The following is a 115343-nucleotide window of genomic DNA, read 5'->3' on the forward strand; positions in this document are numbered from 1 at the left end:
TTCAAAAGCAGAGTTGATTGAAAAGCCAACATCGTTATTACCAGCTATGTTAATAGCGCCATCAGTTTGTTTATTAAATGCAAACAAGGTGTTGTGAATATTTACTACCTCACCAGATTCTAGGTAATGCTCATGACGACTGCCACTACTCGACTCTACTAATTTTAAAAATAAGTTACCTTCTTTACTTGATACAACGCCTTCTTTAGCAGCTTTAATAAAATCGACAACTTCAAAACTAACTGGTGTACCGTTAAATTCAGTTTCAATAATTTTTCCTTTGCTAATTTTAGGACCTAAATTAATGGGGTGATGTTGGATTCTACGTCTTGGTTCGCCATTAATTTTACCATCAATATAAGTGGTAAGGTAAGTTTTTTCAGAGAGCATTTTGTTGGTAAGCTCGCCTTCTTGAATTGGCATAATACCTTCTTCTCCTATATAACGGGTAACAAAAGCACCAAATAATATTAAAATAAAAGATAAGTGAAAAACCAGAGTTGTTAACTTTTCTTTTCTAAGAAGTTTAAATCTAAAAATATTCCCCACAAAATTAATGACAAAAAACACCATGATTGCTTCGAACCACCAGGCATTGTAAATCCACTCACGTGCTGTGATGGTAGCATAAGAATTTTCTACAAATGTACCAACAGCCATAGCAACTGCAAATATGATGAATAAAGCAGCCATGAGTTTTGTAGAGAAAAGTATATCGGCTAATTTTTTCTGAAGCATAACTAAAATTTTGAAACGCAAAGATATTGAAAACAAGCCAATTTATTAGCTTAAATTCAGCTTATGCAAGTGATATTTATAAAATGTTTAGGCTTTAAAAAGTATTGAATAAATTTATAGACGAAAACCCATTTGTATTTTTAAATTTGTAAATATGAAGCATATTTCAATTATTGGTACTGGAAATGTAGCTTTCCATTTAAGTCAGGCGATATTAAAACTTGACCAATGGAAATTGTACCAAGTTTATGGACGTAAGCCATCAGCAACGCAAGAATTTAAAAACGACTTAGCTTTAAATGATCTACAAACTGTTAACGATCTGAATGCTCTAGGAGAAGTTGATATTATATTATGTTGTATTAGCGACAATGCCATTCAAGAAGTTATTTCAAAATTAAAACTACAAACAACGCTTATTGCGCATACATCAGGTGCCACGGCTTTGCAGAATACCGCTGTTAACAATGCTGTACTTTATCCTTTACAGAGTTTTTCTAAATGGAAGGAATTAAATTATCAAAACATCCCTTTTTGTATAGAAGCTGATTCAGAAAGGAATTTAAAGCTCATAAAATCTTTGGCTAGTCATATTTCAACTGAAGTATATCATATCAATTCAAGTCAACGACTTCAACTGCATCTCGCTGCTGTTTTCGTGAATAATTTCACCAACTACATGGTTAAAATAGGTGAAGATTTATGTCAACAGAATAACATCGATTCTTCCATTTTGCAGCCATTAATTATCGAAACCTTTGATAAGCTTAAACGTATGCCAGCTACTGAAGCGCAAACTGGTCCTGCTAAACGTCAAGATCATCAAAGTATTGAAGCACATTTCAATTTACTCAAAAACACGAATTATCAATCACTATATCAAAATATTAGTCAACACATTTTAAACGATTATGGAAAAAAATTATAAAGAATTACTCAACGACATTACCACTTTTGTATTTGACATTGATGGTGTTTTAACCAATGGTAGCTTGCAGGTTACCTCAGAAGGCTTTTTACTGCGTAGTATGAATGTAAAAGATGGTTATGCCTTAAAACAGGCACTAAAAAAAGGCTATGAAATCTTAATCATCTCTGGCGGTACTAATGAAGGTGTTAGAACACGATTAAAAGATTTAGGAATTACCAATATACATCTCGGAATTAATGATAAGGTAGAATGCTTAGAAGAATTTTTAGACATCTATGAAATTAAAGCCGAACAAGTAGCTTACATGGGTGATGATATTCCTGATCTTTATCCCATGAAGTTGGTTGGTTTACCTTGTTGCCCTCAAGATGCCGTACCAGAAGTTAAAGCTGTTGCCAAATATATTTCACACCATCATGGTGGAGAAACTTGTGTTCGAGATTTGATTGAACAAGTGATGAAAGCTCAGGACCAATGGGAAGTTTAAAGTGAATAGCTTCAGCTTTTTTAAGCTTATTAGACCTGTAAACTTACTGATGATTATTGGTTTACATAGCATTATACGCTTTATTTTTTTACCTGCAGTTTTAGTTGAAGTTAATTTAGCTTTCACTCATTTTTTGAGCTTAATTTTAGGGCTAATCTTAATAACTTCGGCAGGTTATTTAATCAACGACAAATATGATATCTTAACCGATCGTATTAATAATAAGCTGAAATTACCAGCACACAACTTCACTAAAAAATCAACTATTATACTTTATGGGATATTAAGCCTCACAGGAAGTATTGTAGGACTTTATGTAGGTGTTGTTTATGCTGATTATTTTACAATATTTAGTTTTCTTGTTGTTCCATTTCTACTTTTTATTTATGCCAAACATCTTAAACAAAAACCACTTATTGGCAATATTTTAGTCAGCTTTCTGATTGCTTTAAATGTGATTCTTTATCTTAATTTAGAGATTGATTTACTGGATTTTAATCAATTAGTAGTAAAATTAAGTTGGTATTTTGCCGGAATGAGTTTTTTACTTCATCTTGGCCGTGAAATGATTAAAGATATAGAAGATATTAAAGGAGATTATGCTTCCCAAATGAATACATTACCAATTTGTATAGGCAAGAACCGAACTAAAAAGCTTGTTTTCATCCTTCTATTAACTTTAATTGGTTTAAGTATTGTGTTCTTTAATCTTCATTTTTCTGAAGAACCTCAAATACTTTTGTTTGCTTATAGCTTCATTATTTTACCAAATATGATATTAGCTTGGCTTACCACGCAAGCAAAATCTAATAAATCTTATAAGCGTTTGAGTACTTATTTTAAGTTTGTAAGTTTGTTAGGAATAAGTTTATTACTTGTATTTTAAACCATAAAATATGCTGCCACTCATAGAAAAAGTAAATGAAATTGATCTCATCTTAGCATCTGGTTCACCAAGAAGAAAAGAAATTTTACAACAGCTTGGTTTTAAATTTAAGGTTGAAACTAGACCAATTGATGAAGTATATCCTGAACATTTAGTCAAAACAGAAATCAGTGATTTTTTAGCCGAGCAAAAAGCAAAAGCCTTTGAAGATATTCCGTCAAACACAATAGTAATAACTGGAGACACCATTGTTTGGCACAATAATCAAGCTTTAGGGAAACCTACCGATTATCGAGAAGCGGTTGAAATGCTAGAAAGCTTATCAGGTCAAACCCATGAGGTTATTTCATCAATATCGATTAAAACAAAACAAACGATAACTACTGTGCATGAAACGACTCAAGTAAGCTTTAAAAAAATAGATGAGCACGAAATAGCACATTACATTAATACCTATTTGCCTTATGATAAAGCTGGTTCTTATGGCATACAAGAATGGATTGGCCAAATCGGTATTACTAAAATAGAAGGATCTTTTTACAATGTAATGGGTTTTCCGACGCGCGTATTTTATGAAGCCCTTAAAGAAGTCATAAAACAAGACTTCAACTCTAAATAATATTGTACATTTAAGTTAAAAATGAAGTATTTAACTTTACTGATCTGGAGCGTTTTTATCATTGGCTGTCATAATCCCCCAAAAGAAACTCAAAACTCATTTTCTGACTTAAATCTACCCAAAGCGTTTAAAGATTACTGGTTCTCTGGACTCGGCGAAATTAATACTTACAAACTTAAGCAATCCAGATATGGTCAAACCAGAACTGGTCATGCAAGCTTAATTTTTGTAACTGAAGAATTTCAGAATAAATTGCAGGTTAAAGCCAACCAAAAATCAGCTCAAACTACTAATGTTTTAAAACTTAATGCCACCAAAAAGTTTAATACTGGCATCTATCCATACAGTCTTATGCTAAGTGTTTTTGACCCATTAACTCAACAGCAATATGCCAAAAAACTGAGCTTCAGTAGTCAAGAATGGTGCGGTCAGGTTTACATGCAACTCAATAATCGTGAAAAATTTGAAATAAAGCTTCACTCCTATTTTCAAAATGAAGCAGACCAAGACTTTATGATCAGCAAGACAGCTTTAGAAGATGAAATATGGACACAGTTACGTATAAATCCTTTTGAAATTAAATTAGGAAGGTATAAAATGCTTCCAAGTCTAGAATTTTTTAGGCTTCAACACAAGGCCTTAGAACCTGATTCTGTTGAAGTTTCTCAAAGTAAAGACGTTACACAAATCACTACAAAAATTCAATATTCTAATTTTAAAAGACAACTCAGCATCGTTCAAAATTCGTCATTTCCTTACACTATTTTAAATTGGCAAGTCATTGTTAATCAAGACACAACATCAGCAAAATTATTAAAGCAGTTACAAATTGATTATTGGAATAAAAATGATAATAAGTTCTTACATTTACGCGATAGTTTAAATCTGTGAAATATGTCCTCAGAGTTTTTAGAATTGTATTTAAAACCGATTATTTGGACGGTTGTAACGCTAATTATTTTAATTATCTTTAGGTTAATTTTGAAAAGTTCGGCTCGAAGAATTGCAAAAAAAACAAATAAAAATGAAGGTCGAACACGCCAAATGGCCAAATACATTAATGTGTTGGTTTCATTTATTGCCATTTTTGCTTTATTGCTTATTTGGGGTGTAGATTATCAAAACATTGCACTTATATTTTCTTCTGTCTTTGCTGTTATCGGTATCGGTTTATTTGCCATTTGGTCAATTTTAAGCAACATCACTTCAGGGATTCTCATGTTTTTTTACTTCCCATTTAACATTGGCGATAAAATTAAAATTCATGATAAAGATTTTCCAATTGAAGCCGTTATTGAGGATATTAAAGCATTTCAATTACACTTACGCACCAGCGAAAACGAATTAATTACTTATCCGAATAATTTAATTTTGCAAAAACCAATCAGTTTAATTGAAAAAGACGTGATTAACTAAACGCTTAATTGATTTTTTAGTCAAACAAAAAAACACCTATGAAGTTGAAGTTCTTTTATTTATTCGTTCTTAGCATTAATTTTATATTAGCGCAACAACCTGAAAAACCAACCTCTGGTGAAATCTATCAGAATTTAAAAGCCCTTAATTTTTTAGGTAGTGTACTTTACATCGCTGCGCATCCAGATGATGAAAACACACGGCTAATAAGCTATTTATCTAATCAAGTTCATGCTAATACGGCGTATTTGTCACTTACACGTGGTGATGGTGGACAAAATTTAATAGGTCCTGAAATTGGGGCAGCATTAGGACTAATTAGAACCCACGAACTGCTTGAAGCTAGAAAAATAGATGGCGGACAACAATTTTTTACTAGAGCTATAGATTTTGGCTACTCTAAAACACCAGATGAAACACTTAGTATTTGGAATAAAGACAAAGTACTAGCCGATGTTGTTTGGACAATCAGAAATTTTAAACCTGATGTTATTATTAATCGGTTTGACCACCGAACCTCAGGTAGCACACATGGCCACCACACTGCATCAGCTTTATTAAGTGTTGAAGCCTTTGATAAAGCAAGTGACAAAAACCAATTTCCTGAGCAACTCCAATTCACCAAAACTTGGCAACCAAAGCGACTGTTCTTTAATACATCGTGGTGGTTTTTTGGCAGCAAAGAAAACTTTGAAAAAGCCAATAAATCTAATTTAATTTCAGTTGATATTGGTCAGTTTAATCCATTGCTAGGTTTGTCTATTAATGAAATTGCTGCCAATAGTAGAACTCAACATAAGTCTCAAGGTTTTGGTAGCACCGGCACAAGAGGTCAACAAATTGAATATCTTGAATTTTTGAAAGGTACAAAACCTCAAAAAGAAGCTATTTTCGGTGGGATAAACACCACTTGGACGCGTTTAGAAAATGGCCAACAAATTGCTAATATTTTAAAACCACTCGAACAAAGTTTTGATTTTAACGAACCTTGGCGTATTGTCCCTCAACTTTTAAAAGCTAGAGACTTAATTAATCAAATAAACGATAATCATTGGCGAAAACTAAAGCTGAAGCAAATTAACTTATTAATTAAACAATGTTTAGGCTTGTTTTTAGAAGCAAAAACTTCAACTGAAACAGCTTACCCAGGACAAAATATCAGTATAGATATTGAGCTCATTAATAGAAGTCCTATTCAAGTTCAGTTGAAATCAATTTTCATAGAAAATGAAAACATAGGATTTAGAAAAGAGCTAAGGCTGAATAAAACTTTTAAACATGAATTAAAATATCAAATTCCAAAAACAACTGAATTCACTTCGCCTTATTGGCTAAAACAACCTGCAAATAAAGGGCTTTACCAGGTAAATTCACAGCAAATAATTGGGCAACCCACATCAAATGAAGCCATAGAAATAAGATATAATTTAAGTATTAATGGTGAAGAAATCAGTTACAAAAAGCCGCTAGTTTTTAAGACCAACTCTCCGATTGATGGGGAAGTTTATGACTATTTTAAAATTATCCCTCAAGTAAATTTAAGTTTTTCAGCACCACAACTTAGTTTTAATCAACCAGAAACTAAAATAGTCAATTTAACAATCAAGGCTAATAAAACAATAAAAGATGCGGTTTTAGAGTTTAATAATTGTGATTCATGGACGATTTATCCCTCAAAAATTGATATTAAAACCCTTAATTCTGGAGAATCACAACATATTGAATTAAAAGTTAAAGCTTCAAATATTTCAGAATCATGTGATTTAAAACCTGTTTTAAAATCAAAAACTGAAAACTTCCAAAAACACATAAATACAATTGATTATAAACATATTGGGCAGTTACATATTGTTGAAGACAGCAAACTTCGCTTTAATAAATTTAATATTAAAGTACCGTCAAAAAAAGTAGCTTATATTAATGGTGCTGGGTCAAGCATACCTGAAAATTTAAGTGCTATTGGTATTAATGTAGATCGCTTTAACATTAATGAAATTACAACTAAGAAACTTAAAAATTATGATGTTGTTATTACAGGTTTAAGACTTTATAACATAGAATCAAACATTGATATCAAACAAGCCTTATTTGAAAATTTTGTAGCTAACGGCGGTCATTTAATTATTCAGTATAATACAAATCGCTCTTTAAAAACAAACCAATTTAAACCATTAAATTTTAATATTTCGCGGGATCGCGTTACTGATGAAACTGCTAAAATGGAGATTTTAGAACCTCAGCATCCCATCATTAACCAACCAAATAAAATTACCACCTTAGATTTTGAAAATTGGGTGCAAGAACGCGGTTTATATTTTGCTGATAAATGGTCTGAAAGTTTTACGCCAATCTTTAGCTTAAATGATGCCAATGAAACACCAAAAAAAGGCGCTTTAATTATTGGCGAATTTGGTAAAGGACATGTTACTTATTCAGGTATCAGCTTTTTTAGACAATTACCTGCTAATGTAGAAGGTGCTTATAAATTATTAACGAACTTAATTGCACTTTAATGAAAAACCGATTTACATGGAAAAAGAGTTTTAGCTGGGTGCTTATTTTGAACATCATCTATGTTATTTTACTTTTTATCTTCATGAAAATATATAATTAATATGACTTTAATAGACGTTATAATCCTCATAGCAACACTTAGTTTTATCGTGATATATGGCGTTTATAAAACACAGAAGCAAAATAGCGTTAATGACTATATAAAAGGCGGTAATACTTCACAATGGTGGACAGTTGGTTTATCAGTCATGGCAACACAAGCTAGCGCCATTACATTTTTGTCAACACCAGGGCAAGCCTTTAACGATGGTATTGGGTTTGTACAATTTTACTTCGGATTGCCAATTGCAGTAGTTATTATATGCTTAGTGTTTATTCCAATTTATCACAAACTAAATGTTTATACAGCTTATGAATATTTAGAAAGTAGATTTGATTTAAAAACAAGAACTTTAACCGCACTACTTTTTCTAATTCAGCGTGGTTTAGCTGCTGGAATTACCATTTTTGCACCTTCAATTATTCTATCGGCTGTTTTAGGTTGGAATTTAATCTATCTTAATATCATTATCGGGAGTTTAGTCATCATTTATACAGTTTCAGGCGGTACTAAAGCCGTAAACGTAACCCAAAAACAACAAATGGCTGTTATTTTTGGTGGACTTATTATTACATTTTTCATTATTTTAAGTCAATTGCCTGATCAAGTCAACTTCAGTAATGCGTTAGACATTGCTGGTCGAACTGGAAAACTAGATGCACTTGATTTTTCGTTAGATTTTGATAATCGATATACATTTTGGAGCGGAATTATTGGCGGAAGTTTTCTAGCTTTATCTTACTTTGGAACCGACCAGAGTCAAGTTCAACGGTATTTATCTGCAAAAAACCTAAAAGAAAGTCAACTTGGCATGTTGTTTAATGGTTTTTTAAAAGTTCCGATGCAGTTCTTTATTTTAATGGTTGGTGTAATGGTATTTGTGTTTTACCAGTTTAATGCAGCGCCATTAAATTTTAATCCTGCAGCTGAAGAAACCATAAAAACATCTATTCATGCTGAAGATTACAAGAATTTAGAGCAAGCCTTAATCGAAATAGAAAGTAAACAACAACAGTTTAACCTTAAACACATCAATAAAACATTAACTTTAACTGAAGTAAAACAACTCAAAGCATTTGAAAAGCAAAAAGAAAATTTAAGGGTTCAAGCTGCTCAATTAATAGACAGCTTAAATACTGAAGTTGAAACAAATGATAAAGACTATGTGTTTATTCATTATATCTTAAACCATTTACCCAAAGGTTTAATTGGTTTATTAATTGCCGTCATTTTATCAGCTGCCATGTCTTCAACCGCATCAGAATTAAATGCCTTAGCCTCAACAACAACAATTGATTTATACCAAAGAAACAAAGGAGATTTAAGCGAAAAACACTACGTTAAAGCTTCAAAATTATTTACACTTATTTGGGGCGTTTTAGCCATTATTGTTGCTTGTACAGCTAATTTGTTTGATAATTTAATTCAGCTAGTCAATATAATCGGCTCAATTTTTTACGGGAATGTTCTTGGTATTTTTCTATTGGCTTTCTTTATTAAATTTGTTAAAAGCAGAGCGGTTTTTATCGCAGCATTAATCACTCAAGTTGTTGTTATTTTTGGTTTTTGGCAAGACTGGATGCCTTATTTATGGCTTAACTTATTTGGTTGCTTATTGGTAATTAGTATAGCCATTGCCATACAATCAACACAAAAAAAAGCTGAAACCACATAAGGCTTCAGCTTCTAAAATACTTTAAAGGAATATTTTTATTGCCACTCGGCTAAACTATCCTTATTCATTTTTACATAATCTTGATTTCCAGCTTTTTTAGCACCTTCTAACGAAGCTTTTGCGGCATCAATCGCTTTATCTTTCATGCCAGCTTTCGCATAAATAAGTGATTGTTGCCTTAACATCCAATAAGGCTTATTTTCAACCATTGTCATCGCCTTTTCAATCCATTTAACTGATTGATTAATATCTTTACCAGAGGTTAAGTAATACACAGCTGCGTTATAAAAATCATTGGCTGAAGGGCCATTCATTACTTTATTTATATTATCCATCACCATTTCATCTGTTGAAAATTGCATTGGTATACTAACCATTGTTTGCTCCCAAGAAATTTCTAAATGAGCTTGACTATTAGATAAGTGATTAACACCAATCGTGAATGATTCTACCACTGGCTTTATAGCTTGCGTTTTAACTTCAATTTGTGCTGCAATTTTATCTTCATTCCATTGTTCTGGTCTTCCCCAATTATTGGTATCAGTATAGAAATAGACTGTCCAATCATTTTTTTCAGGTTTAGTAAAAATAGCGTAAGAACCAGCTTCTAAAACCTGATTAGCAATTGTTACATCGTGTTCAAAGCTAATTACTGTGTTAGCATTTGCGCCAGTACGCCAAAGTTGACCAAATGGCACTAAATCTCCAAAAATTATTCGACCACGCATGGCTGGTCTTGAGTACTTTAAACTAACATTGGTTAAACCTACAACTTGTTCAACTTCAGCAAGTGGACTTGGTTGTGGCGTTTTAATTTGTGCATTAAATTGAGTGGCAATTAATAAGCAAAAAAGTGCAATAAATTTCTTCATATTCTATTTTTTTGTCAAATATATTTATATAAAGTAAACGAACTCATAAATTAATTATATTTTTATAACATATTAGACAATATGATTTGTATGAATAAATCTAATTTATCAATCCTTTTTATCATCTTAACTTTTTCAGTTGGTTTCAGTCAATCAATATGGCAAGTAAATTCAACTCAAGTAAGCAAGCAACTTCCGAAGCATATTTCCCCAACAGCACAACCTGTTTTTTATCAACTCAATAAACAATTATTATATCAAAAACTTCAAAAGAAAGCCAAGAATACAGAAGGAATAAGTCTAGAATTACCCTATGGAAATACTAAAGCTGAATTAAAAACCTTTCAAATTCAACAGGTGTTTACGATACCAAATCAAAAATCTAAATCAATCTCAAAACGAATTTTATCTTATAAAGGCACTTCGGTTGAAGGTAACGAGTCGGTAAGAATAACCATAACTCCCATTGGACTATTTGCCTCTATTATCGGACCAAATACACGCAAATATATTAACCCAATTGGTCATAATTATGCTGTTTTTAATCCTTCTGATTTCAACAAAAGATCTTTTGATTGCCTCAGCGAAAACAATTCTAAAAAATCTATTGAAACTACACCTAAAGTTATAGACGACAGTTTGTTAAGAACTTATGATCTTGCTGTAGCTTGTTCTGGTGAGTATGCCCAATTTCATATTAATGCAGCCAATGCCAATAACGCAACTGATGCTGTTAAAAAAGACATTGTACTTTCGGCTATGGTAGTTACAATTGATCGTGTCAATCAAATTTATGAAAATGATTTAGCTATTAGTCTTCAACTCATTTCAAATAATAGAGATTTAATTTTTTTAGATTCATCTACCGATCCTTATGACAACTTTGACTCTAGCCAATTAATTAACAATAATACTAGTGTCATTAACAACATTATTGGCGAAAACAACTATGATTTAGGCCATGTTTTTACCACTGGTGGGGGTGGCATTGCGGCACTTGGTTCAGTTTGCTCAAATATTAAAGGCGCTGGCGTCACAGGTTTACCAAATCCGGTTGGCGACCCTTATGATGTTGACTATGTTGCTCATGAAATTGGTCATCAATTTGGAGCAACACACACCTACAACAACAGTTGTGGCAATAATAGAACTAATTTTACGGCCTTCGAGCCTGGTAGCGGACAAACAATTATGGCTTATGCCGGCATTTGCGCACCAAACGTCGCTAATAATAGCGTTCCTTATTTTCACTCAGCTAGTATCAATCAAATCAGCAATTTTGTAAGCTTTGGAAATGGAGGCTTTTGCGTTGACAGCCAAATTATTAACAACACAGCACCACAAATTGAAGTCGTTAACAATTACACTATTCCAAAATCAACGCCTTTTAAATATAGTGCATCAGCAACCGATTTAGAAAATGATAATCTTACCTATACATGGGAACAGCTAGATAACGAAATTAGTACGCAACCACCTTTAGCTTTTTCGACAGAAGGACCAAATTTTAAATATCTTCCACCTTCTGAAGATCCGTTTAGATATTTTCCAGACTTAAGCACTGTTCTGGCCAACGAAAATTCAACCACATGGGAAGTTTTACCAAACGTGGCAAGAAATATGACTTTTGTGGTCACCGTTAGAGATAATAATATGTCTGGCGGACAAGTCTCTACTGAACTAAGCAATTTAACAATTTCAGATGCGGGACCATTTGAAGTTACCTCTCAAAATACAAATTCACTTTCTTACACAGGAAATTCAAATATTGAAATCACTTGGGATGTGGCTGGGACTGATGCTAACAATATCAACACCAATGAAGTTGACATTTTATTATCTACCGATGGAGGCCTAAATTTCGATCAAATCTTATCTGAAAATACACCTAATGACGGTAGTGAATTTGTTGATGTGCCTAATATTGATGCTTCAAATTGCCGTATCATGATTCAACCAGTTAATAACATTTATTTCGCTGTAAACACAAGTCCGTTTTCAATCACTAAAGATTTATCAACCAACGACTTTCAGGCTATAAACTTCAAAATGTATCCCAATCCAACTAAGGCTAATGTTAATTTAGAATTTGGCACTCGACTTGAGGAAATTCAACTTAAAGTTTTTAATATTCAAGGGAAATTAATTTCTGAAAACTATTATCAAACAAGTTCAAAAATCACCTTAAATACTGAAGTTTTTAGTAGTGGTGTATATCTAGTTAAAGTTGAAGCTAATGGAACTTCTTTAATTAAAAAGTTGCTCATCAACTAACAACGCAAAGCATTAGATTGTAAATTTGTAATAAAAATACACATGGATATTTCTGTAATCCCAAATATTAAACACACCCAAGCTGATAATTTCTTTTTATTAGCTGGTCCTTGCGCCATAGAAAGCGAAGCTATGGCCATGCAAATTGCTGAACAAATTTTAAAAATTAGCGATACTTATCAAGTGCCTTTTATTTTTAAAGGCTCATTCAAAAAAGCAAATCGAAGCCGAATTGACAGTTTTACTGGAATTGGCGATAAAAAAGCCTTAGAGATTCTAAAAAAAGTAGGTGAGACTTTTAATATTCCTACCGTAACTGATATTCACCAAGTTCAGGATGCCACGATGGCGGCCAATTATGTTGATGTGCTTCAAATTCCAGCATTTTTAGTCCGGCAGACAGACTTAGTAGTTGCTGCTGCACAAACAGGTAAAGTCGTTAATTTAAAGAAAGGACAATTTATGAGTCCTGAAAGCATGCAACATGCCGTTCAAAAAGTTTTAGACAGTAATAATGAACTTGTGATGGTGACCGACCGTGGAACAATGTTTGGCTATCAAGATTTAATTGTAGATTTTAGAGGTATTCCAAGCATGCGCGAATTTGCAACAACTGTCTTAGATGTAACACATTCCTTACAACAACCCAACCAATCATCTGGTGTAACAGGCGGAAGACCTGATATGATTGAAACTATTGCAAGAGCTGGTATCGTAAATCACGTAGATGGGCTTTTCATTGAAACGCATTATAATCCTTCTGAAGCCAAAAGTGATGGCGCCAATATGTTAGATTTAAAACATCTCGAGCAACTTATTAAACGTCTTACTCAAATCAGAGTAACAATTAATCAGTTTTAAAATTTTAAATACTTTTTATTCAAGATTGAAATATGATGCGTTTCGTGGCCTTTTAATATAAAGGGAATTACTCTAACTGAAAAAGGACCACCACTCGCCTGGCCTATTTTTAAGAGACTTTTTTCTGAAATACTTTCGTACAAAGAAATTGTAGAAGCACGATTATTTTGATAATCACTTATTAATTGGTTAATGCTGAGCTGTGACGAATTATCATTTGCAGCATAATTATCAATATCAAATCCTGGTAATTCGGTTTGGTCACCTCTAGAAATGCGTAAAGCTCTTACAGTAAAGATACGTTCAACATCAGTAATATGTTGTAAAATTTGCTTCGGTGTCCATTTGCCTTCAGCATATCGATAATTAAGCTGTTCTACTGTTAAAGAAGAGAATACTTCAACTATTTCAGATTCAAATAAAGTATCTTTAAGTTGAATTTTATCAGGTAATAAATCTAAATACCGATTATAATAATCTTGGTATTCAGCTTGATTAAGCTGAGTTTTAGTAAAATTAAGCGCTTTTAAATTCATTTAATTAATTCGTTTTACATACTGGCCTTCACGTCGTTGTTTTTCTTCTTGTAGTAGCGCAAGCTCACGACCTGTTTGCCCTTTAACCGACGAATTTTCTTGTGCACGTCTAATTAAATAAGGTACTACATCACGTATTGGACCAAATGGCAATAATTTAATAGCATTTGATTGGTGCTTACCAATGTTGTAGCTAATATGGTCACTCATGCCATAAAGTTGGCCAAACCAAACACGGTCATCATCAAGATCAATGCCTTGTTGTTCCATTAACTGTAATGCCATGTAAGAACTAACTTCATTATGTGTACCAATAAACATGCTGATGTCTTCAATATTATTAATACAATAAGTCATTACAGCATTAAAGTTAACATCGGTTGCTTCTTTATCTTCGCAAATTGGAGATTGATAACCTTTGCGTTTAGCACGCAAGTTTTCTTTTTCCATATAAGCTCCGCGAACAACTTTAAAGCCTAATTTAAAGCCTTGATTGTTAGCACGTTCATGCAATTCTTTTACGTAAGCCAATCTATCCCAACGATAACATTGAAGTGTATTAAAGATATAAGCCTTATCCTTATTAAATTTCACCATCATTTCTTCAATAAGATTGTCAGCGGCATCTTGCATCCATGACTCTTCTGCATCAATTAATAATTTAGTATCATAATCTACCGCTGCTTGACATATTTTTTCGAGACGATTTTTAATTCTATCCCATTCATTTTGTTCTTGAGAGCTTAAAGTTTCATTATGGGTTACTTTTTCCCAAATCTCAAAGCGGCCTATACCAGTTGGTTTAGCTACAGCGAAAGGTAATTCTTTTGAGGTTGAAGCAAATTTAATAATTTCAATTTTTCGTCGTGCAGCTTTATCAAAATCAGCTTCTGTTTCTTTACCTTCAACCGAATAATCTAAAACACTGTGAACATTTTTAGAATACATCAATTTAACCAAAGGCATACACTCTTCTTGTGTCTCACCACCACAAAACTGCTTAAAAATAGTTGCTCTAATTATAGACTCAATTGGGAGCTTAATTTTTAACGCAAACTGAGTTAAAACCGTTGAAATTGGTACAAAAAAAGGAATGTTCATTAAAGAGAAAATGAATAATGAGCGCTTTAAATCTTTATCGGTTTTAAGAATGAAAGCATTTTTAGTATCGTTAAATATTTTAGTGTCGATCATTAATTGAAATTTTGCCAAATATACTTATAGATAAGTTGACTTTATAGGCTTAAAGTTGCTAATTTCGCATAATTAACATAGCGTTTTTAAAATGAATTCAATTATCTTAAAAAATTATAATATACACTTTCAAACTGAAGCATATCGTGCTTTAAATCAATATGTTTCAATTGAAGATTTCTCTAAAATAATTATTCTTGTTGACTCAAACACACACCAGTATTGCTTAAGTTCTTTTTTAGGAGAATTAGCGCAAACAGAACATATAGAAATTATTGAAGTTAATCCTGGTGAAGCACATAAGTCTGTTGAGACCTGTATCCAAATTTGGCAAAGTTTAGCCGATTTAAACATAGATCGCAAAGCTATGATGATCAATCTAGGTGGTGGCATTGTAACAGATTTGGGTGGATTTATTGCCTCATGTTTTAAACGCGGTATTAGCTTTGTACATATTCCCACGACACTTTTAGGCATGGTAGATGCAGCAATTGGCGGTAAAAATGGGGTTAATTTAGGCGCACTTAAAAATCAAGTCGGCGTCATAAATCCGCCTGAAATGGTAATAGTTGACCCAAGTTACTTAGCTACATTATCTCAAGCTGAAATGCGTAGTGGTCTTGCAGAAATGATTAAACATGGCTTAATAGCTGATCGTGATTACTTAAATAGCTTCAAAGATTTGTCGCAATTCACCACAGAACATTTAACAGATTTAATTCGTGGCTCAATTGACATTAAAACTAAAATTTCTGAAAATGATCCAACTGAAAAAGGGCTTCGGAAGGCACTTAATTTTGGACATACCTTAGGTCATGCTATTGAATCTTATAGCATGAACAGTAAAGAATTTCCAAAATTGCTTCATGGTGAAGCTGTGGCTATCGGCATGATATTGGCTCTATATATTTCAACTGAAGTAAGTGGTTTTTGTAAAGATGATTGTGATGATTATTCTAATTTAATTCGTCAATACTTCAAATCAGTTGAGTTTAATTCAGATGCTATTAAGCAAATTAAATCCTTACTTATTCACGATAAGAAAAATAGTAATGGACAAATCAATTTTGTTTTGCTTAATAAAATCGGAGAACCACAACTCGATTGTCAAGTTTCTGATCAATTAATAGATCAAGCTTTTGCTTATTACCAATCATAAAAAAAGCTTTCAAAAAATTGAAAGCTTTTTAAGTAAGTTTATAATTACGTATTAAGCAGTTTCTTCAACTAAATCTTCAATACTCGCTAAATATCGCTCTGCATCAAGTGCCGCCATACAGCCAGTTCCGGCAGCGGTTACTGCTTGTCGATATTCTTTATCTTGTACATCTCCCGAGGCAAAAACACCAGGAATGTTAGTTTTAGTAGACTTACCTTTTGTTATTAAGTAGCCAGCGTCGTCCATATCTAAAAGACCTTTAAATATATCTGTATTAGGTTTGTGACCAATGGCAATAAACAAACCTGTTACAGGAATGTCTTCTTTTTCTTGAGTTTGGTTATTAACTACACGAATACCTTCAACAACTTGATCGCCTAAAACCTCATCAATTTCAGTAAAATAGCGCAAATCAATATTTTTAGTATTTTCAACACGGTGTTGCATAGCTTTAGAAGCTTTCATTTCACCTTTTCTAACCAACATCGTTACTTTTGTACAAATATTAGCTAAATAAGTAGCTTCTTCACAAGCCGTATCACCGCCGCCAACTATGGCTACATCTTGACCTTTATAGAAAAAACCGTCGCAAACAGCACAAGCAGAAACTCCACCACCACGAAGGCGTTGTTCACTTTCTAGACCTAAATATTTTGCTGATGCACCTGTAGAAATGATTAGGGTTTCAGCTTCAACCCATGTTTTATTATCAACCTGAGCTTTATGAATTCCACCTTTTTCTTTAGATAATTCGACTTTAGTGACCATTCCAATTCGAACTTCAGTTCCAAAACGCTCGGCTTGTTGTTGTAATTCTACCATCATTTTTGGACCATCAATACCTTCAGGATAACCTGGAAAATTATCAACTTCAGTTGTCGTTGTTAATTGTCCGCCAGGTTCCATACCTGTATACATCACAGGTTTTAAATCGGCTCTTGCCGCATAAATTGCAGCCGTGTACCCAGCAGGACCTGAGCCAATAATAAGACATTTTATACGTTCTATTTGATCTGACATAACTTTTAATTTAGATTACAAATGTAGTAAGATTTTAAATGTTGTTTACAAAATCAAATCATTTGTTTTTATCGGTGCATAAAGCTTGTTGATTATCATTTATTAAAAATTTTAGCAAGGTTGAATGTCACTATTTTTTAATAGATTTGTTAAACAATCTTACATAACATGAACAGTGATCTACTTGCTCAATTAGAGCAAAAATATAAAGATTTAGGTGAAAACCCAGAAGCTTATTTGAAAGGATTAATACATGCTAAACCCATTAATTACTGGGATTATATTGAAGTTGACACATTATTATCATTACAAAAGCCACGTACTAATTTTAAGGATGAAGTTGTATTTATCATGTATCATCAAGTCACTGAACTTGTTTTACGACTTATGATTCATGAAATTAAGCAAATCACCGAGAAATCTAAACCGGATGAAGATTTTATAATTGAAAAATTAAATCGCTTACATCGCTACACTGATATGCTCATTACTTCATTTGATGTCATGAAAGATGGTATGAACTATGATGATTATAACCAGTTTAGATTTACATTAACACCTGCTAGCGGATTTCAATCTGCGCAATTCAGAGAACTAGAATTATATTGCACACCTATTGAGCATCTTATAAATGCTGAAACCAAGGCTGAAATGCCGAACAATGCCTCTACAAGAACTAAATTTAATTTTATCTATTGGCAAGCTGCTGGTGTTGATAAAAAAACAGGTGAAAAATCTTTAACCTTAAAAGCTTTTGAAGACAAATATTTAGACCAATTTGTTGCTTTAACTGACAAAATGAAGGGTCAAACTTTATGCGAAATAATAGAAAGTTTTAGCTCACCATCAGAAAAATTGATTAAAGCTTCAAAGGACTTTGATCACGCTTACAACGTTAAGTGGCCACTCACCCATTTGCGAACAGCCACACAATATTTAGATAAGAAAGGAGAACGAAAAGCTGCAACTGGTGGCTCTAATTGGAAAAAGTATTTACACCCTAAGTTTCAACAACGTCAATTTTTCCCGCATTTATGGAAAGAAAGTGCAATTTTAGATTGGGCATAGTTATTGGTCATTTTATAGTATGAGTAACAAATTTAGTTTTTTAATTTTAATCGTTTGCTTCAGTTTTAGTAGTTGCTTAGCTCAACTAAGAGATTACAAACAGGTAAAAACTATAAATTTGGAACCTAATTTAAGCATTTTAGAAGACCCGTTTAGTATTAAAAATCTGCCTCAACCACAGCTATTAAATATGGTTATTGATTTGAATGTAAATCCTTTTCAACAAAAAAGAGAAATCAATATGGTAGCAGCAACGGCTCGTAAGGCTCAATCGCAGAATTATAATTTATCTGAATTCAAGTTTGTAGAGCGACAATTGGCCATTTTTAGAAAAGAACGACCTAGATTAAATAACAGCATCCAAACACCTTTTTCACCAGATTATCATGACCAATTAATTTATTCAGGTTCTAACAGAGTTAATAATGACGCTTACAAAGCAAATAAAACTTTTGAAACACCATCATATATAAATAATCTTTATCGCTCACCTTACAGGCGCTATAGAGGTTTTTGGCAATATTAATCTAAAATAAAATCAAGTTTTTATTAAGCCTTAACCAATATTTTAAGACTTATTTTTTAAGTAAATACCGTCACCATTCTTAATGATGATTTGCTTGTCTTTATACAAACTCCCAATGGCTTTTTTAAATGCTTTTTTACTTAAATGAAGTGTTTGATAAATCGCTTCAGGCTTAGATTTATCATGAAGCGGTAAGTACCCTTTTTCTGTAGCTTTAAGGATATCATAAACCTTCTGCGCATTAGGTTCAATACTTTTGTAGCCAAATTTTTGTAAAGTGACATCAATTTTATTGTCAGGTCTCACCTTTTTGATGTAAGCTTTTAGTCGATCACCAGTTTTTAAATCAGCATAAACTTCGTCTTTATAAAGTAAACCAGCATGAATCTCGTTAATAATTACATTAAAACCTAATTCTGTAGGATTGGTAATAATAATTTCAACTTCATCAAATTCATTTACTGTTAAAACAGAGTTATCTACAAATTTGTTTACTCTACTTGAAGCCACTAGCCTATTGGTTTCTTCATCTAAGTAACAAAAAACCAAGTAATTATTGTTTGGTTTCATCTTGTAGGCTTGCTCGCTATGTGGCACAAATAGATGTTTTTCGAGATTCCAATCTAAAAATGCGCCAAAATCATTGCTATCAACACAAGTTAAAACTGCAAACTCATCAAGTTGTATTTTAGGCTCTAAAGTTGTGGCGACAGGACGTTCTTCAAAATCTAAATAGACAAAAACTTCAATTGAATCGCCAATTTCATAGGTTTTTGGTTTGTATTTATTGGGAAGCAAAACTTCATCACCAGCTTCATTTTTTAAAAATAATCCAGGCGCAGTATCGCGATCAATTTCAAGCGTGTGTTTAAGGCCTAATTCAAGCATTGGTCTTTTTTTTGCAAAGGTACACAAATATTAAAGAGCATTAAATTTAACCTGAAAGGCAATTCAACTCGACTTTACTAACGAAATAAATGCTTATTGATATATTTAAAATAATTCAACAAAATCTGGTCATTTACTTCAGTAGGTGTAAATATTTCTAGAATTTTAGGCTTTTGTGAGGTTTCAAAAAATGAGCTCAACTCAACTTCCAACTCATTTAAATTTTCTGCACTAAAATAGCTTAACCCAAACATTTTACTTAAATGTTTAGCTGTTAATTGATGCCTTGTCTCGAAATAGGTATGAAAATAATCGGCTTGCTTATCTCCTGGCAAGATTCTAAAAATACCACCGCCAGAATTATTAATTACAATAATTTTAAAATCAGATGTTAAGTAATTATTCCATAAAGCATTTGAATCGTAAAAAAAGCTTAAATCTCCAGTAATTATTGTGGTAGGATGCTGGCTTGCTAAAGCATAACCAATTGCTGTAGATGTACTGCCATCGATGCCACTAGTACCACGATTTGAAAAGGCAATGAGTGGTGTTTTAGAATCGAATAAATTGGCATATCTTACAGTTGAACTGTTTGCAAAATGCATATGCTCGTTTTTTGGTAAGGCACTAAAAACTGAAGCAAACACTTTGAAGTCTGAATAATCAATTTCTTGAATATAGCGTTCTCGAATTGTTTCAATTCTTGTTTTTTGTTGATACCAATGCTCAAAATAGTTTGATTCTACAGGCTGAAGTTTTGCAATAACTTGTTTAGAAAACTGCTTAACAGTTGACTTTAAGTGAATCGGATTTGTAAAAAAAGTGTCTAAGCAACGTTGCGGATGAACTTGATAATGCGCTTTTGGTTGATAAGTCCTTAAAAATGATTTTAATTTTTTACTTACCAACATACCACCTAAACTCAACAATAGGTCAGGTTGAAGTCCTTTAAAATAAACTTCAGCATCATCTAGCTGTTCTATAGGAGCGATTAAAGCATCAATATTTTGAAAGAAATGCTTGTGAGCAATATTTGAAGTCACTTCAGTCATTACGATTACTGAAGGATCATTTGCTAAAGCTTCAACTAATTCTTTAGTAAAATCGAAATTAGAATTAACGCCAACTAACACGAGTTTTCTTTCAGCTGAATTCCAATCATTTACAAATTTTGAAACCAATTCTTCAGTAATTTTATTGATTTCAGGAAATTCTATAGCCGAAAGCGATTCAACTTCAGGAAGTTGGTTTTCAGTTGTATGATATAAAGGCTCATCAAAAGCCGCATTAATATGTACTGGTAATTGTTGCTGATAAGCAGTTAAAATGGCCGCTTGAACTTCAGTCTTGTTAAAATTAAAATCTTCTACTGAAATTTGTTGATGTGTATCATCTTTAAGATTAGCTGCATAACCAACATGTTCGCCAAAAAAATGGCGCTGCTTAATCGTTTGGCCATCGCCAATATCTAAAAGGTGACTTGGTCGATCTGCAGATAGAACAATTAAAGGTAATTGACTGTAGTATGCTTCTGTAACCGCAGGATAATAATTAGCCAATGCCGAACCCGATGTACAGATAACGGCAACAGGTCTTTGCAAATGCTGCGTCATACCTAAAGCAAAAAAAGCAGCCGAACGTTCATCAACAATACTGTAAGTATTGATACTTGGATGACTTGAAAACGCAATAGTTAATGGCGCATTTCTTGATCCTGGCGAAATAACAACATGATTAATATGATTAAGCTCAAATGCTTTTACTAAAAGTTGTGCTGTAGCAATGCTTGAAAACTGTTGGCTCATAACACAAAGATAAGAGAGTCTGCAAGTTTAAACAGAAACTAGCTCAGCAATTTAAAGCACATTTAACATCGTTTGCGCCTTATTACAGGTTTCTTGCCATTCGGCTAATGCATTGCTTTTACTTGTAATACCTCCACCGACATAAATATAACAAGTCGCATCTTGAAAAGACATACAACGCAAGTTGACAAATAAATTTGAACTGGTTTTTAGACTTTTAAAAACTTGATTTTCTATATTTTGAGGGCGATTTGAACGTTTATTTTCAGACTTAAAATTAAGCTCACCGAAATAGCCGCTGTAAAACTGACGGTTGTAAGCTTCGTTTTGTTCTAAAAATTGTTTAGCAAGTTGAGTTGGTAAACCACAAACCGCTGGTGTAGGATGCAATTGAGCAATGACCTGTTGCAAAGATTGAGACTTGAGCTTAGCTTTGATTGTTGTTTTTAAATGAATTAATTGTCCTGCTTTAGATTCTGAGCGTTCGCTTTGATGTAATGTTTTTACATAGGGCTTTAAGTTATCAAGAATATGCTGTGTAACTAAATCTTGTTCTTCGTACTCCTTTGAAGTAAAAGGTTGAGCTGATAAGTCAGATTCATGTCTTGTACCAGCTAAAGCTACCGTTTCTAGATTTTGATGCTTTACTTTAAGCAGAGTTTCTGGTGAAGCACCAGCCCATAAGCCTACTTTGGGGTGGTACCAGACGTATGTCATGGCGTCTGGATAAGTTGCCGTTAAGCGATGAAACAAATCGCTTACCTGAGGCACTTCAACTGGTAATTCTAAAACCCTTGACGTTACAATTTTCTTTAGTTCAGTTTGTTGAATACTGGCAATAGCTTTATTTACTAGTTCTTGATAAATTTCCGCTTGACGGGCATCTTCTTTATAATGAAACCCTTTAGAAAATGGTTGCTTTTCTAAAAACATTTGATGCGGAAAACTAAAACTATTGGTTTGCTTATGTGGAAAAATAATAGCCTTTTGAGATACATCAAAAGGTGCAAACACAAAACCACTTTCATTTACAGTATCATTTAAGTAAAAAAGTTCTTGATCGGTTTGAGTCATCAAATTAACTTCGGCTTCTTGCGGTTTATGATACAGTACAAATGGTAAATTTGCTTGATACTGTCGCTCTATAAGTTCTTTAAATTGTTGCATGGTTAAGCTTTTGGTAAGGCGATAGTCGTCAATTTTAAAGCTGAAATTAATTGTCCTTCAGCATTGGTTAGTTTAATATCCCAGACCTGAGTTGTGCGACCGCGATGTATAAACTGAGCTTTGGCAAAAACATCTCCTTTTTTCACGCTTCTAACATGATTAGCTGATATTTCCAGTCCACGAATCATGAATTTAGATGTATCTAAAAACACAAAACAAGCTGCACTACCAACACTTTCGGCAAGAGCGACCATGGCGCCTCCGTGCAACACACCATCTGGTTGATGAACTTTAGGTGTTACTGGCATTTTAGCTGTTAAAAAGTCTTCACCAACATCTATATAAGTAATTTCTAGTGTTTCCATCAGTGTGTTTGGTGTGACAGCATTGCAGGATTTAAGAATTTCAGACTTTGATTTATTCATGTTTTATGTTTATTTGCATTGTAAAATTACAAAAGCTTTTGCAAATGGCTACTGATGAAAACAAAGTGAATTACACAACAACCAATACCTACTCAACTCTAAATAATTTAAACTCTAATACTGAGCAAGTTTGGATTGCATGCCATGGTATTGGTTATTTGAGTAGATACTTTATTCGGTATTTTAAAAATTTGCCTCAGCAGCATTATATTATTGCACCACAAGCGCCAGCAAAATATTACCAAACAAAAGATTTTAAATATGTTGGAGCGTCTTGGCTCACTAAAGAACAAACGGCATTAGAAATAGAAAATGTGCTGAATTATTTAGATGCGGTTTGGCAAAACGAAAATTTGAAAGATTTACCATTAAATTTGATGGGATATTCACAAGGCGTTTCCATAGCCATGCGTTGGCTGGCAAGACGTAAGTTGGTTTGCAACAACTTAATTATTCATTCGGGTAGCATTCCTAATGAATTTGAACCAGACGAATTTAAAGGTAAAGTAAACTCTAAAGTTCATTTGATTTATGGAAATAAAGATGAATATATTTCAGGTGAAAACTTAGAAACTCAGTTGAAGTTAGCAAAAGAATTATATAGCAATCAGCTTGAAATCCATGAATTTGATGGTATACATGAAGTTAACCAAACACTCCTGAAAGATTTGGCTGAAGGTTTTTAGTTGAAGCCAGTAGTATAACAACTTAAAAATTAATTAGTTTTAATAACTTTTTTAAAATAGCTATTGTTATTTAAGCTCAATTTTAAGACATAAACACCTGATTTTAAATGCGATAAGTTAATAGTTTTATTTCTAGGTTTTTGGCTAAACATAAGTTGAGATTTTAAATTATAAACTTCAACTAAGTTAATATCTGCTGTGGTATTAAATTTAATTTTAGATTTAAAAGGGTTAGGATAAACTTGAAGTTCAGGCGAGTCAAATTCATCGTGATTTAAAGAAACTTCATTAAAAACTAAACTAAAACGATTTGTACTAACCGAAGCTTGAATATTAGAGTCTACTTGAAAATTATAAGTATTAACTTCATTAAGGCTAAGTTGTGTTAATGAATTTAAATAATGATCCCTCAGATAAACTTGTTTTTGATTAAAATTGCTAAGATCTACCTCTAAATTATAATTAGTTTTTCGATAATTATTGGTAAAAATAGAAATTGTATCTGATTCTAATTCAGCTATTTTAGCAAGATTAGTATATTGTTGATTTACAATTACCGCAATATTTTCATCGTTATTGAAAAGCTTAGAAGCTAATATTGTACCAAGCGCATTAAATTTCAAAACTACAGCATCTAAAACTTCAGATGTTTGGTTTGATTTAAGATTTAAAACTATTTGTTCTGATAGACTTAAAATTTGATATTGTGGTTCCGTGTTGTTTTTACCTGCTTCTTCAAAGTCTATTGAAACATTGCCTGCACCGCTAGCTTGAATAAAAATAGACTGCCAAGGCTGTAAATATTGGTTTGCAGGCGAATCTACGTTATTATTTGTGTTATCACTTAAATCTACGGTCACATAAGCTCCCCTTGTATTAATTGTGGGATCGTAAACATAAATAAAGTTTGTGTTTAGACCGGTGCTAGATTGCAAAGCCGATTTAATATCTATTACTGAGTGATAAGGATTTCCTATCATGAAGAAATTGTCAGCTGAATTAGCTGTAAAATTAAACGAATGTGTTCCTAAAGTCGGGTTACCTCTTAAGCGTAAGGTTGTTGCAGGACCAATAGCAAAATTAGAATTCAGACTTGAAGCTCTGCTACCTCTAATTAAAAGCGTATAAGTTTCACCTTTAGAAAGTGTTTTAGTATTTGTATTATCAAAACTATCCCAAGCGAAATTAGTATTATCCCATTGATATGCTGAAGCGTTTCCAGTTAAAGTAGCGTCAAAGCCTAACAAGCCTTGAGCATTACCAGTAATATGTGTGCCATAACCAATTGAATCGTTGAGGTTATCTTCAGGATAATCTGTGCCTGTGTTGTTTTGATTTTCTTGCAAATTGTACCTGACAGAAGCTGTAGTGCTAACAGGTGAGGAGAAATAACGAAATGCACGATTACTTTGTGGCAAATACTTTTCTACAATAAAATTGCCTTCTATTGTACCACCGCTACTTTGATTTATAATAGCTGTTAAAGTATCGCTACTTTTTAAAGTTAAACGTTCATTAGCTTTTAGATTACCACCATTTATTTTAAAATTTCTTATCACCGATTGATAACCACTTACAATTTCAACTGTATTAGAAGTTTTATTGATTGATAAGTTCTCTATCATTCCATCACCTTTAATTGATTGCAATTTCCCTTGAGAAAACTCGATAAAATCACTTCCGACCAATAAACCATTATTGTTCAAATCACCCAAGATATGTAGCGTTGAATCAATTTTAACTTGTTGAGCACTTCCCACGTAAAATTGAGAAAATACACTTGATTGAATAAAAAGTAAAACTAATAGTATTAATAATCGCATAGCTTTTTTTTATAAAAATAATATAATTTTAGCAAAAAATATTAATTTAAAGCAAATATCATTAAAAAAAATTGTAATTTAAACCTATTAATATTAAAACCTCAGCCATGAAAAAGTTATTAATCTTACTTATTTTCCCTTTTTTAGTTAGTGCACAAATTGGAATTGGTACTGAAAATCCTGATGCTTCAGCCATATTAGAAATTAAATCTACAGAAAGTGGTGTGTTGTTACCTAGAATGACGACATCAGAAAGAAATAGTATAGCTACTCCAGCTGATGGGTTAACAGTTTATGATACAACTGCTAATAGTTATTTCTACTACGATGGTGATCTAGCCGAATGGTTAAGCTTGTCTAGCTCAAAAAACATTAGAGACAATTATGTGATTGTTAAATCTGAAAGTGATTTTCCAGAACCAACTGGAGGCGTTATTACCTTAAATGAAGATACTTATTACGAAATTAATGGTCTTATCACTTTAACAAATACGATAGATTTGAACGGTGCTTATCTTGCGGGTAAAGATGTTGGCGAAGATATCCTCTCTAGAACTTCCGGGACTATAATCCAATCAAGTGCAGGTGGTCTTATAAAAAATATTAGCCTTAATGGTGGACAAACATTTAATATCACTGGCGGAAGCTTATTAACAATTCAAAACTCAATTATATCAAACGCCACTACAGTTGGCAGTATAAGTAATGTTGGAGTGGCATTTTTAAATATTCTTCAATATACAAATAACAGTGATGGTGTTACATTTAGTGACATCAATACGTTATTATTAAACAATCAAGCTTGGCTAAGCTCTAATTCAGGTGTTTATGAGACATATTCTGGTACTTTTGACTTAATCCAGAAAGTAAGTGGTTTTTTTGATGTAAGTACAGGAAATACCGCCATAGATGTTTCTTCAAACCCAAATGTTACGAATGGTGTTATTTTAAATACTGTATTTAAAGGCACTGCCACTGATTACATTAATGAATACACAACAGGTGCTGGCATCAATTTTAACAAATCTTGGTATATCAATTCTCCAGGAATTAAAAATGAATATGATGATATTGCAACTGGTAATATTTACTATGATGGTAGCCTTTCAACAGGGTTTGGCCAAGAAATTGATGGTGTTTCAGGTGTAAAGTTATCAGGTGATACATCAAGCTCTTCATTGCTGAGGTTTGACACAAATTCGCAAAGTAATCGTTTAAGATATATTGGTAAAACAACAAGAAATTTTAGCTTCAAAGCAAGCTTGAGTGTTAGAGTTGCTGAAACTATAGCTGATTTTTATGCGTTTTACATTGTTAAAAACGGAACAACCCAAATTCTTAATAGTAAATCAATATTTTATAATGACAACAATCTAGTTGTAAAAAGTATTAGTTTATCAGGAAATTTAGAACTTAAAGAAAATGATTACATTGAAATTTACGTAGAGCGTTTAACCAATAATATCGGGCTCTTAAGTAGTTTAAGCAGCTTAGTTGTGTTTTCAATGAATTTAACTATAGATTAAAAGCGCCTAAAATAAAAATCTTCTAAATTTAAATATTACTAACTATTCTCTAAAAATTATAAAAGCCAGCGTTTACACGCTGGCTTTTAAATTAATAAACAATCAAAAAACACTACATTTTCAAATCAAAGCGATCTAATTGCATTACTTTAGACCAAGCAGCAACAAAATCTTTTACAAACTTTTCTTGAGCATTATTTGCTGCGTAAACTTCAGCAAGCGCTCGAAGTTCAGAATTAGAACCAAAAATCAAATCAGCTCTTGTGGCTGTCCACTTCACTTCACCAGAGTTACGATCAACAATTTCAAATAACTCATCATCTTCAGAAATTGAACGCCATTTATAATCCATGCTCAATAAGTTCACAAAGAAATCATTTGTTAAAACACCTTCTTGGTCTGTAAACACACCGTGATTCGAGTTGTCATAGTTAGCACCAAGTACTCGCATACCGCCAACTAAAACTGTCATTTCAGGTGGTGTCAAGGTTAGCAGTTGTGCTTTATCAACAAGTAATTCTTCAGTTGAATACGTGTATTTTTTACCGCTATAGTTTCTAAATCCGTCAGCATAAGGCTTTAAAAATTGCATCGATTCAACATCGGTTTGTTCTTGTAGCGCATCCATACGACCAGGCTGAAAAGGAACTGTTATTTCAATGCCAGCGTCTTTTGCTGCTTTTTCTATCGCCGCATTTCCAGCAAGAACAATTAAGTCTGCCATTGAAATTTCTTTTCCTGACTTTGCTTTGCGGTTAAACTTTTTTTGGATTTTTTCTAATTCAGAAATAACCTTATTTAATTCTTTAGGGTTATTTACTTCCCAATTGCGTTGCGGCTCTAATAAAATATGTGCACCATTAGCGCCACCACGTCTATCAGATTCACGATAAGTTGAAGCTGAAGCCCAAGCGGTTTTTACAAGTTCACTGGTACTTAAATCTGAATTTAAAATTTGTTTTTTAAGTGATTCAATATCATTTGAAGTCACTAATTTATGGTCAACAGCTGGAATTGGGTCTTGCCAGATAAAATCTTCTTCAGGAATTTCAGGTCCGATATAAGAACTTTTAGGTCCCATATCACGATGTGTTAATTTAAACCAAGCTTTTGCAAAGGCATCTTTAAAAGCATCTTCATCTTCTAAAAAGCGTTTAGAAATTTTCTTGTAAACTGGATCTTTAATTAATGCTACATCGGTTGTTAACATGTAAGGTTTCTGCTTTTTGTCTTCATCGAAGGCATGCGGTATAATAGCTTCAGCATCTTTAGCAACCCATTGGTGTCCACCAGCAGGACTTTTCATTAATTCCCAATCGTATTTGAATAAGAATGTTAAATAGTCGTGGCTCCATTCCGTTGGTGTAGATGTCCAAGTCACTTCAACTGTAGAAGTAATTGCATCTGCACCTTTACCTGATTTATATGAACTCTTCCAGCCTAAACCTTGTTCTTCAATAGGCGCAGCTTCTGGTTCAGGTCCCATGTGATGGTCTTCTGCTGCTGCATGTGTTTTACCTAAAGTGTGACCACCTGCAATAAGAGCAACTGTTTCTTCATCATTCATACCCATTCTAGCAAAAGTAACTCGAATTGCTTCTGCTGCTGCTAATGGGTCTGGAATACCATTTGGACCTTCAGGATTTACATAAATTAAACCCATTTGTGTTGCTGCAAGCGGATTTTGTAATTCGCCATCTTCTTCAAAACGCTTTCTTTTAAGCATTTCAGATTCTGGTCCCCAATAAACATCTTCTTCAGGCTCAAAAACATCAACACGACCTGCTGCAAATCCAGCAGTTTCAAAGCCCATATCTTCTAATGCAACATTACCAGCTAAAATCATTAAATCAGCCCAAGAAATTTTACTGCCGTATTTTTGTTTGACTGGCCAAAGTAAACGTCTGGCTTTATCTAAATTAGCATTATCTGGCCATGAGTTTAGTGGTGCAAAACGCTGTTGTCCTGAGCGTGAACCACCACGACCATCGCCGGTTCTATAAGTTCCAGCGCTATGCCAAGCCATTCTAATAAACAAACCACCATAATGACCGAAGTCTGCTGGCCACCATTCTTTAGAGTCTGTTAAAACTTTTCTGATGTCTTCTTTCAGTGCAAAATAATCTAAGCTTCTAAAAGCTTCAATGTAGTTAAAATCTTCTCCCATAGGGTTAGATTTATCAGCGTTTTGTCTTAAAATGTCAAGATTTAACTGATTTGGCCACCATTCTTTGGCCTCCATTTTTGCCTTTGATGTTTGGTTTTTTGCGTTTGACTGCGCATTGGCTTGAGCAGATAAATAAGGACAAGCTTCAATGCCTTGTGATGCTGGTTGAGCGAAGGCTATTGAAACAACCAACACCATCACTGATGTTAAAAATTTATTCATGATATTATTTTTTTAATTAATGAATCAAAAATAAATATACGAATATCTAAAACAATAAGTAAATCATATTTTAATACAATGGTTTGATAAGCTAACCTTATAGTTGTGAATTAGCGCTGTGTGATGTCTTTAAATAATCTATAAATAATTTGATTTATCCAAGGCTAATCCTTTCATTTACCTTGAGTTTAAAATAGCACTTAAGTGGTTTACTCCTGAACCAATTCTAAAAAATCGCTTTCAGAAATAATTTTGACGCCTAAACCTTCAGCTTTTTTGAGTTTACTTGGCCCCATTTTATCGCCAGCGACCAGATAATCAGTGCTTTTTGAGATTGAGCTGGTATTTTTAGCACCATTAGTTTCAATTAAATCTTTTAGTTCTTTTCGGCTAAATTTTTCAAAAACACCTGAAATTACAATTTTAAGTCCTTTCAATCGGTCACTTTGTTTAGCTTTTTCCGTCTCAGAAATTTGCATTTGTAAGCCGTGCTTTTGTAACCGAGCCACTAGTAGCTGATTGTCATTATCCTTAAAAAATGTGACTACCGATTGTGCGATCCGTTCGCCAATTTCATCAACTTGGGTAAGTTCTTCTTGAGTAGCTTGCATTAAAGCACTGATAGATTGATAATGTTTAGCTAAGGTTTTGGCAACTGTTTCTCCAACATAGCGAATGCCTAATGCAAATAATACGCGTTCAAAAGGTACTTGTTTAGAAGCTTCAATTCCTTTAATTAAATTTTCTGCTGACTTTTCAGCCATCCGATCTAATGGTAAGACATCTTCTTTTTGTAAAATATATAAATCGGCATAATTTTTTATTAAATCAGCATTAACCAATAAGGCCACTGTTTCGCCACCTATACCTTCTATATCCATAGCTTTACGAGAAATAAAATGCTGAATTCTACCGATTACTTGTGGCGGACAAGTTTTAGTGTTTGGGCAAAAATGAAGTGCCTCGCCTTCTTGTCTTACTAATTCTGTATGACATTCAGGACAAGTTGAAATATATTGCGTAGGCTTAGAATCTTGATACCGTTTTGTAAAATCTACCCCAACAATTTTAGGGATAATTTCGCCGCCTTTTTCAACAAATACGTGGTCATTAACACGAACATCTAGTTTCTCAATTTGGTCAGCGTTATGCAGGGAAGCGCGTTTTACAGTGGTTCCAGCTAACTGAACTGGTGTTAGATTTGCCACAGGCGTTATAGCTCCTGTGCGACCAACTTGATAGGTGATTGTATTTAAAACTGTGCTTACCTGTTCTGCTTTAAATTTATATGCCATTGCCCAACGTGGCGATTTTGCCGTATAACCCAGTTCATCTTGTTGATCTAAATTATTGACTTTAATAACTACACCATCGGTTTCATAAGCTAAATTATGACGCGCTTCATCCCAATAATTAATAAACTCTATAACCTCATCAATTGAATGAACCAACTTTGCTTCATTAGGAACATCAAAACCCCAATCACGAGCTTTCTGCAAACTCTCAAATTGTGTTGTAACTGGTAACTTTGTTCCTGTTAAATTGTAAAGCAAACACTGCAAAGGGCGTTTGGCAACTTCAGCACTATCTTGTAATTTTAAACTGCCAGAAGCTGTATTTCTAGGGTTTGCAAAAGGATCTTCACCTTGTTCAATACGTTCAGCGTTTAATTTCGCAAAGCCTTCATAGGGCAAAACAATTTCTCCTCTGATGTCAAAGCGTTCTGGAATATCTGTTCCTTTTAGCTTTAATGGTACATTTTTTATTGTCTTTATATTGGCGGTCACTTCATCGCCTTGGGTACCATCACCTCGTGTAACAGCTCTAAAAAGCTGACCGTTTTGGTAAGTTAAACTTATTGAAGCGCCATCATATTTCAATTCACAAACAAAACTGATGGGTTGTTCTATTTGCTTTTTTAAACGGCTTTCCCAATCTAACAAATCGTCTTTGGAGTACGAATTTGATAAAGAGTACATGCGAAAATCATGAATAACCGTTGGGAAATTTTTGGTAACCTGACCACCAACACGTTGAGTTGGTGAGTTGGAATCATACAATTCTGGATGTTGCGCTTCTAATTCTTGTAGTTCTTTTAGTTTAATATCAAACTCATAATCGCTAATTTCAGGTTGATCTAAGACATAATAATTGTAATTATGCTGATGCAGTTCTTCGCGAAGTTGCTGAATTTTTGACGCTATATCCATTCAATTAATATTTTTGATAAAAATACAACTTCGATTAAATTGACTCAAAATTATAATTCAAAAACTGATGTCATAAGTAGAAAAGATTTATTTTTCTTTAAATGGTTGCATTAATTGACCAAAAAAGTCTTGTGGGTAATCTTCTACTTTTTCAAAACCTAAATTAATATTTTTACCTTCTTTCGGAATGTAAGCTGTTTTAAAAATATAATCCCAAATACTCAAAGAAATACCAAAATTCATTCCGTAGCTGTGCGACTCTGGTAAAGCTTTAGAATGATGCCAAATATGCATTTTTGGGTTATTAAAAATATAACCTAACCACCCATAATTCCATGGCAAATTGGCGTGATTTAAATGACCGATAAACACACTGAACATATGCACCACGAAAAATTGCTCAATACCGAACCCAATCATCGCTAAGGGAATGTATTGAACAGATTTATAGATAATAGTTTCCATAAAATGAAATCTAAAATGAGCTGCAAAACCCATTTCTTGCACACTGTGATGAACTTTGTGAAATTTCCATAACCAAGGTTGTTTATGAAGTTGTACGTGAACAAACCATTGAATAAAATCGGCGACAACAAACATGATTAGAAGTTGTGACCAAACAGGCATACTTTGCAGTTCTATGGCTACGATGTTAGAAATACCAAACCAAGCCAAAACATCATTAAATAAGTTAACACCGATGTTTGATAGTGCATTGTAGCCAATTAAAGAAAATAGAAAAAAGTTGAAAAAAATATAAAATACATCGAGCCAGAAACCTTTGCGCAGAACTTTTTGTCCCTTTCGCCAAGGCAATATAATTTCAAATAAAAGCACCAATATTGAAAGTGCCAATAACCAATAAAAGTAATTGGTTAAATGTGGGTTGGCAATTTCTGAAACTAAGTAATTAAAATAACCTACGAAAGATTCTTCAACTATATTTAGATACTTCTCTAACATATTACAAAAATAGACATTCTATGCCCTAGTAATTGTAACACAAATCACAAAAAGCCTTTAAAACTTCGGAAAAAAACGACCAGTTTTAGATTGATAGGCTTTATAGTCAGGAAATTTTTTGCGCAATAATTGTTCTTCATAAGTAGATTTAAACCAAAATAAAATAAGTAGACTAAAAGAAATTATAAGTTTCCAGCTATTAGAATTTAACATTGCATAACTAAAACACACCAGAAGAATGGCTGTGTATATGGGATGCCTGATATATTTAAAAACACCTGAAGTCATTAATGTTGAATCATGTTTAGGGCTCGGAAAAGGCGACAAATTAGTGTTTAATTGAAGTAAAGCCAGCAAACCGATTATAACACCTATGCCAATAAAAGCCCACCAAAACCAGCCCGATACATCTATTAGTAAAGAAACTTCAATTTGTACGGGAATCACATACAAAACAAACAATACGGCTTGCAAACTAACGTAAATTAAATCTTTCAACTTTGGCATCATTCAAATTTAGGTCAATTCCTTCGATTACTGACAATTATCATTTATAAGGCCTCAATTTAAAGCTAATTTTGAATAAATTCCTATAAACCATGCAAGATTTAATTGCAAAATACAATGTTCCTGGGCCGAGATACACAAGTTATCCAACCGTGCCATTTTGGGAAGACATCGATTTTTCTACCCAAAAATGGATTTCAAGTTTGCAGCAACAAGATTCTAAAGCCTTAAGTCTGTACATTCATTTACCATTTTGTGAAAGTCTATGCACCTTTTGCGCTTGTAATAAACGCATTACAAAGCGGCATGATGTCGAAAAGCCTTATATCGAAGCTGTTTTAAAAGAATGGCAAATGTATTTAGAGATTTTAGATGAAACGCCTGTTTTAAAGGAAATTCACTTAGGCGGTGGAACGCCGACTTTTTTTTCTGCTGAAAACTTAGAAAATCTTATCAAATCTATTTTAGATACGGTTGAAGTAACTGATGAAATAGAATTTAGCTTTGAAGGTCACCCGAACAACACTAGCCGAGCTCACCTAGAAACACTTTATGATTTAGGATTTTCACGCGTAAGTTATGGCATTCAAGACTATAATCCCAAAGTACAAATAGCCATCCACCGAATTCAAAGTTTTGAAGCCGTTGAACATGCTACTAACATAGCGCGAGAAATTGGTTACAAATCAGTTGGTCACGATATTATTTTCGGTTTACCTATGCAAAGCCTTGAAGATGTAATTAATACTATCGAAAAGACTAAATTACTGATGCCAGACCGCATTGCATTTTACAGTTATGCACATGTGCCGTGGACCAAAGGTAATGGTCAGCGCGGTTATAATGAAAGTGATTTACCTTCGCCTGAACTCAAAAGACAGCAATATGAAACCGGTAAAAAAATGTTAGAAGAAATCGGTTACATAGAAATTGGGATGGATCATTTTGCGCTTCCAGAAGACGATTTATCTAAAGCATATCACACCAATACCTTGCATCGAAATTTTATGGGTTACACCACAACAAAAACCCAGACAATGATTGGTCTAGGCGTTTCTGCAATTAGTGACAGCTGGTTGGCTTTTGCTCAAAACGAAAAAAAACTTGACGATTATTACAAGAAAATTAATCGAAATGAATTACCAATTTTCAGGGGACACCTATTAAACAACGAAGACTTAATTATAAGAAAGCAAATTTTAAATTTAATGTGTAACTTTGAAACCAAGTGGAATAAAAAAGAGGAAGCCATTATAGATTTTAACTCAATCATAAATAATTTAAGTGAGTTTGAAGCCGACCAACTTTTAACAATTCATCAAAACTCAGTTGAAGTTTCTCAGAAAGGCAAAGCATTCATAAGGAATATATGCATGGCATTTGATTTACGCCTAAAAAGAGCCCAACCAGACCAGCAACTCTTTTCTATGACTATATAATATTCAACCTAAAAATCCAAAACAATGAAAAACATTTTAGTACCAGTCGATTTCTCTAAGCCATCTGAAAATGCCCTTAGAGTAGCTGCAAAACTTGCGCAACGTAATAATGCTAAGATTCACGTTTTACACGTTATTGAACTCGCTGAATCACTTTTTGGCGCTGAACAATTTAATGTCGATGATGAGCAAATCATCTTTTTTATGAAATTAGCTAAAAAGAAATTTAGCGACTTTTTAGATAAAGATTTTTTGAAAGATATTGAAACCAACGATTTAGTTGAAGTCGGTTCTGCTACATTTGGCATTAAAGAAGCGGTTAAAGATCAAGATATAGATTTAATTATCATGGGTTCAAATGGCGCAAGCGGTTTAGAAGAAGTTTTAATTGGCTCCAATACAGAAAAAGTTGTTAGACATTCTAACGTACCTGTTTTAGTAGTTAAACACGACATCGAAAATTTAGATTTTAAAACCGTTTTATTCGCTACTGATTTTGAACTTGAAAATGTGGAAGCTTACAATAAAGCCAAAACATTTGCTGACAGTTTCGGCGCTAAAATGAAATTAGTTTACGTTAACTTACCAGGAAATCAATTTTATAGCACAAGTGAAGTTACTAATCACATGCGCAATTTTTTAAATGAAGTTCAAGTTCCTCTAAATCATGAAAACATAATTATTTACAATGATTATACAATAGAGCAAGGCGTTTTAAACGCTGCAAATAATGAAAGTGCCGAGCTTATTGCTATGCCAACTCATGGCAGAAAAGGTCTATCTCACTTCTTTAATGGTAGTATTGGTGAAGACGTTGTTAATCACTCAGATTTACCAGTCATTACATTTAAAATTTAAGTAAAGATTTTGTAAATCCAACAACAAATACAAATAAAAAACTATTTTTAAGGTGTAATTAACCCGTTACACCTTTTTTTATGTTAAAAAAAATATTTAGCACTATACTCGTTTTAAACTTAACCAGTTGCCCAGCTGTTGTTGATATTGATAATACAGTTTCGGTTTACGAGGGTAATTTAGTTTTAGAAAACAATCAGCCGGCAAATAATGTTATTCTTGGTTTAACAAATACTGATATTGAAACTTATGATTCGGTAGAGTTTTTCAATAGTTTTGATGATCTTGGCGTTGAAACAACTTCAGATGAAAATGGTGTATTTAGCATTTTTCATCCTAAAAACATCAATAATTCGCACTTATATATTAAGAATAACGAAGACTATTTATTTCAAATTGAAGTTGATGGTGAAGTAATTTTAACACCGATTATTATAAGACCATACAATGCAGATGAGTATGAATTTAAGTATATTAACCAACGAGTTAAAAAACTAAATTAATGGATCATTCAAAACTTATTGCGCTCATTTTTATTTTCACTACTTCATTTAGTTTTGGTCAAAATTTAAATGCATCAAATAAAGCAGTTGAGAATGATTCGCTATTTCATTATGAACTTTTATTAGGGACAGGTATTTTTGAAGCGGTTGGCGATAATTTCATCCATGAAGCTTATGATGGAAATGACTTAGGTTTTAATATTGGTTTTAACTTCTTTTTTTACAAAAACTTAGGCATTGGAATTCATCTAAAACGCTCTGAATTAGATTTAGCGAAAGATAATTTTTTAGGAAGTCGATTTCATTCAGCACGAATTTCTACACACGCGTTTTTTGGACTATACAAATTAAAACTAGCTAGAAAACTTGAATTAAGAACGAGTTTGGGTTATAGTTTATCTACCTTAAAAAATAGAAAAAACACTGGCAATAATGATTATAAGCTTAATTTTAATGGTTTAACAGGCGGCGTATTTGTTCAATACTTTTTTAACAAGGCCGAAAACTTAGGTATTGGCGTAGGGATTGACTATAATTATAACTTATCTGACCGAGTAAGAACTTCAAATCAGTACAATGACTTTGTTAATCAAAATCAGTTTTACACCTTAAACTTTATGTTAGTTATAAAATCAGAAGCCTTGAGCTATTACTCAAGGCCTCAAAACAACTAACTAATTAAATCTATAATTAAGAATTTGATTTTATTGTATTAATCAAATCATCTTTTTGCAAAACGCCGCTTTGTCGCCAAAGTTGTTTTCCATTTTTAAAAATTAGCATCGTTGGCACACCTCTAACTTGATATTTTGCTGCTAAAGCTTGATTTTTATCAACATCAATTTTTATAATTTTAACCTCATCACCAAGTTCAGATTTAACATCTTCTAAAATTGGTGACAGCATTTTACAAGGTCCACACCAATCAGCGAAAAAATCGATTAATACAGGCGTGTCGCTTTCTATAATTTTATTAAATTTTTCACTCATAACTTTTATTTATTATTAATGTTACAAACTACTTGCCAAAACGCTCAAACATCGCTTTTGTCAGTTCTTCTTGATGGTCTGGATGAGCTATTGAAATAAGTGCTTCTGCTCGTTGCTTTAAGTTTTTCCCGTATAAATTAACTACTCCATTTTCAGTTACAACATAATGAACGTGGGCTCTGGTTGTTGTAACGCCAGCACCTTGATTTAAAAATGGTACTATTTTAGTTAAACCTTTAGCAGTAGCTGAAGGCATGGCTATAATTGCTTTTCCACCTTCAGAAAGTGAAGCACCTCGTATAAAATCCATTTGACCGCCAACACCTGAATATTGACGTTTACCAATAGTATCTGCACAAACTTGACCTGTCAAATCAATTTCTATAGCTGAATTTATGGCAGTTACTTTTGGGTTTCTTCTAATTAAAGCCGTATCATTAGTGTATGAGGCTTCTTTAAAATGAACCAACGGATTTTCATCTATAAAATCATATAGCTTTTGAGAACCCATAGCAAAACAAGTCACTATTTTTCCTTGCTTAACAACTTTATGCTCTCCTGTTATGACTCCTTTTTCAACTAAAGGAAGTACACCATCTGAAAACATTTCAGTATGAATCCCTAAACCTTTATGTTGGTCTAAATTTGCTAATACGGCATTTGGTATAGCACCTATTCCCATTTGAAGTGTTGCACCATCTTCAACAAGATGTGCCACATGCTGACCTATTTTTTCTTCAATAGGAGTTGGAATTAAAGCATCATGGGCAAATATGGATTCATCTACTTCAATAGCAGCATCAATTTGATCAACATGAATAATTCCATCACCGTGCGAACGAGGTACTTGAGGATTTACTTGGGCAATTATTCGTGTGGCCTTCTCGATTGCTGACAATGTCACATCTACTGAAGTTCCCAATGAACAATAACCATGTTTATCTGGTGGTGAAACTTGAATAAAAGCAACATCTAATGGTAAGATATCTTTTTTAAATAACAAACTGATTTCACTTAAAAAAATAGGCACGTAATCTCCATGAGTAGAATTTATAGCATTACGAACATTACCACCAACAAAAAAACTATTGATTTTAAAGACATTTGAATAAGGCTCTTGTGTATACCTTGCATTTCCTTCGGTATGAAGTTGAGCGATTTCAACATCTTCTAATTCCTCATAACGATCGCACAAGGCATCAATTAGAACTTGTGGTGTCATAGCGGCACCTTGAAAAAAAATACGGTCACCGCTGTTGACGAGTGAAACGGCTATTTTTTTATCTGTATATTTCATATAATTATATTTAATGACAATTTAAATCGGCTGTCACTTTTTCAGTCATCGGTTTTGGAGAAATATATGGAATACCTAATCCCATACCTCGTAAAATAAACAATATACCAATAACAGCAACTGCATAAGGTATGATTTTACGTAGGTTTAACTTTAATACATTTTTTGTAAAATCCCTCATATAAGTTACCATAGCCATCATTGGTATTGTACCTAAACCGAATAAAGCCATGTAAGCAGCACTCATTGTTAAGTCTGCCGTTGCTATTGAGGCAAAAACAGCCATATAAACTAATCCACATGGTAGAAAGCCATTTAAAAATCCTAAATAAAAAAATGTATCAAAACTTTTCTTTTTGAAGCTTTCACCCATCTCAGATTTCACTTTAGCCACTGCTTTGTAAAAAGGTTTAGAAATTTTAAACTTTTGTAATTGCTTTTGAGGTAAAATAACAGAAAGTAGCATTATTATACCAATTATAATAGATAATTGTTGCTGAAAACCAAAGGTAGCAATACTTTCACCTAATAAACCAAAAACTAAACCAATGATGATGTAGGTTAATACTCTACCTACGTTGTACAATAGTATTTGAAGGCTTTTTTTATAGGGATTATGCTGAGAAACTGGCAACATTAATGCAATTGGCCCGCACATTCCTACACAATGTAAACTTCCTAAAAACCCTAGTATGAAGGCGGACCAAAGCATTATTTATTAATTTTTTTAGTTACCATATAATCTTCATTATTATATGAAAACTTCAATATAGCATCCCAACGACCTGATGTAAAGTCATTATGAGGTAATACAAAACGTGATGACTTCAACTGAAGGTTTGTGGTAAAATCAAGTGCTTTATCTGATGGTCTATACATAAATAATTCAGCCTTAATATCAGCAAAATTAAATTCTGTTGGAAAAATAATTTCTAAACCTTCTTTAGCCAGATTAATTTCAACATTTTGATCTAAAGCCAACGCTTTTTTTGAGTCGTCTATATCTTTTTGAAGGGTTAAATTTTTCTTGTAATATGATTCGACTACTAAATCGTGATCATATTTATCATCGGTTAACATATTAACTACAAAAAACATGATAAAGCCGATAAATAGAATGAAAGCAATGACTATTGAAGTTCCCCAGTTTAATTTCATTATCGTAAAAGATTTGTGTTCGAGAAACAAATATCATTTTTTACTGCGGTAAAATTTATGATAATCGTCATACTTATACCAAATATTCTATAAAATGAGATAAAAGAAATTGAATTATAATTGCCTTAATCAAGGCAAAAAAATTAAGCATAGCCTAAGCTACGTTTCATTTTTTTAACGAAGAGAAAGGCAATTAGAAACTAATTATTTGTCTTATTTTATGGGATATTTGGTATTATATAAAACAAAAAACCTTTTGATTTAACAAAAGGTTTTTTGAGTTGTTTAAACTTAAAACTAATTAAAAGTTCTTGGTCCCATAAAATTGGTTTTTGTTTTGTCAATAAGTGTTTTATTACTGTAAACACCAATTTCAAGATCGTTCTTATCACCCGATAGTAGGGCTGGATTAATTTCAATAAACAGTGTTCCTTCAGATAGACCTTGTTCAGGAATAGTGAAGTTATTTTCTTTTACAAGTTTAATTTTTCCTTTATGAGATAGTAATTCAAAATGTATACTATCCATTTCTTTAGTGGTTTTATTGATGATTTTGTAGGTAAATACGTTACTTACCATGCCGTTTTCTTTGGTTTCATAAAGTTCACCTGGTAAGCGTAAAATCTTTGCTTCAACACTTGTGCGTAAAAACAACATTCCTATTAAAATTCCGATTAAAATAACTAAAACACCTGAATAGGCTTTCATACGAGCCGAAAATTCAAATGGCTTTTTCTTTTCAATATTTTCTTCGCTAGCATATCTAATTAAACCTTTAGGTAAATTAACACGCTCCATGACCAAATCGCATGAATCGATACAAGCTGTACAATTTACGCATTCTAATTGTGTCCCGTTTCTAATATCAATACCAGTTGGACAAACGGTAACACATTGATTACAGTCTATACAGTCGCCATAACCTTCTGCTTGTCGATCTTCATTTTTCTTGAATTTTTTACGGCCTTTTTCGGCTTCTCCACGTTTGTGATCATAAGCAACGACGACAGATTTATTGTCTAGTAACGCACCTTGTAAACGACCATAAGGACAAGCGATGATGCAAACCTGTTCTCTAAACCAAGCGAAAATAAAGTAGAAAACTCCTGTGAAAATAATAAGCGGTATAAACGTTCCCAAATGTTGCATTGGGCCTTCTGTAATGTATTTTATTAACTCGTCACTACTAATTAGATAAGCAAGAAATATATTTGCTACCAGGAATGAAATAATGGCGAAGATTAACCACTTAGATGATTTTTTGATGATTTTTTCTTTATTCCAAGGCATTTTATCAAGCTTCATTTGCTTGTTACGATCACCTTCTATAGCATATTCAATTCTGCGAAAGACCATTTCTAAAAAAATGGTTTGTGGGCAAATCCACCCGCAGAAAATTCGCCCAAAAGCAACGGTAAAAAAAGCAATAAAAACAACGCCAATAATCATGGAAATTACAAACAAGTAAAAATCTTGCGGCCAAAATGGAAATCCGAAAATATTGAACTTACGTTCTAAAACATTAAATAGTAAAAACTGATTACCATCAATTTTAATAAATGGTGCTGAGAATAAAAAGATTAAAAGAGCATAACTTACCCACTTCCTGTATTCATAAAACTTGCCTGAAGGTTTTTTAGGATAGACCCATTGGCGCTTACCATCATCATTAATGGTGCCAATGCTATCTCTAAATTTTTCGCTATTGCTACTTTGATCTTCCATGTCAGTTTAATTTAGATTATGATTCAGGTTGCCAAATAATTTCGCCTTCAGCCGCTTTAGGGTCAGCTGGCTCTGTACCATATAAACTTAGCACGTAACTAGCAACTTGTTGCATTTCAGAAGGTTTTAAATCGTTTTTCCATGACACCATACCTTTACCTGGACGGCCACCTTCGCTAATTGTTTTAAAGACATTTTTAATACCACCGCCTAAAATCCAATTTTCGTCTGTTAAATTTGGCCCAATACCACCACCACCATCAGATTTGTGACATGCAACACAATTAGTTGTATAAATGGCTTCACCAGCTTGTAAGTCTGAGGCTTCCGTTAACATGGTAACTGTTTCAAAGTCTACTAAATCTTTGGCTGTTTTTTTATACTCTTCTATATCGATTTTAGCCTGAGCCACTTCCATTTCATATTCTTCTTCCTGGGTATAATCATTAAACACGTGGAATCTCGCCAAATAAACAACAGCAAAGACAATGCTAATGTAGAAGCTATAAACCCACCATGGCGGAAGCTTATTGTCGAGCTCTCTAATACCATCATAGTTATGGTCAAGCTCAATTTCTTCTTCAGTTTCAATTGGTTTTGAACGAGTTAAGGCTTTTAACAGCCAGTCAAACTTCTTCGCAAAGGCTTGTTTACGTTCTGCTTCAAGAGCGTGATAGCGTTCTTTTTTATCTTCTGTTAAAGCTTGATAAAGCGTATTATTTAGAGCTGAGATTGATACTTCTATCGCTACTGAAAATAAAAATACTATTCCAAGAAAAACCCAAGTATTAGGATATTCAAGTACAGCCCACTGGCCTGGTTCAGTTTCTACTAAATACTCGACTCCTATGAAAGCCACACTTAGCAGAACAATAATTCGTAAAAATGATGCTAAATTTCTCATTGTTTATCTTCTTTTTTTTGCTCTAAAGGCAGTTCGCTTAAAAATTTAATATTTTTCTTATTGTAAGTCATCACCCACCAAAACAGTGCAACAAAAAAGGTAAAAAAGATGAGTAATGAAATAATAGGGTATAACTCAATTCCTACTATAGTTTCTAGATTTTCTTTTACAAACTTCAACATAACTTTAAGTTTTATTTAGAAGCAGAAGCTTCTTGAGTTTTGTTTACTTTTATATCTGTTCCTAGTCTTTGAAGGTAGGCAATTAAAGCAACGATTTCGCGGTTTTTCATTTCAACAAACTCTAAACCTTGTGCTTCAGCTCTTGCACGATCAGCTTCATAACTTTTTACAAAATCTGGATCGTTATATAAGTTCTTTTCTATTTCAGCGCCTTGCTTTAGCATTTGTTCTTGAGCATTTTCAATTTCTTCTTCTGAATATGGCACACCTAGTGTTACTAAAGTTTGCATTTTAGCTTCAGTATCAGACTTGTCTAATTCATTTTTAATTAACCACTGATAACTTGGCATAATTGAACCTGGTGAGGTACTCTGCGGATTATACATGTGATTAAAATGCCAGTTATCTGAATATTTATTACCAAGGCGATGCAAATCTGGTCCTGTACGCTTACTTCCCCATAAAAATGGATGATCATATACGTATTCTCCAGCTTTAGAATATTCACCATAACGTTCTACCTCACTTCTAAATGGACGTACCATTTGAGAGTGACAGCTTACACAACCTTCACGCATGTATAGGTCACGTCCTTCAAGTTCAAGAGGCGTATAAGGTTTAACACTTGTAATTGTTGGAATATTAGAGTCTACTAATAAAGTTGGTACAATTTGAACTATACCACCAATTAAAATAGCTATGGTTGCAAGCACAGCCAACTGAATTGGCTTACGCTCTAACCAAGTATGAAAAGTTTCTCCAGCTAAACGACGTTTTGATATTCTTTTAAGTGGTGCAGCTTCAGCTAATTCGTTTTCAACTGCAGAGCCTGATCTAATAGTTTGAACGACATTTACAATTAACATGATCATTCCTAAAATATACAATGTACCACCGATAGCTCTCATCCAATACATTGGCATAATTTCGGTAACGGTTTCTAAGAAGTTACCATAAACTAATGTTCCATCAGGATTGAACTGTTTCCACATAGATGCTTGTAAAAATCCGGCCACGTACATTGGTAAGGCATATAAAACAATACCTAAGGTTCCTACCCAGAAGTGTGCGTTAGCTAAACCGACTGAAAACAACTTTGTTTTAAATAATCTAGGCACTAACCAATAAATCATACCAAAGGTTAAGAAACCATTCCAAGCTAGTGCACCAACATGAACGTGAGCAATAATCCAATCAGTAAAATGGGCAATAGCATTTACGTTTTTAAGTGACAACATTGGTCCTTCAAATGTTGCCATACCATAACCTGTAATAGCAACAACCATAAATTTAAGAACAGGATCAGTCCTAACTTTATCCCAAGCACCTCTTAGAGTTAACAAACCGTTAATCATACCACCCCAAGATGGCATTAATAACATAATTGAAAATGTAGTCCCTAAACTTTGCGCCCAATCTGGTAGAGCTGTATATAATAAGTGGTGAGGACCAGCCCAGATATATATGAAAATTAAAGACCAGAAGTGAATGATAGATAATTTATAAGAATATACAGGTCTGTTTGCTGCTTTAGGAACAAAATAATACATTAAACCTAAGAACGGAGTTGTTAAAAAGAAGGCTACGGCATTATGACCATACCACCACTGCACCAAAGCATCTTGAACACCAGCGTAAACTGAATAACTTTTTAGAAAACTAACAGGTAACTCTAAATTATTAAATATATGAAGTACAGCAACAGTAACGAAAGTTGCCACGTAGAACCAGATTGCCACATAAAAATGACGTTGGCGACGCTTAATCATGGTTCCGATTAAGTTCCACCCAAAAGCAACCCAAACTATTGCAATTGCAATATCTATTGGCCACTCAAGCTCTGCATACTCTTTAGTTGTTGTGTAACCCAATGGTAATGTAATTGCGGCTGCAACGATGATTAATTGCCAACCCCAAAAGTTTAATTTACTTAAGAAGTCGCTAAACATTCTTGCTTTAAGTAAACGTTGAGTTGAGTAGTATACACCAGCAAAAATGGCATTCCCAACAAAGGCAAAAATTACTGCATTCGTATGCAACGGTCTTAATCTCCCAAAACTTAACCACGAAATGCCGTCAGTTAAATCTGGAAATAAAAAAAGAAAAGCCAACAAGAGGCCAACAGACATTCCTACAACACCCCAAACAATGGTTGCATACAGGAAGTTTCTTACGATCTTATTATCGTAGTTAAATTGCTCTAACTCCATAGTTATGATTGTTTATGTTTATGATTTGGTTTTTGATTTTCTGAAGAAGATGAAGAACCCGATTTATCAGTTTTAACTAGCTCATCATCAAATAACATTCGTACTGATGGTGTATAAGTATCTTCATATTGATGGTTTTTTACTGAAACTATAAACACAATAAAAAACACAATCGCTATAGCAATACTGATAGCTAGTAAACCGTAAATAACGTTCATAGTGTTAATTTTATCCAAAAGTAAAGGCATTATGAAGCTTAAAAAATGACTTTAGTCATATTTAAAGTTCTTTACATTTTTGGAAGTTTTTTTGAAATATATGCGGTTGCTAAAGTTGTAAATACCACGATACTAATTGAACTTAATGGCATTAAAATAGCCGCAATAACGGGTTTTAATTGCCCAGTTACTGCAAAATATAGACCTATACTATTGTAGATAAATGAAAACAAAAAACTTAACTTGATCACACGCATACCTTGTTGAGAAACTTTTAAAAAATCGGCTAGGTATTTAAATTGCTTAGCGCTTAAAATGGCATCACAAGCTGGCGAAAAGACATTAACATTTTCTGAAATCGCAATACCTACATCAGCTTGTTTTAGCGCGCCAGCATCATTAAGTCCGTCTCCTAACATACAAACTTGCTTTCCTTCTTCTTGAAGTGCTTCGATATAGCGCATTTTTGCATCGGGTTTTTGATTAAACTTTAACTGGGTAGATTGTGGCAATAATTTGCTTAAATACTGCTTTTCTCCAGTATTGTCACCTGACAGAACAACTAGTTTATAAGTTTGGTCTAAGGTTTTAAAAAGGTCTTGTAAACCTTCACGATAGGAAGTCTCAAATACAAATTTTCCTAAAACTTGCTGGTCTTTTTTAACATAGACTGCGGTTTCATTTAATTTTTGATGTGATGAATTTGCCTCAACAAAACTGTGAGAGCCTAGCTTATAATTGTGTGAGTTGAATGTTGAATGAATGCCTTCGCCTAGGATTTCTTCAAAATCATCTACAGTTTTAAGGTCTAAAGTATCTAAAAAGCTATAAAGTTCTCGACTTAATGGATGATTAGAATTTCTAAACGAATCTTTTAAAATCGCTGTATCTTCAGCCGATAATGTTAAACCATGATAAGCTATTTTACTCATCTTACTTGAGCTAATCGTTCCTGTTTTGTCAAACACAAATGTGTTAATTTCAGCAAATTGTTCTAAGCTATTAATGTGCTTGAGATAAAAACCATGCTGACCAAAAATTCGAAGTAAATTTCCCATCGTAAATGGTGTTGCTAAAGCTATGGCACAAGGACAAGCAATAATTAATACAGCTGTAAATACATTAAGGGCTAAAGCCGGTTGATAAAACAGCCAAAAAATAAGTGAAATACTTGCTATACTTAATACCGCAACGGTAAATTTTTTACTTATTTTATCTATTAAAGATTTAAATTTTGGCTGATAGTCACTTTTAAAAATATCATTACTCCAAAGCTGTGTTAAGTAACTTTGTTCAACCGATTTTTCAGCAATAACTTCAATGGCATTTCCTACAATTTTTCCGCCAGCAAAAAGTTTATCGCCAGATTTTTTCTTCACTAATTTTGCTTCACCTGTTACAAAACTATAATCGATGTTAGCTTCATCTGTCATCAAAATTGCATCAACAGGAATAAGTTCCTGATTTCTAATAAGCAAGCGATCTTCCTTTTTGATTTTAAATACTTCAATATTTTCTTCAGAATTAGTTTGAGGATGTATTTTTGTAATCGCTATTGGAAAATACGACTTGTAGTCACGCTCGAACGATAGGTAATTATAAGTTTTTTGTTGAACGAATTTACCAAGCAACAAGAAAAAAACTAAACCTGTAAGACTATCAAAAAAACCAGTTCCTAAATTGAAGCTTATATCAACAACACTGCGAATAAAAAGCACTGATATACCGAGTGCTATCGGTACATCTATATTTAACATTTTAGATTTTAAGCCTTTGTAAGCCGAAATGAAGTAATCTTGACCTGCGTAAAAAACCACCGGTACACTAAAGCTAAACATTAGCCATCTAAATATGGGTTTGTATTGGTCTAACCAAAACTCATTCACTTCAAAATACTCTGGAAATGACAAAAACATTACATTGCCAAATGCAAAACCAGCCACACCTATTTTGTAAATTAAACTATTATTATTCGCGCCTGTTTTTTTCTCTAAATTCTCTAAACTGATGTAAGGTTCATATCCAATTGAAGTTAACAGTTCTACAATATGCTTAAGCGAAGTTGATTCTGTATTATAAGTAATATTAATACTTTTCTTAGGGAAATTAACCTGTGAATGCTTTATTGCTGGCTGAAGCTTATTTAGGTTTTCTAAAATCCAAATACAAGAGCTACAATGAATGTGTGGAATGTAAAGACTTACAACTTCAGTTGAAGCATCTGCAAAATCGATTAACTTCAGCTTAATATCTTCTTGATCTAGGAAATCGAATTTACCTTTAATTTCTTCTGGTGTTGCGCCAGGATTTTGGCTTAAATCGTAATAACAACTTAAATCATTTTCAGAAAAAATTTCATAAACTGTTTTACAACCATTACAGCAAAAATGCTTCTCATCATGAATGATATCAGTCGGTTTACAGTCATCACCACAATGATAACAGGAATTAATTTTTGACATTTAAGAAGTTTTGCTCAAAATTGACCTAAATGAGTGATATTAAAAATGATAAGCATCAGCTTTTATAAAATTATACGTAACTTTAGACCAAAATTTATGAGATGAAGATTTTATTATTAGCGGTTTGTGTATTTACAACAAGTCTAGGTTTTACTCAAGAATGGTTTGATGGGAAATGCCAATTAAACACTGCAATCTCTGAAGAGCAATATAAGAGTGAAAAAATTAGAAATTTACTTACAATTATTATTGCTCAAGATAATACCTTAATTATTAACGATGAACCATACAAACAGCTTTCAGAAATTAAGTTTAAAGAGCTCATACTTAACTTTATAGATAACCCAAAGCAAAAAAATCGATTAGCAGAATCTCCAAAAAAAGCAATTATAGCTATGCGAGCTTTTGGTAACAAAGACCGATACAAATTACTTGAGAATTATATACGAGAAGTGTACCTATACGTTTGGAATGTTACCGCAAAAAAAGAATTTAATAAAGCTTTTGCTGAATTAAATTGTAATAAGCGAGAACGCATATTTTCTAAGTTTTACCCTTATAATTTATACAAAATAACCGAAGGAAAACAAAACAAAAACCGGTTTCCGTCAAATACGCCCGGACCACCACCATTTCCAAGTGATGTTAAAGATAACTAATCATCTTAATTTTAAAAGAACTGAACCTTCCAGTAAATCTAACTCATCTGCTAACAATTGAAGATAAGCATGCTGTTGATTTTCAACCATTGTAACCTTAATATTTTTTAACTGAACTAAACCAGCATCAGGACATTTACAATTAATCTTTTTGTAGACTTTTAAACCTTTAATGGCAGACTTTGGAGATGTCTTAAAATTAAAAAAGTACATAATTTGTGCCATATCTTGTGCTTTGATAGGTTGTTCTGAAGCCGCAACATTAACTGAAACAAGCTTGTAATTAGAGTTTTCTTTGTGACTTAAATACAATTGATTAAGCCCATCATTTTTTTCAATTAGCTCAGTTTCTTCATAATAATTGACCTCACAGTCGTAACCTGACTTACATGTAATTTTTGTGTTTGATATGCTCAGCGGTTTACATGAAAATAACAACAATAAAAATAATACCACGTAAAATCTCATACCGAATAATTTTAATCAAATATAAGCCATTCAAACTATAACTTTTGTTTAACTTATATAGTTTTAAATTAAACAATATAACTCATACTTTTGAAATATGAGTTTACATGAAATAAACCAAAGTATAAAATTACCGATATCTAAAGAAAAGGCTTGGGCATTTTTATCAAATCCTGAAAACCTTCAAAAAATAATGCCAGATGATATGGGCTTTGAAATTATTTCTGGCTTAAGTAAACAAACATATCCAGGACAAATAATTCAATATAAAGTCACGCCATTTAAAGGTTTCACAACAAAATGGGTTACTGAAATCACACAAGTTCATGAACCTGATTATTTTGTTGATATACAGTTATTAGGACCTTATAAAATATGGCATCATCAACACTTTATTAAAGAAATCGAGAACGGCGTTGAGATAACAGACATTGTACATTATCAGGTGCCTTTTGGTTTTATTGGTGAATTATTACGTCCTGTTTTAATAGAGCCAAAACTTAAACAAATTTTTAATCAAAGAACTTCAAAAATGCATGCCATTTTTGGAGTGTATAAAAACTAAATGCTATGAAAAAGAATATACTACTAATTGGAGGAAGCAAAGGCATCGGACTTGAAATAGTTAAGCAATTACATGAAAGTCATAACTTAATTGTTGCTTCAAGAAGTGACGAAAACTTAAGTGAATTCAATCTTAACTATCAAAAGTTTGATGCTCTAAACGATGATGTTTCAAACTTAGATTTACCAGACCAACTTGATGGTTTGGTTTATTGTCCTGGCTCAATTAATTTAAAGCCTTTTAAAATGATGAAGCCTTCGGTTTTTGAAGAAGACTTGCAACTTAACTTTATGAGTTTGGTTAAGATTACACATGGGCTTTTAGGAAAATTAAAAGCATCAGAACAAGCAAGTTTGGTCTATTTTAGCACGGTAGCTGTTCAAACAGGCATGCCTTTCCACACAAGCGTTGCTGCAGCAAAAGGTGCTATTGAAGGGTTTGCTCGCTCACTAGCAGCAGAATATGCACCGTCATTTCGTGTTAATGTGATTGCACCATCATTAGTTAACACACCACTTGCTGGAAAATTATTGGGTAACGATAAAAAGAAAGAAAAAATGGATGATCGCCACCCATTAAAACGAGTTGGTGAGCCTAAAGACATCGCCAGCATAGCAAGCTTTTTACTATCTGAAGAATCAACCTGGATTACAGGACAAATTTTAGGTGTAGACGGCGGAATGTCTAGCTTAAACGTCAGCTAATTAAAATATATTTTATAATTTAACCTGCTATCTATAGCAGGTTTTTTAATGCTCAAAATTATGGACACACCTTTTAATATTTTTTGGTTTAGAAGAGATTTACGCTTGAATGATAATGTAGGCCTATACAACTGTTTAAGACAAAATGAAGCGACTTTGCCTATCTTTATTTTTGATAAACATATTTTAGATGAATTACCAAAAGACGATGCTAGAGTAAATTTTATTCACGATGAAATTCAAAAAATGAGAGCTGAACTTCAGGAAAAATACGGTAGTTCAATAGCAACTTATTACGGTTATCCTGAAGAAATATTTACTGAAATTATTAAAGATTATAATATTAAAGCTGTTTTCACCAACAGAGATTATGAACCTTATGCGTATAAGCGTGATGCCAAAATCAAAGCACTTTTAGCTCAAAAAGGTATTGAATTTCGTGATTTTAAAGATCAAGTAATTTTTGAAAAAAACGAAGTTGAAAAAAATAGCGGTGGCATGTATTTGGTTTTTACGCCTTATATGAAGCAATGGAAAAAAGAATTCGAAAAAATTAGTCTAGATGAATACAATTCTGAGGCTTACTTAGATAACACTTTTGAAAATTCTCGCTTACCGAACTTGAGTTTAAGTGACATGGGTTTTGAAGCATCGTCCATAAAAGTGCCAGAATATCACCTAGAAGAAGAATTTTTAGAAAATTACGAAGAAACTAGGAATATTCCTTCTGTAAATGGCACATCCAGATTAAGTCCGCATTTACGTTTTGGAACTGTAGGTTATCGAAATATTGTAAAAAAGGCTCTAGCTGTAAAAAATGAAACTTTTTTAAACGAATTAATATGGCGAGAATTCTATAAAGCAATTTTGCATCATTATCCTGAAACACAAAGCAGGTCTTTTAAACCTGTTTATGATAATATCGAATGGCGTAATGATAAATCAGATTTTGATAAATGGAAAAATGGACAGACTGGCTATCCTATTGTCGATGCAGGTATGCGTCAATTGAATGAAACAGGTTGGATGCATAACAGAATTAGAATGGTGGTTGGTAGTTTTTTATGCAAACATTTACTCATCGATTGGCGTTGGGGCGAAGCTTATTTTGCCAAAAAACTCTTAGACTACGAAATGTCATCAAATATTGGTGGATGGCAATGGGTAGCTGGCTCTGGTGTTGATGCTGCTCCCTATTTTAGAGTTTTTAATCCGTATTCTCAAACTGATAAGTTCGATAAAAATAAAAAGTATATCAAAAAATGGGTTCCTGAATTTGGCACAGAAAATTATCCAGAGCCGATGATTGAGCATAAAATGGCTCGGGAACGCTGCTTAGAGACCTATAAAGCTGCCGTTAAGAAGTAAATAGTTGTCTAGCTTTTTCTAAATCTTCTGGTGTATCTATTCCGATAGAAACTTCAGCCGTTTCTACCATTTTAATGGTTCTGCCATGTTCAAGATGCCTTATGCATTCAATTTTTTCAACAGTTTCAAGCGGTGTCATTTCAGAATGATAAAAGTGAAGTAGAGCTTCTTTTCTAAAAGCATAAATGCCAACGTGCTTAAAGTATAAAGTTTCTACATCTGAATTTCGACGGAAAGGAATCGCCGACCGAGAAAAATATAAGGCTCGATTTTGGGCGTCAGTAACTACTTTAACGTTATTTGGGTTTTCGATATCAACTGAAGTTTTTAGTGGTGTTTTTAATGAAGCTAAATCAATATTTTCATCAATATCATCATCAAAAACCGCAAGTAGCTTTGCTAAAGCGGCTTTATTAATAAATGGTTCATCGCCTTGGACATTAACAACAATATCTGCGTCTATAAACTCAACAGCTTCAGCAATACGATCACTACCACATTGATGATCTTTTTTAGACATGATGATATTATCTGTATATGTTTTAAGCTCATCGTAAATTTCAACAGAATCGGTAACTACATAAACTTCATCAAACAAAGCAGTTGATTGAGCAGCTAAGAACGTGCGAGCTATAACCGATTTGCCGCACAAATCTTTTAATAATTTTTTTGGAAATCGAGATGCTTCTAAACGCGCAGGAATCATCGCTATTATTTTCATTTTAAATAAGTTTTTAGAAATTTAATTTTTGAAAAAATCATCTTTAAATCCTATTAAATAAAGTTTTTCTTTTGCACGTGTGCAAGCTGTGTATAACCACCGCAAATAATCTTGATTAATACCATCTTTAAGGTAAGGCTGCTCAACAAAAACCGTGTGCCATTGGCCTCCTTGAGATTTATGACAAGTAATGGCATAACTAAATTTTACTTGTAAGGCATTAAAAAACTTATTTTTTTTAACCTTTAAAAACTGTTTATATTTCGATTTTTCTTCAGCATAATCTTCAAGAACAGCTTGATAAAGTTGGTTAGATTCTTCATAAGTTAAAGCTGGTCCGTTAGAAGCTAAAGTATCCAATATAATAACGGTTTCAAAAGGTTTCATATTAGGGTAATCAACCATTTGTACTTTTACTTCAGCAAACCTAAAACCATAAATTTCTTTGATGTGAAAAATTTCTAATATTTCAACAATATCGCCATTGGCTATAAAACCAGCATCAGAAGATGGTTTTAACCAATAATAGTTGTTTTTAACCACCATTAAATAATCACCAGCTGCAATTTCATCTTCACGAAATAAAATTTTAGAACGTATTTGCTGATTATAAATATTGGCACGCTTATTTGAACGAACAATAATAGCGGTTTCTTCATGACCTAAATGATCAAATGAGTGATTAACAGCATCCATAATCTCGTAGCCATCAACTAATCTAACAATGTCTGAAGTATTTGAAATTTCAAATTTAAACTCATCTAAGTCATTATTAATAGCATCCCGAATTTCGGTAGCATTTAGTAATATTTCGCTTTCTTGTTGTTGACGTAAAACTTCATCTAATTCTATAGCTTGTACATCCATGCTAAAATGACGCTCTAAGGTTTGTTGAGACAAAGCAGGACTTAATTCTGCTTTAACTGGTGGTAACTGAGCAGTATCACCAATAAAAATAAGTTTGCAGTTTTCTCCTGAATAAACATACTCAATCAAATCGTCTAAAACAGAGTTGCTGTTAAGTAAATCACTACCTTTAGGAAAATCAGGTATCATAGAAGCTTCATCAACCACAAAAACAGTGTTTCTATGTTTGTTTTCTTGTGGTATAAATTCAACGCCGCCATTACTGGTTTTCTTGGGCTGGTAAATTTTGCGATGAATAGTATGTGCCGTTTTTTTACTGTAATTTGAGATAACTTTTGCAGCTCGACCAGTTGGCGCACATAAGATTATCTTTTGATTGGCTTTATGAATATTTTTGACTAAAGTACTTATAATAGTTGTTTTACCAGTACCTGCATAACCCTTTAATAAAAATAACTGATCTGCTAAGTCATTAAAAATAAATTTAGATAACATTTGTAGCGCAACATCTTGCTTTTGAGTTGGCTGATGCCCAAAGTCCCGCTTAAGATGTTTGTAAAATTCGTTATTTTGCATTATAAAGAGTCGTTAAAACATCAAATATAACAAGCTTTTTTAGATGCTAGACTTTTGTGATTGAAAAAAAGTTGTAGATTTGTGAACAGTAGAAAATTTAATTTTTAAACTATGAAAATTGTCTTACAAATTGTACTAACGATAGTAATTGTTGTACTAGGTTATTTTACTTATAAATCGGTTTACGGACCAGTGGAATTTAACAAAGCCAAGCAAAAACGTTATGCTGAAGTCATAGAAAAACTCCAAGATATTCGAGACTCAGAAATTGCACACCGAGAGGTAACTGGAAAATTTGTAGGCTCGTTTGATAGTTTAGTACGTTTTATTGATACTGCAGAATTTGTATTAACCCAACGAAAAGATACGACATACTTAGACTTGGAATATAAAAAACGCTATGGCGTTGATGAATATGTTGAAGATGTTGTTATAGACACGCTTGGGTATGTTAGCATCAAAGATTCTTTATTTAAAGGTACAGATCGTTATAAAACAATGATGAATATTCCTTATACTGACAATAAAAAGTTTGATCTTGAAGCAGGAATGTTAGATAAAGATGGCACAATGATTCCTGTTTTTGAAGCTAAAGTTAACAAATCTGACATTTTAAGTGATTTGGATCAGGATTTAGTTGTCCAAGAAAAGCAAACTGTTGCGGTTGATGGTGTTAATGGCGCTTTTATAAAAGTTGGTTCTATGACAGAGGTTAACACAAGTGGTAACTGGCCTAAAAACTATGGTGATAAAGACTAACAAAGACACCGATTATTTATATCATAGATTGTCCATTTTGCTTACGCAAAGTGGACTTTCTTTTTTATATCTAAAAGGTAATAAGATTAATAAAGAAAAATATTTTAAAATCAAAGCGTCTAATAAATATTCAGAAGAAACTGAATTAATTATTGCTGAAGAACTTCATCAAATAAAAGAAGCCACGCTTGATGAAGTTGTACTTATTTATCAAAACATAGACTATAATTTAATACCCAATAAATTAACTGAAGGAGTTAATAGCATTTTACACGCTAGCAAATATAATTTAAGCCTACAAGCCGAAGATGATTTTAGCCAAGATTCGAGTTTTAATAATCAAATTAGCGTATCATTTGTCCCCTTAATTAACATTAACAATCTAATTTTCGATAGATTTGGTGAATTTAATCACACCCATCAAACAAACTTATACCTCAAAGCTGCAGAAACATACAAAAGTGCATTTAGCGATTGTATTTGTTTTGTAAACAATCACCAAGTTGATATTGTGATTATTAAAAAGCAAAAACTTCAGCTATATAATACGTTCAAAATTTCAACTGAGGAAGATGTTATATATTATATACTTTATTGTTTAGAAATCAACGAAATAAATCGTGAAGCTATTGAAACAATAATTGTTAATTTTTCAGACCAGTTAAAGTTAAAACAAATAAATTCACTTTTAGAACCTTACGTTAAGCATATAAGTATTAAAGATTTTGCTAAAGCGTCTTCAAACCCACATTTATCTAACCATAAATTTTTAAACGAGCTATGCGTATAATTTCTGGAACTCATAAAGGCCGAAGACTATCTGCTCCAAAAAACCTACCAGTGCGTCCAACAACTGATCGCGCGAAAGAAGCCTTATTTAATATTTTAATGCATCGATTTAATCTTTCAGAAATTAGTCTTTTAGACTTATTTGCAGGCATAGGCTCAATATCGTTTGAATTTGCCTCTCGTGGGACTCAACAAATTACAAGCGTTGATAAAAACTCTAAATGTTGTCATTGGCTTTCAAAAACTTCAGAACAACTTGAGTTCGAATGCTCAATTGTAAAAAAAGATGTCTTTGAATTCATAGAACAAACTCCGCAACAATTTGATGTGATTTTTGCAGATCCGCCATATGATCTCACTAAAGAAAAGCTTGAAGAAATTATTACGACTATTTTTAATCGTAATTTGCTAAGGAGCGACGAAAGTCTGTTAATTATTGAACATTCAAAATTCATTAATTTAAGTGAACATCCTAAATTTAGTGAAGAACGACGTTATGGACTATCAACTTTCTCATTTTTTGATTTGAATTAAGTTATCTTGAGTCTAGCTCTTAAAGAATATTTTCTAAAAAAAACAGCGCCAAAACTAAGAGTTTAGGCGCTGTTTGTTATATGTTAAAAATGAAGTTTAGCTATTTTGCTTCATCAAAGCATCAGAAAGTTTTTTATAAGTTCCATTTTCAAGGCGTTCTCTAATTGCTGAGAATGCTTTAAGAGTTAAATCAATATCTTCCATGGTATGTGTTGCAGTTGGTATCATTCTAAGAAGGATTAAACCTTTAGGAATCACTGGGTAAACAACTATTGAGCAGAAAATACCATGATTTTCTCTTAAATCTTTAACAAGCGCCATGGCTTCTGGAATGCTTCCTTTTAGATAAACAGGTGTTACACAACTTGTTGTTGTACCTATATCAAACCCATTTTCTTTTAAACCAGATTGAAGTGCATTAACATTTTCCCAAAGTTTATTTTTTAACTCAGGCATAGTTCTAAGCATTTCAAGTCGTTTAAGCGCACCTTCTACTAAAGTCATTTGTAAAGACTTTGCAAACATTTGTGAACGAAGGTTATATTTAAGATAATCAATAATTTCTTTATCACCTGCAATAAAAGCACCTGTACTAGCTAGAGATTTTGCAAATGTTGCGAAATAAACATCAATTTCATCTTGAACGCCTTGCTCCTCGCCTGCACCAGCGCCAGTCTCTCCTAATGTTCCAAAACCGTGCGCATCGTCAACTAATAATCTAAAATTGTATTTCTTTTTGAGTTCAACAATTTCTTTTAGTTTACCTTGCTCACCACGCATTCCAAAAACACCTTCAGAAATAAATAAAACACCGCCACCAGTTTGTTCGGCTATTTTTTCAGCGCGAGCCAAGTTTAATTCAATACTGTCTAAATCATTATGCTTATAAGTAAAGCGTTTTCCTAAGTGCAACCTAACGCCGTCTATTATACAAGCATGAGCATCAACATCATAAACAATAACATCATCTTTACCAACTAAAGCATCAATGGTTGATAGGATGCCTTGGTAACCAAAATTTAAAACATAGGCTGCTTCTTTATTGACAAAGTCAGCAAGTTCGTTTTGCAATTTCTCATGTAACTCTGTGTGACCACTCATCATTCTAGCGCCCATCGGATATGCATTACCATATTTTTTAGCGGCTTCTGCATCAACCTTTCTAACTTCAGGATGATTTGCTAAGCCGAGGTAATCGTTAATACTCCATGTAATGACGTCACGACCTTGAAACTTCATACGATTGCTAATTTGTCCTTCAAGTTTTGGAAAAACAAAATAACCTTCGGCTTGGTCTGCCCATTTTCCCAATGGACCTTTATCACGGTAAATTTTTGCAAATAAATCTTTCATAATTGTAATACTAAAATTAGTAAACTCAGTTTAACTTACTTTAGTAAGCTTATCACCACTTACTTGATCTTGGTTTTCTCTCATAAAACCTTGAGATTTCATCCAAGCATCACTGTAAATTTTACTCATATATCTTGAGCCATGATCTGGAAATATTATTACAACATGGCTATTTTCGTCAAATTCTTTTTGTTCAGCAAGCTGCATAACGCCTTGTAGTGCGGCACCACTTGTATAACCAACAAACATACCTTCAGTTTTAGCGATATCTCTGGCCATAAATGCACTTTCTGCATCGGTTACTTTTGTAAATTTATCAATAATATCAAAATCGGTAGCTGTTGGCACTAGATTTTTTCCTAGGCCTTCAATTTTATAAGGATAAATTTCATTTTTATCTAAAACTTTAGTTTCATGAAATTTTTTAATAATTGAACCATAAGCATCTATTCCTAAAATTTTGATCTCAGGATTTTGCTCTTTCAGATAACGTGCGGAGCCAGAAATTGTACCTCCAGTACCACTACAAGCAACTAGATGAGTGATTTTACCTTGTGTTTGTTTCCAAATTTCTGGACCAGTTGATAAATAATGTGCATCAATATTTAAACTGTTAAAATATTGATTGATGTAGATAGAATTAGGCGTTTCAGAATGAAGGCGTTTAGCAACTTCATAATATGAACGTGGGTCTTCAGGCGCTACATTTGCTGGGCAAACATAAACTTCTGCACCCATTGTTTTGAGTAAGGATATTTTATCTTTAGAAGATTTATCACTAACGGCTAATATACACTTGTAACCTTTAACCACACATGCCATTGCTAAACTAAATCCGGTATTTCCTGAGGTGGTTTCAATGACTGTATCACCTGGCTTTAAACGACCTTCTTTTTCGGCTTTATCTAGAATATACAAAGCAATCCTATCTTTAGCTGAATGTCCTGGATTTTGGGCTTCATATTTTACAAAAAAGTCACCTTTTAAATGTTTTGTGATATTGTTTAGGCGTACTAAAGGCGTACAACCTATCATTTCTAATACATTATCATGAACATTCATTTCACCATGCATAAAACACCTATCTTTACCCTGCATATACTAAAACAATGGTTAAATTTCAATTGGCAAAAGTACAATATTTTTTTGGATTACCTGTCAATTCCTACTAAATCGAACAAAAACGCATATTCTTTAGCTAATTCTTTCAGAGCTTCAAATCTTCCTGAAGCACCACCATGACCTGTATTCATATTTGTTTCAAAATACAGTTTTTTGGAGTAATTAGACTGTAGCCTTAGTTTTGCAACCCATTTTGCAGGCTCCCAATATTGCACCTGAGAATCATAAAAACCAGTTGTGACCAACATATTTGGATAATTGTAATTACTTACATTATCATAAGGTGAATAAGATTTAATATAATGATAATATTCAGACTGATTAGGGTTACCCCATTCATCATATTCACCTGTGGTAAGCGGAATACTTTCATCTAACATTGTGGTAACCACATCAACAAATGGTACGGCTGCAATTACGCCTTGATACAATTCTGGTCTTAAATTAATAACCGAACCAATTAAAAGTCCGCCAGCCGAACCACCCATAGCAAAAAGCTGTTCTGATTTGGTGTATTTATGCGTGATTAAAAATTCGCTAACTGCAATAAAATCTGAAAAAGTATTGTTTTTATTTAACATTTTACCTTCTTCATACCAAGGTCTACCCAGATATTCTCCACCTCGAATATGAGCAATTACAAAGACAAAACCTCTATTAAGTAAACTTAGACGTGTGGTTGAAAAAAAGGGGTCTACGGTATGACCGTAGCTGCCATATCCATATTGAAGCAACGGGTTTTCTCCATTGCGCTTCACGCCTTTTTTATAAACAATCGACATCGGAACGCGAGTTCCATCTTTGGCTGTTGCCCATTGGCGCTCTTCTATGTAATTTGAAGCATCAAACGAGTGGTCTAAAACGGCTTGTTGCTTCATTTTAACTTCTGTTTTAGTCGATAAATTATAATCGAAAACAGTTGTTGGTGTGGTTAACGAGCTAAATACATACCTAAAAGTATCGGTGTTAAAATCGGGATTAGTTGAAGTTCCTATCGTATAAGTTTCACTCGAAATTGGTATAAAAAAGTCTTCATTAAAATCCCAAGACATCACGCGCAAACGAGACAAGCCATTAAATCGCTCAGTAACGACAAGGTAGTTTTTAAAAATTTCAACATCTTCAAGCAGTACATCTTCGCGATGTTTAATCACATCTTCCCAGTGTTTACTTGAAGTTTCAGCGATTTTTGTTCGCATTAATTTAAAATTCTGCGCATCGTCTTTATTTGTTAAAATGTAAAAATAATCGTCATAATGCATGATACTATATTCAAGTTCTGGTTGACGTTCTTGAAAAACTTGAAACTGGGCATCAGGCGTATTTGCATTGATAAAACGATATTCGTCTTGTAATGTGCTTGATGAACCTATAATAATGAATTGCTTTGACTTTGATTTATAAACAAAACAATTATAAGTTTCATCATCCTCTTGATACACTAATTGGTCTTGACTCACATCAGTCCCTAAAACATGTTTATAGATTTGGTAAGACCTTAAAGTTTGCGGATCTTTTCGAGTGTAAAATAGGGTTTTATTGTCATTAGCCCAGCAAGAACTTCCAGTTGTTTTTTCAATTTTAGTAGGAAGAATTTCACCAGTTTTTAAATTTTTAACCTGAATAGTATATTCTCTTCGGCTAACATTGTCTACTCCATAGGCTGCCATTGTATTATCAGGAGAAATAGCGATACCACTCAGTTTATAATAATCATGAGCTTCAGCCATTTTATTCACATCAAATAAAAGCTCTTCTTTTGCTTCTAAAGATTGAAATTTTCTGATGTAAATAGGATAATCTTTTCCTGTTTCAAATTTTGCTTGATACCAATATTCATTTAAAAAGTAAGGCACAGATTCATCATCTTCTTTTATACGTGACTTCATTTCAGCAAACAAATCATCTGTAAAGCGGTTTAAGTGTTTGGTTTCTTCTTTGTAATAATTGTTTTCAGCTTCTAAATAAGCTTTAACTTCTGGATTATCACGTTCATTAAGCCAATAAAATTCATCTATTCTTTCATCGTTATGTTTTACTAACTTCTTTGGTATTTGTTTTGCTTTTGGTGGTGTATTCAAAATAAAAATTTTTGTACAAATATAGTTGTCTAGAAAACGCTAATGAATAAAGAACTGATAAAACTTGGTATACTAGAACAAAATCGATAGTTGAAGATTATTACAACATAAAAAAACAGTCTTGTTTTATATCTTTGCCTAAAAAATTAAATTATGTTTGGAGATATGATGGGTATGATGGGAAAACTTAAAGAAACCCAAGCTAAAGTTGAAGAAACCAAAAAACGCTTAGATAGCGTTAGTATTTCAGAGCAATCTAATGACTCACTTTTAAAAGTTGTTGTTTCAGCCAATCGTGAAATTAAAACAATTGAAATTGATGATGAATTACTTAAAGACAAGGATCAATTAGAAGATTATTTAATAGTAACGCTAAATCGTGCTATTAAAAAAGCAACCGAAGTAAATGAAGCTGAAATTTCGGCTGTCGCTAAAAATGGACTTCCAGATATTCCTGGATTAACAAGTTAGCGCAACCCAGGAAAACCGTTACATACTGACAATTTTCGGTAAGATAAAAAAAGTTTGTATTTTTGAAATATGAGAATTATTGATAAAAATATAGATAAGATAAGAGCTTTATGTAATAAACATAAGGTGGCAAGACTATTTGTATTTGGATCAATCTTGACTGATAATTTTAAAAAATCTAGTGATATAGACTTATTGGTTGATTTCTCAGGAGTTGACCTCTATGACTACGCAGATAATTATTTTGACTTAAAATAATCTTTAGAGAAATTACTTAAAAGACAGATAGACTTACTTGAAGATAAAGCTGTTACAAATCCATATCTAAGAAAATCCATCGACTCTTCTAAACAAATGATATATGGATAATGATATTAAAACTTGGCTTATGACATTTTACAATCAATCAATGAGATTGATAGCTACTATGATAACAAACCAAGGATATTTGAAGAGTATGTTTCTGACATAAAGACAAAAAGGGCAATTGAGCGTGATTTGGAAATAATTGGCGAAGCGGCAAATCGGATAATTAAAAAGGACAAGGATTTCAAGCTTAATAAGGTTGAGAAAATTATCGGTACCCGTAACAGGATAATTCACGGATATGATAAAATATCAGATGATTTGATTTGGAGTATTGTGATAAACCATTTACCTAAATTAAAAGACGAAGTAACTGGACTGCTTGATGAATAATGGGCAGTGCTCAACACGCGGTCATAAAAACATTGCGCCGGTAGTGCTATATTGAACGAAATAATAATTAAAAAACGGTTTAACGGGCTGATAGGTTTGTGTTTCAAAATACGCAAGGTTTTATACCGCCTCTGTTAGCGCAGTATTATTTGCTCAATGAGTGGTTCTTGCAATTGCTCGTTTAATCTTGCTACTAATTTAGACTTTCCATAACTTAGTTCTTCTCTTAGTGTAGAAGAGCTAAGTTTTACAATTAATTTTCCATTTGTAAAGCTTACTTTTTCGGTGTAAGTTTTAATTCCTGAGCCTAGTTCTTTAAACCAAAGTTCTTCTACTTCAACTTTATTCAAGCCTTTCTCCAATTTAAGGTTTTTTTTAAAAGCGCCTAACAAATCCTTCATGCTTTGTTCTTCACGACTTCTTTTTTTATCGTTGTACTTCATTGTTGCTCAACTTCAATAGGATTAAAACGTTTGTAAGTGTATATGATAGATTGGTTATTTTTTAATACTAATTTATTTTCAGTTAATTCTAAAACATGTTCTGTCCAAGCATCATAAGGTGAAGAAAATTTAATTTTTAAGCTGTCATTTTTAGTTATAAATGTGAAATTTTCATTGCTTTCAGTTATTTTATGTTTTCCTAATAAGCTTGGTTGTACTTTTTTTCTTAATCCTGTTGAATCAGATTCAAGGTAGAAATAGTCCACACTTTTACTCATTTTATATTGTTTTGTACCGTAAGGGGTTTGGGCTTCAACAATTTCCCAATAACCATTAATTTGTTCTAAATCATAATCTGTTTTATGGCATGAAACCATGACTAATACTAGCCATAACAACGTCAATCTTTTCATATCATTTCTTTTAAATGTATCATTTTATAATTTTGAGTGCTTGCCTTCACAACAGCTTCAGTTCGTTCGGGATGTGTGTCACTAATAAATAATTGCCCCATATCTTCGCGTGTAACCATATTAACTATTTGACTTACACGTGTTTCGTCTAATTTATCAAAAATATCGTCAAGTAAAACGATTGGCTTAAAACCGTTTTTTTGTTTAATAAAGTCGTATTGCGCAAACTTTAAAGCAATTAAATAGGATTTTTGCTGACCTTGAGAACCAAACTTTTTAATAGGATGTTGATTGATATTAAATAATAAATCATCTTTATGAATACCAACAGTTGTGTATTGACGCTGTCGATCTTTGTCTTGAGATTTCAAAAATAAATCATGCAAATCATGGTCGTGCAGTTGACTTTTATAAACCAAATCAATTTGTTCGTTACCACTACTTATATCTTGGTAACGTTGCTGTAAAATGGGCAAAAATTGCTCTACAAAACTTTGCCTTGTTTTATAAATATATTCAGCATAATTAGAAAGTTGCTCATTATAGACTAATAAAGAATCTTGGTTAAAACTTCTGTTAGCTGCAAAATACTTTAACAAAGCGTTACGTTGCCCCAACACTTTGTTATAATTTATCACACACTCCAAATACTTCTTATCAGACTGAGCTATTACTGCATCAATAAATTTACGTCTTACATCACTTCCTTCTAGAATCAAATCGCGATCAGTTGGCGAGATAATAACAAGCGGAATTAACCCTATATGATCACTTAATTTATCATAAACCTTAGCATTGCGTTTAATCATTTTCTTTTGTGCTTTTTTAAAGCTCACAACAATTCGCTCAGTTTTATCAGCTTTAGAAAAAGTGCCATCAACAACAAAAAAATCTTCACCATGAGTAATATTTTGACTACTCACTGGATTAAAATAACTTTTACCAAAGGCTAAATGATAAATAGCATCTAATACGTTGGTTTTACCAATGCCATTATTACCAACCAAACAATTAATATGTTGATCAAGATCAAGGTTTAACTGCGTAAAATTTTTGTAATTTAGCAATGATAAAAGTTGGATGTGCATTAGCTGAAATTGGGTTTAAAATTCAAATAGCGAAATTATCAAATAAAATGTATTTTTAAATCGATAAAAATTATATTTTTGCGCGTCGATTAAACAAAAATTATGGCATCATACAAGAAAAGAGGATATAAAAATAAACAAACTAAAGAGAACGATCAACCAAATGATGTTGACACTCAAGATTCAACAACAGCTGAAGTTTTTGAGTCACTTGACCAAAGCGCAAGTAAGACCGAGGAATTTATTAGCAAATACCAAAAACAAATTTTTGGTGCAATAATCGTTGTTGTTGTAGTTGTTTTAGGTTCTCTTGCCTATCAAAAATTTATTGTAGAACCAACTGAAGCAGAGGCTGCTAACGAGCTTAATCAGGCACAAATGTATTTCAAGAATGCTATTGAAGCCTCTGGTAAAAATGCCAAAGACTCACTTTACACCTTATCATTAGATGGTGGTAATGGTAAATTTGGATTTACTGATATCGCTTCACAGTATAGCGGAACAAAATCAGGTAATTTAGCCAATTATTATGCTGGAATGTCTTATTTTAAGCTGTCTAATTATGAAAAGGCTATTGAATATTTAGATGCTTTTTCAAGTGATGATGAGTTACTAATGCCAATGGCACAAGGAACTATTGCTGACGCTTTCCAACAGATTGGACAAACCGATAAAGCACTAGATTATTACGAAAAAGCAGCAAACCTTAAATCAAACTCTTTTACAACTGCCAAATACTTATTGAAGGCTGCCATAACTGCTATTGAATTAGGAAAGGCTGATATTGCTTTAGAACATCTCAATAATCTTAAAGACAATTATTCAGAAACAGAAGAAGCTAAACAAGCTGACGTCTACTTAGGTCAAGCTGAAGCAATGCAATAATTATGGCAACTAAAGGCACTAATCTTTCATTTTATAACAAATCTGAACTTCCTGAAGCTAAAGATTTTAAAATTGGTCTTGTTGTGTCTGAATGGAATAACGAAATCACTGAAAACCTATTTCAGGGTGCCTTTGATGCTTTAACCGATGTTGGCATCATTAAAGAGAATATCGTTCGTTGGAATGTCCCTGGAAGTTTTGAATTAATTTATGGCTGCAAAAAAATACAGGAAAGTTTTGAAATGCTTGACGCTGTAATCGCAATTGGCAGTGTTATTCAAGGCGAAACTAAACATTTTGATTTTGTTTGTCATGGCGTCACCAACGGTATTGCTCAACTTAATTTAACCTCAGATATCCCAAGCATTTTTTGTGTTCTCACCGACAATCATATTCAGCAATCTAGAGATCGTTCAGGCGGTAAGTATGGTAACAAAGGCGCTGAAGCAGCAATTGCAGCTATAAAAATGGCTCAACTTAGAAAAGACGCTAAGTTTTACAAAGCTTAATTCTTTTACTTTTCTTAAAATATAAGTGATGTTTACGCCGTTAAACAGTAAATCACTAAATTTGATTTTTATTTAAATTTATGTTTAAAGTTAAATCATTCAAGTTACCCAAAAACACGCGTTATAATTACACGCCACGTTACTATAACGGTAAAAAAATTAGTAATGTTTACGAAATAGATTCTAACTTTAATAAATATAAGTCAACCCATAATTCTATAGATTTTGGGTCTCATTGGGCAGATGCTCGAAAAAATAGTCGTCATCGTGGTAATCGTTCAATTAATAGGCGAGTAATTTTAATCGCTTTAGTATTAGCTCTCCTTTTTTTGTGGCTTATCGATTTTGATCTCTCAATTTTCAGCCAGTAAATTTATGAGTAACTGCATAAAATTATTACCAGATCATGTTGCCAATCAAATTGCTGCAGGTGAAGTGGTGCAAAGACCAGCTTCTGTTGTCAAAGAATTGTTAGAAAATGCCGTCGATGCCAATGCTAGCAGAATAAAACTCATTGTTAAAGATGCTGGTAAAACATTAGTTCAAGTTATTGACAATGGCGTTGGCATGAATGAAACTGATGCCCGATTATCACTTGAAAGACATGCCACTTCTAAAATAGCAGCGGCTGAAGATTTATTTCAACTTCACACTAAAGGATTTAGAGGTGAAGCCTTAGCATCTATTGCGGCCATTGCTCACCTAGAATTGAAAACAAAACAAGATCACGAAGATATTGGCACACAAATTCAAGTTGAAGGAAGTGAAGTTAAAGAACAGCAACCAATAGTAACTGCAAAAGGAACATCAATTGCGGTCAAAAATTTATTTTTTAATATTCCTGCACGTCGAAACTTCTTAAAGTCAGATCAAGTTGAACTTAAGCATATTATCGATGAATTTCAGCGTGTTGCTTTGGCGCATCCCGACATCGCTTTTGATATGGTTCATAATTCTAATGAATTATTTCAATTACAAGCCTCAAACCTACGACAACGTATAGTGGGAATAATGGGAACAAAAAGCAATGAAAAACTAGTTCCTGTTGAAGAATCTACAGATTTACTGAAGGTTAAAGGATTTATTGGCAAACCCGAATATGCAAAGCGCAGCCGAGGTGAACAATTTATATTTGTCAATAACCGCTACATTAAAGACCATTATTTAAACCACGCTATATTAGCTGGTTTTGAAGGTTTATTAAAAGACAAAACACATCCATCCTATTTTTTATATTTAGATATAGATCCTAAACGGATAGACATTAACATTCACCCTACTAAAACGGAAATTAAATTTGATGACCAACATGCTATTTATAGCATCATTCAAAGTAGTGTTAAACACAGTTTGGGTCAGTTTAATATAGCGCCTGTACTTGATTTTGAAAAAGATAATAGTTTAGAAACAAACTATAAACAACATCATTCTCCTGCCAAAATACCAAGTATTGAAGTAGATCGCGATTATAATCCGTTTAAAACAGAAACTGCACAACGACAAATTCAGCAAAAAAGTAAACCCATTACCAACTGGGAAGACTTATACTCTACTGAAGTTCCAAAAACTTCAACTGAAACGGTTGAATTTGAATCAAAATTGTTTGAAGAACAAGAGTTTACAACAAATAGTAAAGCCTTTCAGTTAGGTGATAAATACTTAGTTTCAGCTTTTAAAAGCGGGCTCATTTTAATTAATCAACATCGGGCACATTATAGAATTTTATACGAAGCTTTGTTAAAAAATATTACTGAACAGCCTGCTGCAAGCCAGCAACTTTTGTTCCCTTTAGAGCTTGAATTAAATCAAAAAACAAGCTTAGTGTTTGAAAGTCTTCGAGAATCTATTGAAAACACAGGATTTAGATTTTCAACTTCTTCAAAAAACCAATTAGTGATTAACGGGATTCCAGATTTGGTTCAAGAGCAACAAGTCCCACAAATTTTAGACGAAATTTTTTCAGCATTTACAGATGATTTACCAAGCTCGAGTTTTGAAAGTAATACGATTTTAGCCAAAGCTTTAGCTAAAAACATGGCCATCAAAACGGGTGTGCAATTAGATCAGGCTGAAATCAATCAAATAATCGATACCTTATTTTCTTGTAAAGATTATTTACAAACACCCGACCAAAAACAAATTTATTTCAATTTAAGTTTAGACGACATCTCTAAAAAATTCGCTTAATGCAACAAATAACACCAACTGTAAAAACCCTATTAATTGTCAACATCATTTTTTTTGTTGGCTCGCAGGTGATTGGCGATTACGCCTATAAAGTTTTTGCTTTATGGTTTCCAGAAAACCCTAACTTTGGTTTTTGGCAAATATTCTCGCATATGTTTATGCATTCGCAAGAAACCCTATCGCACATTCTTTTTAATATGTTTGCGCTTTATATTTTTGGCAGTGCTTTAGAAAATTATTTAGGTCAACAACGATTTTTATTTCTTTATTTTTCGGCTGGTTTAGGTGCGGCTGGGTTACAAATTTTATTTAGTTATTACAATTTTAATGATGCCTATCAATATTACATTGATCAAGGCGTCAGCGCTGGAGAAATTTCAGATCTTTTAGCGAGCGTGGTCGAAACAGGTCAATACCGTGTTTTTAGTCAAATTCCGCAAGATGTTACAGATCAGCTTTTAGGAACTTATGTTGTACCAATGGTAGGTGCCTCAGGCGCAATTTTTGGCGTACTAGCGGCATTTGCAATTGTATATCCTAATATGCCTTTATTTATTATTTTTATACCAATTCCTATTAAAGCTAAATACTTAATAGGTGGCTATTTTTTAATTAATGTATTTTCTGCGCTGAGTGGCGTTAGTCTATTTGGACCATCAAACACAGCGTATTGGGCACATATTGGCGGCGCAATTATCGGATTTATTATGATGTGGTATTGGAAAAAAAATCAGTTTAATTATAACCGATGGAATTGATATGAATTGGCAAGACAAATTACGATATAGATACAATTTAGCGAACATTGTTGAAAAACTAATCGCTATAAATATCGCAATGTTTATATTAACCTTTGCGGTTAATACCATTGCTTTTTTATTAACTGGAAATCAGTTTTCAACTGGCTTTTTAACCGAATGGTTAAGCTTTCCAAAGGATTTGTTAGACTTTGCTATAAGACCATGGAGTATTATTACTTATGCTTTTATGCATGCAGGAATATTTCATATTTTGTCTAATATGATTATTCTTTATTTCTCTGGTCAGTTTTTCTTAACCTTCTACTCTCCAAAACGACTAGTTAATTTTTATGTTTTAGGAGCTATTTTTGGGGCATTAATATTTAGTTTAAGTTACAATATATTCCCGGCGTTTCAGGGAACAGGAAAATCTTATTTAATTGGTGCTTCAGCCTCTGTGATGGCTGTTTTGGTTGGAGTTGCAACAAAAGCGCCAAACATGCAAGTGCGTTTATTAATTTTTGGAAATTTAAAACTTTGGTGGATTGCAAGCTTTTTAGTGGTGGTTGATTTTATCCAGATTCCGTTTGGAAATCCAGGTGGACATTTAGCTCATCTTGGCGGAGCACTTTTAGGTTATATCTACACAAAACAACTTGATAAAGGCAACGATATTGGTGCTTGGATAGAAGACAGCATTAATTGGTTTTCAAACTTTTTTAAAACATCTAAATCTCCAAAGATGAAGACGGTTCATAAATCTAAAACAAAAGCAAAGTCAAGAAAATCTACCTCAAATAAAGCTAAGCAAGAAAAAGTTGATCAAATTCTTGATAAAATTAGTAAGAGTGGCTACGACAGTTTAACTAAAGCTGAAAAAGATTTCCTGTTTAACGCAGGGAAAGACTTGTAAAACTGAATTAATGGCTAGTTTTAAGCATCTTAGTTTTGGAAATAAATTGATTTATAGTTTTAATTTATTTTTTGCGATTCTATTAATTATAGCCTATTTATTACCTTTTATTCCTCCTAAATTATCATCAATCCTATCTATTATAAATCTCGGTTTAGGTATTCTTTTAGCAATAAATGTGGTTTTTATGATGTATTGGCTAATTTTATTAAGGCGCCAAGTTCTTTTATCACTACTATGTATCCTTATAGGCTTTAATTATTGGAACTCTATTTATGCTTTTAACACTTTAAGCAAGGACGAAAGCAACACAGACTCAACTATTGACATCATGAGCTATAATGTCCGGTTATTTAACAAATACAAATGGATTGATTCAGATCAAGTACCCCAAAATATAAAGCAATTTATAAATAAACAATCGCCTGATATTTTAGCATTACAGGATTATTATCTAGATGAATCGACAGATTTAAAAGAATTTAAATACAGTTATAAACAACCTGCAAAAGCTAATGGAAAAAATGGCTTAGCTATTTTTAGTAATTATAAAATACTTAATACTAAAAATCTTGAATTTAAAGAAACGGCTAATAATGCCATATATGCTGATGTTGTTATTAACAACGATACTTTACGAGTCTTTGCAGTGCATTTAGAATCTTTAAAAATTGTCCCTAGTGTTAAGCAACTGCAAAATAATAATCAACAAAAATTAGTAAACCGTATTGGTAAATCGTTTATCAAACAACAGTCACAAGCTGAATTAGTTGCAAAGGAAATTAAAAATTCACCTTTCAAAGTAGTGCTTTGTGCTGATTTAAACAATTCACCTGTTTCTTATGTCTCAAGAAAAATTTTAGGTAACCGATTACGAGATAGTTTTAAAGAAGTTGGCCAAGGCTTTGGTAAAACTTTCGATTTTGATTTTATCCCATTAAGAATTGACGTGATTTTCGTAGATAAAAATCTTAAACCAATTAAGTTTAAGAATTTTGATGTGAATTACTCAGACCACTACCCGATTTTAACACGAATAGAAATATAACACTTATACCAAATATTCTATAAGATGAGACCAAAAGAAATTGAATTATAATTGTCTTAATCAAGGCAAAAAAATGAAACATAGCCTAAGCTACGTTTCATTTTTTTTAACGAAGAGAAAGGCAATTAGAAACTATTTATTTATCTTATTTTATGGAAGATTTGGTATTATTTAATTTGGTCAAAATAAACCTCAGCTGAAGGTCCTAAATTAAATAACACATCTAACACACATAAATTAGGAATAAAACCATACTTAGATTTAAAGACTTGGTTATATTCTGAAATTTCATAATAAGCCGAACGTTTGGCTGAAATGAATCGACGTTCATCTTTAACTTCATTATTTGCTGAATAATCAAGTTTATATTCATCTGTAAATTTAAAATTGAAGTCTACGCCTAATGCTTCAGCAACCACTTCTGTACATTTCAAATTGTAATCCATCAAATAAGTCGCTGGTTTTTCAAACAAAAAGGCAAAATCATCTTCATAAAATTCAAAAAAAGGCGACGTTCTGTAAGCAGTTTGAATAGACTTCCAATGTAATTGCTGCCATTTAAAACTTTGTTCAATTTTTACATCTTTATATAATTGGCGTTTATGAGTGTCTTTTCTATGCTTAACAGGAATATTCAATTGCAATCTACCATTAGCTCCGTAAATATACTGTCTATTACGATAGGTTTGTTTTTGATAATTATCATGCATTTCAAAGCTTATAGAATCAGCCTTACTCATAGCAATATATTGATCTAAAGGACCAAAATAAGCAGGATGAAAAAGTGAGGTCTCCATAAAATTAGCCTTTTTTACGCTTTTTACTAAAATACCGGAAACCAAACCAAAGTACTAATGCAATTAAGAAGTACTGCAAATAAGATACACGTTCACCTTCACCTGCAACGGTTGTAAACATTCGGTCTAACCGAAGTTTTTCAAATAAACCAGATGCATTGCCATCTAAACTTAACCAAATAAATACAGGTTTACCAACCACATGACTCATTGGAACATAACCCCAAAAGCGACTATCTTCACTATTATGACGGTTATCTCCCATCATGAAATAGTAATTTTGTTTGAAGGTATAATTGTCAATTGGCTCATCATTCATATAAACTTGGTTACCTTTAATGGACAATTTTTGCTGCTTTCCGAGCTCTGAGCCTTCGTAAACTTCAATCACACGACGATAAAGTGAAAAAGATTCAGCATCTAGCTTAACTGTTTTTCCTTTTTCTGGAATATAAATAGGTCCAAACTGATCGCGATTCCAATTAACTTTTTTATTATTAGGGAAGATTTTTAAATCTTTTTCTCCTTTTGGATCAACTTTTCGCTTAATCCATTCTACATTCGGATGGTTTTCAAGCTTTTTAGCAGAAGCCTCTGTTACAGCGGGAATTAAATATTGGCGCTTTGATTTATTGAACCAAGCAATACCATCTGTAATATTGTAAATTTCAACTAAACTACGCAAATTAAAACCTTGACCTTTACCTTGAACGATATAAGAATATTGCGGTTTTGCACGCTCCGGTAATTCTAAAGGTGAAGAATTAATATGAATTTTTCCATCTATAATTTCTAATGAATCACCAGGAACACCGACGGTTCGTTTAACGTAATTAGATTTTTTATCGATGGGTTTATGGTAATATTTTCCTGAGTTATCACCAAACATTCTTACCGTGTCTACAGGCCAATTAAATACAACAATATCATTACGTTCAATTTCAGTAATAGCAGGTAAGCGCATTAAAGGTAATTCTACTGAAGAAGAATAAGACTTAATACCTACACCAGGAATTGAGTCATGAACCATAGGAAATGAAATTGGCGTTTTAGGAACACGAGCGCCATAATGAAATTTGCTAACAAATAAAAAATCACCAACTAATAAGCTTTTTTCTAATGAAGAGGTTGGAATCGTAAATGGCTGCATAACATAAGTGTGAACTATTGTTGCAGCTACAACGGCAAAGATAACTGAGCTAACAAATTCTCCTGTTTTAGTTGTTGCTTTTATGCTGCGATTACCAAGGTACTGGCAAGTGGTTAAATAATTAAGATAATAATTATAGAAGCCTAAAGTAAAAATAGACAGAAATGTGTCTAAAGTTGAATTTTTACCAAAGCTTCTGGCTGTTTCAACCCATATCACAGGAAACATAATTACGTTAATTACAGGAATAAACAGTAAAAAAATCCACCACCAAGGTCTATTGATTATTTTTAATAAAACAATAGCATTATAAATAGGAATTGCAGCTTCCCAAGCTTCTCGACCTGCACGTTTATAAAGTTTCCAAGTTCCGAGAAAATGAATTACTTGGATAATGATGGTCAATAATAATAAATCTATTAATGTAAGCATAATTATTGAGTTAAATCGTCTAAAACTTGCGCCATGGTGTATACGCCAGTTGGTTGTTTATAAATCCATTCGGCTGCAACTACGGCACCTTTTGAAAAGCCATCACGCGAAAAAGCACTATGACGAATACTTAATTGGTCAATTTTATTAAAAAAAGTTACAGTATGGTCACCAAAAACTTCACCTTTTCTAAATGCTTCAATTGAAAGTTTTGACTCATTTTGTTCTGGAGGGCAAGCCCAATCTGAATATTTCGTATGTTCTATTACTTTTTCTGCTAAGGTAATAGCTGTTCCGCTCGGTGCATCTTTTTTGTGTATATGATGGGTTTCTTCTAATTTAACATCATAATCTGTATTAGCCATTAATTTTGAAAAACATGCATTTAGCTTAAAAAACAAATTAACCCCTAAACTGAAGTTTGAAGCATATAAAAATCTTGAGTTATACTCTTGACATAATTCTACCACTTCATTATACCGATGAAGCCAGCCTGTTGTTCCTGAAATTACAGGAAGTTGAAGTTTTAAAGCTTCTGAGATGTTTTTAAATGCTGCATCAGGTACACTAAAATCTATTGCCAAATCTGCCTGCTTCAACTGATCTAAATCTAAGTCTCGATTTGTTTTGTACATCACTTCATGACCGCGATGTTCAGCAACTTTTTCAATTGCTTTTCCCATTTTTCCGTAGCCAAGTAAGGCAAGTTTCATATTAATTGAGCTTTAAATTAAAAGTGAGATTAAATTCTGGTTTCCGAGTGATGTGGTTGGGTATTATTTGCGGACTTACACTCAAATCGCGCGAAACATTAAATTGGTTTAAATGCGCTTCAACATTTGCATCTATAATATTTAAAATGTAAAACCCAATTATAAACAATAATGAATATTCTTTATTTTGACGAAATTGCTTTTGGGCATCAATAAGGTTTTCATTGGTTAACACACCAAAAAATTCGTCATCTTCAAAACCCGCTAAACGACTTTTATAAGCATCTCTATAGCGATTATACTCGTTATTATTAAAGATGTAAAAATAAGTGCTCGCACCTATTGCACCATATACAAGCGGAATTTTCCAATAGCTTTTGTTATAAGCCTGACCTAAGCCAGGTAATACTGCCGAATAAAACGCAGCTTTAGCAGGTGCATTTGCATCAAAAGGATTAGCCTCGAATTTCGATTCAGCTTTTAGTGATTTTGGTTGAGTACTTAGCTTTAAAACTGAAGTTGTATCGGTTTGTGCAACAATACTTGATGTTATAAAAACTAAAAGAAATGCAATTAATAATTTAGGCATTTTTTGAATCTTGTAAAATCTTGGCTATTCGGTTAAAATCTTCATCTGAAGAGAATGGTAATATGATTTTTCCATTACCTTTTTTGGTAACTTTAATGTCTATTTTGGCACCAAAATGTTGTGATATAGCTTTTAATTGTTGCTGCTTGTCTTGGTCGAGTTTTGGCTGAGAAATCGGTTTTTTACGACCTTCATTAATCGACTTTACTAATTTTTCAGTCTCACGCACTGAAAGCTTTTCTTTCAGTATTTTTTCATACACTTCTAGTTGCTGTTCAGTGTTAATTATATTAATTAAGGCTCGACCGTGTCCCATACTTAAAAAACCGTCTCGCATGCCGGTTTGTATAATTGGGTCTAATTTTAATAAACGCAAGTAATTAGCAATTGTAGACCTATTTTTACCAACGCGATCACTCAATTGCTCTTGTGTTAAATCTATTTCATCTATCAAACGTTGGTAAGATAATGCAATTTCGATAGGGTCTAAATCTTGGCGTTGAATGTTTTCAACTAAGGCCATCTCTAGAGATTCCTGATCGTTGGCTATCCTTATGTAAGCAGGAATAGTCTCTAAACCTACTAGTTTAGACGCTCTAAAACGGCGTTCACCTGACACTAATTGGTAAGCTTGCTGCCCTACTTTCCTAACTGTAATAGGTTGTATTACACCTAGTTCGCGAATAGAAGATGCTAACTCATCTAAGGCATCTTCGTTAAAGCTTGTACGTGGTTGAAATGGGTTAACTTCAATCGAATCGAGTTCTAACTCGACGATATTGCCAACTACCTTATCGGCATTTTTATCATCAACAGATTGGATATCGTTTTCAGGATCGTTCAATAAAGCCGATAATCCTCTTCCTAATGCTTTTTTACGTGTTGTTTTTGCCATAGTTTAAAAATTAGGCATTGATTAATTCTTCCGCCAAACTTAGGTAATTATTAGCACCTTTGCTGGCTGCATCATATTTAATAATGCTTTCACCGTAACTTGGTGCTTCACTTAAACGTACATTGCGTTGTATAATTGTATCAAAAACCATATCACTAAAATGCTTTTTAACCTCGTCGACCACCTGATTTGATAATCTTAAGCGTGAGTCGTACATGGTTAACAGTAAGCCTTCTATTAATAAATCTTTATGATGAACCTTTTGCACACTTTTAATCGTGTTAAGTAATTTGCCTAAACCTTCTAAGGCAAAATACTCACATTGAATTGGGATAATTACACTATCTGCAGCAGCTAAGGCATTTAAAGTTAATAAACCTAATGAAGGTGCGCAATCTATAATGACATAATCATAATTATCTTTTAAACTGCGTGTGGCTTGTTTAAGCATTAATTCGCGATTATCTTGATCGACTAATTCAAGCTCAATTGCTACTAAATCAATATGGGCAGGAATTAAGTCGAGGTTTGGTGAGTCTGTTTCAATAATAGCTTCATTAGCTTTTGCAGTGTGTTCTAGCAATTGATATGTTCCAACCTCAACCGTTTCAACATCTACACCTAAACCAGATGTGGCATTAGCTTGAGGATCGGCATCAATCAATAATACTTTTTTTTCTAAAACACCTAAAGCCGCGGCTAAATTAACAGCAGTTGTTGTTTTACCCACACCACCTTTTTGGTTTGCAATCGCAATAATTTTACCCATGTAAAAGCCTTTTTATGAATCGTAAAAATACAATTAATTACGCCATTTTAAAATCTAAGTTATCAACAAATAAATCTTACATTTTTATTTGAAATTCACACTATTTTTAGGCTTTTGTTCACAATAAAATTCAACTTAACCAAATATATTTGTACGAAAAACTTGAAGAACTTTCTTACTTTCATAGTTAGTCTTTGCATTTTCAGTTTCACATTTTCTCAAACTTATGAGATTTCTGGAAAAATCACAGACACCAATAATCAACCTATTTACGGCGCAAACATTATTTTAAGCGACAGTTTAGGAACAGTTTCAGACGAAAATGGAAATTATTCAATAAAAGTAGAAAAAGGAAACTATACGATTAAAGTTTCTTATTTAGGATTTAAAACCATTAAGAAATCTATTTCAGTTAAAGCATCTCGAGTCTATAATTTTACACTCGTTCCTAAAGCAGAGTCTTTGAACGAAATTGTAATTACTGAAAATATTGAAGCTTTAGATACACGTGATACACAAATGAGTGTTAATTCTCTTGACGCAGAAAGTATAAAAAACATTCCTGCTGCATTTGGTGAAGTTGATGTTATTAGATCACTATTACAATTACCAGGTGTTTCTAATGCTGGTGAAGGCGCTGCTGGATTTAATGTTCGTGGCGGCAATACTGACCAAAACTTAATTCTTGTTGATGATGCTATACTGTTTAGCTCTTCGCATCTTTTTGGCTTTTTCTCTATATTTAATCCTGATGCTGTAGATAATTTAAAACTTTACAAAGGTGGCATTCCTGCTAACTTTGGCGGCCGCGTTTCTTCTGTATTAGATATTAATCAAAAAAAAGCTAATCTAGACAGTATTTCAGGAAATGGTGGTATTGGTGTTATTTCTAGCAAACTACTGTTAGAATTACCCATAAAAAAGAAAAAATCTTCGCTTTTATTAGCTGGTCGTGCAACATACGCGCATCTATTTTTAAAATTAACTGATAATCAAAATACGGCTTATTTTTACGATTTTAACGCTAAATACTTCAACCAAATCAATCAAAAAAACAGCATTGCATTTTCAGTTTATCATGGTAATGATTTGGTAAGTATAAATGAAAGCTTTACAAACACTTATGGTAATACCTTTGGAAATTTTAAATGGAACAGCCTTCTTAGCGAAAATTTATCTGGCGACTTCAACCTATCGTATAGCCGCTACAATTACAACTTAGATTTAAGCCTTGTAGGATTTGAATTTGATAATTGGGTAAGTAACCTCAACTTAAATGCCAATTTTAATCATTTTATTTCAGACCAATTCAGCTTTAAGTATGGCTTAAGTAGCATTAAATATACTATTGAACCTGGTAATATTATTCCTAGTTCTGATAATTCTGGGATTAATCCTGATAATCTTGCAAACAAACATGCTTTTGAACATGCGGCGTATTTCAGTGTAAAACAAAAACTGAGTGATGCCATCAATCTAGAATATGGTTTAAGACTCAATGCCTTTTGGCGTATGGGACAAGGTGAAATTTTTAGTTACGAAAACAATCAACCCATTAGGTACAATAATGTAACAGGCATTTATGAGGAAGCCGAACCTATTGACACAAGACAAAGTAGTGCTTCTAAAATTGAAAAAGAATTTTATAACTTAGAACCACGATTTGCAATATCTTATAGTTTTAACGATCATACATCTTTAAAAGCAAGTTATAACCGCTTAGCACAAAATATGCACTTGCTTTCTAACACTTCCTCACCAACACCATTTGATGTATGGACGCCAAGCGGAGAATTTGTAAAACCGCAGCTTCTTAACCAATATTCGATCGGTTTTTTTAAAAATTACCGAAATAAAACTTACAGTTTTGAAACTGAAGTATTCTATAAAACAGTAGACAACCGCATCGATTATGTGAATGGCGCTAATTTAATTGCTAACGACCAAATTGAAAGTGTTATTTTGAATGGAGAAAGTCGCGCCAATGGTTTAGAGCTTTTGGCGCGAAAAAATAAAGGTAAACTTACTGGTTGGATTGCCTATACCATTTCTCGTTCAGAGCAACGCACACCAGGGTTTTCAGCCAATGATCCAGGCATTAATAATGGCGATTGGTATTTAGCGAATTTTGATCGCCTTCACGATTTAAGTCTTACAGCAAATTATGATTTTAACAAAAAATGGGACTTTAATGCTAACTTCACGCTTCAAACAGGAAGACCTGTTAACTTTCCTGTTGGTCAATTTGAATATCAAGGATTGAACATTCCAGTTTATGAAGGTCGAAACACCAATCGCTTACCTGCATTTCATCGCTTAGATATTTCAGCCACATTAACACCTCAAAACCAAAATCATAAGTCATGGACTTCAAAATGGAACTTTGGCATTTTTAATCTATACAATCGTAAGAATGCAGCTTCTCTAAACTTTGAACAAAACCGAACTTCTGGCCAAAATGAAGCCGTTCGTTTATCAATATTTGGAATTATACCTTCTGTGAGTTACATCTTTGAATTTTAAATTATGGCAAAACAAATTAAATATATCGTTCTTCTAACAATGAGCATCATTTTAATAAGCTGTGAAGATGTTGTTGAAGTTAATTTAGAAACAGCTCAACCACGTTTAGTGATAGATGCCGCCTTAAAATGGGAAAAAGGAACTGCTGGGAATTACCAAGAAATTCGCATTTCGCGATCAAGAGGTTTTTACGATGAAACGCCTTCAATGGTTTCTGGCGCAACAGTTGAAGTTATTAATTCTGAAAATACTGTTTTTGAGTTTACAGATATGAACGCTAACGGAATTTACACTACAAATGATTTTCAACCTCAACTCAATGAAGTTTATACCTTATTAGTTGAAGTTGATGGTAGAACTTTTGAAGCAACTGAGCAACTCATGCCTGTTGCAACAATTGATTCTGTTCAGCAACGTAATGATGGCGGATTTTCAGGTGAAGATATTGAACTTAAAGCTTTTTACAAAGATCCTGTTGAAACCGAAAATTACAATTTATTCACTTTTGATGTAGACTTTATTGCTTTTCCAGAATTTGAAATTTATGATGACGAATTTAATAACGGAAATACAAATTTTGCCTTTTATACAGAAGAAGATCTTGAAGCTGGTAATACTGTTGAAATTATTAACCACGGAATTTCAGAAGATTATTATAATTACCTTGTAATACTGCTGAACCAAATTGGTAGTTCTGGTGGACCTTTTCAAACGCAACCTGCTGTGGTTCGTGGCAATATAAATGATGTTGATAATCCTGATGAGTATATTTTTGGTTACTTTAGCCTTTCAGAAATCGATCGTGTTAATTATACTGTTAATGAGTGATTTTAGAAAAATAACTGAAGAAGATTCTTATTACAACGACATTGAAAAAATGTCGACCTCAACAATATTAACATCTATTAATCAAGAAGACCAAAAAATTGCTACAGCGGTTAAAAAAGTGATACCTCAAATTGAAAACTTTATTCATGTTTTAGTCAAAAAAATGCAAAATGGTGGTCGACTTTTCTACATTGGCGCTGGAACAAGTGGCCGATTAGGAATTTTAGACGCTAGTGAATGTCCGCCAACTTTTGGTGTAAACGAAGATGTAGTTATAGGTATCATTGCTGGCGGTGACAAGGCTATTAGAACGGCTGTAGAAAATGCTGAAGATAATACTAATCAAGCTATTAAAGATCTTAAACAGCATTCAATCTCTAAAAACGATTGTGTTGTAGGTCTTGCCGCTTCTGGAACAACTCCATATGTTGTTAAAGGCTTACAAGCTTGCCAGGAGCTTAATATAACCACAGCTTGTATTACTTGCAACCCAAACTCACCTATTACTGAAGTTTCAAATTTTCCGATAGAAGTCCTTGTCGGACCCGAATTTATCACTGGAAGTTCACGCATGAAAGCTGGTACGGCTCAAAAACTGGTTTTAAATATGATGAGTACAACAGCGATGATTAAGCTAGGTCGCATTAAAGACAACAAGATGGTAGATATGCAACTATCAAACACAAAGCTCATTGAGCGTGGCACAAAAATGATTGCAAAATCTTTAAAGATTGATGAATCGAAAGCAAAAGAGCTATTACTAAAATACGGCAGCGTAAGAAAAGCTATATTTCATGCAACACACTAATCAAGAACTGCTATTTAAAGGTCTTAAATATTTAGCTGGTGCTTTACCTCTGTTATTTTTAGGACCTGTGATTATGTATAGCGCATTCGGAAATCAAGACAAATTTTTATTTTGGCCTGTTTTAATTTTGTCAATCATATTATGCATCGCAGCTGGATATTTAATTTTTAAAGGTATTAAAACCTTAATGAAAGCCTTATTCAACGATTAGCTTTTCTGTCAGGAACTCGAAGTAGTAATAATACACCTACAACAAAAAAGATAATTAAGAATACGATTGAATAACGTAAACTTCCTGTAAGTTGAGCTGAAATTCCGTAGAATGCCATTCCGATGACAATTCCTATTTTTTCGGTAACATCATAAAAACTGAAATATGATGTTGTATCTTCAGCATGGTCAGGAATATATTTTGAATAAGTTGAACGTGATAGTGATTGAATGCCACCCATCACAAGACCTACAAAAAAAGCAGCGACATAAAATTCATTTGGTGTTTCCATAAAAAAAGCAAAAACACAAACACCAATCCATATTAAATTCAATCCAATTAATACATGAATATTACCAAGATACTTAACTAATCGAGAAGCCAAAAATGCACCTAAAATAGCTACCAGTTGAATCACAAGTATGCTAATGATTAATCCCATGGTAGCATCATTATTTGGCCATTTAATTTCTTCAACACCAAAATAAGTAGCAATTAACATTATGGTCTGTACAGCCATACTGTAAACAAAATAAGCGCCTAAATAACGTTCTAGGTTTAAGTTAGTTCTAATTGATTTATAAATAGATTTTAATTCTTTAAAACCATTAAAAAAGACATCTTTAGTGTAGCGCCCTTTTTTATTAGAATTTGGTAAGTGATAAAAAGAATATTGGCTAAAGCCTATCCACCAAACACCTGTCAAAATAAAAGATAAGCGCGTTGGTAAAGCTTCGGACTCAAAACCAAATAACTCATAGTTTAAAATCATTACTAAACACAACACAAGCAGTAAAACACTTCCAATATAACCTAAAGAAAAGCCTTTTGCACTTAAACGGTCTTGCTCATTTTTTGGACAAATATCAGGTAAGTAAGAATTATAAAAGACAATACTTCCCCAAAAACCAATTAAACCAAGCAAATAACATAGCAAACCAAACCACAAATATTCTAAATTAAACCAGTAAAGCCCAATACATGCAGATGCACCAACATAACAGAATATTTTCATGAATAGCTTTTTATTACCCACATAATCGGCTATACCACTTAGAATGGGACTCATTATCGAAATAATCAAAAAAGCAAAAGCAGTAACATAGCTAATCAAAGCATCATTATTAAAGCTATAACCTAAAAATCTAACAGAATCTGAAATCACATCACCTTGTTCATTCTTAATTACAGTTAAGGCTGAGTAAAACAAAGGAAAAATAGCAGACGAGATTACTAAACTGTATACCGAATTAGCCCAATCATAAAATGCCCATGCATTTTTAATTATTTGAGGAGATTTCATTTAATTAAAATTAATAATACCGATTTTTTCAGCTTCGGCTCTTGCTGTTGGAATTCGGTTCCGTAAATTCTCGATTCTAGTATCGTGTGATGGGTGCGTACTTAAAAATTCTGGTGGAGATTGACCATTACTTGCAGTCTTCATTCGCTCCCAAAGTTTTGGCGCTTCTTCTGGGTCATAACCAGCTAAAATCATTAAAACTAAACCTTGTTCGTCAGCTTCAGTTTCATGCTTCCTACTAAAAGGTAACATCCCAAACACCTGACTACCTACACCGAAAGCAACATTAAATATCTGTTGTTGCTCCTCTTTTTCACTCAAAGCTACATTACCAACCACAGCTGCGCCTTGCTGTATCAGACCAGCACTCATTCTTTGCTGCCCATGATTTGCTAGTGCATGAACAATTTCATGTCCCATAATAGCGGCAACTCCATCTTCATTTTCTGCAATTGATAAAATTCCAGTATAAAAAGCAACCTTACCACCAGGCATTGCCCAAGCATTGATTTGTTCACTTTCAATCAGGTTAAATTCCCAATCATAATTAGCGTCATAATCATCCATCCCTTTATATTTTAAATACTTACGAGCAGCTAATTTAATTCGTTCACCAACACGCTTTATCATTTCTGATTCCTCTGTATCTTTTAAGACTTCACTTTCGCTTAAAACCTCATCGTATTGACTGTAAGCCATTGGTATCAACTTTGAGTCAGGCACAAAAGCCATGGTTTTTTTACCTGTAAATGGATTTACGGCACAGTTTATGGTAATAAGTAATAAGCTAATTAAAAGAAAAAGACGAAATTTCATATTCAATGTTTTAGCAGTCAAATTTATGACAATTACTAGAAACATTAAAAATTGGTTTAACAAATTAATAATAAGTTTTCACTTAGAAAACCTTTACTTTTAAATAAAAAAATGAAAAAAATAATTTTACTACTTATCTGTCTTCAATTTGGTTCATGTCAATCAAATGCCCAGAAAAAACAAACAAAGACAAATTTTGAAATTTCTAAAACTGAAGCTGAATGGCGAAAAGTTTTAACAGCAGAAGAATTTAATGTCTTGAGAAAATCAGGTACTGAACCTGCATTCTCAAGTCCGTTAAACAAAGTTGAGCAAGCTGGAACTTTTGTTTGCGCTGCATGTAAAAACCCACTTTATCAAACCAAGTATAAATTTGATAGCGGCACAGGTTGGCCAAGTTTTGATCGTGCAATTGACAGCAGTTTGACCGTGAGCTCTGATAGAAAGTTAGGCTACAAGCGTACAGAAGCACTTTGTGGCAAATGCGGTAGTCATTTAGGTCATATCTTTAACGATGGACCAAGAGAAACAACAGGAATGCGTCACTGCATTAACGGAGTAGCTTTAGATTTTATACCTAAAAACAAATAACCATGACAAACCAAAACTGGAAAGAACAACTCACAGAAGAAGAATACCGAATTCTAAGAGAAAAAGGCACCGAACCACCATTTTCTGGTAAATACAATACACATTTTGAAGACGGAAAATACCATTGCAAAGCCTGTAATGAACTACTGTTTGACAGTCAATCGAAATTTGAAAGTAACTGTGGCTGGCCTAGTTTTGACAGCTCAGTTGAAGGTGCCATAGAATACAAGAAAGATAATAGTTTTGGCATGCAACGTATCGAAATTCTGTGTAGTAATTGTGGTGGACATATCGGGCATATTTTTGATGATGGCCCTACAGAAACAGGAAAACGCTATTGCGTTAACTCACTTAGTATTAATTTTAAATCTTAAATCATGAGAAAGATCATAAGTATTTTATTAATTAGCCTTTTAGTTGTTGCCTGCGAAGGCGATATTGGACCTCCAGGCCCACCAGGTCTTGACGGTGTAAATATTTTAGGTAATGTATATGAAATTGAAGCCGACTTCACGTCTAACAATGGCTACAGTATTATTTCTGAATTTCCTAACACTGTAGAGGTGTTCGAATCTGATGTTGTCATGGTTTACCTTTTAGAAGAACAAGTCAATGACCCAACTGGTCCAGTTGATGTTTGGGCGCAACTACCACAAACCTTTTATTTAAATAATGGTGATGAAGTTGTCTATAATTTTAATCATACATTTTTTGATGCTAATATTTTTCTAGATGGAAACGCAGCTTTAGATTTGCTTCCACCTGAATTTACGCAAAATCAAGTTTTTAGAATAGCAATTCTACCAGCCGAATTTGCAGAAGCTTACGATGTATCAACTTATAACAAATTAAATCAAGCTTTAAAACAAGAAAATATAGACCTAAATCTTATTTCTCTCAACTAAAAGTCTTTTCTTTGGCTGTATGAAGTTATTTGTTTTAAGTATTTTATTATTAGTCTTTAATAATTCATACAGTCAATTGGGCTTTTGTTCAGGGAATACTGGCGATGCTATTTTTACTGAAGATTTTGGTCAAGGCACAAATAATGGGCCACCGTTAGCACCTGGCACAACAACCTATAATTTTATTAATGCTAACAACCCACAAGATGGGCAATACACCATATCAAACAGTACATTTCAATTTGGTTGGAATATGCCAAGTGACCACACGCCAAATGATACTAATGGTAAAGCTTTAATCGTCAATGCAGATGAAAATAACGCAGGTGAATTTTTTAGAACAACAATAAATGGCTTATGTGAAAATAACTCCTATGAATTTTCTGCATGGTTACTAAACATCTTACCCGCAAATAATGCTTGCCCTGGTACGGCAATTCCTGTAAATGTAAAATTTCAAATTTGGGACTCTACAGATACCAATTTATTAGCTGAAGGCGATACAGGTAACATCAATAGCAGCAACTCTCCTACTTGGCAACAATATGGACTGACATTTACTACTTTAGAAAATCAAACTGAAGTCATTCTAAAAATGATTAATAATGGCACAGGCGGTTGTGGCAACGATTTAGCCATAGATGATATAGTTTTTAGATCTTGTGGTGATGAAACTGAAGTTGTTTTTGAAAATCAAACTGAATTCAATTATTGCGAAAATGAAAGCTTTAATCCCATCACAATTAACGCATTACCTGATTTTAGCATCTACGATTCGCATTTTTATCAATGGCAAATAAGCCAAGACCAAGAAAACTGGTCTAACATTCCTGGAGAAACAAATTCAACACTTACCATTACAAATTCAAGTGGTTTAGAATTTTATCGTGCCTTAGTTGCTGAAGATGAAATCAATGTCGAAAACAACTTATGTAATAGTACATCAAACGTATTTACAGTAGAAGAGATTGAAATAATTGAACCCATAAGCTTAGGTAATGTTGAAGTTTGTGAAGGCGAAACTCAAGCTTTAGCTGTTCAAGAAAACCCTAACATTATAATTAATTGGTATGATGCCCAAACAGGCGGAAATTTACTCGCTGAAGATTCGTTTAGCTACCAAGCAGAAAATGAAGGCACTTATTATGCTGAGGCTATTTCAGTTGAAGGAAGCTGCATCAACCCTAACCGAATACCAATCACCTATTCTATCAATTCAAATCCTCCTGAATTTACTAGTGAAATTATTTTATGCGAAGGAGAAAGCGAGTTTCTAACGGCAACTGGAGGCAACACTTATAATTGGAGTAATGGAGAAACAACCCAAGAAATCGAGATTAATCAGGCTGGTCAATATACCGTAGAGGTAACCAATACTTCAAACTGTACAAGCTTACAATTATTTAATGTTACAGTTAACTCAACACCAGTTATTGAGTCTGTTGAAAGTATTGGTAGTGACATTCAAATCAACCTTCAGAACAACGGAGATTTCAGCTATGCGATTAATAATCAATTTTATCAAGATAGCCCCTATTTTTCATCTGTAAAAGGTGGCTTAAAAACCATTTTCGTAATTGAAAATAATGGTTGCGGTACAGTTGAAGTTGATTTTCTTCATTTAGTAATTCCAGAATTTTTCACACCAAATAATGACGGCATAAATGATGTTTTTAAGGTTAATGATGCTAATTTGGTTCAACCTTATATAATTCAAATCTTTAATCGCTATGGAAAGTTGTTAGTTCAAGGTGAAAATGAAGACTTCAGCTGGAACGGGCAATTTAATGGGCAACCTGTTTCTTCAGGCGATTATTGGTATCAAATTGTAGTCGGCGACAAAAAATTCACCGGACATTTCACCCTAAAACGATAAGCAACTATAAAGCTTGTCAAATCATACCATATTTAAGCGATATTCTTTAACTTTGCGACTTAATTTATTGAAAAACAATTCACATGAGTAAATATGACATCATTGTAGTCGGTAGTGGTCCTGGAGGCTATGTTACAGCAATCCGTGCTTCTCAACTAGGTTTTAAAGTTGCAGTTGTTGAAAAAGAAAGCCTCGGTGGCGTTTGTTTAAATTGGGGTTGTATACCAACTAAAGCATTACTAAAAAGTGCTCAAGTATTTGACTATCTAAACCATGCAAGCGATTATGGCTTAAAGGTTGAAAAAGCTGATAAAGACTTTAGCGCCGTTGTAAAACGAAGCCGAAATGTTGCTGAAGGCATGAGCAAAGGTGTACAGTTTTTAATGAAGAAAAATAAAATTGATGTATTAAACGGTAATGGAAAACTTTTAAAAGGTAAAAAAGTTGAAGTCACCGATAAAAATGATAAAAAAACAACTTACGAAGCCGATCACGTCATTATAGCTACAGGTGCAAGATCGCGTGAATTACCTAATTTACCACAAGACGGCAAAAAAGTCATTGGTTACCGTAAAGCTATGACACTTGAAAAGCAACCTAAGTCAATGATTGTTGTTGGATCTGGTGCTATTGGAGTTGAATTTGCAAGCTTCTATAATGCCATGGGAACCGATGTAACTATTGTTGAGTATCTACCAAATATTGTTCCTGTAGAAGATGAAGAAGTGTCAAAACAATTTGAGCGTATTTACAAGAAAAAAGGCATTAAAATAATGACTAACTCTTCAGTTGAAAGTGTAGATACTTCAGGTAAAAATGTAAAAGCTAAAGTTAAAACAAAAAAAGGTGAAGAAAGTCTTGAAGCCGATATTGTTCTTTCTGCTGTAGGAATCAAGACAAATATTGAAAATATTGGTTTAGAAGAAGTTGGCATTAAAACTGAAAAAGACAAAATACAAGTTAATGATTTTTACCAAACAAATATTCCTGGCTACTACGCCATTGGCGATGTAACTCATGGCCCAGCATTAGCCCATGTAGCCTCAGCTGAAGGAATTCTTTGTGTTGAAAAAATTGCTGGAATGAAGGTCGAAGCAATTGATTACGGAAACATTCCTGGATGTACCTATTCTAACCCTGAAATTGCTAGTGTTGGTATGACCGAAAAGCAAGCTAAAGAAGCTGGTTATGATATTAAAGTTGGTAAGTTTCCTTTTTCTGCCTCAGGTAAAGCTAGTGCATCAGGTGCTAAAGATGGTTTTGTAAAAGTTATTTTCGATGCCAAATACGGCGAATGGCTTGGTTGCCATATGCTTGGTGCTGGCGTCACCGATATGATTGCCGAAGCTGTTCTTGGCAGAAAACTTGAAACTACAGGCCACGAAGTTTTAAAAACTATTCATCCACACCCAACGATGAGTGAAGCAGTGATGGAAGCCGTTGCCGATGCTTATGACGAAGTAATCCACTTATAATCTAACTACTTTTTATAACTTTGAAAGCTCCCACAAATCGGGAGCTTTTTTTTATAATGATTGAAAGTTTACAAAACCAAAATATCAAGAAAATTCAACGCTTACAAAAAAAAACTAAGCGTCGAAAAGATGAACAATTAATTGTTGTAGAAGGTATTCGTGAAATTAAAATTGCTTTACAAAACAATTACCAATTTACCGAGTTTTATGTTTGTAATGCCATTTATAACAACCAAATTAAAATAAAAGACACAAGAATAATTGATGTATCTGAACAAGTTTACCAAAAAATTGCTTACAGAAGTACAACTGAAGGCATTATTGGTTTAGCAAAAACCAAAAAACACAATTTACTCGACCTTAAACTTGAACAAAAACACCCTTTAATTCTTATCGCTGAAGCACCAGAAAAACCTGGCAACATAGGCGCACTTCTAAGGACTGCTGATGCAGCAAATTTAGATGCTGTTATCATTGCTAACCCAAAAACCGACTTGTATAATCCTAATATTATTAGGTCAAGCTTAGGAACTGTATTTTCAAAGCAAATCGGTATTGGTTCAACCCAAGAAGTAATTGATTTTTTAAGAGAAAAAGAAATTTCAATATATGCAGCAACACTTCAAAATTCAAATATTTATACAAAAGAAGATTTCACAAAGGCTTCAGCAATTGTAGTTGGTACTGAATCTAAAGGACTATCAAAACTTTGGCGAACTGCTGCAAAACAAAATATAAACATCCCAATGCAAGGCAGCATCGATTCTATGAATGTTTCAGTATCAGCAGCCATTATAATTTTTGAAGCTAAGCGGCAACGTGATTTAAAATAATGTATTAACTTCAGCGTTTAAACCAAAAGCTTAATTTGTCTATGAAAAAACTCCTTACAATTGCAGTAATATTATGTTGCAGTTATTGGTGTTTTCCCCAGCAAATTTCAAAACCAATTCCTGAAAACTATTTTAAATCACCGCTTGAAATTCCACTTTTACTTTCTGGTACGTTTGGCGAACTTAGGTCTAACCATTTTCATGCTGGTCTTGACCTTAAAACTAAAGGTGTTACTGGCTTAAAAGTTAAAGCTTCGGCTAGTGGATATATTAGTCGAATAAAAATACAGCGCTTTGGCTATGGTATGGCGCTTTACATCAAACATCCTAACGGCTACCAAACGGTTTATGCTCATTTAAGTGCTTATGCTGGTAAAATTCATGATTATGTTTTAAAAGAACAATATAAACGTGAAACCTTTGAAATAGAATTATTCCCAAAATCAAAGGCTTTACCTGTAAAACAAGGCGAAGTTATTGGCTATAGCGGCAATTCTGGTTCAAGTGGCGGACCGCATTTACACTTTGAAATTAGAGATGAAAATTCCAGACCAATGAATCCCTTTTTATTTGGTTTCAAAAGCGTAAAAGATTCTAAGCCACCAAGAATTCGTGGATTATATGCTTATGGTTTAAGTGAAGATGCGCATATCAATGGACATCAAAGTCGACAAAAAATTAAATTAGTCAAAATTAGTCCAAATACCTATAAGGCAGAAGAAATTACCGCTTTTGGCAAAATTGGATTTGGCATTGACACTTATGATCAATTTGATTTAAGCTATAACAAAAATGGTATTTACGCTGTTGAAGTTTTTGTAAATGGAAACCAAAGTTTTAGAACTTACTTCAACAGATTCTCATTTTCAGAAACAAGATATATCAATCGCTTAATCGATTACAGCTATTACAAGTCAGACCGAAAACGGATTATGAAGTTATATCAACCCGAGGAACTTCAACTTGACTTAGTAGAAGCCATAGATCGCAATGGTATTATTCATCTCGATAAAGACAGTTTAAACATAAATTTGAAAGTTTTAATTAAAGACTTCAATAATAATACTAAGCAAATTCACATTCCTTTAAAAAGTAATTCTGTCAAGTTTCAGTCTAAAAAAGATTCTGTTACACCTTATTTTGCCCAAGTAGATTACCCTTCAATGTTTGAAAATGGTAAAATTGATGTTTTTATTCCAAAGAATGCACTTTATGAAGACACCTACCTAAATATTGAATTTAAAGCCAATGCAGTGAAGGTTCATGACTATAAAACACCACTTCATAAAAGCATTAGTATTGGTTTTGATGTTTCTGAATTTTCAGAGAAAGACAAACAACAATTATATATTGCAAAAACTTATCCTTGGGGAAAGTTTTATTATTCAAATACTAAAAAAACCCAGAATAGATTTGTGACTTACACTAAAGAATTTGGAGACTATGAATTAAAAATTGATAAGACACCGCCAACAATTAAACCCATTAATTTTAGAGATGGCAAATGGATGTCTAATTATCGATATTTAAAACTAAAAATTGACGACGATGAAACTGGAATCGATAGTTATTATGCTACGGTAAATGGTAAATTTATTTTAATGTCTTATGATTACAAGACAAAAATACTCACACACGATTTTAATGATCAGGCCGTTAAAGAAACTCGAAACAAACTAAAAGTAGTTGTGACTGATAATGTTGGAAATACTTCTATATTTGAAGCAAATTTTAATCGAAAATAATAATTTTAGCTTTTGAAACCCTATTTTTTCCTCACCTTTACCCTTTTAACTTGGTTTTGCTATTCACAAACAGCGCGTGTTAATGGTTTAGTTTTTAATGAAAGTAAAAATTTACTTGAAGCTGTAAATGTTAGTTATGGTAATGGTGGAACTACTACTAATACCAATGGTTTTTATAATTTAACTGTTCCTGCTAACCAAACCATTACAATAAAAGTTTCTTATGTTGGTTATCAACCCATAACAGCCAAGTTAAATTTAAAACCAAACACAGTTAAAGAACTCAACTTTGTATTAAAAACTAAAGTTGAGCAAATTAGTGAAGTTATAATTACCAATGAACCACGCTCAAGAATTGAAGGTATTACCATATTACAGCCTGAAACTGTGAGAAGAATTCCTGGAGCCAATCCTGGTGTTGAAAATATTTTAATGACTCTACCTGGCGTAAACTCTAACAATGAATTAAGCACACAATACGCGGTTCGCGGTGGTAATTACGATGAAAATTTAGTTTACGTTAATGGCATTCAGGTTTACCGCCCATTTTTAGTAAGAAGCGGCCAGCAAGAAGGCTTAAGTTTTGTAAATACTGATTTAGTTAGAGATGTTGACTTTTCTGCTGGTGGATTTCAAGCTAAGTACGGTGATAAATTATCATCGGTTTTAGATATCAAATACCGAAGACCTGTAGATTTCGGCGGAAGTTTTGAAGCAAGTTTTCTTGGCGGTAGCGCTTCAGTTGAAGCCGTGTCAAAAAATCAAAAATTAACAGGTATTTTAGGGATAAGGTATCGCGAAAATAGTTTATTTGTAAATGCTAAACAAACCGACGCCGATTTTAAACCACGGTTTTTCGACACGCAAGCTTATTTAACCTATCAGTTTAATAATAAGTTAGAACTGAGCTTTCTAGGCAATATAGCTATTAACACTTATGATTATATTCCATATACTCGCCAAACTAATTTTGGCACTATTCAAGACCCTAAAGCTCTTTTAATCTTTTACGAAGGCCAAGAACAAGACCAATATGAAACTTATTTTGGCGCTTTATCTGCTAATTATGAAGTGAATGATAACTTTACAACAAAAACCACCGCTTCTGTTTACCACACCAAAGAGCAAGAGTTTTTTGACATTGTAGCTAATTATCGCATCGGTGAAGTTAACTCAGGTTTTGGTGATGAAGATTTTGGAGAAGTAGAATTTACTGAAGGCGCTGGAGCTCAATATACACATGCTAGAAACAAACTTGATGCTTTAATTGCTAATTTTAAACACGAAGGTAAAGTTGATATTAACGACCATAAATTTGAATATGGCGTCAACTTTGTTCATGAAGATATTCGAGATCAATTACAAGAGTATGAAATGATTGATTCAGCTGGTTTTTTTGTAAGACCGCTTCAACCTAATTTTGAAAACGACCAACCTTATAATCCTTACGAAGAACCTATTGAACCCTATTTTAGTATCAGGGCAAAGAATAGTACAAAAATCAACCGTATTTCAGCTTATTTACAGTGGAGCCATCAGTTTAAAGTTAATAATGCCAAAGCTTGGGTAAATGCTGGCATTAGATCACAAGTATGGAATGTGAGTGGCGACCAAATTAATGCAAATACACAGCAAGTTTTTAGTCCAAGAGCGCAATTCTCAATCAAACCAAAGTGGGATAAAGATATGTTGTTTCGCTTGTCTGGTGGTTTTTATCATCAACCGCCAATGTATCGGGCTTTAAGAGACTCGACCGGACAAGTTATTCCAGAAGTTGAAGCTCAAGAATCGGTACATATTGTATTAGGAAACGATTACAGCTTTAAACTTTGGGACAGGCCGTTTAAATTAGTTTCAGAAGCTTATTACAAGCATTTATCCAATGTTAACCCTTATACAATTGAAAATGTAAGAATTCGCTATCGTGCTAGAAATGATGTTGAAGCCTATGCTTATGGCTTAGACCTTCGCTTAAATGGAGAGTTTGTTCCTGGCACCGAAAGTTGGTTTAGCTTTGGCTATTTAAAAACCGAAGAACGCCAAATTGGTCGTAGTGAATTTATTTCTCGACCAACAGATCAACGCTTAAAATTTGCTGCATTGTTTCAAGATTATGTGCCTAACATACCTAAATTAAAACTTTATCTCAATTTAGTTTATAACACAGGTTTGCCAGGTGGTTCACCTCGATTTGCTGATCCTTACGAGTATCAAACAAGATTGCCCGATTATCAACGGGTTGATATCGGCTTTTTTTATGCCCTAAAAGAAGCTCAAGACAAACTGAGACCAGAGCATTGGTTAGCTAAATTTGAAAGTATTGATATAGGCTTCGAGATTTTCAACATGTTTGACCGCCTAAATTCTATTACAAATACCTTTGTACGTGATGCCACCACAAGAAATCAATTTGCGATTCCTAATTTCTTGAGTCCACGTGTATTCAATTTAAAATTAAGAACAAGGTTTTAATCCATAAGGATTTGCTTCAACTTGTCTACAAAATAATCAATATCACTCATTGAATTTGTTGAAGAAAAGGACAACCGCAAACCATGCTGCTCACCGCCATAAATTTCATTTAATACAAATGAGCCTTCTTGCGCACCACTTTGGCAAGCACTTCCTTTAGAACAAGCAATACCATGTAGGTCAAGTTGAAGAATAAGCATATCAGACTCAAATTTCGGTAAAGGAATTGTAAAGTTGAGAATTTTATGTGAACTTAGATTAAAGTCACCAGAGGCACCGTTAAATCTAATATTTGGAAAAGCAGCTTCTAACTTACTTTTACAGTAGGTTTTGAGTTTTTTAACGTGTTCACGCTCTTGATCCATATTTTCATAAGCCAATGATAGTGCTTTTTCGGTAGCACCAACGCTATACACATTTTCGGTACCAGCGCGCCGACCACGTTCTTGAGAACCACCAAAAATAAGCGGATTTAAACTGTGTTGTTCTTTAATGATCGCAAAGCCAATTCCTTTAGGACCATTAAATTTATGGGCGCTAGCTGTTAAAAAATCAATAGGAATTTGCTTCAAGTCTAAAGGATAAAACCCAATACTTTGAACGGTATCACTGTGGAATAAAGCCTTATATTTTTGACAAATTTCACTGATTTGCTTTAAATCGTTTATATGGCCAACTTCATTATTAATATGCATCAATGAAACTAAGGTTGGCTGATCACTTTCAGCTAATAACTGCTCTAAGTGCAAATCATCAATTAAACCTTGCTCGGTTAAATTCACATAAGCCACTTCAACTGTAGACGAGTTTGCAAGATGCTCAACACAATTTAAAACGGCATGATGTTCAATTTTAGAGGTGATAATTAGTTTTATCCCTAAATCGTTCACCGCACCAATAATCACCAAATTATCTGCTTCTGTGCCTCCAGAAGTAAATACAATTTCTTTTGATTTAACTTCTAAAAGTTGAGCCATTTTTTTTCGGCTAGATTCGATTAAAGCCTTAGCTTTTCGTCCAAATGCGTGCGTTGATGACGGATTACCAAAATTATCATTCATTAAATTAACCATCACATCAATAACTTCTTGACGCATTGGGGTTGTAGCGGCATGATCAAGATATACTTTGCGCATCGTCTTAGTTTTTAGCAAAATTAATGCAATTATAGTTTTGAAGACTGATATTTATCACTCAGATAGCTTAAATTTGAAAAAAAATTGACATGAAACGATATATCTGGCTATTAAGCTTGCTTTTTATTGCCTGTGATGATGGAGACCCAATTATCACAAACTTCAATTTTTCTAATGAAACACCGCTTGAAGTTTGTCAAGATAATACAGACTACGTTTTCCATTATATCGATAGTGAAACTAATGAAGCTATTTCATTTGTGTTTAGCAGCCCAGATTTCAAAACTAGCTATGAGGGCTTTGAAGCGCCTGAACCTATCGTAATACCTTTAAACACAAGTAATCGATTAAATTATAGAACACTATCAGCGTCAACAGATTCTAACACCTATTTTTGCCAAGACATCCCACCAAGTTCGCCTAGCGTTTTAGAAGAATTTAGAAGTACAACTGGTGGTGAAGCTGTTATTATTCTTGAAGTTTTTGAACAAGATGATGACGATGGCGTTCCTGCAGAACTTGAAGACATTAATGGTAACGGCGATTTATTTGATGATGACACTGATAGTGATGGTATTCCTAACTTTTTAGATGTTGATGATGATAATGACAATGTGTTAACAGAAGTTGAAAACATTAATGATGAAAACAACAACCAATTTCCTGACACAGATGGTGATGGTACACCAGATTATCTAGACAATGATGATGACAATGACGGTGTTTTAACACGCTTTGAAGACCTTAATGCTTTTGATAGCGGAAATGAAGAACCTATCATTAACCCAACCGATGATGTTAATGCCGACGGTTTACCTAATTATTTAAACCCTGACATATCAGAATCGATTGAAATTAATGCGGTTAGAGCAAATGAAATTACACGTCGATTTAGAGTACAAATTGTCTTTAATGATGTAACCCTGAACAATGTAAATAACGATCAAACGGTAACAATTAGCCGTTTGAATATGGGATTTATAGAAACAACGACACAAGAAAATTTAGTTGAAACTAACTAGTTTTGATAAATGTAAACTTCTGTTGCGCCAAAACCATAAGTTTTAAAATCAGCATCGTAAAAATCAATATGATCATAACGTCTAAACAAGGTTTCTAATTCTTGTTTTAGCACGCCTTCGCCAACACCATGAATAAAAACCAGTCGTTTTTGACGAGATTTAATGGCTTGCTCTAAACGATGTCTTGCGGTGTCTAACTGTAAATTAAGCATATCGAAGTTAGACATATTTTTAGTGCTGTTAACAAGTTCATGAATGTGTAAATCTATTTCTATGACAGGAACTTCACGAACAGATTTTTGAGAAGATTTGGTTTTTCCAAGGTTTAAATCAGTTTTTATTTTTTCGTGAATATCAGCAGCATTAAGCTCAACATCAAGTGGTTTAACAGGTACAACTTCAGCTTTAGAAACTTCAAAACGAAAACCATCATGATCTTCTATAATTAGAGAATTATGGCTTAATTGAACAACCTTACCATTAATAGTATCATCTAAAACTTCAACTTGGTCGCCTAGCTTAATCATCTATTTTGAAGGTTTAGAGGTATCTTCAACCGAAAACTTATCAATTGCATTTTTATCAGCTTCATTTTCCTCTTGTTGATTATTTAGATCTAAATCTGTTTCAGCAGGATTTTTATTTTCTTTTGGGTTGTCTTGTGCCCATTGTTTGGTAGAATTATACAACCCGAACATCAATAAAACTAAACCGATGATTTTATAATAAACCACATCTGGTTTTTCAACTAAATCATAAATTAATAAGGCTGCGCCAATTAAAATAAAGGTGGTAAAAACCCCTTGCTTTTTTGTGTTAATCATGTTTTTATGAATCTATACTAAATCACAAATATAGCTTTATTTACAAGCTTGAATTAACATTTTTAGAGAATTGAATTTGTTAAACCATAAATTATGTTAATTTTATCAAAACAAAAAAGCAAACTGATGGAAACTACTCAACCTAAACGCCCTAGCAATCATTTAGTGATGGCAATTATTACAACAATTTTATGTTGCGCACCAGGCTTACCGGCTGGTATTGCAAGTATTGTGTTCTCGACACAGGTTAATAAAAAATATAACGAAGGTGATTATGAAGGTGCTGAAAGAGCATCTAAAAATGCTAAAATCGCTTGGATTATAGCCTTGGTTTTAGGCTTAATCGGCGCTATTTCTTACATTGTATTTGTATTTGTAATTGCTAGTGACGAAGGATTTAGAGAAGCTCTAGAGCAAGAGCTCCAAAGACAACAATCTTTACAAAATAATTAATCATGGAAACAAGCAAACCTAAGCATCCTCAAAATCACTTAGCAATGGCTATCATCTCAGCATTGCTTTGTTGCCAACCAGCTGGCATTGTTAGCATTGTTTATGCTGCTCAAGTAAACTCTAAATATGCTTCTGGCGATTACGAAGGCGCAGAACGTGCTTCTCAAAACGCCAAAACTTGGTGGATTGTCTCACTAGTTTTAGCTTTAGTGGTTTGGGTAGGGTTTATACTCATTTACGGTTTAGGTGCTATTTTTGCAATAGCATCAGGCGATATATAATGCATGACCAAAAAAAGTAAAGCTATATTATATTCAGGCTTAGCCGTAATTTTAATTTTACTGCTAAGCCTTTATCTAAATTTCAGTCCCAAAGAATTTAACTTTTTTCCGAAATGTATGTTTCATAGCCTAACGGGATTACATTGTCCAGGTTGTGGAAGTCAACGCGCAATACATGCAATTCTAAATGGTCAAATTATTGAAGGCCTGAAATACAACTTACTCATTATACTAGCCATTTTAGTCTTATCTTATCAAGTTGTACAGCAAATTGTCGTTCACTATTATCCAGAAAAAAATAATAATATCCTTTATAAATCGGCAACGCCTTGGGTGATCTTTACAATCATTATTTTATTTTGGATTTTACGAAACATTCCATTTGCACCATTTACATTTTTAGCACCTTAAAGCTTCTTTAAAGCCGCCTTAAATGGATTTTAAATTTCTATTTTTGTTGAAAAATAGATTTAAATGCAAACACCACTTCACAACTTAGAACCAAAACCCATTTGGAAAAACTTTGAAGCTATTAATGCTGTTCCGAGAGCTTCAAAAAAAGAAGAGCAAATTATACAATTTATGCTTGATTTTGGCAAGAAATTAAATCTTGAAACATTTACCGATTCTGGCCAAAATGTAATTATAAAAAAACCAGCTACTAAAGGCTTTGAAGATCGAAAAACTGTAGTCTTACAATCTCATCTAGACATGGTTCATCAAAAAAATAATGATACCAAATTCGACTTTGATACGCAAGGTATTGATATGTATATTGATGGCGATTGGGTTAAAGCTAACGGCACAACTCTAGGTGCAGATAATGGTTTAGGCGTTGCCACAATCATGGCTATTTTAGAGTCTGAAGATATAGAACATCCAGCTATAGAAGCGCTTTTTACCATAGATGAAGAAACGGGTATGACTGGTGCTAAAAATTTAGAACAATCGGTTTTAAAAGGTGATATATTACTCAACCTAGACACTGAAGAAGATGACGAAATTGGGATTGGCTGTGCTGGTGGCGTAGATATTACTGCTACCCGATTTTACATAGAAGAATCTATTCCTGAAAACTATCAAGCTCTAAAAATCACTGTAAAAGGTTTAAACGGAGGCCACTCTGGCATGGACATCATCAAAGGTCTTGGCAATGCTAATAAATTATTAAACAGATTTTTATATCTCGGCCATACAAAATTTCAAATGAGACTCGCCTCTTTTGTTGGTGGTGGACTTCGAAATGCCATTCCTCGCGAAAGTGAAGCTATAATATGTATCAATAAAGATGATATTAATGCGTTTAGAGAACATTTCTTAAACTTAGTTGAAGTTATTAAAACAGAGTACAAAAATTTAGAACCTCAACTCAATATTAGCTTAACTGAAGTAAACCAACCTGAAAAAGTAATGAGTGCCGATGTAGAAGATTTATTTATTAAATCTATCTACGCTATTGCTAATGGTGTGTACAGAATGAGTCCAGATATTGAAGGTTTAGTAGAAACCTCTAACAATCTAGCTAAAATTGAAGCTAAAAACGGTAAAATTGAAGTGATGTGTTTAACTCGCTCATCTGTTGAAAGTACAAAAGATGATTTAGCAAACTCGATTTCAAGTAGCTTAGACTTAGCCGGATTCAGTGTAGAATTATCAGGTGATTATCCAGGTTGGCAACCAAATACCGACTCTGACATTTTAAAAATCGTAGACCAAGTTTATCAAAAACAAAATGGCGAGAAAGCTAATATAGCAGCTTGTCACGCTGGTTTAGAATGTGGTATATTAGGAAGTCATTACCCTGAAATGGATATGATTTCTTTTGGACCAACTATTCGAGGCGCGCATTCGCCCGATGAACGTGCTAGCATTTCAAGCACACAGAAATTTTGGAAACTTACACTTGAAGTTTTAAAACAGATTCCTAGAAAATAAATTTCAAAATTTAAACTCATATAAAACCCTGAAATTTTCAGGGTTTTAATATTTAAATAAAGGTGAAGATAAATAACGGTCACCGCGATCGCAAACAATACTCACCACAACGCCTTCATCAAGTTGCTCGCATAATTTAACAGCTGCCGTTGCGGCACCACCACTACTCATTCCAGAGAAAATCCCTTCATGAGCCGCTAGGTATCTAGCCATATCGGTTGCCTCTTTTTCGTTAACTTCAATAACTTGATCGACCTTTTTAGAATTGAAAATTTTAGGTAAATATTCTTTCGGCCATTTTCTAATTCCAGGAATTTTAGCGCCATCTTCTGGCTGAACTCCAATAATTTTAATAGAAGGATTTTGCTCTTTTAAAAAGGTTGAAGTTCCCATAATTGTGCCAGTTGTTCCCATTGAAGACACAAAATGCGTGACTTTATGTTCTGTAGCTTTCCATATTTCTGGACCTGTTGTTTTGTAATGTGCCTTCCAATTATCATCATTAGCAAATTGGTTGAAACTGTAATAATTACCAGATTTCATCTTGTTTTCAACATAATCTCGTGAGCCAATAATACCTTCTTCAGCACTTGTTAAAGTTACTTTTGCACCATAAGCCTTCATGGTTTTTACGCGTTCTTCGGTGGCATTTTCAGGCATGACCAACTCTAAATTTAAACCGAAAACACTTGCGATCATCGCTAAGGCAATACCTGTGTTGCCACTGGTAGGCTCAATTAAACGTGAATTTGTGGTAATCTCGCCTCGTTTTAAAGCTTCATTAATCATATTAAATGCTGCGCGATCTTTAACACTTCCACCAGGATTATGGCCTTCTAGTTTAAATAAGAGTTTGACCTTAGGGTTCTTAATAAGTGTTTTAGCTTCAACTAGTGGCGTGTTTCCCACTAAATCAATTATACTTTTATTCATCTTACTTAGATTTTATTTGGATCTGTGGCTTATGGGTTACCAACGAGTTATCTTCAACAGAAGAAGTTAGCCAAACGTTTCCTCCGATGGTACTATTTTTACCAATAACTGTTTTTCCCCCTAAAATAGTTGCATTAGCGTAAATAGTAACGTCACTTTCAATTGTTGGATGTCGTTTTTTATTAATCATATTTTTATCAACAGAAAGTGCACCAAGTGTCACGCCTTGATAGATTTTTACGCGGTCTTTTATAACCGACGTTTCACCTATAACAACACCAGTAGCATGGTCTACAAAAAAAGGGACACCAATTTTTGCGGCTGGGTTTATATCAGTTCCGGTAAGCGTATGAGCAGATTCAGACATTAGTCGAGGTACTAAAGGCAATCCGAATTTTTGAAGTTCATGGCTTAATCTATAAATTGCAATTGCATAAAAACCTGGATAAGATAAGTAAACTTCTTCAACAGAGTTGGCAGCTGGATCATTTTCATAAATAAACTCGGCATCTTGATTTAATTGTTTTAAAATCTCAGGTAAACGCTGCATATATTCCGTCCATTTATCTCTGCATGGATTATCATCTTCAAAACAAACTAAATCAGCTAAACCTTTAAATTCAAGCTCAAGTAAATTCATGTATTCTTCAACATTAATACTTTTGTCAAAGAGTGTTAAGAACAAAGTCTTTGTAAAAGTTTCGGTCTTTTCTTTAATTTTATACAAGCATGAAACCTTATTTTTTTCAGTTTCTATGTTTTGGATAATTGTTTGTCGTTCTGTATTACTCAACTTTTTTATACAAATTTAGGATTTGCAACTGCCTAATACTTTAAAATTTGCATAAAATTAGGCTAAGACTTGGTTTAAACTCATTGAGTATTGCATTTTTGGAGCATGAAAATACATAATGTTATTATAGTTGGTGGTGGCTTAAGCGGTCTATCACTTGCCTATTATTTAGAACAACATGCCATAAATTACAAACTATTAGAAGGCAGAAATCGACTTGGTGGGCGGATTTTCACAATTACTAAAAATGGTTTTCCTTTTGAAATGGGTGCGACTTGGTTTGCTGAGAAACACGAGCGTTTAATGGCGCTTGTTAAAGATTTAAAGATTGGCTACAAACCACAAGTCAATGGTGAAAAGGCACTCGTTGACCAGCGCCCATTTGGTTCATTAGGATTTATAAATATTCCTTCATCTGAAGAAGCAACATATAAGTTTACTAAAGGAAGCTTTAGTCTTATTGAAGCTTTGTCAGAAAAAATCCCATCTCAAAAAATTCAGCTGAATTGCAGGGTTAACACGATCAAACAAGAATCTGATTATATTGAAGTGAATAGTGATTCAGAAAGCTTTAAAGCACAGAAAGTTATGGTTTGCTTACCGCCAAACTTAAGTCAATCGATTAATTTTCAACCTGCTTTAAAAACAAGTTTTAAAAATACACTTCATCAAACACATACTTGGATGGGTAATTCAGTTAAAATTGCTATTGAGTATGAAACTGATTTTTGGAGTAGCGATGGTTTTTGCGGTAGTATTTTCTCGAACCAACAAGTTATACAAGAAATGTATCAACACAACAACGATAAAAACTTTGGGTTAGTTGGTTTTATCAATCAAAAATTCAACAACCTATCCATAAACAATTTAAAAGAGAAAGCAATAAAACAGCTCGTAGGATATTTTGGTGAGGCTGCAAAAAACTATAAAGAAATTACAATCTTAAATTGGCATAATGAAACATTAACCACTTCAAAACACAATCAAAATCTAATACCTCATCAAACTAATGGTGCGAAAAGTCTACGAGAACCTAAATGGAAAAATAAGCTCTGGTTTGGGGCTTCTGAAACAGCCGAAAAAAATCCAGGTTACATGAATGGTGCTGTCGTTAGAGCTGAAGAGCTCGCTGAACTTTTAATTAAAGAAATTAAGGATTAAATAAAAAAACTTAAGCTAATTATAAACCTTTTTTTAAAAAAATCGCCAGTTTATTTAAAAACAGAACTGGCGATTACAATTATAGAAGATGTGAATTTTGATAATGTGGTTTATGTCTTATATTAAATATAATCAATCTTATATCTAACCCGATTTATTGATTAGAAAATCTATTCTGGCCTGAAACTACTTCAAATCTGGAGCCAAATCATCTAAAGCTTCAATGGTGTGATCTAAATCTGCATAAGATAATGCATTGTTTAAAAAATAACTTTCAAATGCACTTGGAGGCAAATAAATTCCGCGGTCTAGCATGCCATGAAAATAGGTTTTAAACTTACTATTATTTCCTTTTGCTGCCGATTCAAAATCAACAACCGGTTCATCTGTAAAATGAACAGAAATCATGGAGCCACAGCGGTTAATTTGATGGGTTATCTCGTGGTTAGTTAAAACTTTAGCTATGCCTTCATGAAGATAAGCTGTTTTTTGAGCTAGTTCGTCAAAGATTTCTGGTTTAGAATTAAGCTCTGTAAGCATTGCTAAACCGGCTGCCATTGCTAAAGGGTTTCCACTTAAAGTTCCTGCTTGATAAACTGGACCTTCTGGTGCTAGATGAGCCATAATTTCTTGACGCGCTGCAAAAGCACCGACAGGCAAACCACCACCGACTACTTTTCCAAATGTAACTATATCAGCCTTAACACCTAATAATTCTTGAACACCACCAGGTGCTAACCTAAAGCCAGTCATTACTTCATCAAACACCAATAAAATACTGTGCGTATCACACAGCTCACGAAGTTGTTCTAAGAAATCGTTTTGAGGTAAAATACAACCCATGTTACCTGGAACGGGTTCTATTATAATACAAGCTATTTCATCTTCATTAGCTTTAACTAAAGATTTTACGCTATCTATATCATTATAATTGGCTAGTAAAGTATCTTTAGCTGTTCCTTTGGTAACACCAGGTGAATTTGGAGCGCCAAAAGTCACCGCACCACTACCGGCTTGAATTAAAAAAGAATCACTATGACCGTGATAACAGCCCGCAAATTTTATAATTTTATCTTTTTTGGTAAAGCCACGTGCTAATCTAACAGCACTCATGCAAGCTTCAGTTCCGCTATTAACAAATCGTATTTTATCAATATTGGGCACCATTTCAACCGCTAGTTGAGCAATTTTCGTCTCAATTTCAGTAGGAATACCAAATGAAGTTCCTAGTTTTGTTTTATCAATAAGCGCATCTACAACTGGCTGATGTGCATGACCTAAAATCATTGGACCCCAAGATGCAATGTAATCGATTAACGTATTACCATCCTCATCATATAAGTAAGCCCCTTTTGCTTTTTTAATGTAAATCGGTTCACCACCAACTGCATTAAATGCACGAACTGGTGAATTTACACCGCCAGGAATGTATTGTTTAGCTTCATTAAAAAGTTGACTACTTCTTTTATAAATCATATTTTAATTAAGTTTTAAAAGTTGTCCTATTGAAATCGTATTAGAATTTAAACGATTAATGGTTTTTAATTCTTCTACCGTTAAGTTAAATTTTTGAGCTATGCCATATAAAGTATCACCGGCTTTCACTCTGTAAGCATTTTCAGTTGGCTGAACTCGAATTGGTTTAGGTAAGTCTCTAACATCAATTTTACCTAACACCTCTAAATCGTATCGATGTAAATCATAACGCTCTATTAAACTAATTAATTTTCTAGGGTATGCAGGGTCTGTGGCATAACCTGCTTTTTTTAAACCTCTTGCCCACGATTTATAATCGTCTCTATCAAAATCAAATAGAAATGCATAACGTGAGCGCTCGTATAAAAACAATGAATGATCTCTAAAAGAATACTTTGGATCTTTATACTTCCTAAAACATTCTTGTAATTCATCATCATCGTGGTACACTTTTTCACCTTGCCAGCCGTTGCATTTTATACCAAAATGATTGTTACTTTTTTGAGTTAATGGACCATTACCACTACCCGATTCTAAAATACCTTGCGCTAAAGTAATACTCGCAGGAATGCCATACAAACGCATTTCTTCTTGAGCTATACCCGCAAAGTTATAAATGTAACGTTCTACTGGCGATAAGTTTTCAGTCGGAATTTGTTGTTCAATTTTAGGTGTTTCTGCTTCAACTGGTGTTGGTAAACTAGGCTGTACTGGTGGTGCTTGTTCTTTAATTTCAGTTGAAGTTGAAGAAGATGGCTGAGTTGTTACGACCTTCTTTTTAGTTCCACATGAAATAACAAAAATTCCTATTAAAATTAATACACTTATTTTTTTCATATGATTTGTGGTTCATTTTTAGTAACTAAGCGCTTGTTAAAGCCTTGAATTGCTTGCAAACCGCCAGTATGAATTGCTAAAATACGAGTATTTTTAGAAAAGTGCCCAGATTTAACAAGCTCTAGCAAGCCATACATCATTTTACCGGTATAAATCGGGTCTAAGCTGACACCATATTTCTGCTTAAAATCGTTCATAAAGTTGATTAATTCAACAGAATATTTCGCGTAACCACCAAAATGGTAGTCTGCAAGTCTCCAATTAGATTTAGAGGTATATTTTTTAATTTCGTTATGAAAAAAGTCCCCTTTTAAAGCAGGAAATCCTAATAGATATTGTTTTGAGTTTGAGGCTTCAACTAGTCCTGAAAAGGTTCCTGAAGTTCCTAATGAACAAGCAATGACGTCAAAATCATTATCAGCCTGTGTTAATATTTCTTGACAACCTTTAATCGCTAATTGATTTGTACCGCCTTCGGGAATTAAAAGTGCATTTTCTGACTCTAAAAGTCGATTTACTAAAGGTAAAAATTCTTTTTTGCGATAATCGGCTCTTGACACAAAATGTAATTGCATACCATTTGAATATGCGCGTTTTAAGGTTTGATTTTCAGAAAGTGTCTTTTCAAGATTTTGCCCAAGTTCATCACCTCTGATAATTCCAATCGACTTCAATTTAGTTAGCTTACAGGCTTCAGCCAATGCTGCAATATGATTAGAATAGGCACCGCCGAAACTTAACACTGAAGCTGATTTTTGTTGTTTAGCTTTTAATAAATTATATTTCAGTTTACGAAATTTATTGCCAGAAATATAAGGATGAATTTGGTCTTCACGCTTAAGATAAAGTTCAACACCATTAATTCGATCGATAAATTGATTTTTAGAAATTACAGTTTTTGTGAAAAAATTATCGATTGTATTCTATTTTTGTTGTTTAATTGCTGATTTTTACAAAAATACAAGCTATTTATTAACTTAAATATCTTATTAAAGATTAAATGAGTTTTCACAACAAAAAAATTCCATTAGAAGAAGGTGATTATTACATCACCGCCGAAGGTTATCGATGTTTTACTGAGCAATATCACCTCAAACGCGGATATTGCTGTAAAAGTGGTTGTCGCCATTGTCCTTATGGATTTAATAAAAAAACAGATTAACAATTATGATTACATTTAAAGAAGAAATTTTAGAAGGCATTCCTAACAAGTTACCTCAACCTAAAACTTTAGACGAAACAATCAATCATGCACCAAAACGTAAAAAAATATTATCACCCGAAGAAGAACAATTAGCTTTGCGAAATGCGCTTCGTTATTTTGAGCCTCAACATCATGCAGAATTAGCCAAAGAGTTTAAACACGAACTTAAAACCTATGGCAGAATTTACATGTACAGATTTAAACCTGTGCATAAAATTTATGCCCGACCAATTGATGATTATCCTGGAAAAAGCATACAAGCTAAAGCGATTATGTTGATGATTCAAAACAATCTTGACCATGCAGTAGCACAACATCCAGACGAGCTAATTACTTATGGCGGTAATGGTGGTGTTTTTCAAAACTGGGCACAATATCGGTTAACTATGAAATATCTTGCTGAAATGACTGATGAACAAACCTTGGCCATGTATTCAGGACATCCAATGGGTTTATTTCCATCAAGTGAACAAGCACCAAGAGTTGTCGTTACTAATGGTATGGTCATTCCAAATTACTCAAAGCCTGATGATTGGGAAAAATTTAATGCTTTAGGCGTTTCACAATACGGACAAATGACAGCAGGAAGCTATATGTATATTGGTCCACAAGGTATAGTTCACGGGACAACAATTACCGTTTTAAATGCTTTTAGAAAAATAAAAAAATCCCCTAAAGGCGGTTTATTTGTAACTGCTGGACTAGGCGGAATGAGTGGTGCACAACCCAAAGCTGGTAATATTGCTGGTTGTATTACCGTTTGTGCTGAAGTTAACCCTAAAGCAACAAAAGTAAGACATGAACAAGCTTGGGTTGATGAAGTTATTAGCGATATTAATCAGTTAGTTAAACGAGTTCAAACAGCAAAAGACCAAAAGGAAGTTGTTTCAATTGCCTATGATGGCAACATCGTTGAAGTTTGGGAAGCCTTTGATGAAGCTAACTTGCACATTGATTTAGGAAGTGACCAAACATCACTTCATAATCCATGGGCTGGCGGCTATTATCCTGTTGGCTTAACTTATGAAGAAGCCAACGAGCTCATGGCAAACGACCCTGAAAAGTTTAAATCTTATGTAAGAAAAAGCTTAATAAGACAAACTAAAGCTATTAACAAGCACACAGCAAAAGGAACATATTTTTTTGATTATGGTAATGCGTTTTTACTAGAAGCTTCTCGTGCAGGTGCTAAAATTTACCGTAATGACAAAGGTGAATTTGTTACGAAAGATGAAATTAAAAACCCAAACTCGGCCTTTGCTTACCCAAGTTACGTTCAAGATATTATGGGACCAATGTGCTTTGATTACGGTTTTGGACCCTTTCGATGGGTTTGTGCTTCAGGAAAACCTGAAGACTTAGCTAAAACCGATCAAATTGCAACTGAAGTTTTACAAAAACTTAAAAAAGAAGCCACGCCAGACATTGAACAACAAATGCAAGATAATATCACTTGGATAAAAGGAGCTCAAGAAAATAAGTTAGTTGTAGGCTCACAAGCTAGAATACTTTATGCTGACACCGAAGGACGCATGAAAATTGCCGAAGCTTTTAATGAAGCCATTGCAAACGGCGAAATCGGTCCTGTGATTTTAGGCCGTGATCATCACGATGTATCTGGAACTGACTCACCATACAGAGAAACTTCTAATATTTATGATGGCAGCCAATTTACCGCTGACATGGCGATACAAAATGTAATTGGAGATAGTTTTAGAGGAGCAACTTGGGTAAGTATTCATAACGGCGGTGGCGTCGGTTGGGGCGAAGTGATTAATGGTGGATTTGGCATGATACTTGAAGGTAATGAATCATCTCGACACAAGTTAAAATCGATGTTACACTGGGATGTTACCAATGGTATTTCAAGAAGAAGTTGGGCAAGAAATAGAGGTGCAATTGATACCATTAAACGAGCTATGAAGTCTGAACCTAGACTTAAAGTAACATTACCTAATTTGGTTGATGATGATTTAATTAACCCCTAAAATTCAAAAACATGTTACGTACTTTTAAACTAATAAGTTTTGCTGTTATTTTTAGCTTACTAGGTGCTTGTAGCAGCATCAAAGTGGCTACTGATTATAGTAAAGAAGCTAATTTTGATTCTTATAAAAGTTTTGCTTTCTATAAACCTGGTATTGATAAAGCAGAAATTTCTGATTTAGACAAAAAACGCATTTTACGCGCTATTGAATCTGAACTGCTTAAAAAAGGCTTCACGAAATCTTCAAATCCTGATTTGTTAGTTAGTATTTTTACAGAAACACGTGAAAATATTAATATTCATCAAAATAATTTTGGTTATGGCTGGGGCTGGAATCCATGGTTTTGGGGACCACAAGGCATGAATACCGTTACACAAAACATAGAAGGTACACTTTTTATAGATTTGATTGATGCGCAACAAAATGAATTAGTTTGGCAAGGTTTAGGTACTGGTATTTTAGATTTAGATCAAGGTGTTGATAAAAAAATCGAAAAAATTAATCGTATTGTAGCTGAAATATTAGCAAAATATCCACCAGAGGATAATTAATGAAATAAAATTTGTTCTTATAGTTTTATATAAAAAAAGCGTAAATCAGTTGATTTACGCTTTTTTGTTAAAATGCAACTTTAAACATTTATTTTAAACCACTTCTACTTCAAAACATAAAATTGAATTTGCAGGAATTACACCTTGAATATCACGATCACCATAACCTAAATGTGGTGGAATTACAAATTTAGCTTTTGCGCCTTTAGACAATAGCTGAAGACCTTCGTCCCAACCTTGAATAACTTGACCTTGACCTAAAACAAAATTAATAGGCTGATTACGTTGATATGAAGAGTCAAATAATTGTCCGTTAGCTAATTTACCTGTATAATGGATATTAACCGAAGTTCCTGCTTTCAAAATATCTCCATCACCTTCAGCTAGTACTTTATAGCGTAGACCAGAGTCAGTAGTTTTAAAGCTATCGTCGGTTAATTCATTAATTTTCTGTTCTAATTCTGCTTTTGCTTTGGCTTCACGTTCTGATTTTGCTTCGTTAAAATCCCTAAATGTTTTTACAGCATCAAAAGCTTCAGCCGCATCTCCTATGCGTTTAATTTCGAGTGTTTCAATCTTATCGCCTTGGTTAATTTTATTGACAACATCTTGGCCATTGACGACGTAGCCAAAAACAGCATGCTTACCATCTAGCCAAGGTGTTTCATTATGCGTGATAAAAAATTGACTTCCGTTGGTACCTGGACCAGCATTTGCCATTGATAAAACACCTGCACGATCATGTTTTAAGTCAGGATGAAATTCATCATCAAAATTATAGCCTGGACCACCTGAACCATTTCCTGCAGGATCACCACCTTGAATTACAAAATCAGCAATTACCCGATGAAATTTTAATCCATCATAGTAAGGCTTACCTATTTTTTTTGCCTTATTTTCAAGTTTTCCTTCGGCAAGGCCAACAAAATTAGCTACTGTTCCTGGTGTTTTTTCAAAGGTTAATTGAACTAAAATATCGCCTTTATTGGTTTTAAAGTTTGCGTATAGACCGTCTTTCATACGTTTAAATTTAGATGAGAAATTGAATGATTTATTGTTTTTATCAGTTGATTATAGTCGCTTCTTGAGTTTACAAAATCAATAGAAGCCATATCAATTAATTTAATATTTAGTTGCTGTTGATGTTTAATAAATTCAAGGTAACCCGTATTTATTTGTTCTAGATAATCTGGCGCAATATTTTGCTCATAATCACGGCCACGTTTTTTTATATTTTCAAGTAACTGCTCGGTACTTTGGTATAAATAAACGTATAAATCTGGTTTAGGAATTTCACTATACATAACATTAAATATCTTTTTATAAAGTGAAAATTCCTCAGCTTCGAGCGTTACTTTAGCAAAAATGAGTGATTTATGCACATCGTAATCAGATACAACGAAATCAGTAAACAAATCAAATTGAGCAATATCGTCTGCAATTTGTTGATGCCGATCGGCAAGAAAAGACATTTCTAATGGAAAGGCATAACGTTTTTGATCTTCATAAAACTTTGGCAAAAAGGCGTTATCTTTAAATCGTTCTAAGATAAGTTTTGCATTAAAATCTTCTGAAATCATTTGAGATAAACTGGTTTTACCAGAACCTATGTTACCTTCAATCGCTAAAAAACTTAATTTCTCTAGTTGATTGAATTTTGGTTGAAGTTGTTCTGTAACAACTTCAATAGTAGAATTATCAGCTGTATTTGCTAATAAATCAGAAATATTAGTTTTAAAATCGGGATGTGTAAAATAGGGAATTAAATCGGCTAAAGGCTGTAATACAAATTTTCGACTGGTGAGTTTAGGGTGCGGAATAACCAAATGTTCTTGCTCTAACTTCAGTCTATCATAAAAAATAATGTCTAAATCTATAGTTCGATTGGTGTATTGATTTGGGATACGTTCTCGACCTAATTTTAGCTCAATTTCTAAAAGCGATCTTAATAAATCTTCGGCTGTTAGTCTTGTAATGACTTCTATACAAGCGTTTAAAAATTCGTTACCGTTAAAACCCCAAGCTGGTGTTTTGTAAATTTTTGAAACGCGAACAACATCACCTACTTCGCTATAAATCATATCAATAGCATCTTGAAGATGCTGTAATTTTTGTCCTTGATTACTACCAATAGCAATGTAAGCTGTTTTGTTGGTTTCCAATAGTTAAGAAAAATTTAGTACTGTTGCCTCAAACAAATTAGTGTTTTGATTGAGCATTGCTTATTAAACTAATTAAATTTGCCACAAAGGTAAACATCAACTTTAAAACTTTTGACTCTAAAACAAAAACTTTCAGCCCAACGCGTGTACCTCATTTTGGGTGCTTTATTTGTGGCTTCATTAGTAGCCTCTAATTTAATTTTTCAAAAATTTTTTTACTACGATTTTTTTGGATTGTACACATTCGAGATTTCTGTAGGAATTTTACCTTATCCTATTACGTTTTTAATCACCGATTTAATTAGTGAAATTTATGGCAAAAGAAAGGCCAATCAAGTAGTGACCGCTGGGATATTTGCCTCTTTTTTTTCGCTTTTAATTATCTTGGCAGCTGATGCAGTTCCATCAACCAATTGGAGCCCTATCGGAGACCAACTTTTTAATAAAGTATTTGGCGCAACAGGTATTGCTGTTTTTGCTTCGATGGTGGCTTATTTATTGGCACAATATATTGATATTTATATTTATCATTTTTGGAAAAAACTTACCAAAGGCAAACATTTATGGCTGCGTAACAACTTTTCAACCTTTAGTTCTCAATTTGTAGATACGGCATCTGTACTTCTATTATTATGTACATTTGGTAAAATTGAATGGTCTCTTTTTGGCGGATTACTCTTAGGTGGCTTTTTATTTAAAGTCTTAATTGCTGTTATAGACACACCTTTTTTGTATCTTTTTGTGTACCTTTTCAGAAAAGTCTACCGACTTAAACCAAACGAAGAAATTAATCTCGAAGCTGACGTAACGGCTTGATAACAACATTTATCTATGAAAAAAACACTTAAAATTATCGGTCTAATTTTAGGACTCATTATTCTTGCACTTTTTGTGATTCCTATTTTATTTGAAGATGAGATCGAAGCCAAACTTAAAAAAAGCATTAATCAAAATTTAACCGCCAAAGTTGACTGGCAATCATTAGACTTAAGCTTGATTAGTCACTTCCCAAAAGCAAGCCTTGATTTACAAGAACTCGAAATTATAAATCAAGTTGAATTTAAAGACGATACCTTAATTAAATCTGGCAGCATTTCACTAGAGTTAGGCGTTTGGCAACTATTAACTTCAGATGAAATTATTATTGACGCAGTTGAAGTTAACCAAGCTCATATTAACATTAAAGTTAATGAAGACGGCAAAGCCAACTACAATATAGCTAAGGTTGAAGCTAACGATGAAACTTCAACTGATACTAATACAAAAAACAGTAAGCCACTTCAACTTGCGCTAAACAGCTACAGCATATCAAATTCGTCTATTGTTTATGAGGATACGTCTTCAAAAATGCGCTTTAGCTTATCAGATTTTAACCATAACGGAGAAGGAAATTTAGTGGCCTCAACTACAAATCTTAACACACATACCGATGCAAAAATCAGTTTTAGGTTTGATGGCGTTGACTATCTTAGCAATAATAGCATTCAGCTTGATGCACTATTAAAAATTGATTTAGACAAGATGAAGTTTTCATTTTTAGAGAATGAAGCCTTAATTAATCAACTACCGCTTAATTTTGATGGTTATGTGCAACTATTTGATGAGTATCAAGATATTAACATTAGTTTTTCTACACCAAACGCTGATTTTAAAAACTTTATGGGTTTAATACCAGAAGCTTACGCCGGTAACCTTGAAGGTATTGAAACTCAAGGCGAATTTCAACTCAAAGGTGAAATAAAAGGTCAAGTAACTGAGACAAAAATACCTACAATAAACATTACAGGTAAAAGTAACAATGCGCGTTTGAAATATAGTGATTTACCACAACCGATTAGCCATATAGACATTGATTTAGCTGTGATTAATGAAACTGGAATTGTTGAAGATACTTATGTAAATATCAGTCCTTTTAGTTTTAATATCGCAGATGACCAATTCTCTGGAAGTTTGAAAATTAGCGACTTAACTAAGCAAATGATGATCGATTTAGCTGCTAACGGAACTTTAAACCTTGCCAATTTAAAACAAGCTTACCCCATTGAAACTGATTTACCAATGCAAGGCATTTTAACAAGTAATTTGAAAGGGAAATTTAGTTTAGTTGAAGTTCAAAATAAAAATTATGAGCATGTCAATTTAAATGGAAATCTAGGCTTAAGCAATTTTACTTACCAAGATGAAGCCTTACCGAAAGAAATAAAAATTAGCGATGCTAAGGTGAAGTTTAACACAAATACAGCAAGCTTAACTAGTTTTGAAATGCAAGCTGGCGAAAGTAACTTAAAAGCAACAGGTAGCTTAAGTAATCTTATGGGCTTTGCGCTTAATGAAGAAACGCTAAAAGGAAGTCTAAATGCTACATCTACTTATTTTAGCGTTAGTGACTTTATGGCTGCTACCGAAACTGAAAACGCTAACAAACAGCCAAGCGGAGAAACTTCAACTGATAATGATGTAGCCAGCACGCCTGAAACTGCTCAGTTACAATTACCAAAATTCTTAGATTTAACACTAAAATTTAACGCTAACAAAGTCAATTATACCAATTTCAATTTTAAAAATATGAGTGGTCGCCTACAAATTAAAGATGCGGCTGTAGAAATCAGTGATGCATCTACTGATGTATTTGGCGGAAGCTTGAATCTTGACGGACTTTTTGATACAAAGACGGCGCAACCAAATTTTGATTTTAAACTTGGATTTAATTTAGTAGATATCACCGAAAGTTTTGAAGCTATAGATCTACTAAAATCTCTAGCACCAATCACAAAAGCACTAACTGGTAATATGAACTTTGACCTTAATTTTGATGGTAAATTGACTCAAAATTTCGATTTGGTTAAGCAAAGTTTAGACGGTAATCTAAAAGCCACTATTGTAAAAGCTGGTGTCGCGCCTGAACAATCAAAATTATTAAGCGGTCTAAATTCTAATTTTAGTGGTATTAAGCTTGACGAGCTAAATTTAAAAGATATAACAGCGCTTTTAAGTTTTACTAATGGACAAATTAAAACAAAACCTTTTAGTTTTAATATTGATGATATTAAAGTAAATGCACAAGGATCTCATGGATTTGATAATCAATTAGACTATCAACTCAATTTAAATTTACCAGCAGAATATTTAGGTGATGATGTTAGTAATCAATTGAGTCAACTCGCCGGAAAATCTAATGAAAATTTTAAAGTTGATGTTCCTGTAAATATTTCGGGAAGCCATACAAATCCTGTATTTAATATTGATACAAAGCAAGCCATTAATAGTTTAAAAAATCAAATAATTAACCAACAAAAAGAAAATATTAAAGATAAAATAAGCGATAAGGTTGGTAATTTACTAGGAAATAACAAGTCTGATAGTACTAGTACAAAAACTGAAGAAAAAGTAAAAGAAGTACTTGGCGGATTATTTGGTAAAAAGAAGAAAAAAAATTAGTCTTAATTACTTTATAGTAAGAGAATTATTTCTAAATTTGCAACCTTTAAAATAAGTAAACACGATTTAATATATTTATATATGCTAGTAGTAAAAGTTAAAGATGGTGAAAAAATAGAACGTGCATTAAAACGTTTAAAGCGAAAGTTTCGTGACACTAAAGTTCTACAAACTTTACGCGACAAAAAAGAATTTACAAAACCATCTGTTGAGAAGAGACAGCAAGTTAAAAAGGCTCAATACATTCAGTCTTTAAAAGAGAAAGAGAACTTATAAACTTTCTTTGTTTTTGAATATAAAGCTTAAAGCTTTAGCGTAAATGCTAAAGCTTTTTTTGCTTATACCAGTTCTAAATCCACCACTAAACCTTCGTTATTTCTAACATTAAAAACCGTTTGATCTTCAAAAATCAGGTATTGACCTTTAATCCCAACTAATTTACCCTTATAATTTTGCGCCTTATTAAGATTTAAACTTTTAAGCTTTTCTGGATATTTTATAACTGGAAAATTAATATTGGTTTCTTTATTATTGCCAATAACATAATCTTTAGCTTCGTCAGGAATATATTGGAGTAATTGATCTCTAATTTCAATTAAATTTTCGTCTTTAATTTCATTTTTCAACATTGTTCGCCAATTGGTTTTATCGGCTACATGATTTTTTAAAGCAACTTCAGTAATTCCTGCCAAATATCGATTTGGCGCTTCTAAAATTTCGATAGCTTCATGCGCACCTTGATCTATCCAACGGGTTGGCACTTGGGTTTTTCGGGTTACACCAACCTTTACAGCACTGGAATTTGCTAAATAGACAATATGCGGTTGCAGCTGTACTTTTTTTTCATATTCTAGGTCACGATCTTCCTGGTCTAAATGTGCAGTACTTAATTCAGGCTTCATTATCCAGTCACCAACTTTAGCTGAAGACTGAAAACAGTCGTAACAGAAGCCTTGTCGGAATATTTTTTTATTTTCATGACAATTTAAACACTCATATTTCACAAAATAAAATGCTAATTCGCGATCAAGAAGTTGATTCATATTTAAGACATCAAACTCAGTTTCAAGAAAATACTGAACTTCGTCTTGAAGTTCGGTTTTCATTTTGGTAAGTAAACTGCGATATTGCATATTTTTGAATTTATATAAGTGTATTTTGTAATGATTTATTACTTTAGAATCAAAGTTTAAAGATAAAATAATTCATGCCAATTCCTATTGTAAATTCAATTGCATCGTGGTTTCTTAAAAAGAGAATCCATCAAATGGAGTTATTTTTAAAATATCCGAATGAAGTTCAAAATGAACTTTTGCTCAGTTTAATTGATAAAGCAAAGCATACTGAAATCGGTAAAATGTACGGTTTTTCTTCAATAAAATCTTATGATGATTTTGCTAAAAACGTACCAGTTACAAATTATGAAGCCCTAGAGCCTACGATAAATCGTTGTAGAAATGGAGAATCTAATATTTTATGGCCTACACCCATAAAAATGTTTGCCAAATCTAGCGGTACGACAAGTGCAAAAAGTAAATTTATCCCTGTTAGTCAAGAATCTTTAGAAGATTGCCACTATGCCGCAAGTAAAGATTTATTATGTATGTATTTAAATAATAATCCAGATGCAAAATTATTTACAGGAAAGAGTTTGCGCTTAGGCGGAAGTCAAGAAATATATAAAGATAAAGGCACACTTTTTGGCGATTTATCGGCTTTACTTATAGATAATATGCCATTTTGGGCAAGTTACAGCAGTACGCCAGGCAGTGAAGTTTCGCTAATGAGCAATTGGGACGAAAAAATGCAAGCCATTGTTAAAGAAACAATTAAAGAAAATGTAACCAGTCTAGCAGGTGTACCATCCTGGATGTTAGTTTTGATTAATAATATTTTAGAAGAAACCGAAAAAACTAACCTTAAAGAAGTATGGCCAGATTTAGAAGTATATTTTCATGGTGGTGTCAATTTTGAACCTTATAGAAATCAATACAAGCAACTTATAGACGATAAAGACTTCAACTACTACGAAATTTATAATGCGTCTGAAGGTTTTTTTGCGGCGCAAGACCTTAGTAATTCAAAAGATTTATTGTTAATGCTTAATTATGGTATTTTTTATGAATTTATTCCAATGGAAACATATGGTACAACTCAAGAAAAAATAATACCTTTAAGTGAAGTAGAGCTAGACAAAAACTACGCTGTTATTATTACAAGTAATGCTGGCTTATGGCGATATAAAATTGGTGATACAGTTCGATTTACATCACTCTCACCTTATCGAGTTCGAGTAACCGGCCGAACTAAACATCATATTAATGCTTTTGGTGAAGAACTCATTATTGAGAATGCAGAAGAAGCCATTAAAAAAACAGCTAAACAAACCAATAGCTCTATCGTTGAGTATAGTGCTGCACCAATTTTTATGGATGGAAAGGATAAAGGTGCGCATGAATGGATTATTGAGTTTAAAAAGAAACCAGAACATCTTGAAGAGTTTAGGCAATTATTAGATAAAAATCTTCAAAACATCAATAGTGATTATGAAGCTAAACGCCATAATAATATGACATTAAAACTTTTAAAGTTAAATGTAGCTCAACCAAATTTGTTTCATGAATGGTTGCGGCAGAATAATAAACTTGGTGGTCAACACAAAATACCTAGACTATCTAATAAGCGTGATTATTTAGAAGAATTATTAGCCATTAATAAGCGTTTATGAAACATTTCAGCCTACTTTTCATCGTTTTAATTTGTGTATCATGTGGCACTAAAAAAGGTTTACATGACAATGCAGTGCACTTATATAAAGGGCAACTAAAATATATTAATGGTGCCTACCACAATCAGGCAGTAAATAGCTTTGAGACTGTAAGCTTGTTAGATCAGTTAAAAATACCATACAACTCTACTGTAGAGCTTGTTAATTTGAGACTATTAAATGAAAAAGAACTTGAAGTGAGTTTTCATGATGGTGGACAATTTCAAACTCAAATTATTAAGGGAAAACGAAAAAATGGCGGTTTTAGCTTTAAAAAGAAGACCAAATGGTTTGGAATTCCGTTATTGTTTTTTCTAAAAAACAAAACTACTCACGTCCTTTATATGAACAACGACCTAGGTATTGTTATTGAAAGTGAAAATACAAAATCTCAAATGTTTTTTTTTGAAGGTAAGACAAGTAAGCTTGAAACTGAATACCATTTTGATAAAGCCATCTAAAGCTCAGTTGAAGTTATTTTACTGAGCATTCCTCTAAAAATAAAAAAATGAAACGGTAACATAGTAAACCAATAAATTCTCCCTGCAAGACCTCTCGGTCTAAATGTGGCGTTTTGATGTACTAAATTTTCGTCATCAATGTAAAATTCGAGCCAAGCTTCACCAGGTATTTTCATTTCAGCAAAAAGCAAAAGTCTTTTTTCAGATCTATCTGCATGAAGCACACGCCAAAAGTCTAATGAATCACCTGGATATAATTTTGTAGGATTTGTTCTTCCGCGGCGTAAACCAACACCACCAAAAAGTTTATCTATAAAACCTCTCACCCGCCACAGAAAATCAGCATAATACCAACCTGTTTGACCACCTATCGACCAAATTTTCTGCAGAGCCAATTCAGGATTTTTAGTTCGCATTAATTGATGATCTTTCAAGCAGCCGTATTTAGGAACTTTGATATATTTATTTAAATCTTTTTTATTGTAACGACTACTAACTTTAGAGTCTTTCCAACTCGAAATAACTTCATTCTGCTCAATTTTTGCAAAAGCTAATTGAATTGCTTTACGATAACTTGTAGACTTAAACTTAACAATCGATTTAATGCGATTATCTTTAGCAACAACTTCCACTTTCATACTATTAACAAGATTAACAGCAAGACGGTATGAGGTTGCGGTTACAAAATATAACCAGTAAGAAGATAAGCGTGGCGTCATTACAGGAACATTGATTATTTTCAATGGTAAATTTCTAACTTCAGCATACATCTTCATCATTTCTTGATACGTTAGTATTTCATCACCTGCAATATCAAAAGACTCATTATAAGATTGTTTTTTTTGAATTACACCCACTAAATAATTAAGAACATCACGAATAGCTATCGGTTGGCATTTGGTCTTAACCCATCGCGGTGTAATCATTAAAGGTAATTTTTCACACAAATCTCTCAAAATCTCGAAAGATGCACTACCAGAACCTACAATTATACCTGCGCGCAAAACAGTTAAATTA

General features: G+C 33.2%; 115 protein-coding genes (2 of these 115 only partly in view). 62 read left to right on the forward strand and 53 right to left on the reverse strand.

Annotated elements, in window-relative coordinates; genetic code table 11:
- On the reverse strand, positions 1 to 738 hold the 5' portion of the coding sequence (ccsA, locus tag BUB82_RS02580; RefSeq protein WP_073191598.1) for a cytochrome c biogenesis protein CcsA. 2502 nt of this gene lie to the left of the window's left edge; 738 of the gene's 3240 nt are visible here — the first part of the coding sequence; its start codon is at positions 736 to 738; the stop codon falls past the left edge of the window.
- A gap of 154 nt (positions 739 to 892) precedes the next feature.
- On the opposite strand from ccsA, the gene BUB82_RS02585 reads away from it, so the two are divergent.
- The 8 genes from BUB82_RS02585 to BUB82_RS02620 all read left to right on the forward strand — a co-directional run bounded on the left by BUB82_RS02585 (position 893) and on the right by BUB82_RS02620 (position 9366).
- On the forward strand, positions 893 to 1666 hold the full coding sequence (locus BUB82_RS02585) for a Rossmann-like and DUF2520 domain-containing protein (protein ID WP_073191600.1): 774 nt from the start codon (positions 893 to 895) through the stop codon (positions 1664 to 1666).
- Complete coding sequence (locus BUB82_RS02590) at positions 1650 to 2156, forward strand: KdsC family phosphatase (RefSeq protein WP_073191615.1); 507 nt, start codon at positions 1650 to 1652, stop codon at positions 2154 to 2156. Before BUB82_RS02585 ends, BUB82_RS02590 begins: the two co-directional genes overlap by 17 nt.
- 49 nt (positions 2157 to 2205) lie before the next feature.
- Positions 2206 to 3042, forward strand: a complete 837-nt coding sequence (locus BUB82_RS02595) for a UbiA family prenyltransferase (RefSeq protein WP_073191618.1) — start codon at positions 2206 to 2208, stop codon at positions 3040 to 3042.
- Positions 3043 to 3052: 10 nt separating this feature from the next.
- A complete protein-coding gene (locus BUB82_RS02600) occupies positions 3053 to 3661 on the forward strand; it encodes a Maf family nucleotide pyrophosphatase (RefSeq protein ID WP_073191620.1) in 609 nt (202 codons plus the stop codon).
- 21 nt (positions 3662 to 3682) lie between these two features.
- Complete coding sequence (locus BUB82_RS02605) at positions 3683 to 4552, forward strand: hypothetical protein (RefSeq protein WP_073191622.1); 870 nt, start codon at positions 3683 to 3685, stop codon at positions 4550 to 4552.
- Between the two features lie 3 nt (positions 4553 to 4555).
- Entirely contained in the window at positions 4556 to 5077 is a 522-nt protein-coding gene (locus BUB82_RS02610) for a mechanosensitive ion channel domain-containing protein (RefSeq protein WP_073191625.1), read from the forward strand.
- Between the two features lie 38 nt (positions 5078 to 5115).
- Entirely contained in the window at positions 5116 to 7590 is a 2475-nt protein-coding gene (locus tag BUB82_RS02615; RefSeq protein WP_073191629.1) for a PIG-L family deacetylase, read from the forward strand.
- Between the two features lie 102 nt (positions 7591 to 7692).
- Positions 7693 to 9366: a sodium:solute symporter family protein gene (locus tag BUB82_RS02620; protein ID WP_073191632.1), complete on the forward strand. Its 1674-nt coding sequence runs from the start codon at positions 7693 to 7695 to the stop codon at positions 9364 to 9366.
- 35 nt (positions 9367 to 9401) lie between these two features.
- Here BUB82_RS02620 and BUB82_RS02625 read toward each other — a convergent pair whose 3' ends face one another.
- Complete coding sequence (locus tag BUB82_RS02625) at positions 9402 to 10238, reverse strand: DUF2911 domain-containing protein (protein WP_073191635.1); 837 nt, start codon at positions 10236 to 10238, stop codon at positions 9402 to 9404.
- A 90-nt stretch (positions 10239 to 10328) separates the two neighbouring features.
- Here BUB82_RS02625 and BUB82_RS02630 point away from each other — a divergent pair, with 90 nt between their 5' ends.
- Positions 10329 to 12512: a zinc-dependent metalloprotease gene (locus BUB82_RS02630; protein ID WP_073191638.1), complete on the forward strand. Its 2184-nt coding sequence runs from the start codon at positions 10329 to 10331 to the stop codon at positions 12510 to 12512.
- A 42-nt stretch (positions 12513 to 12554) separates the two neighbouring features.
- Entirely contained in the window at positions 12555 to 13373 is an 819-nt protein-coding gene (gene kdsA / locus BUB82_RS02635; RefSeq protein WP_073191641.1) for a 3-deoxy-8-phosphooctulonate synthase, read from the forward strand.
- On the opposite strand, the gene BUB82_RS02640 is transcribed toward kdsA, so the two are convergent.
- The gene (locus tag BUB82_RS02640) at positions 13370 to 13909 is read right to left on the reverse strand and encodes a DinB family protein (protein WP_073191643.1); all 540 of its coding nucleotides are present in this window, start codon (positions 13907 to 13909) and stop codon (positions 13370 to 13372) included. The genes kdsA and BUB82_RS02640 overlap by 4 nt on opposite strands.
- Positions 13910 to 15103, reverse strand: a complete 1194-nt coding sequence (locus BUB82_RS02645) for a proline dehydrogenase family protein (RefSeq protein WP_073191646.1) — start codon at positions 15101 to 15103, stop codon at positions 13910 to 13912.
- Positions 15104 to 15194: 91 nt separating this feature from the next.
- Between BUB82_RS02645 and aroB the strand changes: the two genes are divergently transcribed.
- Positions 15195 to 16262, forward strand: a complete 1068-nt coding sequence (gene aroB, locus BUB82_RS02650; RefSeq protein WP_073191649.1) for a 3-dehydroquinate synthase — start codon at positions 15195 to 15197, stop codon at positions 16260 to 16262.
- Between the two features lie 51 nt (positions 16263 to 16313).
- Here aroB and trxB read toward each other — a convergent pair whose 3' ends face one another.
- Positions 16314 to 17282, reverse strand: coding sequence for a thioredoxin-disulfide reductase (gene trxB, locus BUB82_RS02655; protein WP_073191652.1), 969 nt, complete (start codon positions 17280 to 17282; stop codon positions 16314 to 16316).
- A gap of 168 nt (positions 17283 to 17450) precedes the next feature.
- Between trxB and BUB82_RS02660 the strand changes: the two genes are divergently transcribed.
- Together BUB82_RS02660 and BUB82_RS02665 are read left to right on the forward strand one after the other, a co-directional pair.
- Positions 17451 to 18350, forward strand: a complete 900-nt coding sequence (locus BUB82_RS02660; protein WP_073191654.1) for a tryptophan 2,3-dioxygenase family protein — start codon at positions 17451 to 17453, stop codon at positions 18348 to 18350.
- Positions 18351 to 18468: 118 nt separating this feature from the next.
- Positions 18469 to 18876: a hypothetical protein gene (locus BUB82_RS02665; RefSeq protein WP_143185628.1), complete on the forward strand. Its 408-nt coding sequence runs from the start codon at positions 18469 to 18471 to the stop codon at positions 18874 to 18876.
- Positions 18877 to 18918: 42 nt separating this feature from the next.
- On the opposite strand, the gene BUB82_RS02670 is transcribed toward BUB82_RS02665, so the two are convergent.
- The 4 genes from BUB82_RS02670 to BUB82_RS02685 all read right to left on the reverse strand — a co-directional run bounded on the left by BUB82_RS02670 (position 18919) and on the right by BUB82_RS02685 (position 23161).
- Complete coding sequence (locus BUB82_RS02670) at positions 18919 to 19764, reverse strand: CvfB family protein (RefSeq protein ID WP_073191660.1); 846 nt, start codon at positions 19762 to 19764, stop codon at positions 18919 to 18921.
- A gap of 77 nt (positions 19765 to 19841) precedes the next feature.
- Complete coding sequence (gene menD, locus BUB82_RS02675; RefSeq protein WP_073191663.1) at positions 19842 to 21569, reverse strand: 2-succinyl-5-enolpyruvyl-6-hydroxy-3-cyclohexene-1-carboxylic-acid synthase; 1728 nt, start codon at positions 21567 to 21569, stop codon at positions 19842 to 19844.
- Positions 21570 to 21620: 51 nt separating this feature from the next.
- Positions 21621 to 22736 carry a chorismate-binding protein gene (locus tag BUB82_RS02680; protein WP_073191666.1) on the reverse strand — a complete coding sequence of 372 codons (1116 nt, stop codon included), beginning with the start codon at positions 22734 to 22736 and terminating at the stop codon, positions 21621 to 21623.
- A 2-nt stretch (positions 22737 to 22738) separates the two neighbouring features.
- Positions 22739 to 23161, reverse strand: a complete 423-nt coding sequence (locus BUB82_RS02685) for a PaaI family thioesterase (protein WP_073191670.1) — start codon at positions 23159 to 23161, stop codon at positions 22739 to 22741.
- 44 nt (positions 23162 to 23205) lie between these two features.
- Here BUB82_RS02685 and BUB82_RS02690 point away from each other — a divergent pair, with 44 nt between their 5' ends.
- The gene (locus BUB82_RS02690) at positions 23206 to 23847 is read left to right on the forward strand and encodes an alpha/beta hydrolase (RefSeq protein ID WP_073191883.1); all 642 of its coding nucleotides are present in this window, start codon (positions 23206 to 23208) and stop codon (positions 23845 to 23847) included.
- A gap of 29 nt (positions 23848 to 23876) precedes the next feature.
- Here BUB82_RS02690 and BUB82_RS02695 read toward each other — a convergent pair whose 3' ends face one another.
- Positions 23877 to 25670 carry a T9SS type A sorting domain-containing protein gene (locus BUB82_RS02695; RefSeq protein WP_073191673.1) on the reverse strand — a complete coding sequence of 598 codons (1794 nt, stop codon included), beginning with the start codon at positions 25668 to 25670 and terminating at the stop codon, positions 23877 to 23879.
- A 107-nt stretch (positions 25671 to 25777) separates the two neighbouring features.
- Between BUB82_RS02695 and BUB82_RS02700 the strand changes: the two genes are divergently transcribed.
- On the forward strand, positions 25778 to 27196 hold the full coding sequence (locus tag BUB82_RS02700; RefSeq protein WP_083574452.1) for a hypothetical protein: 1419 nt from the start codon (positions 25778 to 25780) through the stop codon (positions 27194 to 27196).
- Positions 27197 to 27308: 112 nt separating this feature from the next.
- Here the strand turns inward: BUB82_RS02700 and katG are convergent, their stop codons facing one another.
- The 4 genes from katG to BUB82_RS02720 form a co-directional block, all read right to left on the reverse strand.
- Positions 27309 to 29585, reverse strand: a complete 2277-nt coding sequence (gene katG, locus BUB82_RS02705; RefSeq protein WP_073191676.1) for a catalase/peroxidase HPI — start codon at positions 29583 to 29585, stop codon at positions 27309 to 27311.
- Positions 29586 to 29794: 209 nt separating this feature from the next.
- Positions 29795 to 31795: an NAD-dependent DNA ligase LigA gene (gene ligA / locus BUB82_RS02710; RefSeq protein WP_073191678.1), complete on the reverse strand. Its 2001-nt coding sequence runs from the start codon at positions 31793 to 31795 to the stop codon at positions 29795 to 29797.
- An 87-nt stretch (positions 31796 to 31882) separates the two neighbouring features.
- Positions 31883 to 32758: a sterol desaturase family protein gene (locus BUB82_RS02715; protein WP_073191680.1), complete on the reverse strand. Its 876-nt coding sequence runs from the start codon at positions 32756 to 32758 to the stop codon at positions 31883 to 31885.
- Between the two features lie 57 nt (positions 32759 to 32815).
- The gene (locus BUB82_RS02720; RefSeq protein WP_073191682.1) at positions 32816 to 33265 is read right to left on the reverse strand and encodes a methyltransferase family protein; all 450 of its coding nucleotides are present in this window, start codon (positions 33263 to 33265) and stop codon (positions 32816 to 32818) included.
- A 92-nt stretch (positions 33266 to 33357) separates the two neighbouring features.
- Between BUB82_RS02720 and hemN the strand changes: the two genes are divergently transcribed.
- The 4 genes from hemN to BUB82_RS02740 all read left to right on the forward strand — a co-directional run bounded on the left by hemN (position 33358) and on the right by BUB82_RS02740 (position 36739).
- Positions 33358 to 34704 (forward strand): oxygen-independent coproporphyrinogen III oxidase, encoded by a 1347-nt coding sequence (gene hemN / locus BUB82_RS02725; protein WP_073191683.1) that lies wholly within the window; start codon positions 33358 to 33360, stop codon positions 34702 to 34704.
- Between the two features lie 24 nt (positions 34705 to 34728).
- Positions 34729 to 35562, forward strand: coding sequence for a universal stress protein (locus BUB82_RS02730; RefSeq protein WP_073191684.1), 834 nt, complete (start codon positions 34729 to 34731; stop codon positions 35560 to 35562).
- Between the two features lie 80 nt (positions 35563 to 35642).
- Positions 35643 to 36065 carry a hypothetical protein gene (locus BUB82_RS02735; protein WP_073191686.1) on the forward strand — a complete coding sequence of 141 codons (423 nt, stop codon included), beginning with the start codon at positions 35643 to 35645 and terminating at the stop codon, positions 36063 to 36065.
- Positions 36065 to 36739, forward strand: a complete 675-nt coding sequence (locus BUB82_RS02740) for a hypothetical protein (RefSeq protein ID WP_073191688.1) — start codon at positions 36065 to 36067, stop codon at positions 36737 to 36739. Before BUB82_RS02735 ends, BUB82_RS02740 begins: the two co-directional genes overlap by 1 nt.
- Positions 36740 to 36755: 16 nt before the next feature.
- Here the strand turns inward: BUB82_RS02740 and trxA are convergent, their stop codons facing one another.
- The 10 genes from trxA to BUB82_RS02790 all read right to left on the reverse strand — a co-directional run bounded on the left by trxA (position 36756) and on the right by BUB82_RS02790 (position 47211).
- The gene (gene trxA, locus BUB82_RS02745; RefSeq protein WP_073191690.1) at positions 36756 to 37055 is read right to left on the reverse strand and encodes a thioredoxin; all 300 of its coding nucleotides are present in this window, start codon (positions 37053 to 37055) and stop codon (positions 36756 to 36758) included.
- A 28-nt stretch (positions 37056 to 37083) separates the two neighbouring features.
- On the reverse strand, positions 37084 to 38352 hold the full coding sequence (locus BUB82_RS02750; RefSeq protein ID WP_073191692.1) for an acetyl-CoA hydrolase/transferase family protein: 1269 nt from the start codon (positions 38350 to 38352) through the stop codon (positions 37084 to 37086).
- Between the two features lie 10 nt (positions 38353 to 38362).
- Entirely contained in the window at positions 38363 to 39064 is a 702-nt protein-coding gene (locus tag BUB82_RS02755) for a sulfite exporter TauE/SafE family protein (protein ID WP_073191694.1), read from the reverse strand.
- Positions 39064 to 39510, reverse strand: coding sequence for a FixH family protein (locus BUB82_RS02760; RefSeq protein WP_073191695.1), 447 nt, complete (start codon positions 39508 to 39510; stop codon positions 39064 to 39066). Before BUB82_RS02760 ends, BUB82_RS02755 begins: the two co-directional genes overlap by 1 nt.
- Before the next feature lie 297 nt (positions 39511 to 39807).
- Positions 39808 to 41235 (reverse strand): cytochrome c oxidase accessory protein CcoG, encoded by a 1428-nt coding sequence (gene ccoG / locus BUB82_RS02765; protein WP_073191697.1) that lies wholly within the window; start codon positions 41233 to 41235, stop codon positions 39808 to 39810.
- A gap of 16 nt (positions 41236 to 41251) precedes the next feature.
- Positions 41252 to 42139 carry a cbb3-type cytochrome c oxidase N-terminal domain-containing protein gene (locus BUB82_RS02770; RefSeq protein ID WP_073191698.1) on the reverse strand — a complete coding sequence of 296 codons (888 nt, stop codon included), beginning with the start codon at positions 42137 to 42139 and terminating at the stop codon, positions 41252 to 41254.
- Entirely contained in the window at positions 42136 to 42321 is a 186-nt protein-coding gene (locus tag BUB82_RS02775; protein ID WP_073191699.1) for a cytochrome C oxidase subunit IV, read from the reverse strand. The genes BUB82_RS02770 and BUB82_RS02775 overlap by 4 nt, the downstream gene beginning before the upstream one ends.
- Positions 42322 to 42332: 11 nt before the next feature.
- On the reverse strand, positions 42333 to 44531 hold the full coding sequence (gene ccoN, locus BUB82_RS02780; RefSeq protein WP_073191701.1) for a cytochrome-c oxidase, cbb3-type subunit I: 2199 nt from the start codon (positions 44529 to 44531) through the stop codon (positions 42333 to 42335).
- Positions 44532 to 44533: 2 nt separating this feature from the next.
- Entirely contained in the window at positions 44534 to 44749 is a 216-nt protein-coding gene (gene ccoS, locus BUB82_RS02785) for a cbb3-type cytochrome oxidase assembly protein CcoS (protein ID WP_073191885.1), read from the reverse strand.
- 71 nt (positions 44750 to 44820) lie between these two features.
- On the reverse strand, positions 44821 to 47211 hold the full coding sequence (locus BUB82_RS02790; protein WP_073191703.1) for a heavy metal translocating P-type ATPase: 2391 nt from the start codon (positions 47209 to 47211) through the stop codon (positions 44821 to 44823).
- A 101-nt stretch (positions 47212 to 47312) separates the two neighbouring features.
- On the opposite strand from BUB82_RS02790, the gene BUB82_RS02795 reads away from it, so the two are divergent.
- The gene (locus tag BUB82_RS02795; protein ID WP_073191705.1) at positions 47313 to 47870 is read left to right on the forward strand and encodes a hypothetical protein; all 558 of its coding nucleotides are present in this window, start codon (positions 47313 to 47315) and stop codon (positions 47868 to 47870) included.
- Here BUB82_RS02795 and BUB82_RS02800 read toward each other — a convergent pair whose 3' ends face one another.
- Positions 47871 to 48338 (reverse strand): hypothetical protein, encoded by a 468-nt coding sequence (locus tag BUB82_RS02800; RefSeq protein WP_073191707.1) that lies wholly within the window; start codon positions 48336 to 48338, stop codon positions 47871 to 47873.
- A 97-nt stretch (positions 48339 to 48435) separates the two neighbouring features.
- Here BUB82_RS02800 and BUB82_RS02805 point away from each other — a divergent pair, with 97 nt between their 5' ends.
- The 3 genes from BUB82_RS02805 to BUB82_RS02815 are packed head-to-tail and all read left to right on the forward strand — an operon-like array spanning position 48436 to position 50975.
- On the forward strand, positions 48436 to 48903 hold the full coding sequence (locus BUB82_RS02805) for an SRPBCC family protein (RefSeq protein ID WP_073191709.1): 468 nt from the start codon (positions 48436 to 48438) through the stop codon (positions 48901 to 48903).
- 5 nt (positions 48904 to 48908) lie between these two features.
- Positions 48909 to 49607, forward strand: a complete 699-nt coding sequence (locus BUB82_RS02810) for an SDR family NAD(P)-dependent oxidoreductase (protein ID WP_073191710.1) — start codon at positions 48909 to 48911, stop codon at positions 49605 to 49607.
- A gap of 60 nt (positions 49608 to 49667) precedes the next feature.
- Positions 49668 to 50975 (forward strand): cryptochrome/photolyase family protein, encoded by a 1308-nt coding sequence (locus BUB82_RS02815; protein ID WP_073191886.1) that lies wholly within the window; start codon positions 49668 to 49670, stop codon positions 50973 to 50975.
- On the opposite strand, the gene kdsB is transcribed toward BUB82_RS02815, so the two are convergent.
- Entirely contained in the window at positions 50965 to 51696 is a 732-nt protein-coding gene (gene kdsB / locus BUB82_RS02820) for a 3-deoxy-manno-octulosonate cytidylyltransferase (protein ID WP_073191712.1), read from the reverse strand. The two genes, BUB82_RS02815 and kdsB, sit on opposite strands and share 11 nt — an antisense overlap.
- A 21-nt stretch (positions 51697 to 51717) precedes the next feature.
- The gene (locus tag BUB82_RS02825) at positions 51718 to 53139 is read right to left on the reverse strand and encodes an ATP-dependent DNA helicase (RefSeq protein WP_073191713.1); all 1422 of its coding nucleotides are present in this window, start codon (positions 53137 to 53139) and stop codon (positions 51718 to 51720) included.
- 111 nt (positions 53140 to 53250) lie between these two features.
- On the opposite strand from BUB82_RS02825, the gene BUB82_RS02830 reads away from it, so the two are divergent.
- The 3 genes from BUB82_RS02830 to BUB82_RS02840 are packed head-to-tail and all read left to right on the forward strand — an operon-like array spanning position 53251 to position 55221.
- Complete coding sequence (locus tag BUB82_RS02830) at positions 53251 to 53898, forward strand: hypothetical protein (RefSeq protein WP_073191715.1); 648 nt, start codon at positions 53251 to 53253, stop codon at positions 53896 to 53898.
- Positions 53882 to 54688, forward strand: coding sequence for a DUF3822 family protein (locus BUB82_RS02835; RefSeq protein ID WP_073191717.1), 807 nt, complete (start codon positions 53882 to 53884; stop codon positions 54686 to 54688). The genes BUB82_RS02830 and BUB82_RS02835 overlap by 17 nt, the downstream gene beginning before the upstream one ends.
- A complete protein-coding gene (locus BUB82_RS02840) occupies positions 54679 to 55221 on the forward strand; it encodes an RsmD family RNA methyltransferase (protein WP_073191719.1) in 543 nt (180 codons plus the stop codon). The genes BUB82_RS02835 and BUB82_RS02840 overlap by 10 nt, the downstream gene beginning before the upstream one ends.
- Before the next feature lie 96 nt (positions 55222 to 55317).
- Here the strand turns inward: BUB82_RS02840 and BUB82_RS02845 are convergent, their stop codons facing one another.
- The 3 genes from BUB82_RS02845 to BUB82_RS02855 form a co-directional block, all read right to left on the reverse strand.
- Complete coding sequence (locus BUB82_RS02845) at positions 55318 to 56574, reverse strand: cysteate-C-fatty acyltransferase (protein ID WP_073191721.1); 1257 nt, start codon at positions 56572 to 56574, stop codon at positions 55318 to 55320.
- Positions 56575 to 56604: 30 nt separating this feature from the next.
- Positions 56605 to 57648 carry a cysteate synthase gene (locus BUB82_RS02850; protein ID WP_073191888.1) on the reverse strand — a complete coding sequence of 348 codons (1044 nt, stop codon included), beginning with the start codon at positions 57646 to 57648 and terminating at the stop codon, positions 56605 to 56607.
- A 77-nt stretch (positions 57649 to 57725) separates the two neighbouring features.
- Positions 57726 to 59780 carry a S9 family peptidase gene (locus BUB82_RS02855; protein ID WP_394331616.1) on the reverse strand — a complete coding sequence of 685 codons (2055 nt, stop codon included), beginning with the start codon at positions 59778 to 59780 and terminating at the stop codon, positions 57726 to 57728.
- Between the two features lie 150 nt (positions 59781 to 59930).
- Here BUB82_RS02855 and BUB82_RS02860 point away from each other — a divergent pair, with 150 nt between their 5' ends.
- The 3 genes from BUB82_RS02860 (at position 59931) to BUB82_RS02870 (ending at position 60947) form a co-directional block, all read left to right on the forward strand.
- Positions 59931 to 60248 carry a YbaB/EbfC family nucleoid-associated protein gene (locus tag BUB82_RS02860; RefSeq protein WP_073191725.1) on the forward strand — a complete coding sequence of 106 codons (318 nt, stop codon included), beginning with the start codon at positions 59931 to 59933 and terminating at the stop codon, positions 60246 to 60248.
- Between the two features lie 69 nt (positions 60249 to 60317).
- Positions 60318 to 60506 (forward strand): nucleotidyltransferase family protein, encoded by a 189-nt coding sequence (locus BUB82_RS11865; RefSeq protein ID WP_234949749.1) that lies wholly within the window; start codon positions 60318 to 60320, stop codon positions 60504 to 60506.
- Between the two features lie 123 nt (positions 60507 to 60629).
- Positions 60630 to 60947, forward strand: a complete 318-nt coding sequence (locus BUB82_RS02870; protein ID WP_073191726.1) for a HepT-like ribonuclease domain-containing protein — start codon at positions 60630 to 60632, stop codon at positions 60945 to 60947.
- Positions 60948 to 61081: 134 nt separating this feature from the next.
- Here the strand turns inward: BUB82_RS02870 and BUB82_RS02875 are convergent, their stop codons facing one another.
- The 3 genes from BUB82_RS02875 to recF are packed head-to-tail and all read right to left on the reverse strand — an operon-like array spanning position 61082 to position 62891.
- Positions 61082 to 61390, reverse strand: a complete 309-nt coding sequence (locus BUB82_RS02875) for a DciA family protein (RefSeq protein ID WP_073191728.1) — start codon at positions 61388 to 61390, stop codon at positions 61082 to 61084.
- On the reverse strand, positions 61387 to 61803 hold the full coding sequence (locus tag BUB82_RS02880) for a lipocalin family protein (RefSeq protein WP_073191729.1): 417 nt from the start codon (positions 61801 to 61803) through the stop codon (positions 61387 to 61389). Before BUB82_RS02880 ends, BUB82_RS02875 begins: the two co-directional genes overlap by 4 nt.
- Positions 61800 to 62891 carry a DNA replication/repair protein RecF gene (gene recF / locus BUB82_RS02885; RefSeq protein WP_073191730.1) on the reverse strand — a complete coding sequence of 364 codons (1092 nt, stop codon included), beginning with the start codon at positions 62889 to 62891 and terminating at the stop codon, positions 61800 to 61802. Before recF ends, BUB82_RS02880 begins: the two co-directional genes overlap by 4 nt.
- A gap of 102 nt (positions 62892 to 62993) precedes the next feature.
- Here recF and BUB82_RS02890 point away from each other — a divergent pair, with 102 nt between their 5' ends.
- From BUB82_RS02890 to BUB82_RS02920, 7 genes are all read left to right on the forward strand, one after another.
- On the forward strand, positions 62994 to 63776 hold the full coding sequence (locus tag BUB82_RS02890) for a tetratricopeptide repeat protein (protein WP_073191731.1): 783 nt from the start codon (positions 62994 to 62996) through the stop codon (positions 63774 to 63776).
- Between the two features lie 2 nt (positions 63777 to 63778).
- On the forward strand, positions 63779 to 64285 hold the full coding sequence (gene ribH / locus BUB82_RS02895) for a 6,7-dimethyl-8-ribityllumazine synthase (RefSeq protein ID WP_073191732.1): 507 nt from the start codon (positions 63779 to 63781) through the stop codon (positions 64283 to 64285).
- Positions 64286 to 64365: 80 nt separating this feature from the next.
- Entirely contained in the window at positions 64366 to 64656 is a 291-nt protein-coding gene (locus tag BUB82_RS02900) for a hypothetical protein (protein ID WP_073191733.1), read from the forward strand.
- Between the two features lie 4 nt (positions 64657 to 64660).
- Entirely contained in the window at positions 64661 to 66472 is a 1812-nt protein-coding gene (mutL, locus tag BUB82_RS02905) for a DNA mismatch repair endonuclease MutL (RefSeq protein WP_073191735.1), read from the forward strand.
- The gene (locus BUB82_RS02910) at positions 66472 to 67230 is read left to right on the forward strand and encodes a rhomboid family intramembrane serine protease (RefSeq protein WP_073191737.1); all 759 of its coding nucleotides are present in this window, start codon (positions 66472 to 66474) and stop codon (positions 67228 to 67230) included. Before mutL ends, BUB82_RS02910 begins: the two co-directional genes overlap by 1 nt.
- Before the next feature lies 1 nt (position 67231).
- Positions 67232 to 68125: a rhomboid family intramembrane serine protease gene (locus tag BUB82_RS02915; protein ID WP_073191739.1), complete on the forward strand. Its 894-nt coding sequence runs from the start codon at positions 67232 to 67234 to the stop codon at positions 68123 to 68125.
- Between the two features lie 10 nt (positions 68126 to 68135).
- Positions 68136 to 69173 (forward strand): endonuclease/exonuclease/phosphatase family protein, encoded by a 1038-nt coding sequence (locus BUB82_RS02920; RefSeq protein WP_073191740.1) that lies wholly within the window; start codon positions 68136 to 68138, stop codon positions 69171 to 69173.
- A gap of 167 nt (positions 69174 to 69340) precedes the next feature.
- Here the strand turns inward: BUB82_RS02920 and BUB82_RS02925 are convergent, their stop codons facing one another.
- The 6 genes from BUB82_RS02925 to BUB82_RS02950 are packed head-to-tail and all read right to left on the reverse strand — an operon-like array spanning position 69341 to position 74518.
- Positions 69341 to 69970 carry a WbqC family protein gene (locus tag BUB82_RS02925; RefSeq protein WP_073191890.1) on the reverse strand — a complete coding sequence of 210 codons (630 nt, stop codon included), beginning with the start codon at positions 69968 to 69970 and terminating at the stop codon, positions 69341 to 69343.
- A gap of 4 nt (positions 69971 to 69974) precedes the next feature.
- A complete protein-coding gene (lepB, locus tag BUB82_RS02930) occupies positions 69975 to 71552 on the reverse strand; it encodes a signal peptidase I (protein WP_073191742.1) in 1578 nt (525 codons plus the stop codon).
- A 2-nt stretch (positions 71553 to 71554) separates the two neighbouring features.
- On the reverse strand, positions 71555 to 72265 hold the full coding sequence (dapB, locus tag BUB82_RS02935; protein ID WP_073191744.1) for a 4-hydroxy-tetrahydrodipicolinate reductase: 711 nt from the start codon (positions 72263 to 72265) through the stop codon (positions 71555 to 71557).
- 1 nt (position 72266) lies between these two features.
- Complete coding sequence (locus BUB82_RS02940; protein WP_073191746.1) at positions 72267 to 72854, reverse strand: DUF5683 domain-containing protein; 588 nt, start codon at positions 72852 to 72854, stop codon at positions 72267 to 72269.
- Entirely contained in the window at positions 72847 to 73749 is a 903-nt protein-coding gene (locus BUB82_RS02945; protein WP_073191748.1) for a ParB/RepB/Spo0J family partition protein, read from the reverse strand. The genes BUB82_RS02940 and BUB82_RS02945 overlap by 8 nt, the downstream gene beginning before the upstream one ends.
- A 10-nt stretch (positions 73750 to 73759) precedes the next feature.
- Entirely contained in the window at positions 73760 to 74518 is a 759-nt protein-coding gene (locus BUB82_RS02950; RefSeq protein ID WP_073191750.1) for a ParA family protein, read from the reverse strand.
- Between the two features lie 162 nt (positions 74519 to 74680).
- Between BUB82_RS02950 and BUB82_RS02955 the strand changes: the two genes are divergently transcribed.
- The 4 genes from BUB82_RS02955 to BUB82_RS02970 are packed head-to-tail and all read left to right on the forward strand — an operon-like array spanning position 74681 to position 78888.
- Positions 74681 to 77041, forward strand: coding sequence for a TonB-dependent receptor (locus BUB82_RS02955; protein WP_073191752.1), 2361 nt, complete (start codon positions 74681 to 74683; stop codon positions 77039 to 77041).
- Positions 77042 to 77044: 3 nt separating this feature from the next.
- On the forward strand, positions 77045 to 77869 hold the full coding sequence (locus BUB82_RS02960; RefSeq protein ID WP_073191753.1) for a DUF4249 family protein: 825 nt from the start codon (positions 77045 to 77047) through the stop codon (positions 77867 to 77869).
- On the forward strand, positions 77862 to 78677 hold the full coding sequence (murQ, locus tag BUB82_RS02965; RefSeq protein WP_073191755.1) for an N-acetylmuramic acid 6-phosphate etherase: 816 nt from the start codon (positions 77862 to 77864) through the stop codon (positions 78675 to 78677). Before BUB82_RS02960 ends, murQ begins: the two co-directional genes overlap by 8 nt.
- Positions 78664 to 78888 carry a DUF6095 family protein gene (locus BUB82_RS02970; protein ID WP_073191757.1) on the forward strand — a complete coding sequence of 75 codons (225 nt, stop codon included), beginning with the start codon at positions 78664 to 78666 and terminating at the stop codon, positions 78886 to 78888. Before murQ ends, BUB82_RS02970 begins: the two co-directional genes overlap by 14 nt.
- Here BUB82_RS02970 and BUB82_RS02975 read toward each other — a convergent pair.
- Both BUB82_RS02975 and BUB82_RS02980 read right to left on the reverse strand, forming a co-directional pair.
- Positions 78878 to 80191, reverse strand: coding sequence for an MFS transporter (locus BUB82_RS02975; protein ID WP_073191759.1), 1314 nt, complete (start codon positions 80189 to 80191; stop codon positions 78878 to 78880). The two genes, BUB82_RS02970 and BUB82_RS02975, sit on opposite strands and share 11 nt — an antisense overlap.
- Positions 80192 to 81007 (reverse strand): M48 family metallopeptidase, encoded by an 816-nt coding sequence (locus BUB82_RS02980; RefSeq protein ID WP_073191761.1) that lies wholly within the window; start codon positions 81005 to 81007, stop codon positions 80192 to 80194.
- A gap of 111 nt (positions 81008 to 81118) precedes the next feature.
- Between BUB82_RS02980 and msrB (BUB82_RS02985) the strand changes: the two genes are divergently transcribed.
- From msrB (BUB82_RS02985) to BUB82_RS03020, 8 genes are all read left to right on the forward strand, one after another.
- The gene (gene msrB / locus BUB82_RS02985; protein WP_073191762.1) at positions 81119 to 81598 is read left to right on the forward strand and encodes a peptide-methionine (R)-S-oxide reductase MsrB; all 480 of its coding nucleotides are present in this window, start codon (positions 81119 to 81121) and stop codon (positions 81596 to 81598) included.
- 2 nt (positions 81599 to 81600) lie between these two features.
- Positions 81601 to 81972 carry a peptide-methionine (R)-S-oxide reductase MsrB gene (gene msrB, locus BUB82_RS02990; protein WP_073191764.1) on the forward strand — a complete coding sequence of 124 codons (372 nt, stop codon included), beginning with the start codon at positions 81601 to 81603 and terminating at the stop codon, positions 81970 to 81972.
- A 3-nt stretch (positions 81973 to 81975) separates the two neighbouring features.
- Positions 81976 to 82503, forward strand: a complete 528-nt coding sequence (locus tag BUB82_RS02995) for a hypothetical protein (RefSeq protein WP_073191766.1) — start codon at positions 81976 to 81978, stop codon at positions 82501 to 82503.
- Between the two features lie 19 nt (positions 82504 to 82522).
- Positions 82523 to 84379: a T9SS type B sorting domain-containing protein gene (locus BUB82_RS03000; protein WP_073191768.1), complete on the forward strand. Its 1857-nt coding sequence runs from the start codon at positions 82523 to 82525 to the stop codon at positions 84377 to 84379.
- Between the two features lie 83 nt (positions 84380 to 84462).
- A complete protein-coding gene (gene lpdA / locus BUB82_RS03005) occupies positions 84463 to 85854 on the forward strand; it encodes a dihydrolipoyl dehydrogenase (RefSeq protein WP_073191769.1) in 1392 nt (463 codons plus the stop codon).
- Between the two features lie 56 nt (positions 85855 to 85910).
- The gene (locus BUB82_RS03010) at positions 85911 to 86687 is read left to right on the forward strand and encodes a TrmH family RNA methyltransferase (protein ID WP_073191771.1); all 777 of its coding nucleotides are present in this window, start codon (positions 85911 to 85913) and stop codon (positions 86685 to 86687) included.
- A 41-nt stretch (positions 86688 to 86728) separates the two neighbouring features.
- On the forward strand, positions 86729 to 88432 hold the full coding sequence (locus BUB82_RS03015; RefSeq protein WP_073191773.1) for a M23 family metallopeptidase: 1704 nt from the start codon (positions 86729 to 86731) through the stop codon (positions 88430 to 88432).
- 12 nt (positions 88433 to 88444) lie between these two features.
- Positions 88445 to 90904 carry a TonB-dependent receptor gene (locus tag BUB82_RS03020; RefSeq protein WP_073191774.1) on the forward strand — a complete coding sequence of 820 codons (2460 nt, stop codon included), beginning with the start codon at positions 88445 to 88447 and terminating at the stop codon, positions 90902 to 90904.
- Here the strand turns inward: BUB82_RS03020 and BUB82_RS03025 are convergent.
- Entirely contained in the window at positions 90901 to 92040 is a 1140-nt protein-coding gene (locus BUB82_RS03025; RefSeq protein WP_073191776.1) for a cysteine desulfurase family protein, read from the reverse strand. The two genes, BUB82_RS03020 and BUB82_RS03025, sit on opposite strands and share 4 nt — an antisense overlap.
- An 89-nt stretch (positions 92041 to 92129) precedes the next feature.
- Between BUB82_RS03025 and BUB82_RS03030 the strand changes: the two genes are divergently transcribed.
- Positions 92130 to 93062: a hypothetical protein gene (locus tag BUB82_RS03030; RefSeq protein WP_073191777.1), complete on the forward strand. Its 933-nt coding sequence runs from the start codon at positions 92130 to 92132 to the stop codon at positions 93060 to 93062.
- Here the strand turns inward: BUB82_RS03030 and BUB82_RS03035 are convergent.
- Both BUB82_RS03035 and BUB82_RS03040 read right to left on the reverse strand, forming a co-directional pair.
- Entirely contained in the window at positions 93059 to 93589 is a 531-nt protein-coding gene (locus tag BUB82_RS03035; protein ID WP_073191779.1) for a Smr/MutS family protein, read from the reverse strand. The genes BUB82_RS03030 and BUB82_RS03035 overlap by 4 nt on opposite strands.
- Positions 93590 to 93886: a hypothetical protein gene (locus BUB82_RS03040; protein ID WP_073191781.1), complete on the reverse strand. Its 297-nt coding sequence runs from the start codon at positions 93884 to 93886 to the stop codon at positions 93590 to 93592.
- Between the two features lie 93 nt (positions 93887 to 93979).
- On the opposite strand from BUB82_RS03040, the gene BUB82_RS03045 reads away from it, so the two are divergent.
- From BUB82_RS03045 to BUB82_RS03060, 4 genes are all read left to right on the forward strand, one after another.
- Positions 93980 to 94339, forward strand: coding sequence for a CD225/dispanin family protein (locus tag BUB82_RS03045; protein ID WP_234949750.1), 360 nt, complete (start codon positions 93980 to 93982; stop codon positions 94337 to 94339).
- A gap of 2 nt (positions 94340 to 94341) precedes the next feature.
- Positions 94342 to 94620, forward strand: coding sequence for a CD225/dispanin family protein (locus BUB82_RS03050; protein ID WP_073191782.1), 279 nt, complete (start codon positions 94342 to 94344; stop codon positions 94618 to 94620).
- 3 nt (positions 94621 to 94623) lie between these two features.
- Complete coding sequence (locus tag BUB82_RS03055; RefSeq protein WP_073191784.1) at positions 94624 to 95031, forward strand: DUF2752 domain-containing protein; 408 nt, start codon at positions 94624 to 94626, stop codon at positions 95029 to 95031.
- Between the two features lie 63 nt (positions 95032 to 95094).
- Positions 95095 to 96555: an aminoacyl-histidine dipeptidase gene (locus BUB82_RS03060; RefSeq protein ID WP_073191785.1), complete on the forward strand. Its 1461-nt coding sequence runs from the start codon at positions 95095 to 95097 to the stop codon at positions 96553 to 96555.
- Between the two features lie 45 nt (positions 96556 to 96600).
- Here the strand turns inward: BUB82_RS03060 and cysM are convergent, their stop codons facing one another.
- Together cysM and BUB82_RS03070 are read right to left on the reverse strand one after the other, a co-directional pair.
- Positions 96601 to 97488: a cysteine synthase CysM gene (gene cysM / locus BUB82_RS03065; RefSeq protein WP_073191787.1), complete on the reverse strand. Its 888-nt coding sequence runs from the start codon at positions 97486 to 97488 to the stop codon at positions 96601 to 96603.
- A 1-nt stretch (position 97489) separates the two neighbouring features.
- Positions 97490 to 98281: a serine O-acetyltransferase gene (locus BUB82_RS03070; protein WP_073191789.1), complete on the reverse strand. Its 792-nt coding sequence runs from the start codon at positions 98279 to 98281 to the stop codon at positions 97490 to 97492.
- Between the two features lie 105 nt (positions 98282 to 98386).
- On the opposite strand from BUB82_RS03070, the gene BUB82_RS03075 reads away from it, so the two are divergent.
- Entirely contained in the window at positions 98387 to 99442 is a 1056-nt protein-coding gene (locus BUB82_RS03075; protein ID WP_073191790.1) for a flavin monoamine oxidase family protein, read from the forward strand.
- Positions 99443 to 99628: 186 nt separating this feature from the next.
- On the opposite strand, the gene hemL is transcribed toward BUB82_RS03075, so the two are convergent.
- From hemL to BUB82_RS03090, 3 genes are read right to left on the reverse strand one after another with little or no spacing between them, the layout of a single operon-like run.
- Positions 99629 to 100918 (reverse strand): glutamate-1-semialdehyde 2,1-aminomutase, encoded by a 1290-nt coding sequence (hemL, locus tag BUB82_RS03080; RefSeq protein WP_073191791.1) that lies wholly within the window; start codon positions 100916 to 100918, stop codon positions 99629 to 99631.
- A gap of 3 nt (positions 100919 to 100921) precedes the next feature.
- Positions 100922 to 101755, reverse strand: a complete 834-nt coding sequence (locus BUB82_RS03085) for a glucosaminidase domain-containing protein (RefSeq protein WP_073191793.1) — start codon at positions 101753 to 101755, stop codon at positions 100922 to 100924.
- Positions 101752 to 102672, reverse strand: a complete 921-nt coding sequence (locus tag BUB82_RS03090; protein WP_083574453.1) for a 1-aminocyclopropane-1-carboxylate deaminase/D-cysteine desulfhydrase — start codon at positions 102670 to 102672, stop codon at positions 101752 to 101754. The genes BUB82_RS03085 and BUB82_RS03090 overlap by 4 nt, the downstream gene beginning before the upstream one ends.
- 83 nt (positions 102673 to 102755) lie before the next feature.
- Here BUB82_RS03090 and BUB82_RS11750 point away from each other — a divergent pair, with 83 nt between their 5' ends.
- The 3 genes from BUB82_RS11750 to BUB82_RS03100 are packed head-to-tail and all read left to right on the forward strand — an operon-like array spanning position 102756 to position 105498.
- Positions 102756 to 102917, forward strand: coding sequence for a C1orf53 family protein (locus BUB82_RS11750; RefSeq protein ID WP_159432019.1), 162 nt, complete (start codon positions 102756 to 102758; stop codon positions 102915 to 102917).
- Between the two features lie 8 nt (positions 102918 to 102925).
- Positions 102926 to 104947 (forward strand): urocanate hydratase, encoded by a 2022-nt coding sequence (locus BUB82_RS03095; RefSeq protein WP_073191894.1) that lies wholly within the window; start codon positions 102926 to 102928, stop codon positions 104945 to 104947.
- An 11-nt stretch (positions 104948 to 104958) separates the two neighbouring features.
- The gene (locus BUB82_RS03100) at positions 104959 to 105498 is read left to right on the forward strand and encodes a DUF4136 domain-containing protein (RefSeq protein WP_073191796.1); all 540 of its coding nucleotides are present in this window, start codon (positions 104959 to 104961) and stop codon (positions 105496 to 105498) included.
- A 93-nt stretch (positions 105499 to 105591) separates the two neighbouring features.
- On the opposite strand, the gene BUB82_RS03105 is transcribed toward BUB82_RS03100, so the two are convergent.
- Together BUB82_RS03105 and folK are read right to left on the reverse strand one after the other, a co-directional pair.
- A complete protein-coding gene (locus BUB82_RS03105) occupies positions 105592 to 106518 on the reverse strand; it encodes a peptidylprolyl isomerase (protein WP_073191798.1) in 927 nt (308 codons plus the stop codon).
- Positions 106515 to 107660 (reverse strand): 2-amino-4-hydroxy-6-hydroxymethyldihydropteridine diphosphokinase, encoded by a 1146-nt coding sequence (gene folK / locus BUB82_RS03110; RefSeq protein WP_073191800.1) that lies wholly within the window; start codon positions 107658 to 107660, stop codon positions 106515 to 106517. The genes BUB82_RS03105 and folK overlap by 4 nt, the downstream gene beginning before the upstream one ends.
- A 111-nt stretch (positions 107661 to 107771) precedes the next feature.
- Between folK and BUB82_RS03115 the strand changes: the two genes are divergently transcribed.
- The 3 genes from BUB82_RS03115 to rpsU all read left to right on the forward strand — a co-directional run bounded on the left by BUB82_RS03115 (position 107772) and on the right by rpsU (position 111374).
- Positions 107772 to 108476: a queuosine precursor transporter gene (locus tag BUB82_RS03115; protein WP_073191802.1), complete on the forward strand. Its 705-nt coding sequence runs from the start codon at positions 107772 to 107774 to the stop codon at positions 108474 to 108476.
- A 15-nt stretch (positions 108477 to 108491) separates the two neighbouring features.
- Positions 108492 to 111098: an AsmA-like C-terminal region-containing protein gene (locus BUB82_RS03120; protein WP_073191803.1), complete on the forward strand. Its 2607-nt coding sequence runs from the start codon at positions 108492 to 108494 to the stop codon at positions 111096 to 111098.
- Positions 111099 to 111179: 81 nt separating this feature from the next.
- Positions 111180 to 111374 (forward strand): 30S ribosomal protein S21, encoded by a 195-nt coding sequence (gene rpsU / locus BUB82_RS03125; RefSeq protein WP_073191805.1) that lies wholly within the window; start codon positions 111180 to 111182, stop codon positions 111372 to 111374.
- A gap of 62 nt (positions 111375 to 111436) precedes the next feature.
- On the opposite strand, the gene BUB82_RS03130 is transcribed toward rpsU, so the two are convergent.
- Positions 111437 to 112231 carry a DUF2797 domain-containing protein gene (locus BUB82_RS03130; RefSeq protein ID WP_083574454.1) on the reverse strand — a complete coding sequence of 265 codons (795 nt, stop codon included), beginning with the start codon at positions 112229 to 112231 and terminating at the stop codon, positions 111437 to 111439.
- Between the two features lie 74 nt (positions 112232 to 112305).
- On the opposite strand from BUB82_RS03130, the gene BUB82_RS03135 reads away from it, so the two are divergent.
- Positions 112306 to 113826, forward strand: coding sequence for a GH3 auxin-responsive promoter family protein (locus tag BUB82_RS03135; RefSeq protein ID WP_073191808.1), 1521 nt, complete (start codon positions 112306 to 112308; stop codon positions 113824 to 113826).
- Positions 113823 to 114326 carry a hypothetical protein gene (locus BUB82_RS03140; RefSeq protein WP_073191810.1) on the forward strand — a complete coding sequence of 168 codons (504 nt, stop codon included), beginning with the start codon at positions 113823 to 113825 and terminating at the stop codon, positions 114324 to 114326. The genes BUB82_RS03135 and BUB82_RS03140 overlap by 4 nt, the downstream gene beginning before the upstream one ends.
- Here BUB82_RS03140 and BUB82_RS03145 read toward each other — a convergent pair.
- On the reverse strand, positions 114323 to 115343 hold the 3' portion of the coding sequence (locus BUB82_RS03145; RefSeq protein WP_073191811.1) for an SDR family oxidoreductase. 410 nt of this gene lie beyond the right edge of the window; 1021 of the gene's 1431 nt are visible here — the last part of the coding sequence; its start codon lies off the right edge, out of view; it ends in the stop codon at positions 114323 to 114325. The genes BUB82_RS03140 and BUB82_RS03145 overlap by 4 nt on opposite strands.

The organism is Psychroflexus salarius, assembly GCF_900129035.1.
GTDB lineage: Bacteria > Bacteroidota > Bacteroidia > Flavobacteriales > Flavobacteriaceae > Psychroflexus > Psychroflexus salarius.

Coding starts and splice junctions, on each gene's coding strand:
- BUB82_RS02585 (WP_073191600.1), top strand. CDS start 893: ATGAAGCATATTTCAATTATTGGTACTGGAAATGTAGCTTTCCATTTA.
- BUB82_RS02590 (WP_073191615.1), top strand. CDS start 1,650: ATGGAAAAAAATTATAAAGAATTACTCAACGACATTACCACTTTTGTA.
- BUB82_RS02595 (WP_073191618.1), top strand. CDS start 2,206: ATGATTATTGGTTTACATAGCATTATACGCTTTATTTTTTTACCTGCA.
- BUB82_RS02600 (WP_073191620.1), top strand. CDS start 3,053: ATGCTGCCACTCATAGAAAAAGTAAATGAAATTGATCTCATCTTAGCA.
- BUB82_RS02605 (WP_073191622.1), top strand. CDS start 3,683: ATGAAGTATTTAACTTTACTGATCTGGAGCGTTTTTATCATTGGCTGT.
- BUB82_RS02610 (WP_073191625.1), top strand. CDS start 4,556: ATGTCCTCAGAGTTTTTAGAATTGTATTTAAAACCGATTATTTGGACG.
- BUB82_RS02615 (WP_073191629.1), top strand. CDS start 5,116: ATGAAGTTGAAGTTCTTTTATTTATTCGTTCTTAGCATTAATTTTATA.
- BUB82_RS02620 (WP_073191632.1), top strand. CDS start 7,693: ATGACTTTAATAGACGTTATAATCCTCATAGCAACACTTAGTTTTATC.
- BUB82_RS02625 (WP_073191635.1), bottom strand. CDS start 10,238: ATGAAGAAATTTATTGCACTTTTTTGCTTATTAATTGCCACTCAATTT.
- BUB82_RS02630 (WP_073191638.1), top strand. CDS start 10,329: ATGAATAAATCTAATTTATCAATCCTTTTTATCATCTTAACTTTTTCA.
- kdsA (WP_073191641.1), top strand. CDS start 12,555: ATGGATATTTCTGTAATCCCAAATATTAAACACACCCAAGCTGATAAT.
- BUB82_RS02640 (WP_073191643.1), bottom strand. CDS start 13,909: ATGAATTTAAAAGCGCTTAATTTTACTAAAACTCAGCTTAATCAAGCT.
- BUB82_RS02645 (WP_073191646.1), bottom strand. CDS start 15,103: ATGATCGACACTAAAATATTTAACGATACTAAAAATGCTTTCATTCTT.
- aroB (WP_073191649.1), top strand. CDS start 15,195: ATGAATTCAATTATCTTAAAAAATTATAATATACACTTTCAAACTGAA.
- trxB (WP_073191652.1), bottom strand. CDS start 17,282: ATGTCAGATCAAATAGAACGTATAAAATGTCTTATTATTGGCTCAGGT.
- BUB82_RS02660 (WP_073191654.1), top strand. CDS start 17,451: ATGAACAGTGATCTACTTGCTCAATTAGAGCAAAAATATAAAGATTTA.
- BUB82_RS02670 (WP_073191660.1), bottom strand. CDS start 19,764: ATGCTTGAATTAGGCCTTAAACACACGCTTGAAATTGATCGCGATACT.
- menD (WP_073191663.1), bottom strand. CDS start 21,569: ATGAGCCAACAGTTTTCAAGCATTGCTACAGCACAACTTTTAGTAAAA.
- BUB82_RS02680 (WP_073191666.1), bottom strand. CDS start 22,736: ATGCAACAATTTAAAGAACTTATAGAGCGACAGTATCAAGCAAATTTA.
- BUB82_RS02685 (WP_073191670.1), bottom strand. CDS start 23,161: ATGAATAAATCAAAGTCTGAAATTCTTAAATCCTGCAATGCTGTCACA.
- BUB82_RS02690 (WP_073191883.1), top strand. CDS start 23,206: ATGGCTACTGATGAAAACAAAGTGAATTACACAACAACCAATACCTAC.
- BUB82_RS02695 (WP_073191673.1), bottom strand. CDS start 25,670: ATGCGATTATTAATACTATTAGTTTTACTTTTTATTCAATCAAGTGTA.
- BUB82_RS02700 (WP_083574452.1), top strand. CDS start 25,778: ATGAAAAAGTTATTAATCTTACTTATTTTCCCTTTTTTAGTTAGTGCA.
- katG (WP_073191676.1), bottom strand. CDS start 29,585: ATGAATAAATTTTTAACATCAGTGATGGTGTTGGTTGTTTCAATAGCC.
- ligA (WP_073191678.1), bottom strand. CDS start 31,795: ATGGATATAGCGTCAAAAATTCAGCAACTTCGCGAAGAACTGCATCAG.
- BUB82_RS02715 (WP_073191680.1), bottom strand. CDS start 32,758: ATGTTAGAGAAGTATCTAAATATAGTTGAAGAATCTTTCGTAGGTTAT.
- BUB82_RS02720 (WP_073191682.1), bottom strand. CDS start 33,265: ATGCCAAAGTTGAAAGATTTAATTTACGTTAGTTTGCAAGCCGTATTG.
- hemN (WP_073191683.1), top strand. CDS start 33,358: ATGCAAGATTTAATTGCAAAATACAATGTTCCTGGGCCGAGATACACA.
- BUB82_RS02730 (WP_073191684.1), top strand. CDS start 34,729: ATGAAAAACATTTTAGTACCAGTCGATTTCTCTAAGCCATCTGAAAAT.
- BUB82_RS02735 (WP_073191686.1), top strand. CDS start 35,643: ATGTTAAAAAAAATATTTAGCACTATACTCGTTTTAAACTTAACCAGT.
- BUB82_RS02740 (WP_073191688.1), top strand. CDS start 36,065: ATGGATCATTCAAAACTTATTGCGCTCATTTTTATTTTCACTACTTCA.
- trxA (WP_073191690.1), bottom strand. CDS start 37,055: ATGAGTGAAAAATTTAATAAAATTATAGAAAGCGACACGCCTGTATTA.
- BUB82_RS02750 (WP_073191692.1), bottom strand. CDS start 38,352: ATGAAATATACAGATAAAAAAATAGCCGTTTCACTCGTCAACAGCGGT.
- BUB82_RS02755 (WP_073191694.1), bottom strand. CDS start 39,064: ATGCTTTGGTCCGCCTTCATACTAGGGTTTTTAGGAAGTTTACATTGT.
- BUB82_RS02760 (WP_073191695.1), bottom strand. CDS start 39,510: ATGAAATTAAACTGGGGAACTTCAATAGTCATTGCTTTCATTCTATTT.
- ccoG (WP_073191697.1), bottom strand. CDS start 41,235: ATGGAAGATCAAAGTAGCAATAGCGAAAAATTTAGAGATAGCATTGGC.
- BUB82_RS02770 (WP_073191698.1), bottom strand. CDS start 42,139: ATGAGAAATTTAGCATCATTTTTACGAATTATTGTTCTGCTAAGTGTG.
- BUB82_RS02775 (WP_073191699.1), bottom strand. CDS start 42,321: ATGTTGAAGTTTGTAAAAGAAAATCTAGAAACTATAGTAGGAATTGAG.
- ccoN (WP_073191701.1), bottom strand. CDS start 44,531: ATGGAGTTAGAGCAATTTAACTACGATAATAAGATCGTAAGAAACTTC.
- ccoS (WP_073191885.1), bottom strand. CDS start 44,749: ATGAACGTTATTTACGGTTTACTAGCTATCAGTATTGCTATAGCGATT.
- BUB82_RS02790 (WP_073191703.1), bottom strand. CDS start 47,211: ATGTCAAAAATTAATTCCTGTTATCATTGTGGTGATGACTGTAAACCG.
- BUB82_RS02795 (WP_073191705.1), top strand. CDS start 47,313: ATGAAGATTTTATTATTAGCGGTTTGTGTATTTACAACAAGTCTAGGT.
- BUB82_RS02800 (WP_073191707.1), bottom strand. CDS start 48,338: ATGAGATTTTACGTGGTATTATTTTTATTGTTGTTATTTTCATGTAAA.
- BUB82_RS02805 (WP_073191709.1), top strand. CDS start 48,436: ATGAGTTTACATGAAATAAACCAAAGTATAAAATTACCGATATCTAAA.
- BUB82_RS02810 (WP_073191710.1), top strand. CDS start 48,909: ATGAAAAAGAATATACTACTAATTGGAGGAAGCAAAGGCATCGGACTT.
- BUB82_RS02815 (WP_073191886.1), top strand. CDS start 49,668: ATGGACACACCTTTTAATATTTTTTGGTTTAGAAGAGATTTACGCTTG.
- kdsB (WP_073191712.1), bottom strand. CDS start 51,696: ATGAAAATAATAGCGATGATTCCTGCGCGTTTAGAAGCATCTCGATTT.
- BUB82_RS02825 (WP_073191713.1), bottom strand. CDS start 53,139: ATGCAAAATAACGAATTTTACAAACATCTTAAGCGGGACTTTGGGCAT.
- BUB82_RS02830 (WP_073191715.1), top strand. CDS start 53,251: ATGAAAATTGTCTTACAAATTGTACTAACGATAGTAATTGTTGTACTA.
- BUB82_RS02835 (WP_073191717.1), top strand. CDS start 53,882: ATGGTGATAAAGACTAACAAAGACACCGATTATTTATATCATAGATTG.
- BUB82_RS02840 (WP_073191719.1), top strand. CDS start 54,679: ATGCGTATAATTTCTGGAACTCATAAAGGCCGAAGACTATCTGCTCCA.
- BUB82_RS02845 (WP_073191721.1), bottom strand. CDS start 56,574: ATGAAAGATTTATTTGCAAAAATTTACCGTGATAAAGGTCCATTGGGA.
- BUB82_RS02850 (WP_073191888.1), bottom strand. CDS start 57,648: ATGCATGGTGAAATGAATGTTCATGATAATGTATTAGAAATGATAGGT.
- BUB82_RS02860 (WP_073191725.1), top strand. CDS start 59,931: ATGTTTGGAGATATGATGGGTATGATGGGAAAACTTAAAGAAACCCAA.
- BUB82_RS11865 (WP_234949749.1), top strand. CDS start 60,318: ATGAGAATTATTGATAAAAATATAGATAAGATAAGAGCTTTATGTAAT.
- BUB82_RS02875 (WP_073191728.1), bottom strand. CDS start 61,390: ATGAAGTACAACGATAAAAAAAGAAGTCGTGAAGAACAAAGCATGAAG.
- BUB82_RS02880 (WP_073191729.1), bottom strand. CDS start 61,803: ATGAAAAGATTGACGTTGTTATGGCTAGTATTAGTCATGGTTTCATGC.
- recF (WP_073191730.1), bottom strand. CDS start 62,891: ATGCACATCCAACTTTTATCATTGCTAAATTACAAAAATTTTACGCAG.
- BUB82_RS02890 (WP_073191731.1), top strand. CDS start 62,994: ATGGCATCATACAAGAAAAGAGGATATAAAAATAAACAAACTAAAGAG.
- ribH (WP_073191732.1), top strand. CDS start 63,779: ATGGCAACTAAAGGCACTAATCTTTCATTTTATAACAAATCTGAACTT.
- BUB82_RS02900 (WP_073191733.1), top strand. CDS start 64,366: ATGTTTAAAGTTAAATCATTCAAGTTACCCAAAAACACGCGTTATAAT.
- mutL (WP_073191735.1), top strand. CDS start 64,661: ATGAGTAACTGCATAAAATTATTACCAGATCATGTTGCCAATCAAATT.
- BUB82_RS02910 (WP_073191737.1), top strand. CDS start 66,472: ATGCAACAAATAACACCAACTGTAAAAACCCTATTAATTGTCAACATC.
- BUB82_RS02915 (WP_073191739.1), top strand. CDS start 67,232: ATGAATTGGCAAGACAAATTACGATATAGATACAATTTAGCGAACATT.
- BUB82_RS02920 (WP_073191740.1), top strand. CDS start 68,136: ATGGCTAGTTTTAAGCATCTTAGTTTTGGAAATAAATTGATTTATAGT.
- BUB82_RS02925 (WP_073191890.1), bottom strand. CDS start 69,970: ATGGAGACCTCACTTTTTCATCCTGCTTATTTTGGTCCTTTAGATCAA.
- lepB (WP_073191742.1), bottom strand. CDS start 71,552: ATGCTTACATTAATAGATTTATTATTATTGACCATCATTATCCAAGTA.
- dapB (WP_073191744.1), bottom strand. CDS start 72,265: ATGAAACTTGCCTTACTTGGCTACGGAAAAATGGGAAAAGCAATTGAA.
- BUB82_RS02940 (WP_073191746.1), bottom strand. CDS start 72,854: ATGCCTAAATTATTAATTGCATTTCTTTTAGTTTTTATAACATCAAGT.
- BUB82_RS02945 (WP_073191748.1), bottom strand. CDS start 73,749: ATGGCAAAAACAACACGTAAAAAAGCATTAGGAAGAGGATTATCGGCT.
- BUB82_RS02950 (WP_073191750.1), bottom strand. CDS start 74,518: ATGGGTAAAATTATTGCGATTGCAAACCAAAAAGGTGGTGTGGGTAAA.
- BUB82_RS02960 (WP_073191753.1), top strand. CDS start 77,045: ATGGCAAAACAAATTAAATATATCGTTCTTCTAACAATGAGCATCATT.
- murQ (WP_073191755.1), top strand. CDS start 77,862: ATGAGTGATTTTAGAAAAATAACTGAAGAAGATTCTTATTACAACGAC.
- BUB82_RS02970 (WP_073191757.1), top strand. CDS start 78,664: ATGCAACACACTAATCAAGAACTGCTATTTAAAGGTCTTAAATATTTA.
- BUB82_RS02975 (WP_073191759.1), bottom strand. CDS start 80,191: ATGAAATCTCCTCAAATAATTAAAAATGCATGGGCATTTTATGATTGG.
- BUB82_RS02980 (WP_073191761.1), bottom strand. CDS start 81,007: ATGAAATTTCGTCTTTTTCTTTTAATTAGCTTATTACTTATTACCATA.
- msrB (WP_073191762.1), top strand. CDS start 81,119: ATGAAAAAAATAATTTTACTACTTATCTGTCTTCAATTTGGTTCATGT.
- msrB (WP_073191764.1), top strand. CDS start 81,601: ATGACAAACCAAAACTGGAAAGAACAACTCACAGAAGAAGAATACCGA.
- BUB82_RS02995 (WP_073191766.1), top strand. CDS start 81,976: ATGAGAAAGATCATAAGTATTTTATTAATTAGCCTTTTAGTTGTTGCC.
- BUB82_RS03000 (WP_073191768.1), top strand. CDS start 82,523: ATGAAGTTATTTGTTTTAAGTATTTTATTATTAGTCTTTAATAATTCA.
- lpdA (WP_073191769.1), top strand. CDS start 84,463: ATGAGTAAATATGACATCATTGTAGTCGGTAGTGGTCCTGGAGGCTAT.
- BUB82_RS03010 (WP_073191771.1), top strand. CDS start 85,911: ATGATTGAAAGTTTACAAAACCAAAATATCAAGAAAATTCAACGCTTA.
- BUB82_RS03015 (WP_073191773.1), top strand. CDS start 86,729: ATGAAAAAACTCCTTACAATTGCAGTAATATTATGTTGCAGTTATTGG.
- BUB82_RS03025 (WP_073191776.1), bottom strand. CDS start 92,040: ATGCGCAAAGTATATCTTGATCATGCCGCTACAACCCCAATGCGTCAA.
- BUB82_RS03030 (WP_073191777.1), top strand. CDS start 92,130: ATGAAACGATATATCTGGCTATTAAGCTTGCTTTTTATTGCCTGTGAT.
- BUB82_RS03035 (WP_073191779.1), bottom strand. CDS start 93,589: ATGATTAAGCTAGGCGACCAAGTTGAAGTTTTAGATGATACTATTAAT.
- BUB82_RS03040 (WP_073191781.1), bottom strand. CDS start 93,886: ATGATTAACACAAAAAAGCAAGGGGTTTTTACCACCTTTATTTTAATT.
- BUB82_RS03045 (WP_234949750.1), top strand. CDS start 93,980: ATGTTAATTTTATCAAAACAAAAAAGCAAACTGATGGAAACTACTCAA.
- BUB82_RS03050 (WP_073191782.1), top strand. CDS start 94,342: ATGGAAACAAGCAAACCTAAGCATCCTCAAAATCACTTAGCAATGGCT.
- BUB82_RS03055 (WP_073191784.1), top strand. CDS start 94,624: ATGACCAAAAAAAGTAAAGCTATATTATATTCAGGCTTAGCCGTAATT.
- BUB82_RS03060 (WP_073191785.1), top strand. CDS start 95,095: ATGCAAACACCACTTCACAACTTAGAACCAAAACCCATTTGGAAAAAC.
- cysM (WP_073191787.1), bottom strand. CDS start 97,488: ATGAATAAAAGTATAATTGATTTAGTGGGAAACACGCCACTAGTTGAA.
- BUB82_RS03075 (WP_073191790.1), top strand. CDS start 98,387: ATGAAAATACATAATGTTATTATAGTTGGTGGTGGCTTAAGCGGTCTA.
- hemL (WP_073191791.1), bottom strand. CDS start 100,918: ATGATTTATAAAAGAAGTAGTCAACTTTTTAATGAAGCTAAACAATAC.
- BUB82_RS03085 (WP_073191793.1), bottom strand. CDS start 101,755: ATGAAAAAAATAAGTGTATTAATTTTAATAGGAATTTTTGTTATTTCA.
- BUB82_RS11750 (WP_159432019.1), top strand. CDS start 102,756: ATGAGTTTTCACAACAAAAAAATTCCATTAGAAGAAGGTGATTATTAC.
- BUB82_RS03100 (WP_073191796.1), top strand. CDS start 104,959: ATGTTACGTACTTTTAAACTAATAAGTTTTGCTGTTATTTTTAGCTTA.
- BUB82_RS03105 (WP_073191798.1), bottom strand. CDS start 106,518: ATGAAAGACGGTCTATACGCAAACTTTAAAACCAATAAAGGCGATATT.
- BUB82_RS03120 (WP_073191803.1), top strand. CDS start 108,492: ATGAAAAAAACACTTAAAATTATCGGTCTAATTTTAGGACTCATTATT.
- rpsU (WP_073191805.1), top strand. CDS start 111,180: ATGCTAGTAGTAAAAGTTAAAGATGGTGAAAAAATAGAACGTGCATTA.
- BUB82_RS03130 (WP_083574454.1), bottom strand. CDS start 112,231: ATGCAATATCGCAGTTTACTTACCAAAATGAAAACCGAACTTCAAGAC.
- BUB82_RS03135 (WP_073191808.1), top strand. CDS start 112,306: ATGCCAATTCCTATTGTAAATTCAATTGCATCGTGGTTTCTTAAAAAG.
- BUB82_RS03140 (WP_073191810.1), top strand. CDS start 113,823: ATGAAACATTTCAGCCTACTTTTCATCGTTTTAATTTGTGTATCATGT.